This window comes from Halioglobus japonicus (assembly GCF_001983995.1).
Taxonomy (GTDB): Bacteria; Pseudomonadota; Gammaproteobacteria; order Pseudomonadales; family Halieaceae; genus Halioglobus; species Halioglobus japonicus.
In genome coordinates this window covers 2648208-2763550 of sequence record NZ_CP019450.1, presented here as the reverse complement: position 1 = coordinate 2763550, position 115343 = coordinate 2648208, and the positions used below count along the sequence as shown (strand labels likewise).

Genomic DNA, 115343 nt, shown 5'->3' with positions numbered 1-115343 from the left:
AGGTCGACCAGCATGGCAGCGAGTTTGATGGCTGGCGGATGGGTGAGGCCACCGAACATTACGTGCGACATTGTCTCCAGTTGCTGCTGCACAGCACGATTCATGACCGGGTGGTTGTAACCGTGAATGGCGCACCACCAGGAGGCCATGCCGTCGATGAGTTCACGGCCGTCGGCGAGTTGCAGGCGCACGCCGTTGGCGCCTACGACGGGTGTAATAAAGCCGGGGTCAGAGGCCTGTGCATAAGGGTGCCAGATGTGGGCGCGGTCATCCGCCAGCATTTGTTCCCAGTGATTGTCGGGCGCGCTCATGGCAGTGCCCCACGGATGTCAGGGTATACGGTTTCGAGCATGGTCTGCTGTGCCTCGGCCTTGGGGTGAATACCGTCTTCCTGCATCAGTTGTGGGTCGATCGCCACCGCTTCGAGAATGAATGCACCGATTGCGCTGCCGCTGGCTTCGGCCACTCTTGCATAGCTGTCGTAGAACCCCTGGGTGTAGCGCGAGCCGTAATTTGGGGGAATCTGCATCGGCAGGAACAACACCTTCGCACCTGCGTCCTGGGAGAGCGTGGCCAGCTGGGTTAGGTTGTCGCGGAAGTCATTGAGCGGAAATCCGCGCAGGCCATCGTTACCCCCGAGCTCGATGACGACCAGATCCGGCTTGTGTTGCTCCAGTAATACGGGAAGGCGACGCAGTGCACCGCCGGTGGTTTCGCCGCTGATACTGGCATTGACGACCTTAGTGCCGGGACGTTCCTCAGCTATCTGTCGTGCCAGCAAGGCAACCCAACCCTCTTGTAAAGACATGCCATAGGCGGCACTGATACTATCGCCGAGCACCAGCACCGTCGTGGCGGAGGACTGGGCAGGTGTCGTCGCGGACACCAGAAGCAATCCAACGACTGTGAATACGCGTAACAGGCGGTAAAGGAAACGCTGCATGATAAAGGCCGAAAATCTCCAGAAATCAGTCCCCGTGGCCGGGGGCGAGCTGGAGATACTGAAAGGGATTACACTGGAAATCAAGTCGGGCGAGAGTGTGGCCATTGTCGGCGCATCCGGCTCGGGTAAATCCACATTGCTGGGGCTGCTAGCCGGGCTGGACGAAGCCACCGGCGGCCGCGTAGAGCTGGCAGGGGCGTCCTTAAGCGATCTGGATGAAGACGGCAGGGCATTGCTGCGCGGCCGGGAAGTGGGGTTTGTCTTCCAGTCGTTTCAATTGTTGCCAGCGCTCACCGCGTTGGAGAACGTCATGCTGCCGCTGGAACTCGCCGGCCATGATCGCCCCCAACAGGAGGCAGAAGAATTCCTCACTCGCGTCGGTCTTGCCGAGCGTATGACCCACTATCCCCGGCAAATGTCTGGGGGCGAGCAGCAGCGAGTGGCCATTGCCAGAGCCTTCGCCAGTCGCCCCGCAGTGCTTTTCGCCGACGAACCTACCGGTAATCTCGACACTACCACCGGCGCCCATGTGGTGGAGCTGTTGTTCGAACTCAATGCCCAGGAGGGCACGACGCTGGTGTTGGTGACCCACGATCTGGGTCTTGCCCAGCGCTGTGAGCGCCGCTTGCTGATCGAAGCCGGTGCCCTGGTGGAGGAAGGCTGATATGTCAGTCACCGCAACCCGCATGTTGGCCAGAGACTGGCGCGGCGGCGAACTGGGTGTATTGGTGTTGGCACTGGTGTTGGCCGTTGGGGTTGTATCCGGGATCAGCGCATTTACCACACGGCTGCAAAACGCACTGGAGACTGAGAGCCATCGCTTTCTCGCTGCCGATCTCGTCGCCCGCAGTGGTCGAGAGTTACCTGCCCCGTGGCTGGATGAGGCGCAACAGCGGGACCTCGAGATAGCAACCGTGCTGACTTTTCCTTCAATGGTGTACGCCGGCGACGATGCGATGCAGCTCGCCTCGGTGAAAGCAGTCAGCGACGCCTATCCACTGCGAGGCGAGCTTGGCTTCAGCGAGACCGCTTTTGCCGAGGTAGTGCCGCGTAGCCAGGGACCGGGGCCGGGGCAGGTCTGGCTGGATTCGCGCCTGTTTCCGCTGCTGGATGTTGCTCTGGGAGACAGTGTGGATGTGGGTGATGCGACGCTGACCGTCAGCGGGGCAGTGCGCAGCGAGCCCGACCAGGCGGTGGGTATGTACGGCTATGGCCCACGCCTGATGATGCACTACAGCGACATCGATGCCACGGGTGTGATTCAGCCCGGCAGTCGGGTCAGTTTTCGGCAGTTGTACGCCGGTGACGCCGACGCATTGTTGCAGTTCAAGGAATGGCTGGAGCCCCAACTGGAGCCTGGCCAGCGCCTGATTGACGTGAGTGAAGGGCAGCCAGGTGTCGGCGAGGCACTGGCCAGAGCCGAGAGCTTCCTGCTGCTGGCGGGAAGCCTGGGTGTGGTGCTGGCAGGGGTGGCGATTGCGCTGGCCGCGAGGCGGTTTAGCGAGCGGCACAATGACTACGTGGCGGTCATGAAAAGCCTGGGTGCCACCTCTAAGGTGGTTAATGGTTTATATGGCAGAAGCTTGCTCTTACTGGGCGGCGTCGCGACGTTGCTGGGCTGTCTACTTGGGTGGTCTATCCAGTCACTGTTTTTCACCCTGTTCGCCGATCAGTTGCCTGTCCAGCCAGCCCCCAGCGGCCCCAGGCCCTATCTGATTGGTGCGGCCACTTCGCTCACCTGCCTGTTGAGCTTTGCCTGGCCACCGCTGCGCCGCCTTGGTCAGGCCAGCCCGCTGCGGGTACTGCGCAAGGACGTGCCCCTGCACAGCGGTCGCACTTTTGGCGACTACCTGCTGGGCCTGACTGCAATCAGTCTGCTCATGTTCTGGTATAGCGGCGACTGGAAATTGACCCTCGCGGTGCTGGCTGGTCTTGCCATCACCGTGGCCCTCGGTATGGTATTGGCATTGACCTTACTGCGCGGCGGTCGCCAATTAGGGATGAGCGCGGGCAGTATCTGGCGACTGGCGCTGGCGGGCCTGCAGCGCCGGGGCACTGCGAATGCATTGCAAGTGGTGATCTTTGCCATGGCGATCATGTTGCTGCTGATACTGGTGCTGGTGCGGACCTCACTGGTAGACGAGTGGCAGATGCAATTGCCCGAGGATGCCCCCAATCACTTCATGATCAATATCGGGCCGGAGGATGTGCAGGCCGTCGACCAGTCGCTGCGTCAGGCTGATATTCACAGCGAAGCCCTTTATGCCATGATTCGCGGCCGCCTGATGGCAGTGAATGACGAAGCGCTGCCCACCTGGGAGGAAGCTGAAGCCGCTGGTCATGAACGTCATCAGCGCGAGGCCAACTTTACCTGGTCGGAGTCGCTGCCGCCTGACAACCAGCTACTGGAAGGCCAGTGGTGGGAGCCGGGCACCGAAGAACCGTTGGTGTCCGTCGAAGCTGAATTTGCCGAGCGCTACGGCCTGAGTATTGGTGACGAGCTGTCACTGTTAGTGGGCTCACAGCCTTTGATGGCCAGGGTGAGTTCTGTTCGCGAGCTTGATTGGCAGTCCATGCGGCCTAACTTCTATTTGATCTTCCCACCCAAGCTGCTGGCCAATTATCCGGCGACCTTCATGACCAGCTTTCATCTGTCGGCGGACGATAAGTTGTTCCTGAACGGTTTCATTCGCGAATTTCCCACGGTCACCGTTATCGAAATGGACATGGTGATCGACCAGATTCGCAGCATCATCAATCAGGTATCTGCAGCTATCGAACTGGTATTGCTGGTGATTCTGGCCACGGGCTCTCTGGTGCTGGTGGCAGGTGTCCAGGCCAGTGTTGATGCGCGCATGCACGAGAGCTCTATTCTTCGTGCGCTGGGTGCCAGCCGACGGCTTATTCTCGGCGGCCTGTGGATCGAGTTTGCCGCGCTGGGGCTGTTTGCCGGACTGCTAGCGGTGATCGCCGCGGAGATGTCCGTCGCGATTCTCCAGTTCTGGGTGATGGATATGCGATACGTGCCGTCGCCCTGGCTGTGGCCGCTGGGCATCGCCGGTGGAATCCTGCTGATTGCCGGGCTGGGCGTATGGAGTTGTCGGCGGGTAGTCTCGCATCCGCCAGTGGCGGTACTGCGAGAGCTCTGATTCAGTCGTTTTCGACGCTGATGCCGCTGAGGAAAATTCGCGTGCCCAGTTCAATCTGACGCGACAGGTCAATGTGCCGCTCGAACAGTTCGGGCGCGTCGATACGCAGGGTTGCCAGCCCGTAGATGCCGGACCAGCCGGCATTAGCCAGGTACGCGAGGTCTTCGTGACTGCGGAAAATCCCCTGATCAATCCCGCGCTGAATGGTCGCCTGCACCAGCAGCAGTGTCTCGCGGCTGGCTTCGCGCAACTCGGGGTAGCGCGCCGCCGGTTGTACCGCCGGGCCAAACATCAGTTTGAACAGTTGCGGGTTGTCCGCCGCGTAATTCACATATGCGTGTGCGACAGCGAGCATTTGTTCGTCCGCTGCTTCGCCGGAGCCGTCGCGGGCCTCGCGTAGACTCTTGATCAGCTCCCGGTACCCCGCGTCGCCATTGCCGCCAGCAGTTCGCTCTTGTCGGCGAAGTGGCGATAGGGTGCAGTCTGGGAAACCCCGATAGCGCGGGCGAGGGCGCGCAAGCTCAAATCCTCTGCGCCGGTGTGCTTCAATTGTTCTACAGCGGTGTCGAGCAGTTCTGCGCGTAAATTGCCGTGGTGATAGGTCTTGCTTGTAGCTACTTCAGTCATGCCTTCATTAAATCAGCATCGTTAACATTCGTGCAAGCCGGATTCGCACTTGCGCTTTAGTGGGGTTTCTGGAGGTAAAAAAAAGGCGCACCAGAATAGTGCGCCTTCTTCTGAATCGAGGACGAATTACGGCAGCAGGTGCTGAACCGCGTCGCGCTCTTCGCTCAGTTCCTGCTCAGTGGCAGACATCTTGGCCTGGCTGAATTCGCCAACCTCAACGCCCTGAACAATGCTCCAGTCGCCATTGGCGCAGCGGCAAGGGAAGGAGTAGATAAGGCCTTCGGCAATGCCGTAGGAACCATCGGAGTAAACGCCCATGGATACCCAGTCGTCGCCTTCAGTGCCCAGCGCCCAGGAGCGCATGTGGTCGATGGCGGCGTTTGCAGCAGACGCTGCAGAGGAAGCACCACGCGCCTTGATGATGGCCGCACCACGCTGCTGAACAACAGGGATGAATTCACCTTCGTACCATTCCTGGTCGACCAGGTTGATCGCAGTATCGCCGTCGACCTTGCAGTTGAACAGGTCGGGATACTGGGTAGCGGAGTGGTTGCCCCAGATGGTCATGTTCTTCACGTCATTGACGGTTTTGCCGGTTTTCTGGGCAATCTGGGTCATGGCGCGGTTGTGGTCCAGGCGAGTCATCGCGGTAAAGTTACGCGGATCGATGTCTGGCGCGTTGCGCTGGGCGATCAGGGCGTTGGTGTTGGCGGGGTTGCCGACAACCAGAACCTTGATGTCCTTGCTGGCGTTGTCATTAATTGCCTTACCCTGGACGGAGAAGATCGCAGCATTGGCTTCCAGCAGGTCCTTGCGCTCCATGCCGGGGCCACGGGGGCGAGCGCCAACCAGCAGAGCGTAGTCGGTGTCTTTAAAGCCTACATTGGGGTCATCGGTGCAGACGATGTCAGTCAGCAGCGGGAACGCGCAATCCTCGAGCTCCATCTTAACGCCCTCGAGCGCTTCCATGGCGGGGGTAATATCCAGCAGCTGCAGGATGACGGGCTGGTCATCGCCGAGCATAGCGCCGGAAGCGATGCGGAAGAGCAGGGCGTAGCCGATCTGGCCTGCGGCACCGGTAACTGTGACACGAACAGGTGTTTTCATCTGAGATGGTCCTCACTATGGATAAGGGTAGGCTGATTTTGCGGCGCACATTGTCCGTTCTCACCGGCCAAAATTCAAGCTACCCAAATACTATGGTGGGTATCATCACTGAAAATGATCTTGGTTGGTGTCGACGTTTTAGTGTCTTGCTAGGCTGAAACGGATAAGCAGCGGCCCTCCAGAAAACGCTACAAGCACATCCATGTGGTCGCTTCGGCGTCCGCCACCCATGGCTCCCGACGATTTCTGGAGGGCCGCTGCTTTCCCCTTTCCTCATTTCAGGTATCTACCCGGGGAGCCTCAAGTGGTTGTTGCCGCTAGATTTGGCCCATTGTTGGGGCGCTTTGGGAGAAGCACCTCCGGTGGGTGATAGGGCTTTCCGACCCTTCAGGTCGCGTTTATATTTTGTGGAAGAGGCGGAGGGCTTTCCATAGGGAGTGTTTGAGGAGTGCTTGAGGATTGCGTCAGCAATCCCACTACGAGTTGCCCCATGGCCGCAGCCTCTGGAGCAAAATATGCGGCCGGGAGGAAAGGGCTCTCACCCATCGGAGGGGCGGCTAGCCAGAAAGATACCTACAGCACCGTCACACCTGCATCCCACAGCAGCCCACACAGCGCAATCAACGGCAACCCCTCCAGTGAGGTAGGATCGTCCCCGATCATTCGCTCAAATAGGGCCACACCCAGGCCCTCACACTTGAAGCTGCCCGCGCAGTCATATGGTTGTTCTTTCTCCAGGTAGCGGGTGATCTCAGCATCCGAGAGCTCCCGGAACTGCACGCTGAAGCGTTCCATATGGACCCGCTCTATGCCCGCATCCCGGCCCACCAGTGCAATACCCGTATAGAAGTCGACCCTTCGCCCCGAACTGGCCCGCAACTGGGTCGCCGCATTCTCGAAGTTGCCCGGCTTGCCGATACAATTGCCGTCGATAGACGCGACCTGGTCTGAGCCGATGACCAGTGCGGTGGGGTTTAATGTGGCCACAGTGCTCGCCTTGGCCAGGGAGAGACGCTGGGCGAGGGCGGCTGGATGCTCGTCGAGGAGGGGTGTTTCGTCCACGTCCGGGGCCTCACACAGAAACGGAATTTGTAGCCGTTCGAGCAGTGTGCGACGGTAAGGTGAGGTGGAGGCGAGAATCAGGTGCATATCTGGGTCATCCAGCGCTGTGAATAAGTGTCAGAACTAACTGTATTCTATAGGAATTTTCTTTGACAAAGGGGGTCCTCATCACTATGATGCGCGCCTATGTTGACTGAGCCCCTCCCCAATGCGCTGGATGTGCGCAAAGCATCCGCGCGCGGTGTGAGTATCAGTGGTACGCTGAAACCCCTGAATTTACCGCGTTTTAAGGCACTTTTAGCCGACGAAAGCGGGGAAATTCGGGCAGATTTGGCGTTTTCTCGTGACGAGGAAAACCGCCCGGTGGTGCAGGTTAAAATAGCGGCCGAAGTGTCCGTTATCTGCCAGCGCTGTCTCAGCCCCATGCAAACCGGGGTTGAGGGTGAGAACCAGTTGGGTATTGTTTGGACCGATGAACAGGCCAAGCACCTCCCGCGTCACCTGGATCCACTGATCGTACCCGAGGACGAGGGGTGTAACTTGTGGGAACTGGTGGAGGATGAGCTGATGCTGGCCCTGCCTCCCTACAGCTACCACGATACTGAAGATTGCAAAGAGATACTGTCCGAGTACACGGGGCAGGGAGATGAAGAGGAGCAAGCGCCTGCGCGCCCCAACCCCTTCGATGTCCTCGCCCAGTTGAAGTCGGACGATTAATGACCAGGAGATTATCATGGCTGTTCAGCAGAACAAGAAAACCCGCTCTCGTCGCGGCATGCGTCGTTCCCACGATGCCCTGTCCGGTTCTACTCTGTCCGTAGACCAGACTTCAGGCGAAACCCACCGTCGCCACCATGTGAGCGCCGACGGTTTCTACCGTGGCAAGAAAGTCGTAGACACCGGTTCCGACGACTAAGTCACCCGGGACCGGCTTCAGGCTTTGTCCCCCGCGGTTCCAGAAACCGTGACCTCATCTCGCGGCGCTTCGCGCTCCGCTACCCAGACAGCGCTCCCGAAAGGCAGCGCTGTCAACATATCTGTCCCCTGTAAAAATGACCGTACCGAACATGCTGTTCAAGTGGCGCTGCGCATGTCTGCAGGACAAATTTAAGTAACCAGGAAAGAGTTAATGTCTGAATCCAATATTGCGTTCTTATTTCCCGGCCAGGGCTCCCAGAAAGTAGGCATGCTCGCTGCAGCCTACGAGCAGTATGAAGCCGTACGTGACACTTTTGCCGAGGCGGCAGAAGCACTGGGCTACGATATGTGGGACCTGATCCAGAATGGCGAGCAGGATGCACTGAATCTTACCGAAACCACGCAGCCGGTCTTGCTGACCTCCAGTATTGCACTCTGGCGGGCATGGCAGGCCGAGGGAGGAGCTCGTCCGGCGCTGATGGCGGGCCACAGTCTGGGAGAATTCTCCGCTCTTGTTGCTGCAGGTTCCCTGGGCTTCGCTGACGCGGTGCGCCTGGTGCGTCAACGTGGTCAGTTCATGCAGACCGCAGTGCCGGTGGGTGAGGGTGCCATGGCAGCCATTATTGGTGTTGATGACGCGGTCATCAATGACGCCTGCGCCGCCGTTGACGGCGTAGTCGCTGCGGTAAACTTCAATTCGCCGGGCCAGGTGGTGATTGCAGGCCATACGGCGGCGGTCGACGCGGCAATCGCGAAACTGAAGGAGGCGGGAGCTAAGCGGGCCATGCCGCTGCCGGTAAGCGCGCCTTTCCACACCGAACTGATGAAGCCGGCCGGCGAGCGACTGGCCGAGGTCCTTGCTGAAATCACGATTGCTGCGCCGGAGGTGCCGGTTGTGCATAACGTGCACGCCCAAACCGAGTCAGATCCCGAGAAGATTCGCGCATTGCTGGTCGAGCAGATCTACAGCCCCGTACAGTGGACACGCTGCGTGCAGACCATGGTCGACGCGGGCGTGGAGCGCGTAGTTGAATGTGGTCCGGGCAAGGTGCTCAGCGGGCTGAATCGGCGTATTGATAAATCATTGACCAGTTTCTCACTCGAGGAACCGGATTCACTGGCCAGCACGCTGGCTGAACTCGCATAAGGAGAATTAGGGATGTCTGAAGAGCGCAAAGTTGCCCTCGTCACTGGCGCCAGCCGTGGCATTGGTCGCGCTATTGCTGAACGCCTGGCCGCGGATGGCTTTACGGTTGTCGGCACCGCCACCACTGACAGTGGTGCCGAGCGGATTAGTGCTTATCTTGGCGAGGCCGGTAACAGCGGTTGCGGCATGGCCTTGAATGTCGCCGATGACGAGAGCGTTGCCGCGGTACTCAAGAGTATTGCCGATCAGTTTGGCGCCCCCACCGTGCTGGTAAACAACGCCGGTATTACGCGTGACAACATCCTCATGCGGATGAAAGCGGACGAGTGGGGCGATGTGATTGATACCAACCTCAACGCACTTTATCGCGTCAGCAAGGCCTGTCTTCGGGGTATGACCAAGGCGCGCTGGGGTCGCATCATCAATATCACGTCCGTGGTAGGTTCTATGGGCAATATCGGACAGAGCAACTATGCCGCTACCAAGGCGGGCGCAGAGGGTTTCTCCCGTGCACTGGCGCGCGAACTCGGATCGCGGTCAGTGACGGTCAATGCGATTGCCCCTGGCTTTATCGACACCGATATGACCCGCGAGTTGAGCGACGATCAGCGCGATCTGATGCTTGGCCAGATTCCCCTGGGGCGACTCGGTGAGCCCGATGAAATTGCCGCTCTCGTCGGCTTCCTGTGCAGCGATGCAGCAGGCTATATTACGGGTGAAACCATCCATATAAATGGCGGCATGTATATGGGCTAAGCCTATGAAAATATTAAATAAATTACCCTTTGGGTTTGAGCGTAAAAAAAAGTTTATAACTCTTGGACAAAACAGAGTAAAATGCGCGCTCAGACCGTTATAGGGTTTGTACAGCACTAATCTCAGGAGTGACAAATAATCATGAGCAGCATTGAAGAACGCGTTAAGAAGATCGTTGCAGAGCAACTTGGCGTGAAAGAAGAAGAAGTTCAAACCGAGGCTTCATTTGTAGAAGATCTGGGCGCGGACTCGCTGGACACCGTCGAACTGGTGATGGCGCTGGAAGAGGAATTCGAAACTGAAATTCCCGACGAGGAAGCCGAAAAAATTACCACTGTAAAGCTGGCGATTGATTACATCAACGAAAACCTCGCCTGATACATTCCACAGTTCCCGAGAAGCCGTTTCTATTGGTATAGAGCGGCTTTTCTTCTTTATGCTTCCCTGAAATTTATTGAAAGGAGAGACGACCTTGAACGGCAGACGCGTGGCGGTAACAGGCCTGGGTATGGTGAGTCCAATCGGGCACACCGTCGCCGAGACATGGGAAAATATACTCGCCGGCAAGAGTGGCGCAGCCCCCATTGAGACTTTTGATGTCTCCGCTTACAGCACCCAGTTCAGCTGCAGTGTTCGCGACTTCGATATTTCGCCTTACCTGGCAGCGAAGGACGCGCGCAAGATGGACACCTTTGTCCAGTACGGTATGGCTGCCGGTATGCAGGCGTTTGAAGATTCCGGCTTTGAGGTCACTGACGAAAACGCGCCGCGGGTTGGCTGTGCCATTGGTTCCGGTATCGGCGGCATAGGCCAGATCGAGAAGAATTCTGAAATCGTCAACAATGCGGGCCCGCGCCGCATATCTCCTTTCTTCGTGCCCGGATCCATTATCAATATGATCTCGGGTAACCTGTCCGTTAAATACAACATGCAGGGCCCCAACCTGGCCGTGGTGACTGCCTGTACCACCGGAACGCATAACATCGGCCTGGGTGCGCGCATGATTGCACAGGGCGACGCGGATGCCATGCTGGTTGGCGGCGCTGAAATGGCAACCACCCCGGTGGGCCTGGGCGGTTTTGCCGCGGCACGTGCGCTGTCCACACGCAACGACGACCCCACTGCGGCGTCTCGCCCCTGGGACCGCGATCGCGATGGTTTTGTGCTCGGCGATGGTGCCGGTGTCATCATGCTCGAGGAGTATGAGTCAGCCAAGGCGCGCGGCGCCCATATCTATGCGGAGCTGACCGGTTTTGGTATGAGTGGCGATGCTTATCACATGACCCTGCCTCCCGAAGACGGCCGCGGCGCCGCAGCGTCCATGGCCAATGCCTTGCGTGACGCGGGTATTGCGGCAGAAAAAATCAACTACGTGAACGCACACGGTACCTCTACACCTGCTGGCGACGTCGCCGAGAGCAAGGCCGTAGAAACGGTACTGGGCAGCGCTGCTGCACAGGTGGCGGTAAGTTCGACCAAGTCGATGATCGGCCACCTGCTTGGCGCCGCCGGAGCGGTAGAAGCTATCTTCTCGGTCCTGGCGATCCGCGACCAGATTTGCCCGCCGACCATTAATCTCGACAACCCCGATGAAGGGGCCAACCTGAACTACGTGCCACACACCCCCCAGGAACGCGAGATTCACAGCGTTCTGTCCAACTCGTTTGGATTCGGCGGTACCAACGGCACGCTGCTGTTCAGTCGTCCTGACTGACCTTCGCTGCGGTGGTGACGACCCCAAGGATCTGGGTAGACGGTGTTGCCGCGAGTGCGCTGCCGCTGCCCGACCGGGGCCTGGATTTCGGCGATGGCCTGTTTGAGACTCTGCTGCTAAAGCAGGGCGAGCCGCTACTGGTGGACTATCACTGGCAGCGGCTTGAAGCGGGCCTTCTCACGCTACAATTTCCCGACAATACACTCGAACACGCTAGGCAGTGCCTGGCGCTGGCCTGCGATGCGCTGCATGAACTGTCCTGGGCGGCATTGCGGCTGACGATAACTCGCGGCACTGCGCCGCGGGGTTATGCACCGCCAGCCCAAGCTGCGCCGCGGGTGATTATCAGTGCTGCGCCGTTGCAGCAGGATCGGCGTGAGCCCGGATCGCCAGCCAAGGTGGGATGGGCGGACATTCGCTGGTCTGCGCAGCCCTTGCTGGCTGGACTCAAACATGCCAATCGGCTCGAGCAGGTGCTCGCCGCCGGCGAGGCGCAGCGCCGCGGGCTTGACGAGGTCGTGGTGCTTGATCAGCAGGGTGATGTCAGCTCGGTGAGTGCCGGCAACCTGTTTATTGTTGAAGGCGACCGGCTGCGCACACCGGCGCTGGAGACCTGCGGCGTCGCCGGTACCCGTCGGCGCTTTGTGATAGAGCGTCTGGCGCCTGCACTGGCTCTGCACTGTGAAGAGACTCACTTGAGCCCGGCAGACCTGGAGCGAGCGGACGAAATTTTCTACTGCAACAGCCTGCGCGGCCTGCAAAGTGTTGGCGAACTGGGCGGCACGGCGTTCACGCGCTTTCCCGTATGTGAGGCGCTGCACCAGCGCTACTGGGAGTTGATCACTTGCTGAAACGTTTGCTGTTGCTGGCGCTTGTGCTGCTGGGGATCGCCGCTGGCGCCGGCTGGCAGATCAAACTTGCCTGGGACACGCCGCTGGCCATTCCCGACGAGGGGCTGCCCCTGACTGTCGCTTCGGGCCAGACCCTCAAATCATTGGCGGTAAATCTCAAGCGCGACGGTGTTTACGCTCACCCCTGGCTGCTGCGTGTGTATGGCCGCTATACCGGTCAGGACCAGCGCATTAAGCGCGGCGAGTATCTTGTGCCTGCGGGTACCACGCCGGAGGCATTGCTCGCGCTGCTGGTCCGCGGCAAGGTCATCAGCTACCAGGTCACCCTGCCTGAGGGCATTACCCTGGCGAAGGCACTGGACATTCTCGCTGCCCAGGACAACCTGCAACATCATCTGGATGGACCTGTCGACGCCAGAATTGCGACGCTGACCGCCGACTATCCCGGTAGTGAAGGGCTGTTCTTCCCGGACAGCTATCGCTACGAGAAGGGAGATAGCGACTGGGATATCCTGCAGCGGGCCTATCGGGCCATGCAGGAGATACTGGCCCAGGAGTGGGCTGGACGTGAGGAAAACCTGCCCTATGCGAGCGCCTACGAGGCACTGATCATGGCCTCCATCGTCGAGCGAGAAACCGGTGTCGCCCATGAGCGCGGCGAAATTGCCGGTGTGTTTGTGCGTCGCCTGAACAAGAGTATGCGCCTGCAAACCGACCCCACCGTGATTTACGGTCTGGGCAGCAGTTACCAGGGCAATTTGCGGCGCGTGCATTTGCGCGACGACAGCAATCCCTACAACACTTATCGTCACAAGGGCTTGCCGCCCACGCCGATCGCATTGCCCGGCCGCGAGGCGATTCATGCTGCGCTGCATCCCAAGCCCGGCAAATCACTTTATTTCGTGGCCCGCGGCGACGGCAGCCACTATTTCAGTGAGACGCTTGCCGAGCACGAGCAGGCCGTGCGTAAATACCAGTTGAATCGTAGATCAGATTACAGGTCGAGCCCGGAGAAACGCTGATATTCATGGAACCCAGAGGTCTATTTATCACGGTGGAAGGCGGCGAGGGGGTCGGCAAATCCACCAACATGCAGTTTCTCCAGGAGCATCTTATTGAGGCGGGCGTCGATCTCGTGGTTACTCGCGAGCCCGGAGGCACAGCGCTCGGCGAAGACATTCGCGAACTACTCCTCAAGCCGCGCGAGGACAGCATGGCCGACAACGCCGAGCTGTTACTGGTCTTTGCCGCGCGGGCACAACACCTGGCCCAGCTTGTCGAGCCGGCACTTGCCAGAGGGCAATGGGTGCTGTGCGACCGTTTCACCGATGCCACCTACGCCTACCAGGGTGGTGGTCGCGGCTTATCGATGGCAACCATTCGGCAGCTCGAGCAATTGGTTCAGGGCGATCTCCGGCCGGACTATACGCTGTTACTGGACTGCCCCGTAGAAGTGGGCATGTCCCGAGCCAGTGCCCGGGGAGAATTGGACCGGTTCGAGCAGGAACAAGCGGAGTTTTTCCAGCGGGTACGCAATACCTATCTACAGCTGGCGCGCGAGAGTAGCGGCCGTTACCACCTGGTGGATGCAGCGCGACCACTGAATGAGGTTGAGCAGCAGCTGGAGCAGGTGTGTGCCGAATTGCTCGCTTGTTGGGGGGCACGACATCGGTGATGGATTTAACCCGATTGCCGGAGATTTCTCCTCCACTGCCCTGGCATGCGGACGCCTGGACAAGGCTCCACCAGCAACTGGGCGACCAGCGCCTGCCGCACGCGCTGATGCTAGCCGGGCTGGACTATTCAGGTGCCGACCGCCTAGCGCTGGCACTGGCCCGTCTGCTCTTGTGTCACTCACCTTCCGGAGGACTCAACTGCGGCACCTGCCACGGTTGTCAGCTGAGCGCGAGTGGCACTCACGGTGACTTTATGTGGTTGGCGCCGGAAGAGGGCAGCCGTGTCATCAAGATTGACCAGGTCCGCCAGGCGGTGGATCTCGCCCAGCAGACCGCGAATTTTGGCGCTCACAAGGTGATTGTCTTCGAGCCCGCTGATGCCATGAATGTGGCGGCGGCCAATGCGCTGCTCAAATCCCTGGAGGAGCCCTCTGCAGGCACCCACTTGATTCTGGTTTGCGGCAGGCCGCATGGGGTGCCCGCGACGATCCGCTCGCGCTGTCAGATGCTCAAGCTCGCCAGCCCGACTGCCGAACAGTCGCTGGTGTGGCTGGATCAGTTAACGGGCGATCGGCAGTCGAGTAGCGATCTGCTCGAGCTCGCCGACGGCAAGCCGCTGCTGGCGGAAGCGATGTATCGCAACCCTGACGACAAGGACCAGCACGTGGCCAGGCTGACCTGCCGCAGCCTGTTCCAGGGTAAGGTGAGCGCCGCTGAAGCCACTGGGCTGTTGGCGGGGGCCAGCGCACCAGAGACGATTGAGCATCTACTGGCCGCGACCCAGAGCTTCATTCGCCGGCTCAATGGGCAGGCGCTGACCAGTCCCGTGAGTCGCGAAGCGTTCCTTTTACTTGATGAGTTGGGCCGATTGCGGATGTCGGTAGAGGGGGGCGCTAATCCGAACCCCCAGTTACTCGCGGAAGTAATGGTCGGAAAAGTAGATCAATTATTGGGGCTGGCCCGGGCCGATGATACTATCGGCGCATAACTACAGGGTTTTCGAGCATGGACGGAAGACAAAACAGTCGCAACGGCATTCTGTCGTTAACGATTAAGGACAAGGCAGTTCTCTATTCAGCCTATATGCCTTTTCTGGAAAACGGCGGTCTGTTTGTGCCCACCAATAAGCCTTACTCCATTGGCGATGAAGTGTTTATGCTGCTGACGCTGATGGATGAGCCCGAGAAGATTCCCATCGCGGGCAAGGTCGTCTGGGTGACACCCCGCGGCGCCCAGGGTAACCGCACGGCCGGTATCGGTGTGCAGTTCAGCGAGCAGGATGCCGGGGCCAATGCCAAAATTGAAAATCACCTCGCCGGCGCTCTGGACTCGGAGCGCCCGACCCACACGATGTGATTTATTAAACAAATCACATCAAGGTGGTCGCATAACCTCTTGTTTTTGTTGATTAATAAATAAAAAATTGGGCTCCAAACTGGAGCCCAACAAGACCATTAGGAGTGAAACATAAAGGAATTGCTTCCCTAAAAGAGCATTGGGTATGCTCCCGCGACCACCCGACTAAACTAGGGGATAGGTAGTCACACCCTTAGTATCGCTCAATTCTGGTAATTTTCCACAGCTTGCGTGGCGGTTTTTTAACATATTTCGTAATAAGTAAAGCTGATTAAATTATATTCAGGTATATAGACTCGCGTTTCGCGGCCAGCCTGCGCGTGCTGCGACGTTCTTAAAGGCCGCGACGGGGCTATACTTCGCGGTTTGAAATGGAGCTGATTTTGGGGCACTCGGTTATCGACAGGCACTTCATCGATTATCGCACCGGCGATCCCGCCAAGGCGCTTGCGGCCTGGCGTGAGGGCGAAACGGGCGGCCGCCTGCTGCTGGTTGATTTTGAGTTTGTCAGCTGGTGGCTTGAGGGCGCTCAGCCTGTGGCGCTAACCGCCATTTATCGCATTGATAACGAGGTGCTGCTGAGTGCGGTCACCGACGCCGATTTGCGCTCGACCGAATCGAGTGCGAAGGCACAACTGACCGCATGGGGTGAGGAGCACGACCTTTATGTAGCAACTGCCGGCGGCGTACTGCCGCTACTGCCGACTTGTATCCCCAAGCCCTGGGGGCAGGAGATCTGGTTTACCGGTGTTGAGGAGCGCGGCGTGTGTGCCTTTGGTGGCGCCGGTCGGCAGGTGCCTATTCCATGGCTGCAGGCGGTGATGCCCGAGGGCTGCGGCGCGCCAGGTGAGCCACTGGTATTGCTGAAGATTCTCGACCCGTCCGCACAAGAGGTGGTAGGGGATCTCTACTTCGAGATGCATGAAGAAAAGCGCGAGGTCTACGTGGTGACACATGTGGACCGCGAGGCCTGGCCGGACGGCGTCGGCGCGATTCGCTACGGCTTCGCTGTAGAGAAAATTGCCGCAGCGGGCAGTGAGGCGGCCTTTCGGCGCGAGTATCTTGACGCGGTTCAGCGCTATGAGGCTGTGCGTCGTCAAATTGATGCGGGAGCTGACAGCCTGGAATTGCACCAGAGTGAGGCGCGACTGCGCGCCGATATGGATGCCTTTACCCACTTGCGGCCGCTGCGCACCGGGGATGTGGTGGTGGTTCCGCTGCGTATGCCTCATTCGCTGCAGCACGGTGTGCGCACCATCGAGTTTCAGACCCCCGTCTATGAGCGCAAGATCCTCTCCTTCGCCCAGCGCGTGTTAACCCAGGATCATTGGGATACCTCGGAGGCATTGGATAACATGTGCCTGCAGCCGCCGGAGCAGGGCATATTCGAGGTTCTGGCGTCTCCAGCAGGTGTTGAGATAGAGCGCATTGTCGACTTCGCTGACTTTGAGGTGCGGCGTGTGCGGGTCGAGACTGGTGCGCAGTGCGATCTTCCGGCACAGGAAAGCTATAGCCTGGTCATGGTTGTCGAGGGCAGGTTGGCGGTCGACGGCATGACCTTCGACCCCGAGGAGGCCTTTCTATTGCCTGCCGGGCGGCGGCTTTCGCCCCAGGTGGGCCCCCTGATTCTCTTGCAGGCACTACCGCGTTGATGAGCGGTTGAACCGGTGCTGTCTTTGTGGCAGAATCTGCGCCCTTGCGAGACCTCCAATTACCGCCCCTGCGGCGTTTTTCTTTCCTAATAATCAATTAGTTAGGTGCAGAAAGCTGCAGCGGATTCTAGGTATTGGCCCCACACCCGGGGCAGAGGGGCTTACGCGCGGAAGTGGTGGAATTGGTAGACACGCTAGATTTAGGTTCTAGTGCAGCAATGTGTGGGGGTTCAAGTCCCCCCTTCCGCACCATATTTTTGGCAGGTGCCGCCTCGGAAAAGAGGCGGGCACCACAGACTTTTCGATTTATGAGGAAATACCATGCAGGTTTCTATTGAGACGACTTCCGGCCTGGAGCGTCGCCTGACAGTTGGCGTACCCGCCGAGCGCGTTGACGCAGAAGTGGTTACCCGCCTGAAAAAGGCAGCAAAAAACGTGCGTTTGCCCGGCTTCCGCCCCGGCAAAGTGCCCATGAAGGTCATGCAGCAGCGCTTTGGTGCGGGTGTGCGCCAGGAAGTATTGGGCGAAGTCATGAGCCAGTCCTTCCAGGAAGCTGTGGTACAGGAACAACTGCGCCCTGCCGGGCAGCCCAGCATCGAGCCCAAGTCGCTCGAAGCCGGTAAAGACCTCGAGTACGTGGCGACGTTTGAAGTATTCCCCGACGTTGAAGTGGCCGAGCTCGGCGGCTTTGATGTAGAGCGCCCGGTCGCTGAAGTCAAAGACGAAGACGTGAACGAGATCATCGAAGTATTCCGCAAGCAGCAGGGCAGCTGGACTGACGTCGAGCGTCCCGCAGCGTTGGAAGACAAGGTCATCATTGATTTCGCCGGCACCAAGGACGGCGAGGCGTTTGAGGGCGGTAGCGCTGAGGGCTCTGAGCTGGAGCTGGGTTCCGGCCGCATGATCCCCGGGTTCGAAGACGGTATCGTGGGTATGTCTGCCGGCGAAGAGAAGACGCTCGAGCTGACCTTCCCCGAGGACTACCACAGCGAAGACCTGAAAGGTGCGGCAGTTGAATTCAAGGTCACTGTGCAGAACGTTCAGGAAATGTCCCCCGCCGAGCTCGATGAAGAGCTGTTCGCCAAGTACGGCGTAGAAGAGGGCGGTGAAGAGCAGTTCCGCAAGGAAGTGGGCGAGAACATGACCCGCGAACTGAAGAACGCCATCGAATCCAAGGTCAAGCAGCAGGTTATGGATGCGGTTATCGATGCTCACGATGCCCTGGAAATCCCCCAGGCGCTGATTGCTCAGGAAGTCGATGCGCTGCGCAACCAGATGTTCCAGCAGTTCGGCGGTGCCGCAGGCCAGGATCTCGACCTGAAATCCCTGCTGCCTGACGATATGTTCACCGAAAATGCCGAGAAGCGCGTCAAGCTGGGTCTGCTGCTGTCTGAGCTGATTAACAAGTTCGAGCTGAAGGCAGACGGTGACAAAGTCCGCGCCACCATTGAGGAAATGGCCTCTACCTACCAGGAGCCTGAAGAGGTGATCAACTGGTACTACTCGAACCAGGAGCAGCTGGCGACGGTTGAATCCAAAGTTCTTGAAGACCAGGTGGTTGAAAAACTCCTCGAGAGTGCCAAGATAGTGGATAAGGAGTGCAGTTATCAGGAAGCAATCGCACCTGCCGAGCAGGGCGAAGAGGAAGCCTGATACCGTATCTCCCGCCGGGCGGTGGGCCATCTGACGCCGCCGCCCGTATACACCACAGAAGAAATACTAGGGACGATGAGCTATGCCATTTCAGCCAGACGGGCGCAATTCTCAAGACATTAACAACCTGGGCCTGGTGCCTATGGTGGTGGAGCAAACCTCTCGCGGGGAGCGCTCATTCGACATCTACTCCCGCCTGCTGAAAGAGCGCGTTATCTTTGCCGTAGGTCCTGTTGAGGACCAGATGGCCAACCTGATCGTGGCCCAACTCTTGTTCCTTGAGTCGGAAAACCCCGACAAAGACATTCACCTCTACATCAACTCTCCCGGCGGCAGTGTGACCGCGGGTTTGTCGATCTACGACACCATGCAGTTCATTAAGCCCGACGTGTCGACCATGTGTATTGGTCAGGCAGCGTCTATGGGGGCTTTTCTGCTCTGCGGTGGTGCCAAGGGCAAGCGTTATTGCCTCCCTAACGCCCGCACCATGATTCACCAGCCCTCCGGCGGTGCTCAGGGGCAGGCCACTGACATCGAGATCCAGGCCAAGGAAATTCTGATCATTCGCCAGAAGCTCAATGAGCTGATGGCAGGGCATACGGGACAGCCGCTTGAGGTCATCGAGCGCGATACTGAGCGCGATCGCTTCATGAACGCCCACGAAAGCATGGAATACGGCCTGATTGACGAGGTTGTGACCAGCCGCGGCGGTGCTTCGGAATAGGCTACAGAACCTGTCCAAAGCACCTAACAGGGCTTGCAATAATCGCTAAAAAACATCATCTTACAGTCTCCGGAGACGGAGACTTTCCATATATTGTGTATAGGGCGTCTTAATGAGCGACGAAACTACCACTTCTGGCGATGACAGCGGCAAACTGCTGTATTGCTCCTTCTGCGGCAAGAGCCAGCACGAAGTACGCAAACTGATCGCTGGTCCGTCGGTATTTATCTGCGACGAGTGCGTCGACCTCTGTAATGACATCATCCGTGAGGAGGTGCAGGAAAGCAGCGGTGACGGCCAGCAGGACCACCTCCCGGTACCCCAGGAAATCAAGGCCATCCTGGATGAATACGTGATCGGCCAGCAGCGCGCCAAAAAAGTGCTGTCGGTGGCGGTCTATAACCACTATAAGCGTCTACGTCACGGCCAGGGCCGCGGCGACGACGTGGAACTTGGCAAGAGTAATATCCTCCTGGTCGGCCCCACTGGATCGGGCAAGACACTTCTGGCGGAAACGCTGGCGCGCTTGCTAGATGTGCCCTTTACCATCGCCGACGCCACCACGCTCACTGAAGCTGGCTATGTCGGTGAGGATGTTGAGAACATCATCCAGAAGCTGCTGCAGAAGTGCGACTATGATGTGGAGAAGGCCCAGGTAGGTATTGTCTACATCGATGAAATCGACAAGATTTCCCGCAAGTCGGACAATCCTTCAATTACCCGTGACGTTTCCGGTGAAGGCGTACAGCAAGCGCTGCTCAAGCTGATCGAAGGTACGGTGGCTTCGGTGCCGCCCCAGGGTGGACGCAAGCATCCCCAACAGGAGTTCCTACAGGTCGACACTTCCAACATCCTGTTCATCTGTGGCGGTGCTTTTGCCGGCCTGGACAAGGTGATCCGCAATCGTTCTGAGAAGGGTGGCATCGGCTTCAGCGCCGAGGTCAAGAGCAAGGACGAGACCAGTAACGTCGGCGAGCTGCTGTTTGAGCTCGAGCCGGAAGATCTCGTCCAGTACGGCCTTATCCCTGAATTTGTGGGCCGTCTGCCCGTGATTGCAACGCTTGAGGAACTCGATTCCGATGCGCTGGTCCAAATCCTCACGGAACCCAAAAACTCCCTCACAAAGCAGTACAGCAAGCTGTTTGAAATGGAAGGGGTTGAAGTGGACTTCCGCGAAGACGGTCTGCGGGCTGTGGCTGAAAAAGCCATGGAGCGCAAAACCGGCGCGCGGGGCCTGCGATCCATCCTCGAAGGCGTTTTGCTGGATTCCATGTACAACATTCCCTCACGGGATGATGTCAGCAAAGTTGTCATCGACGAATCTGTGATTCGCGGCGACTCCGAGCCTCTGCTGGTCTACCAGAACAGCGAACCTGCGGCTCGAGCCGCATCCACAGAAGAATAAACAAGCTGGTAGCCCGGCGCAGCCGGGCTACACTTGCTAGCGGGTGCTTGTATTTTCGGACCGTGCCCCCATATCCGGAAGACAAGGCCTTAAACCCCGCCCAACCCGGAGATAGTTATGGGTTTTCCCTCAGCAATTGAACTCCCCCTGTTACCCCTGCGCGATGTGGTCGTATATCCGCACATGGTATTACCGCTATTCGTCGGCCGGGAGAAGTCTATCGAGGCGTTGGAAGACGCCATGGCCAACGACAAGCAGGTGCTTTTGGTCGCCCAGCGCAATGCCGCAGACGACAACCCTGGCGCCGAGGATATTTACCAGATTGGTACCGTATCCAACATTCTGCAGCTGCTGAAGCTTCCCGACGGCACCATTAAGGTGCTGGTGGAAGGTGGCTATCGCGCCTCCGTTGAAGCGGTGGAAGAGGGCGACAACTTCGCCGTAGCCCAGGTCCAGGAAATCGTCAGCGATGACATCCCCGACGCCGAAGTCGAGGGCCTGCTGCGTTCCACCAACACCCAGTTTGAGAAATACGTCAACCTCAGCAAGAAAGTTCCCTCCGAGGTGCTGACGTCCCTGACCGGCATCGATGAGCCCGGTCGCCTGGCTGACACCATTGCGGCCCACATGAGCGTCGATCTGGAAGAGAAGCAACGCATTCTTGAGATCGCAGATATCAAGACGCGCCTCGAGCACCTGATGGGCCTGATGGAAGCGGAAATCGACCTGTTCCAGGTGGAGAAACGCATTCGCGGCCGCGTTAAGAAGCAGATGGAGAAGAGCCAGCGCGAGTACTACCTGAATGAGCAGATGAAAGCGATTCAGAAAGAACTCGGCGAGATGGACGAAGCGCCAAACGAGCTCGACGAACTCCAGACCCGTATTGACGAAGCCAAGATGCCTGCCGAGGCCAAAGAAAAAGCCGAAGCGGAACTGGGCAAGCTGAAAATGATGTCGCCCATGTCTGCCGAGGCATCGGTGGTGCGCAGCTACATCGACTGGATGGTAAGCGTGCCCTGGGCCAAGCGCAGCAAGGTCAAGCACGACTTGAAGCGCGCCACCAAGATTCTCGATGAGGATCACTATGGGCTCGACGAGGTAAAAGACCGGATTATCGAGTACCTGGCGGTCCAAAAGCGAGTGCGCAAGGTCAAAGGCCCCGTGCTGTGCCTGGTAGGACCTCCCGGTGTGGGTAAGACATCGCTGGGCGAGTCCATTGCCCGGGCGACGAATCGCAAGTTTGTGCGCATGGCCCTGGGCGGTGTGCGCGACGAAGCGGAAATCCGCGGCCATCGCCGGACGTATATCGGTTCCATGCCGGGTAAATTACTCCAGAAAATGGCCAAGTCCGGCGTCAAGAACCCGCTGTTCCTGCTCGACGAGATCGACAAAATGGGCATGGATCACCGCGGCGACCCCGCTTCAGCTATGCTTGAGGTGCTCGATCCAGAGCAGAACCACGCGTTCAACGACCACTACCTGGAGGTCGATTACGATCTCTCGGATGTGATGTTCGTCTGCACATCGAACACCATGAACATCCCCGGTCCATTGCTCGACCGTATGGAAGTGATCAGGATTCCCGGTTATACCGAGGATGAAAAGCTCAATATTGCCGAGCGCTACCTGATTCCCAAACAGCTGAAGCTGAACGGACTGAAGAAAAGCGAGATCACCCTGGATGATGGCGCGGTCATTGACATCATTCGCTACTACACCCGCGAGGCCGGCGTGCGTTCCCTGGAGCGTGAGATCGCCAAGGTCTGCCGTAAGATGGTCAAGGCCATTACCCTCGAGGAGATGGAGAGCGGCAGTCAGGTGACCGCTGAAATGCTGCCGGATCTGCTGGGCGTACGGAAGTACAACTACGGGATCGCCGAGGAAGAGAACAAGATTGGTCAGGTGACAGGTCTGGCCTGGACATCGGTCGGCGGCGAGCTGTTGACCATCGAAGCGGTAGCGGTCACCGGTAAGGGCCGTCACGTGAAGACCGGTTCCCTGGGTGATGTGATGCAGGAGTCGATTCAGGCGGCCAACACTGTGGTGCGCAGTCGCTCCCAGTTTGTTGGTATTCCTGCGGACTACCACGAAAAGCACGATGTACATATCCACGTGCCCGAAGGCGCTACGCCCAAGGATGGCCCCAGTGCGGGTATCGCCATGTGCACCGCCCTGGTCTCCGTGTTGACGGATATTCCGGTGCGCGCCGATGTGGCCATGACCGGTGAAATCACGCTTCGCGGAGAAGTCCTGCCGATCGGTGGCCTGAAAGAGAAACTGTTGGCAGCCCGCCGCGGTGGTATCAAGACGGTTATTATCCCGAAAGAGAATGAGCGCGACCTCAAAGAGGTGCCGGATAACATCAAAGCGCATCTGAATATCAAGGCGGTGAAATGGATTGATGAAGTGCTTTCCATGGCCCTGGAGACAATGCCCGAGCCGCTGAGTGATGAGGACTACCTTGCCAGTACCGCTGCCGCGACCAAGGAAGCGACCGACGAGGAAAAAAATCGCATAAATACGCACTAGCAGCGGGCTTTTTCGTTGACCGGGATTCCCGCTCTGTTATAAAGTCGTGCGTCTGATCACCACCCCCGAAACCTAAGCGCAGCAAGGGTTTCGGGCAAATGACAGCAAACCGAATTCGAACGCCCCCCCGGGCTAAAAGACTAAAATTTCACCTGACTAAAATTCCAAGGGGATAAGTGTGAACAAGACTGAACTGATTGATGCAATTGCCGCTGCAGCGGACCTGCCCAAAGCTTCTGCCGGCCGCGCGCTGGACGCTGTTGTAGACAGCATCACTGAAGCACTCGCCAAAGGCGACCAGGTCTCTCTGGTAGGCTTCGGCACCTTCGCCGTTAAGCATCGCGCAGCCCGCACAGGCCGCAACCCGCAGACCGGCGCCACCATCGAAATCAAAGCTTCCAACGTCCCCGGCTTCAAAGCTGGCAAGGCGCTCAAGGATGCCGTTAACTCGTAAGTCCTGTTAGTCGGCCCGCGCTAACGCATCGGGCTACTGGCGAGACAAAAAGGCGCACTCAACGGTGCGCTTTTTTTTTAGTCCCCCGAGAGAGAAACCATGCTTCAAGATATTCGGGCAAACGCCCAGGGCACCGTCTCCAAGATTATCGTCGGCGTTATTGTCGCTGCCTTCGCCCTGTTTGGGGTGGAGTCGATTTTGCTCAGCGGCGGCAGTGGTGGCGTTGCTGAGGTCAACGGCGAAGAGATCAGTCCGCAGGAAGTACAGCAGGCTGTCACCAACCAAAAGCGGCGCCTGATTGCCATGATGGGCGACAACCTCGATCCTACATTGCTCGACGATCAATTGATCCAGGGCCAGGTGATGGAAGGGCTAATCCAGCGCAAGCTGATGGTGCAGGCGGCAGAGGGCCTGGGTCTGACGATTTCCGATCGCCAGCTGGGCACCATTATTGGTGAGATGGAGCAATTCCAGGTGGGCGGTCAGTTCTCGCCTGAGTTGTATCGCGGCACCTTGTCGGACGCCGGATACACGCCACTGTCTTTCAAGGCCACACTGTCGGATGACCTCATTGTTGGTCAGGCTCGTGCCGGACTCGCAGGCAGTGAGTTTGCGACACCTGCTGAACTGGCGCTCAATGCGCGCCTGGCGGGTGAGCAGCGTGATATTCGCTTCATGACCATCCCCCTGGCGGAGTTCAAGGCTGAAGTGACTGTCGCCGAGGCCGATATTGCGGCCTACTACGAGGCAAACAGCCAGCAATTCCTGTCTGAGGAGTCCGTGGATATCGATTTCATTGAACTGCGCGCCGAAGATTTCCGCGAGCCGGTGGATGACACCGCGCTGCAGGATGCCTACCAGGAAGAGCTGCAGGCCAGCCAGTATCAGACCGAGAGTGGCGTAGCACACATTCTGTTCGAACAGCGCGATGACGAGAGCGCTGAAGACTGGGCGGCCCGGGTCGCCGAGGCGCAGAGCAAGCTGGCAGAAGGCACCGATTTCGGCGAAGTCGCCCAGACATACTCGGACGATATTGGCTCGGCCAACTTTGGTGGCGATCTCGGTTACACCGCTGGCGAAGCGTTCCCCGCGGAAATGGAGCAGGCCATTGCTGCACTTGAAGTCGGCCAGGTATCCGAGCCGGTACAGACTGAGGCAGGTATTCATATCATCAAGGTCACCGATCGCCGTGAAGGTGAACCACCGAGTTTCGAACAGTTGCGCCCGGACCTCGAAGAGCGCGTTGCCATGGCCGATGCGCGGATCGAGCTGATGCGTACCGTAGAGACCCTCAAGGATCTGGCGTTTAACGCCGAGGACCTGGGTTCCCCTGCCGGGGAGCTTGAGCTGGAAGTCGAGCAGGCTGCGGGCGTCACCCGAACCTCGCAGGACGAATTGTTCAGCAATGCCCAGCTGATCTCGGCAGCCTTTTCTGACGACGTACTGAATGCCGGCTACAACAGTGAAGTTATCGAACTCAGCCCGGAACACTGGGTCGTGCTGCGTGTGAACACGTACAACGAGGCAGCAGTCATGCCAATGGAAGCTGTCAGTGAGCAAATTGTTGCCCTGATTTCCGCCGAGCGGGCCCGTGAGGCAGTCAGCGCCGCCGCGGAAGCAGCGGTTGCCGGCCTGCGAGATGGCGCATCGGTGGAAGAGCTGGCCAATGCAGAAGGTTATGAGTGGCAGGTAGAGCTGGGTGCCCATCGGCGCAACCTTGTCGTCCCCCAGGAAGTGCTGGGTAGCGCGTTCGGCCTTGCCGCGCCCGCTGAAGGCCAAAGCAGCATTGACTACGTATTAAGTGTGACCGGTGATGCGCTGGTCTATGAACTTGACCGTGTTAATGAAGGTGATCTCGGCCGCATGCCGCAGGCCGAACAAACGGCGTTGCGCCAGCAGATGAATGGCGAAGCAGGGCAGCTGCTGGACGCTGAATACCAACAGGGTAAGCGCGCCAGCGCTGACATAACCGTAATCTAAGGATAACCATGGCCAAGCAAATTCTTACCCTTAACGCGATCTCGGTTAAGGGTCTGGAAAGACTGCCGCGGGAAGACTACGAAGTCGCCAGCGAGTTCGCGCATCCCGATGCGATTCTGCTGCGCTCCCACAAGTTGAAGTCCGAGGATATCCCGGATTCAGTGCTCGCCATCGGCCGCGCCGGTGCCGGCACCAACAACGTGCCTGTGGCTGACTGCAGCAAGCGCGGCATCCCCGTGTTCAATGCACCGGGCGCCAATGCCAATGCCGTGAAAGAATTGGTCGCGGTAGGCCTGTTGCTGGGCTCGCGTGGCATCGTCGAAGGTATCGACTATGTCGCAACCCTGGCCAACACGACAGACAAGGCGGAACTGAACAAGACACTCGAGGCCCATAAGAAGGAATTCAAGGGCAGTGAGCTGGTCGGCAAGACCCTGGGCGTTGTGGGCCTCGGTGCTATTGGCTCCATGGTGGCCGAGATGGCGCTCACTATGGGCATGGACGTGATCGGCTACGACCCTGCGCTGTCGGTAGAGGCCGCCTGGCGCCTGTCCAGCCAGGTACAGCGCGCAGATACACTGTCGGCGCTGTTTGCCAAGTGTGATTACATTTCTCTGCATTTGCCGGTACTCGATTCCACACGCGGTCTGATAAACGCAGAGCTCTTGGCGGCCATGCGTGAAGGCGCCTGCCTGTTGAATTTTGCTCGCCAGGAAATTGTCGACGAAGACGCCTTGCTCGCGGCGCTGGAGAGCGGCCCGCTGCGCAAGTATATCGCCGATTTCCCGTCACCGGGCCTGATCGGTCGCGACGATGTCATTCTTATGCCGCACATTGGTGCCAGCACCGAAGAGGCAGAAGACAATTGCGCGATTATGGCGGCCAACCAGCTGCGGGATTTCCTCGAGAACGGCAATATCCGCAACTCGGTGAATTTCCCCAACCTGATCCTGGAGCGTGTCACCGGTTGCCGTCTGTCGGTAACCAACGAAAATGTCCCGAGAATCCTCGGCAGCGTGCTGTCCATTCTTGCTGATGAGAATATCAACGTCATCGACATGCTCAACAAGAGCCGCGAAGACATTGCCTACAACCTCATCGACATTGAGTGCCATGCCTCAGATGAGGTGTTGGAAAAAATGCGCGCGCTGGAAGGCGTGATCAACGTTCGCCTGATTGGCGACTGCGACTGACTCGCTGGGGCTGTTGCCATGTCTGACCCGCCTGACAAGATAGAGCAGCAGCTCGCCTCCAAGCGCAACTTCGATGCGCCGCCTCTGCACCTGTGGCACCCGCCGCTGTCTGGCGATATCGACATTACCATACTCGCCGACGGGACCTGGCTGCACGAGGGCGACCCGATCCGGCGTGAATCTCTTCTCAAGCTGTTTGCCAGCATTCTGCGTCGCGAAGAAGACGGCGACTACTACCTGGTTACGCCGGCCGAGAAGTGGCGGCTACAGGTGGAATTGCATCCTCTTATCGTTACCGACATCACTTCTTCGAACAACACACTCGAGCTCACCTTGAATACCGGGCGGAGTCTCACCGTTGGTGAGGCGCATACGTTGTTCCTGGAGCCGCTGAGAGACAATGTGGCGGGTGTTACGCTGTGGCATGGGCTCACGGCGTTGTTCTCCAGAAATGCCTGGTATCGGCTTGTGGAACTTGCTGACGCTAATGGCATGGTGGTTAGCGGCGATTATTCCTTTTCCTTGCTCGAATGATTCTGGTTTCAGCTGGCTATGCGGCCAGTGATTGGGAGTGAGGCTTCCGAAAGCACTGCAAGCCGTCCGTGGGCGTTTCGGGCTGCGCCATCCATGGCTTCGCACGATTTCGGAAGCCTCACTCCCAGCCACAGGCCTCTGTTCAGCTCTTTCAACGGGCTGCTAGAACGCAAGAAATTCTAGTCATGGCCAGATCAGAGCACCGCCGCCGGCTTTGGTTGTTCGGAACAATCAGGCCACACCGTCTGCGCAGCGGGAGGCGGCGAAGGGCTTTCCGTGGGGAGTTTTTGAGGAGTGCTTGAGGATTGCGCAGCAATCCCACTCCGAGTTGCCACACGGCCGTAGCCGCCGAAGCGGGGCAGGTGGCCGTGACGAACAATAAAACGCCGCGGTGGGGCGGCTAGCGATAACGAACCAATCTGAGGCACCGGCCTAGAGAGAGGTGCGGCCAGCTAAAGAAACCAACCGCACAGCGGGCTTACTCTTCAGCAGGCGGAGAATGCGCCGCATAGCGCTGCTGCTTCAGCACGAGGGCATCCACAAGCACGTTGCCCGCTTCGGTGAGAAGGACGTCGTTATCGTCCTCCTCGTCAGTTGCTTCATCGCTTTCAGCATCGGCAACTTCAGACTCAGCCGTTTCATCGCTCGCGTCCTCATCCGTTTCCTCTTCCTCGTCGAGTGACGTCAGAGGCTCTTCACCCAGGGCAACCCGGCGCTTGTTCTCGATAGCCAGGGCTTTCTCTTCCTGGCTTTCGCGCAGTGCGATACGGGCCGCTTCGTTCAGGGGCAGCTCCTTGAGCTCCCGGGTCTGGGCGGCGAGGGCGATCTGGTCTTCCAGGAACACAAAGTCAGGGTTGGTCACTGAGCGTTCTTTGAACAACGTGGTAATCCGTGGCAATACCGAAGTGAGGTCGTCGTAGCGGCGGTGGCGCACGCCGTTGATCTGGTCCCAGTTCAGGGCGTGATCCAGGGAGCTTTCGCCGATCTGCTCAGGGTCGTATACGGACGGAAAGGTAATGTCCGGTACGACGCCGCGGTGCTGGGTAGAGTCGCCTGAAATACGGTAGAACTTGCTCTCGGTGATTTTCAGCTGCCCCTCGGTCAGTGGGGTGAGCGTTTGCACAGTGCCTTTGCCGAAGGAACGGTCGCCCACAATAATGCCGCGCTCGTAATCCTGAATGGCGCCGGCAAAAATTTCCGATGCGGAAGCACTCAGGCGGTTAATCAGTACCACCAGGGGGCCATCGTAGTATTCGCTGCGCAGGCGCTTGCCGTCGCGCCATACACGGCGGGAAGAGTGGCGAATCTGCACCGTGGGGCCGTATTCAATGAACAGGCCGGTCAGTTCATTGGCCTCTTGAAGTGAGCCGCCGCCGTTGTTGCGCAAATCCATGACTAGGCCGTCGATGCCTTCTTCCTGCAGTTCCTGCAGCAATTTCTTAACGTCGCGGGTGGTGCTCTTGTAGTCCTTGTCACCGCGGCGCATGGCTTCAAAGTCGATGTAGAAAGCAGGGATGTCGATAACGCCGACTTTCAGGACCTCATCGCCATTGGGCACTTCGAGAATCTTCTTCTGGGCCGACTGTTCCTCCAGCTTCACCTTGTTGCGCACAATGGTAATGGTCTTGCGCTCATCGGTGGACTTGGACTTGGCCGGAATCACCTGCAGGCGCACGGTGGTATCCTTGGGACCGCGAATCAGTTCGACTACTTCATCAAGACGCCAGCCAATTACATCCTCGATGTCACCGTCGTCGCCCTGGCCGACACCGACAATACGGTCGGAGGCCTGGAGTTCGCCCTGCTTGTCAGCGGGGCCCTTGGGCACCAGGCGGGAGACTTTGGTGTACTCGTCTTCCACCTGCAATACGGCACCGATACCTTCCAGAGAAAGGCTCATGTTGATGTTGAAGTTCTCGGACCGGCGCGGCGAGAAGTAATTGGTGTGTGGGTCGTAAAGCTCGGTCAGGGCGTTGGCGTAAATCTGGAACACGTCCTGGCTGTTGTACTGCTGGACGCGCTTGAGTTGGTTGCGGTAGCGGCTATCCAGGGTTTCGGGGATTTCCTCGGTGGGTTTGTCCGCCAGACGCAGGCCGAGCACCTGGTTCTTAATGTGCTTGCGCCAGCGATCGTCGAGGACGTCCTGGCTGTCGGCCCAGGGGCGGTCATCGGTATCGAGCATGTAGGTCTCGTCGATATCGAAGTCCATGGCGGCCACCGTGGCGGGCAAATCACTCAGAACTGCCTCAAGGCGGGTTTCGAGGCGCTCGTGGAAGCGATTGAAAATGGCGTAGCCGGCACTCAGGTTGCCCTCGGGCAACTGGTCGTCCATGACGCTGCGGTACTGCTCAAATTCAGCGATGTCGGCAGCGGTGAAGAACATTTTGCTGCCATCGAGGCTGTTGATGTAGGCGTCCAGATGCTGGGATGACAGCTCGTCATCATACTTCAGCTTGGCGTAGTGTCGGTCTTCCAGCTGCTCGACCAGTTCGACGATGGTTTCCCGCTGGGCGTCGCTGTATTCGATCAGGGCAAGCGAGGGTGTGGCCGGTGCAATCAGTGCCAGGCCGAGAAGCGTGTTACGGCCCAGGGCCGCGATGGTGCGCATTGTACTCAAAATGTTTGTACCAACTCGTGTTATTGAGGTCCAGTGTACCCGCCCCGTGGGCAGGTGCCTACCTCGATTGAAGCTTTAACTATGATAGACCCTGCGGCAAAAAGTTCAGCTTTTACGGTGCGATAGAATCAGTTCACGGAGCCGACAAATACCGGCAATACGCTGTCGCTCATCAGTGTTGGCAAAACCCAGGGCCAGGCCTGTTGGGCGGTCCTGGCCAACGTAGTAGCTGCTCAGGGCTGTGCCGCCGAAGCCTGCGTCAGTAAGGTCGCGAACGAGGGCGTCGTCATTCACGCCGGGAATGCGCAGCACCAGATGCATGCCGGCACTTTCGGCAACTGGCGTCGCCAGACCGTCAAGCTCGCTGGCTATCAACGCCGCCAGGTGTTCCCATTTTTCCCGGTAGCGAACGCGCATGCGACGCAGGTGGCGTTGGAAATGCCCCTCCTGCACAAACTGGGCGACAGTGGCTTGCTGTAATAGCGGCGATTCACCATCCATGTGGCGCTTGGCATGCAGGAAGGGCCCTACGAGCGGTTCCGGCAGTATCAGATACCCGAGACGCAGGGCAGGGAACAGCGTTTTACTGAAGCTGCCCAGGTACAGTACAGGTGTTTGCGCAGCCATACCCTGGAGCGCCGCTATCGGGTGGCCGTGGAAATGGAATTCGGAATCGTAGTCGTCTTCGATCAGCCATGTACCGGTGCGTGCCGCCCAGTCGAGCAGCTCCAGTCGGTCCGGGGCACTCATAATGCCGCCCAGTGGATAGTGGTGAGTTGGGGTGATGTACATGATTTTCGCCGCGCTGGCCGCAGGCAGCTGTGCGGGCTGTAACCCTCGATGATCCACGTCCACCGGTGTCAGTGCCGTTGCGTGGGCCTGCAGGGCTCTGCGCGCGCCGACATAGCCCGGATTTTCAACCAGCACCGGGTCGCCTGGGTCGAGCAGTACCTGGGCGCACAGACTGATCGCCTGCTGAGCCCCCTGGGTAATGACAATCTGGTCCGCGTGACACTGAACCTGCCTGGATACCCTGAGATAGTCCGCCAATGCTTCGCGCAGTGGTGCATAGCCCTGATACCCGTCATAGCCCAACAGGTGCAATCGATCCTGTTGCTGTCGCTGAACACGGTTCCAGACAGACAGAGGAAAAGCGCGCAGGTCAGGGATTCCCAGGGTAAAGGGCAGCTGGGCATGCACTTCGGGCATAGCTTTTGCGGCCAGGGCGGTGCCGTAGTGGGAAAGCCCTGGTAGTTGTGGCTGTTGTTGCCAATTGACGGCTTCGGGTTGATGCCGTTCGAAGCCAGCAGCCACAAACGTGCCACTGCCGGGACGTGCCACCAGAAAACCCTCGGCGATAAGTTGGGACAGTGCGCCGGTTACGGTATTGCGACTGACGCCCAGGTCGCTGGCGATTTGGCGAGAAGCTGGCAGCCGCTGGCCCTCGCGCCACAATCCATCCCTGATACGGAGGCTGAAGGCCTGGTAGAGCTGGCGCTGCAGAGGTTGGTCTGCGATTAGCGCGAGATCACTCAGTGCTGGGATTTGCATATTGGTCCCATCAATATATACGAATTGGGTCTTTTTGAGGTGCCAATATTCTATAGCATGGCGGTTCAACTCTCCACGTCAGAGGCGACGCATGGAACAACAATTGGCGCACGGTCAACGAGCCACGGTTAAACGGGCCAGGCAGCGGGCGACCTATGAAAAGGCGGCGATCTACCGGTTGATTGATGATCTCAAACTAGGCCACATCGGCTTCACCTGGGAAGACCAGTTGCACGTGATTCCCATGACGGTGTGGCGCGTGGACGATGCACTGTACTTCCACACACTCAATAAGAGCCGACTGCAGCGCCTGCTGGAGGCCGGCGGGGAGGTGTGCATTTCCTTTGCCGAGTGCCAGGAGTGGGTGTTGGCCAAATCCGCCTATCACCACAGCGCCAACTATCGCTCTGCGGTTGTTTATTGTCGCGGCAGACGTGTCATCGATCCACAGGACTTTGACCGCGCTTTTTCTGTGTGCATTAACCAGCTTGAGGCGGGGCGCTGGGACAAGGTCAGACCGCCCAGCGACCAGGAACGCAGGGCCACGGCGTTAATAGAGTTGGAGATTGTCGAGGGTGCGGGTAAGTCGCGCAGCGGTGGACCGAACGAGGAGCCTGAGGACATGTCACTGCCGGTGTGGCACGGCACAGTGCCGGTGTGTCCGTATCACAGCGAAACGTAACTGCAGTTAGCTGGACTTCAGTTCAATCCAGATGGACCGGCTTTGCGCGACAACAGTGCCGTCCTGCAATGCAATCGCGGTTCCCGCGTAGTGCTTGCGGCCCTCGTGACCCAGTGGCCAGGCGTAGACGACCAGCGTTTCAGAACCGCAGACAGGCTGACGGATTTCGCCGTCGAGCTGGCCGAGAACGGCGTGGCGCAGTTCGCCGCCCATGGCCGCAAAGTAGCCCGGGCAGTCCAGCGCGCTCCACAGAATTTCCTCGAGGACATGACCGCTCGCATCGCATAAATCGTCGCGCACCTGCCAGGGGCAGGCGATTAACTGCCAGTTGTGGACGGGGCCGGGAAACAGTTCCAGCCCATCGTGAGCAGCGCGATGGGGCCCACACACAAAGCAGGTACCGAACACATGCTCGTGATAACAGGGATAGCCCTTGCTTGCTTCCTCAGCCTCGGACAGTGATGGCGCGGGCGGAATGTTCGAATCCATGGTGCACGGGCTGCCAGCGCCCACCAGCGTATCGCCGGCGAGGAGTTGCACGCCGCCGTCATCGCCGGTGACAACCTGCAGCGGCGTATCCAGGGGTGGGGGACCATAAGGCGAACCCTGGCCGGTCCTTCGACATGCGCGGCAATGACACCGCAGCTATAGCCGCCATTGCCGGAGGCCGGCGGTCCATTAAAGCGCGAGCTGATCGTGAATTCCTGATTCATTGCGTCGAGTCTCTATCGATAGGTCGGGGGAATATAGTCGAACCTGGCCATCATGGCCCGGTGGTCATCGACCAACTGCTGCACTTGGTGCGGTGTGAGCAGGTCCCGCCACTGATTCTGGCGGCCGCTGCGGAAAAAGCGTTGCGAGTTGGGGCTGCGCTCAACAAAACCTTCGCGCTCCTCAAGACGTTTGAGCGTCGCGAAGTTGGAGTGGTCTATGGCGCGTTGTAGACGCCCGCGGTCCTGGGGCAAGCCCAGAAAGCGGGTGAGGGCACCAAAGTGCTTAAGCGGTTTTTGCAGCAAATCCTCGTAACGCAGCACGCAGGTCGCGCCACTTGTATCGCGGGTCCAACTGTCGACGTGGGTAGACCAGGAGGCGAGTACGCTGGCGACATTGTTCTCATCTGTCGGTGTGCCGGTAGTATCGGAGCCCATGAATCCAACGGCTTCATCAAGGTTGAGACCGAAGTGATCTGCCAGTGAAGAGACCACATCCAGTGGGTTTCGCACAATGGCGATGGCGCCGCTGGTCAGGCTCATGTCGTGCAAGGGCAGGCCTTCATAAGCGCCGAGAAAGTTATGGGTCTTCACCATGCTGGTACCGGCGCGTCGGCTGGCTATGCGTTTCTGCACGAGAGGGCGCATGCGGCAAATGGCCTGCCGATCGAGGTTTTCCAGGGGCTCCTTGCTCAGGGGCTGATACCAGCTCACATTGGATTCATTGGCAAAGAAATCGTTTAGCTGGTTGATATCCGACGGGACGTCCCCATCGTGAATATAGTTGTGCAGGAAGGCGCGCACCCAGGTATTTCCCGATTTGGGATAGGAGGCCATCCAGACAATGTTTCCCATGTAAGGCTCGGTTCTTTCGTAAAATTGATTGGGCGCGAGTATAGCATCGCAAAACCTAGCCGGGACGCTGCCGCGTGGGCTGTGCTGTATTTCATTAGCCGGCGCTTGCGTGTATAACTGTGGGCCTCGCCTGTTTCAGCAAGGATAGTCATGCAAAAGCTCATCGCAGTGGTCGGTGCGCTCGTGGTTTTCACCACCAGTGCTTGTTCCGGTTCCCGTCACACGGATGAAATCAAGCCTGCCCCCTGGGCCTACGGTGCCATGGCGACGACCGCCAACCCGCATGCAACGGCCGCCGCCATGCAGATGCTCGAAGAGGGTGGTCATGCGGTCGATGCGGCGATAGCCGCGCACGCTGTACTCGGACTGGTCGAACCGCAAAGCTCGGGTATTGGCGGTGGGGCGTTCATGGTGGTTTATGAGCGCGATAGCGGTGAAACGCTGTTTCATGACGGCCGGGAAACCGCGCCTGCCGGCGTGAGTGTCGACATGTTTATGCGCGATGGCAAAGCCCTCGGATTTCTCGATGCCTGGCAAAGCGGGCAGGCCGTAGGCGTACCGGGAGCGATCAAGCTTTACGAAGATACGCATCGCAAGCATGGCAACCTGCCCTGGGAAACGCTGTTCGAGCCGGCTATCAGTCTGGCAGAGAAGGGCTTTGAGGTTTCGCCGCGCCTGGCTGGCTTTCTGCCGAGGATAGCACCTGTATCGGGTCTGGATGAGAATCCCGGCGCCGCCGAATACTTCTTCCCGGAAGGTAAGCCACTGCAGGCCGGTGAGGTGCGTGACAACCCTGCGTATGCTGCAACCCTCAAAGCGATAGCGCGTAATGGCAGCAAGGCGTTTTATCACGGCGCTATTGCCGAGGCCATGGTCGCGGGGGCGCGGCTGGAGCCTAACCCGGGCACGCTGAGTCTCGAAGATATTGCCGCTTACAGTACGCGAGAGCGCCCTGTCACCTGTATTCCGTTTCGTACATTAACGCTGTGCGGTGCCACGCCGCCGTCCTCTGCGGTGGCGCCCATGATGATGATGGCGCTTTACAACCACTTGGTGGCGGCCGACGCCAGTACAGATGACAAGCTCGCGGCGTTTGTCGATGCCCAGCGCCTGGCCTACGCCGATCGCGATCATTTTTTTGGCGACCCTGATTTTGTCGACGTGCCGATTCAAGGCCTGCTGAGCGCAGGCTATTTGCAGGCCCGAGCCGGGCAGCGCTTTGCACCGGATGCCCCTGTAAGCCATGGTGATCCGCAAGCCTATGATGACGATGGTCTGGCGCTGACCTGGAGCGCCGACACCACCGATGAAGTGGCAGGAACCACGCACTTGTCGATCGTTGATGGAGAAGGCAATGCGGTGTCCATGACGGCGACGGTTGAAGCGCCTTTCGGCTCCTCCCGATGGGCTGCGGGCTTTCTGCTCAATAACCAGCTGACCGACTTCGCGCGCGCCTACGAGCCGGATGCGCTACCCCAGGCCAACGCGATAGCCCCCGGTAAACGGCCTCGTTCATCGATGTCGCCGATTATGGTGTTTGACGCCGCGGGCCAGTTGAAAATGGTTACCGGCTCACCGGGCGGGAATTCCATCCCGGCCTATGTGTTCAAGTCCATGGTGGCGATTCTTGACTGGGGCCTCTCGCCGGAAGAGGCGGTGGCCTATCCCAATATCATTGCCCGGGGCAATCGGGTGCGGGTAGAAGTTGCGCTCGAGCAGGGTAAGAAACTGGCCGGCGTGCTCAAGCAACGCGGTTATACGGTGGAAGAACGCCAGGGTGAAAACTCCGGTGTTCACCTGATCCTGCTGGAGCAGGGCGCGTTGATCGGCGCGGCGGATCCGCGCCGTGAGGGAACGGTGGGTTCGATCGCGCCCTAGCTGAGCTGTGCTATCAGTGCGTCGAAGTCCCAGTGGGCCTTCATACTGGTAATCAGCCCCTCGTCATTGACCACGTAGACGGCCAGCATATCGCAGTCGGAAAATTTGCCATTGCCCAGATCGTTGCGTGCGACCTGGGCCACGCAGACGCAGTTTGGCCCGCTCAACCAGCGTTTGTTGACTGTGATTTCGATATTCGATGGTCCGATAACATTGTCCCAGAATGCCTCAATGGCAGCTTTGCCCTGATGCCCTTCACCGGACGGGTCCATCGGGGATACGCCTACGGGATCCTGGACCAGGGCGTCGTCTGCATAGAGCGCCAACCAGCCCTCTTTATTGCCCTCAGAGGCGTACTTGATCGATTTCATGTTGGCCTGGACAGCCAGGTGATTTTCTTCGGCCATGGTGTTTTCTCGCGGTTCAAGGGATGCCATTGTTGTTGGTGTCAGCATAACAGCGACACCCATTTCTCCCCGATCAGATTCTTATACCAATCGACTCTAGCGTTAGTTCCTGCCGCGCGCCAGCATCAGGAATTAGCTAACATGCCCCAAGACTAATAATTACACACATAGGAGCGAGTTATGTCAGATGCCGAACAGAAGATCCTCGATGGATCCGCCTGGGACGAGTTTTGTGACTCCCTGAAAGAAGCGGGCAGAATTATTCGTAGCGAGAAAGCCCCGGGGACGCTTTCAACCAGGCAGAGGGGTATCGCTATCTGACACGCCTGTTGCGCGGTGGCCTGGAGAGTTATCTTGAGTTCTCCGATCCCATGTTCCCGGTGCTGCGCTGTGGCGCCCACGAAACGATTAAGCTGGGAGCGGATAATCCTGACAATCGCTATGAAAGCGCCGCTATTCGCTCCGAGTTTGACTACCGCATCACCGGCAAGCGCAATACAGTCAACTACCTCGGTATCAGCTCCATCATCAACAAGTACGGTTCTGGTGGCACCATGGAAGTCACCGGGCATATCGATCATCGCGAGCTTGAAATAGCTGACGATGGAAGCTTTGAAATCATTATCAGTCGCACCGAAAAGCCAGGTAACTGGCTGCCCATGGGCGAGGATTCAAATTCCATTACCGTGCGTCAGACGTTCCAGGACCGCGTCAACGAAGTCGCTGCTGATCTCAAGATTGAGCGCATTGGCGCTGAGGAAGACCGTCCCCGGCCGCTTTCGCCCGAAAAACTCGTGCGCGGTTTGCAGGGGGCCAGCCTGTGGGTACACGGTGCAGCCACCATGTTCGAAAACTGGGCGGAGAGTTTCCTGCCAACAATGAACGATCTGCCTCCTGCGGATCAGGACTACTGCCAGTCGATTGGCGGAGATCCCAATATTTTCTATTTTCACAGCGCCTGGGAACTGGCGGATGATGAGGTCATGGTGATTACCGCGCCTGAGATTCCCGAGTGCCAGACCTGGAATTTCCAGTTGGACAACTGGTGGATGGAGTCGCTGGATTACCGCTATCACCAGATTCATTTCAATAAGCACACTGCCCACTACGAGCCCGATGGCAGCGTGCGGGTGGTGATTGCGCATCGCGACCCCGGTTTGCCCAACTGGGTGGAAACAGCTGGACATAATATCGGCACCATGTGTTGGCGCTGGATTGGTGCCCAGCACCATCCGCTGCTGGACGTAAAAGTGATGAAGCAGGCAGATCTGGTATGACTAACGGCCCGTTGTTTGAGGCACAAGTCGCCATAGCGGCGGCACATGAACAAACTGGCTTCAGCGATCTTGGTGATGGCTTCAGCCGCGAGGGGCTCGATGCGCTGCTGGCTACTTACGATGAGCACGTGCGCGATCCGGAGGGGCGTCAACGCTGTTACGAGCGCGTGGTTTACCAGATAGCCACCCGACTGAAACTCGAGCATGCGCTGAACACGGTGGAAGGTTGGCAAGATCAGGAGATCAATGCGCCGATTTTTGTCACCGGATTGCCGCGATCAGGTACTTCAGCGCTGCTCAATCTGCTGGAAGTGGCACCGGAAAATCGCTCGCCCCTGCAGTGGGAAGTGCAGTTTCCGGATCCCTGGCCCGGCAGTGCGCCAGGCGATAAAGACCCTCGCTATGATTACCTGGCCAAGGCTCTGGAAGAGTCACGCAACTCAGAGTTTGCCAAAATCCACTATGTGGATGCCGATACGCCAGAAGAGTGCGTGCTCCTGCACGCCTATGCGTTTCACGGTGTGCAGCTGGGCTTTGAAATTATGCTCGAGCCCTACCGCAGCTGGTTGCTGGCACAGGACCTGACACCCCTGTACGCGTTCCAGAAGAAAGTGATGCAACTGCTGAACTGGCGCAACCCGGGGCAGCAGTGGCTGTTAAAGGCGCCAGCCCATATGTTTGGCATTGAACAGATACTTGAGGTGTTCCCTGACGCGCGCTTCATCTGGTGTCACCGCGATCCGCAGAAAGTCATCCCCTCCATTAACAGCCTCAACAAAGTCGTGCTGGACATGTACCTGGGCGATTACAGTCATATCGATATGGCCGAGATGGGTCGCAGCGTTATGGAGTGGTACGCGATGTCGCTGGAACGCGGCCTCGCCAGCCGTGCCAAACTGCCCAGCGAGTGTTTTATCGATTGTTCCCAGCAAGAATTTGTCGATGACAATATGGCCGTGGTGCAGAAGGTATACGACAGCTTCAGCTTGCACATGTCCGACGCTGGCCACAATGCCATGCAAGCCCATGTCGACAATAACCCCAAGGGCAAGCACGGTAAACACGAGTACCGCTTACAGGACTACGGACTTAGCGCCCAGATGATTGCGGAGCGGTTTGCTTTCTACGCCGACGACCCACGCTGGCCGATCAGCGGCTGAAGGAGCTCACCTTGAAAGCAGCCATACTCAGTGCGGCACGCCAGCCCATCGAGATCGTCGATGATCTCGAGGTGATTCCTCCCCGTGCAGGCGAGGTTCAGGTCAACATCAAATACTGCGGCTTGTGCAGCTCGGATCTCGGGTTTGTCACTGGCAAGGCACCGTTGATGGGGCCTATGGTTCCCGGGCACGAGGCGTCGGGCATTGTGTCAGCCGTGGGCGCTGGCGTCACCCACCTGGCGCCGGGCGACCACGTGGTACTAACACCCTGTGCGCCCTGTGGCCACTGCTATTACTGCCAGCGCGACCAGCAACACCTGTGCACCAATGCCATGAGCATCATGTCCGGTTTGCTGCCCGACGGCGAGAGCGGATTGAGTCGCCAAGGGCAGGCGGTGCTGCGCGGCTGCGGCATTGGTGCGTTGGCAGAGTACGTGACGCTGCCGGCCACTGGCGCGGTTAGGATTGACGACGACATTCCCCTGGATGTCGCCTGTGTGATTGGCTGTGCACTGCAAACCGGTGTGGGAGCTGTTCTCAACACCGCGGAGGTGGAGGCGGGCGCCACCTGTCTCGTGACCGGGCTCGGCGGTGTCGGTATGGCGGCGCTTCAAGGGGCGAGAATTGCCGGAGCATCGGTGATTATCGCCTCGGATCCCGTGGCGGAGCGACGGGCACTGGCTGCGGATTTTGGGGCCACCCACGTCATAGATCCGCAAACGGAAGATCTGGCTGCCCTGGTGCAGGCGCTGACGGGCGGCATTGGTGTTGATTATGTGTTTGAGGCCGCGGGAAGTGCGGCGCTGGTGGAGCAGGGCGTGTTACTCACGCGCATGGGCGGCACCACTGTAATTGTCGGTTCACCCGCTCTGGAAGAAAATCTCACACTGCCCAATGTGGTGTTGTTTCAGGCGCTGGAAAAAAAGTTGTGTGGCTGTCTGCTGGGCTCGGCCAACTCGCTGTTTGAAATTCCACGCCTGCTGCGCCTGTGGCGCAAAGGCGACTTGGATATGGCGAGCATGATTACCGCGCGACGGCCTCTGTCCGAGGTCAATGAAGGCTTTGCAGATCTGGAATCGGGCCGGGGCATTCGTACCGTCATCGAGATATAAATTTCCCGCCGGTGGCGGGTAGCGATCAGCCCCTTCCGCCGCCGTGCTATTGCACCTGCACCGCGTCGTTTTCCACACAGCGAATACCGCCGGGGCCTCGATCAGTGAGGCGCACTTGTTGCAGTGGCTGCAGTTATTGCGGTAATTCGGGTTGCTCATGGCGTTGTTTACATAGGCAGGGTCCTTCACCAGTGGTCTTCCCATCTGGATAAAATCAAAGCCCTCACGCATGATCGTCGCCACACTGTCGAGTTCAGTGCAGCCACCAATGTAAACCATCTGGCAGTTGACCCGGTCTCGGATCTGCTTTGCCTTATCAAGGAAAAAGTTTTCTTCGTACGGGTAGTAGCGGAACAAGCGCGGGCCATAGTATTTCAGGCCGAGCCGCGCGATCGGATTGGTTTCTACTTCCAGCATGCCTTTGTCCAGGGTGGCACCGCGGAAATACACCATGGGATTGAAACTGCTGGTGCCGCCTGAACAAATCAACGCATCGATGCCTGCTTTGTCGAACATGGTGGCGACTTCCAGGGCTTCTTCAAACTGCAGGCCGTCTTTAACACCGTCGGTCATGCCCATTTTGCCCAGTATGGGAAAATCGTCGCCCACCGCGCGGCGCACTGCATCCAGTGCCCGCAGGGGCAGGCGCATGCGATTTTCCAGGGAGCCGCCGTATTCGTCGGTACGTCGATTGGTTCTGGGGCTGATGAACTGCGACAGGCCGTAGCCGTGGCTGAAGTGAATCTCGATGGCGTCAAAACCGACGCTTTTCATAAACGCTGCAGCGTCGTAGTAGGTCTGCACCAGGTAGTCGATGTCGGCTATTTTCATGGCACCCGCAAACGGCATGCCGGCAGAAATGCCGAGCATGTTGAGCTGGCGGGAGGGCCCCATGGGGCGCTTGAGTCGCTGCAGCTTGCTGTTTTTGGAGAAGTTGCCGCAATGGGCCATCTGGCCTGAAACCGCAACGCCTGGAGCGGTTCGCTTCAGTTCGGCGATCAGGTCGGTGTACTGGGGCCTGAATTGCTCGTCCATCCACGTCATCTGATCGTTGATGCGTCCGTCGGCTTCGGTCGTGCAATAGCCAATGGTGGTCATCGCTGTGCCGCCGCTGACGATCTGCTTGTGAAAATCCAGCAGCAGTTCGCCCGGCACACCGTCCGGTGATTTCCCCTCGTAGGTAGCGGCCTTGAGAATACGGTTTTTCAGCTCGAGTTTGCCGAGTTTTGCGGGAGAAAACGCCCGTTTTAAATCGTCGTTCATGGCCAGGATCTCGTGTGCAGGTAGCGTATTAGACGGTATGGAGTATTCGCGTTCAGGTCAAACCTCAACGGTTCAGCCAGCGATACCCGTGCCGGGATCCACCGGGCGGTTTATGTCGCGCCCGTGACTACTCTTCGGACGCGCCCTGGTACCAGATGGGTGACGTCCAGGCACGCTCCTGGATGATCTTGGGTAGGCCAGGGTCAGAACAGGCCTCGGGGCGCTCACTTTCTGGCAGCGACAGGCATTGTTGCCAGCTCCAGCGACAGCTGGGGTTTTCCAGCACACGCGTGTAGTACACGGCTGGCTGGGCAGGATCAAAATCCGGATCGCGCCAGGTCTCACAAAACTCGGCATGGCCGCGGCCAGTCGTTGCGCAGCTGTCGAGGTCGACGCTGGCGTCATTATCACCACCGGCAATGTCGAACACGGCCTGGTGAAATGCGTCGTCGGCGCCGCGCCACAATTTAATGACTTGCAGTCGTTGCAGTGGATAGCTACGGGGATCGGCGACCGCACTGGCGACAAACAGGGGGAGTCCTGTTTTGCTGTCGCGGGCAGTACCGCTCCCATTGGCACGCCGCCGGCATAGCCTGCCTCAGCCTGGCTACTGTCACAGATGGATGCCGGCAGGTCCCAGCCCGCAAACAGGCGGGGCACAATACGGGCCCGCTGGTGGCAAAAACCTCACGCCGCTGCATGGCATCAAACAGCGAGTCACGACTGTTTTCCTCTGCCCATACGCCCATCAGGCCACCGGGATTGCGGTAGGTCACCGGCTTGCCGGCAAAACCGGGCGCATTGTTCAGGCGCGAGAGGGTGGTGGCATCGCCCTCGCCGCAGCATCCGGGATAGTCCTGCTCTGACACTGCGCCAGGCAGTGCGTTATGGGTGTCGGTACTGCCCGCCATGCCGAACCGGTAGGGATTGACGCCGATGCGCGCCTCCTCTGCAACACCTTCCAACAACGCATAGCGCGCAAAGTCGAGGCGCGACTGACAGTTGACCCCGATGATGGCGCCAGCGGAGTAACCGTCTTCACAATCCTCGGGTGCCTGCCAATCCAGACCGCGAATTTTTTCGAAATCACACCATTCATCTTCGCCCACCACATTCCACATGCCCGGGCGGCACTCCGATTCGCCCTTGATTTGCATCATTTCCACCACCGGCTCCATGCGGGCACGCAGGCTGGCGAGGCGCTGCTGTTCGGACAGTGGCTCGTCCCGGTAAGGCACATAAAACATGCGTCCGCTGGAGACGTTTGGGTTGTGGGGTATGGATATAGCCTCACATCCGCCGTCGGTCTGGTTGCACAGGGTGTCCATTTTTTCCCAAAGGCGCACAACATCCGGCTCTTCCAGGGACGACACCGGCAACTCCGGCACAATCTCATTGCGAAACAGAATATTGCGGTGCACTTTGCTCATGGAGACCGAGTTACTGTATTCGTAACCGTGAAATGTAGTGAACTCACAGTCGGCACTGCGATCGTAATGGGCTTCTGTCACCGCCTGATTAATCTCCCAGGCTTGCTTAAGCGCGTCCCGGCACCACTGGTTGTCCGGGCCACAAATCGCTGTGTTACGATCCCCAAAGCCCATGATATTGCGAAACCGGTCGGCGTCTTCGCCACCCACGGAAGGGCCGTCGCTGCCCGGATTGCTCTCAGGTCTCTGTCTGTAAGCACGGCAAGCTTCGCTGGTGTAGGCGGGGTGCTCTGGTTGCGAGCAGGCAAAGACTTCTCCCACCCACTCTGCGTGGTCGGTAACAGCAGCGAAATCGAGCGCTGTGGGGAGCTGGGCAAAGCGGGCATCCTCTGCCGCTGCATCGTAGGGAGCCAGTTGCACGCGCATCCCGCGGGCGAAGCGGTAGGCGCTATCTACATCACCGAGCATATCGCGCGAACGGGCGTCGAAGGACACACTGGTGTGCACATGCACGTCGCCAAAGAACGGCTGGCGCAGCGGGTTGTTATTACGACAGGATTCACGCGGCTGGGGCTGTTGTGCGGCCGCTGCCGCCGCCGATGGCTGCCACTCACTGGCCGTGGGTTGGAGTGAGAGCTGATCCCAGGTATGCCACAGCCAGGTAGCGGCGAGCACTATGACGCCAAGTACACCCAGGACAATACGTTTCATCACTTGGCGTCTGCTCCAGAGATAGCGGGCGTGACAATAAAAGCGTGAACCATGGCTAACAGCTGTTCGCACAAGGCGTGGCGATCAGCCAGCGGGCTCTGTGCCGGGAGCTCCCTGCTGGCCTTGAAAATGTTGGCAATGGCATGAAAGGCCGTGTCAACAATCAGGTAGATACGCTGCTGTATCTGTTCGGGCGGCAGCCCTGCGAAGGCTGCGTCGAACAGCTCAGCCAGCGCAGCCGGACGGGGAAAGCTGACGGCCGCAGGGCTCCCCAGGCCATAGACGCCGTGGTTGCTTGTCGCCAACTGCGAGACAATATTGACGAAGTCCAGTCCGGCTGCATTGGCCTCAACATACTCAATAATCGGCATAATGAGGCAGCGGGATACCGCCTCCGCCGGCGGCCACTCGCCGCTGCCAGCCCGCTCAAAATAAGCTTGGCGGCGCGCGCCGATACCACTGGCATGAAAGTCCACAATCGCCTGTAACAGGCCGTCGCGATCACCGAAATGATATTGCAGCGCATTCGGGTTTTTCTGTCCGCCGGCCAGGGCAATTTCGCGCAGTGACACCGAGTCAATACTGCGGCTGCCGTAAAGGGACACGGCGGCCTCCAGCAGGCGCTGACGGGTGCGTGCATTGTTTTGCTCGCGTTTTTCCATGCCTAGCCCATACCGGTGGAGTAGCCGCCATCGACGGCCAGCGTCTGCCCAGTGATCCATGCTGCGGCGGGGGAGGTCAAAAACAATACGGCACCCGCAATATCTTCTGGCGTGCCCGCCCGCTTCAGGCCCTGACGGGAGAACATGCCTTCTACCATCTCCGGGTTGTGCTGAAACACTGGCTCGGTGAGTCCTGTACGGGTAAAGCCTGCGGCTACCGCATTGGCCCGGATGCCTTCCGGGCCCCAGCTTAGCCCCAGGGTTTTCATGAGCTGCGACAGGCCAGCCTTGGCAGCGCCGTAGCCTGGCGTCCATTCGAATCCGAAAAACGTGGTCATCGAGGCAATCCCGATCACACTGGCACCGCCGCTGAATTCGCTCGCGGCCAACAATGACTTGCAGGCCTGGCTCAAATGGAAAGCACTATTGAGATTGACGTTCAGGGATTGCTCAAAGCCATTGTGCCCCCATTCATCGGCCTGGGCGCCGCCCGCATTGTTGACCAGAATGTCCAGGCGGCCGAGGTCAGATGCCAAGGCAATGACATCCTCGCGGCTGTTTACATCAAGTTGGCGATAGGTCAGCCCGGTCAGGTCGACATCGTACTGATCCGCACTTTGCTTGCGCCCGGTTATAGTAACGTCGGCACCTGTGTCGGCGTAAGCCCGCGCTGTTGCCAGACCGATGCCGCTGGTCCCGCCGGTCACGAGCACGCTAGCCCCGCGGTAGTCGTATTGAATGCCTGCCATATCCGTTTGCCTCTGGTTTAAATACGCTTGCCATAAAAAACTAAAACACTTGTATTAATAAAACAAGTGTTCTAGATTTTTACTCTCGCTAAATCCCCGGTGCTTTAGTAGGAGAAGCCTTATGCAGACAACGGTCGCAGCGGAACTTGATCTGCCGCCCGTCAACCAGATCGGCTTTGTCGTGAAAAACCTGGAAGAAGCAGTAGCGCGCTATCAGCCCTTATTCGGCGAGTTTACCGTGATGGAGGCTGCCGATATGGAGTGGGACTATCGGGGGCGCCCCGAAGTCAGTTCTCTGAAGATTGCCTTCGGTAACAGCGGTGATGTGGAAATCGAACTCATTGAGTGGGTGTCTGGTGAGACACCGCACAAGGAGTTTCTCGAGGCAGGGCATGAAGGCCTGCATCATCTGCGTTTCGTCGTCGTCGATGTCGATGCGAAAGTAAAGGAGTTGGCGACACATGGCTACCAGCAAATCTGGTACAAGCGATTTGCAGAGGGCATGGCGGCCTCTTATCTGGAACGCGATGGCGATCCGGTGATCCTGGAATTGTTTGAAAATCATTCCGCGTAGATCCAGTGCCGTGACCAACAGCATTCATATCGATGACCTGGCTGCACCGCAGCTGAACGATCTGCAGCAATCTATCCACGACTACGGCAGGACACTGAATGTCGAGCTCGATGCTGCAGCAATCCTTGATGAGGCCAGCGAAGCGCTGGCCCTCAACGATTTTGGCGACCCAGATTTTCGCACCCGACTTGATCTGCTCTGTGCGGAGTGGGGGGCTGACACCGGCCTCAATAATCTGGGCCGCCTCAGTCTGCGCAATAAATTGCTGTTGTACGCCCGCAGCAGGCTGCTCATTCAGGATGTGCTTAACAAGCACCCGGAAATACACGATATCCAGATTAAGCAGCCCATTATTGTGGCGGGGCTGCCCCGCTCGGGGACGACACATTTGCTTAATCTGATGGCTGCCGACAGTCGGTTAAGGTCACTGCCGCTGTGGGAGTCTTATGAGCCGGTACCCGTGCCCGGTGAGCAGCCTCTGCCTGACGGCACCGATCCACGCTACCAGCGCTGTGCCGACGCCTGGGCGGTCACGGAGCAGACTGTGCCACATCTGGCGGCGATGCATCCCATGGACCCCGATCACATCCATGAGGAGTTGGAGTTAATGGGGCCCGACTTCGCGTCCTATAACTTTGAATGGCTGTGTCACAGCCCACAGTGGCGTGATCATTACTATCGCTCTGACCAGACGCCGCACTACGAGTATATGAAAACCGTACTCAAGATATTGGCCTGGCAGGACGGTGACGATGGCAGCCACACCCGCTGGGTGCTCAAGTGTCCGCAGCACCTCGAGCAACTGCCGGTTTTGCAGGCGGTGTTTCCCGATGCCACGATCGCGGTGACGCATCGTGACCCGGTATCGGTCATTCAATCCGCGGTGACCATGCTGGCATATGGCCAGAGAATGTCGCGTGAATCCATCGATCCGCCGGCGATCCTCGACTATTGGGCGGATCGGGTAGAGCACCTGTTGAGGGCCTGTATGCGGGATCGTCCGGCCCTCGATCCACAGCGCAGTATCGATGTGCTCTTCCACGAGTTCATGGCCGATGATCTGGGCATGGTGGAAGCCATTTATGCACGGGCAGGATTACCCATGACCGAGCAGGCCAAGGCAGAGCTACAGGCCTTTATTGAGGCGCATCCACGCGGCAAGCATGGCAAAGTTGTTTACGACCTGGCTGGTCAGTTCGGTGTTACACCGGCCGCGCTTCGTGAACGCTTCGATTTCTACTTTGAACAATTCCCCATCCAGGTTGAGGCCGGCGAGTAAGTTCACTATGCGTAACCCGATATACAAGCAGCGGCCTGTTGAGCCAAACCCGGCCAGATTTGGCGGCGAGCGAATCAATGATTTTATCGTTTTGTCCGAGGCCTTTTCCAATGCCTACCTGGTTGAGACAAGCGCCGGAGCGGTCCAGATCAATACGGGCATGGGCATGGAAGCACCGGTGATCAGCGCCAATTTTCGCGACTTTTCTACGTCGCCAGTGCAGGCGCTGGTGCTCACCCAGGGACATGTTGATCATGTGGGTGGCACGGCCTATTTCCGCGAACAACACCCCGGCTTGAAAGTCATAGCCGGCGCACTCAACCCAGAGCATCAGGCCTACGACGCGCGCCTGGCGCCGTTTCGTGCCGGGCGCTCTGCGTTCGCTTTTACCCAGAAGTTCGCCGCTGCATTTGAGTACTATAAATCACAGGATTATACCAACTTCCCGGCGCAGGATACGCCGCAGCCAGATGTGCTGGTTGAAGACGCCTATGTCTTTGAGGTTGGGGATACCCGGTTCGAGGTGATAGCCATTCCCGGCGCCGAAACCAACGATTCGGTCATCGTCTGGCTGCCGCAGCACAAGATCTGCTTTACGGGTAATTTGTTTGGCTGCCCCTTCGGACACTTTCCTAACCTGGTCACGATACGCGGGGATCGTTATCGAGATGCACTGGTGGTGGCTGAAGCCGTGAAGCGCATTCGTGATCTAGAACCCGAGATGATTTGCTATGGGCACCACGGTCCGGTGCGAGGTGCACAATTAATCGCAGATGAGCTCGACGCCCTATACGGTGCGATTATGCATGTGCACGACGAGACCGTGGCCGGCATGAACGCCGGCAAAGATGTTCATACGCTTATGTGCGACATCAGCCTGCCTCCAGAGTTGGAGGTAGGGCAGGGCTACGGCAAGGTCGCCTGGGGTGTGCGCGCGATCTGGGAAAGCTACGCCGGCTGGTTCCACCATCGCTCCACCACAGAACTCTATGCCGTGCCAGCGAGCAGCATTCATGCAGACCTCGTCGAGATGGCCGGCGGCACAAGCGCAGTGGTCCAGCGTGCCGAAGAGAAGGCCGGGGCAGGAGAACTGATAGAGGCTCTGCATTTGCTCGACTTGGTGCCTCACACGAGCGGCGACGCCAAGGTGCTCTACGAGCGTATTCACGCTGCCCTGCTCGAGCAAAGCGATAACTTCTGGTTACAATCATGGCTTCGTCATCAAGGTGGCCTGTCATGAGTAGCAACCGGGAACAGTGGCAAAGTCTGCTGCAGGATCTTAACCAGCGCCAGGCGCGTGCTGAAGCCATGGGCGGCGAGGAACGCGTTGCCCGGCAGCATGGCAGGGGACGGCTGACTGCGCGCGAACGCGTTGCGCGTTTTCTCGACTCGGATTCATTCAACGAAATAGGTGCCCTTGCCGGCGGCAATCACCCCAATGGAGAACCGCCGTTGGCGGGAGACGGTGTGGTGGGAGGTACCGGCGCGGTGCACGGCCAGACAGTGGTGGTCCTGGCTGAGGACTTTACGGTAAAGGGCGGTTCTATCGGGCATGCCAATGCGGCAAAACGGGCACGTCTGGTAACGCTGGCCGCACAGCAATCACTGCCCCTGGTGCTCATGCTTGAAGGTGCCGGGGAGCGCGCCAGTAACGGCTTCGAGCGCTATCCGAATACGCCAAACGACCTACAACTGGTGGCTGATCTCAAGGGAAAAGTACCTGTGGTCAGCATGATCATGGGCCCATCGGCTGGGCACGGCGCCCTGACGGGTATGTTCGCCGATTTCATCATCATGCTAGAGGACGCTGCGCTGTTTACCGCGGGGCCGCCACTGGTCGCAGCCTCGCTGGGTATCGAGTGTTCGCCACAGGAGCTGGGCAGCGCGCAGATGCACGCAACCCAGAGCGGGGTGGTTCACAATGTAGCCGCCACGGAGGACGAGGCCTTCGACCAGGCGCGCTATTTTGTAGGCCTGGTCGCCGGTGCAAGCACCACAGCACCGCAGGCACAACCGGGCGCCGAAAAGTGCGCGACGGATGCATTGCTCGACATAATTCCCCCTGATGGCCAGAGAGCGTATGACGTGCGGCGGGTGATAGACGCCGTCGCAGATCGAGAGACCGTATTTGAACTTCAGCCGGGTTATGGCAGCTCGCTGGTTGTGGCTCTTGCCAGGATTGGTGGTATACCGACAATGGTCATCGCCAATCAGCCGGCAGCGCTGGCGGGTGCCATTACCACGCAGGCGGCAGAGAAAGCTGCCCATTTTATTGAAGTTGCTGACCACTTTGGTCTGCCCCTGGTGTTTATGCTGGATAACCCCGGCGCGATGCCCGGACCGCAATCGGAACGGGACGGCATTCTCAAGGCGGCCGGTAAGATGTTTGCCGCGCAGCGTCGCTACCGGGGTCAGAAAATTGTCGTGACGCTGCGCAAGGGGTTTGGGTTTGGTTCTTCGGCGATGGGCATGAACCCCTGGGACGGACAGGCGATTAACCTCGCGTTGCCCTCGGTATCACTGGGGGGCGTGCCAGCGATTGGCGGCGATGCCGCTGCCAAGGCGACAGCGGATGAGTCAGCCAGAATGCTGGATATTCAATCCGGCGCGTGGGTTCCGGCCGATTCTATGGCGTTCGATAAAATTGTCAGTCCTGTGTCGCTGCGCGATGAGATCATCGATGTATTGCATCGACATCCGTATTCGGCTGACTGAACATCTCTAGCAGCTTGCATGCGCTGTCCAGCTCTTCGATGGCGCTCACACCTGGGAGGCCGGCGCGCAAGATCAGGTGTGTCATACCCAGCGCTTCCCGGTATAGGTCGATCCGTGCATGAACGGATTCCGCTGAACCGATAATTGCCACGTCTTCTATCTGCTGATCGGCAAACTTGCCGGCAGCGCGCAGTTGTCGGGCCAGCACCTCCTCAAGCGCTTTGCCGGCGCGGCTACTCTCAGCGATGAAAACGGTGCGCATAATAGGGGTGATGCGCACAGCCTCGGCCGGCGCATTGCGCCGATACGCAGCCAAATTCTGCGCAAGAAGGTCAGAAGACTCCAGGGGGGATGCCAGATAGGGCAGCCCCAGGGAGGCTATCTGTTGCAGGGCTTTGGGTCCAAGGGCCGCCGCCCAAAGTCTGGGCTCCGGCGTCTGCAGGGGCAGGGGAGCAAGCCCGAGCGCACCATCGGCTTGCCACAGATCTCGGATCTGCTGGAGACGCTGGGCAAACAGTTCGCGCTTGTCGCCAGCATCAATCCCGAATGCTTCAAACATCGCAGGCGCAATACCCCGCCCGAGGCCGAGGATAAGACGGCCCTCGCTCAATCGGTCCAGCACAGCAATTTCCTCGGCGGCCAGCACCGCGTTGCGTATTGGCAAGAGGTAGGAGACACAGCCCAGTTCAATTCGCGAGGTGGCTGCCGCTGCTGCGGCCAGTAATAGCAGCGGGGCGGGGACACTGCGCCCGCCGCTGAAGTGGCTCTCGGGAAGCCAGAACGAATCGAAGCCGTACTGTTCGGCGGTACGGGCCTGTTCGGATATGCCAGGGCCTTCCCTGACCGCCGACCAGTCCCAGGGTGTGGTGCCGATATGTAATCTTGTTTCTTGTGTCATCCCAGTATAATAGCGCGTATGCCGTCAAAACACGCCAGACTCGATCGATTTATCAGTGCGCGCAAAGGGATTCCCCGCCGCAGCGTGAAGCATCTTCTCGCCCAGCGTCGGGTTCGCATCGACGGCGATATTGCCGCGGATGCCAATCACCGCATCGGCCCGTTCACCCGGGTGGAGGTGGACGGTGACATTCTCCAGAACCTGCGGCCCCGTTACTTGATGATGAATAAACCAGCAGGCGTAGTGAGTGCGACTCGTGACAGCCGCCACACTACCGTGCTGGATCTCATTCCCGAAGAGGGCAGGGATACAGACCTGCATATCGCCGGGCGACTCGATTTTAATTCGACGGGCTTGCTGCTCCTGACCAATGACGGGCGCTTTTCTCGCTGGTTATGTGACGCCGATTCGGGCGTGATCAAGCGCTACCGGGTCACATTGCGCGACCCGGTGACAGCGGACATGGTGACCGTCTTTGCAAAGGGCATGCATTTCGGCTTTGAAGATATAGTCACACGGCCCGCGCGGCTGACACCCTTGGCGTCGGACGGAACTCACCAGGCCGACGTGGCCCTAAGCGAAGGGCGCTATCATCAGATCAAGCGCATGTTCGGCCGGTTTAACAATGAAGTGCTCGCCTTGCATCGTTATGCGATTGGCCCCTTTGAACTCGACGATGCACTGGCGCCCGGGCAGTCAAAAGCGATTGCGCCGCAGCTGCCGGCGCAATGGTCATGATCTGACCAGTGTCCCGCTAGGCCAATGCTGACGCAGCCTGTGGCCGGTTTTCCTAGGGTTCTACAAGAGTCATCCACAAGCTGTTCATATTTATTGTGGATTAACCGTTATACTAGCGCGCTCAAGAGAGAGCATTTTATGAACACATCCGCCACCAGCATCTGGGCCTCGATTGCCGCATTTTTCACCAGCAAAGGCTACTGGGCCGCGTTGGCAGTGCTCGGCATTTTCATGGAGGCTGTGGCCCTCTACTACCAGTATGTGATTGGCGATCCTCCCTGCCAGGTGTGTATTCACACCCGCATCTGGGTGGCAGCGTTTACCTTGCTTGCCATAGTGATGTGTGTGCTGCCCGCAAGAAAGTGGCTTAACGTTAACGGCCACGTGCTGGCCATCGTGTGTATGGCTGGTCTTTGGGAGCGCTGTAAATTCCTTTGGGATGTTGAGAACCGGCGCGGTGACGGCACCTGTGAAATTTTTCTCAACTTCCCCGACTGGTTCGCACTGGATGCGTGGTTTCCGGCAATGTTTGAGGTAAAGACCCTGTGTGGGTTTACCCCGATGATGCCACTTGGGATCACCATGGCAGAAATGCTGGTGGCCGCATCCTCGGTGCTGGTGGTCATTTCGGTGTTGGCGCTGGGGCTGGTCATTCGCAAGCCGGCATAACACGCACTACGACAATGTTCCTCGGTTACGCAAAGAGAGGTCTCGTCCTGCGATGAGAAAACGCAAGCAACAACCGGTACTGCTGCTACATCGCAAATCCGCCAATCGCCCGGAGGTAAAGGCCGCTGTTAAAGCAGTGCGCCGGCGCGGGGTAGACCTGCTGGTGCGGATTCCCTGGAACAAACGCGATAAGCGCAAGCAGGTGAAAGCGCTTTTGCGGGAAGGCTATAGCCGCATTATTGCCGGGGGAGGGGACGGCACTCTCAATGCAGTCGCAGATGCAGTGGTCAATTATCGCAAGACTGGCCAGAGCGTCAGTATGGGCATTCTGCCGTTGGGCACTGCCAATGATTTTGCTCATGGTCTGGCATTACCCTGTGACGATCTTGAGGCCTGCTTGTATCTGGCCGCCACAGGGAAGCCCCGGCCACTGGATATAGGGGCTGTTAACGGTCGTCACTTTATCAATGTTGCCAGTGGCGGATTCGGCGCAGAGGTAACCGCAACCACTCCACAAGATATTAAGCGCCACCTCGGCGGCCTGGCTTATACCCTCAACGGTCTGGTGAAGTTGTGGGATATGAAACCTTACGCCGGCGCCTTGCTGCTCCCGGACCAACCTGCCATTCCCTACAGTATGCTGTTAATGGCGGTCGGCAACAGTCGGCTCGCCGGCGGTGGCTTCGAGGTAGCGCCGGCAGCGGACCCGGCGGACGGACTATTGGATCTGATGCTACTCACAGAGGGCGCGCTAACCGACCCTACCAGGGCGCTGGCAGAAATCCAGACGCCGCTGAACCCGGACAATACGCTGGTGATGTATCGCCAGGCAAAAGCTTTCACGCTCGAATCAGAGCAACTCCTCCATATTAATCTCGACGGAGAACCGATTACGGGTCATCGCTTCAGCTTCGAGGTTTTTGACAGTGCTCTGGATGTCGTCTATTAGTTGCTCAGGGAGGAATTTCTCATGGGCACAGTGACAGACGTTACGAAAGCAGGCACACGGACGGCCACCTGGTTGGGTATCGCCGTATTATTAATGGGTATTCTGGCGATCGCCATGCCGTTCGCCACCGGGGTAGCCATCACCATCGGCCTTGGCCTGGTGTTGCTGGTGACGGCGATTGCACAGCTGGTATTTGCGTTCCAATCGCATTCATTCGGCAGCGGGGTGCTGCGATTTGCTTTTGGTCTGTTGGCAGGCATCTGCGCCATTGCGCTCATGACCCAGCCGGGCGCAGGGCTGGCCACTATCACGCTCTTCCTCGCCGTCTGGTTTATGGTGGACGGTGTATTCGCCATTATCCAGGGTATTCGCTGGCGGCCGGAGCCAGGTTCCGGCTGGTTGATTTTCAACGGCATTATCGGACTAATACTGGGCATCATGGTTTATAACCAGTTCCCCAGTTCCGCGGTGTGGCTGGTCGGGCTTATGGTAGGCATCCGCCTGCTGGTATCGGGATTCACAATGATTGCCTTTGGCGCCATGGCGCGCGGGGCGGCGAAGGCTATCGATAAGGAGATAGACCGGGCCACCGCCTAACGCTGTTGCATCTCAGGGGCCGTTCCATTCCAACCAGTGCCCCCATCATCTGCTTTACACTGCTCTCGCTCAGCGTCTTTGCTGAGCGGGCTCAGGGCAGCGAAGCCACTACTCAGGATTCTGCTGCTCCCCGCCATATCATTCGTACCCAAACGCGTGATGCCCATGTGTTTATTCCTGAGCCTGCCTATGCTCGGGCGATGCCGTTGATTGTGCTGCTCCATGGCTATGGGAATGGAAAATGTGCGCAATGCCCATTGCGTCTTCATAGTTGTTGCGGGCCTGCTCCGGGCCCGGCAGCAAAGAGAAACACCTGCGAAGTGGCTAAGCGCCCGTTTTCTTCCGGCAAACCCGTCAAGCTTTGGTCGTTGGCCTATTTATTGTGACCGAGCATTTATTTTTCTGGATTTGGAGAGAAGTTGGTGCTATCTCTACATGGGTTAATAATGATTACAGGTACGTACAAATGTTCAAAAAATGTCTCAAGGTTAGTTGGGTAATGGCGTTGTTGGTACTCCCAACTGTGGCTTACGCAGCCCCACCAAATATTCTCGTTATATGGGGTGACGATATCGGTTGGTCTAACGTCAGCGCCTATAATCATGGCGTGATGGGGTATAGCACCCCTAACCTAGACAGAATCGCGACCGAAGGGGTTTTGTTTACGGACCACTATGCACAGCCTTCATGCACGGCCGGTCGAGCTGCTTTTATCACCGGCCAGTATCCAATTAGGTCAGGCATGACAACGGTAGGCCAGCCAGGTGATGCACTGGGTTTACAGAAGGAGTCTCCTTCTTTGGCGGAGGTGATGAAAGCGCAGGGCTACCGCACCGGACATTTTGGTAAAAACCATCTAGGCGATCGTAACGAGCACCTGCCGACGGTTCATGGATTCGACGAGTTCTTCGGTAACCTTTATCACTTGAATACACAGGAAGAGTCTGAGCAGCGCGATTACCAGAATTTTGCGAAAGCTTATTCCGGCGATCTGGAAACCTATGAGGCAAAGTTCGGCACGCGGGGTGTGATCCACTCCTATGCGACTACGAAAACGGACCGAACCGTCGAGCCTCGTTTTGGCCGGATCGGAAAACAGACGATTGAAGATACCGGTCCGCTCACGCAGGAGCGCATGAAGAATTTCGATGCTGAAGAGGTCATACCCAAGGCATTACGTTTTATGGCAGATGCGAAAGCGGCTGATGAACCCTTCTTTGTCTGGCTGAACACCAGTCGTATGCATCTCTACACCCGGATTGGTAACGAGTGGCTGGAGAGAGTTGAAACGATTACCAGCGAGGCAGATTACCACGGCGCCGGCATGCTTCAGCATGATCATGATATGGGTATCGTCCTCGACTGGCTGGATGATCAAGGTTTGAGTGAGAATACCATTGTCCTCTATTCCACAGATAACGGTCCAGAGCACTCGTCATGGCCCCATGGTGCCACCACACCCTTCCGCGGTGAGAAGATGACAACCTATGAAGGCGGCGTACGGGTTCCTTTGATGGTGCGATGGCCCGACAAAATCGCTGCTGGCAGTAAGCTGACGGGCATTCAGGGTCATCAAGATCTTTTCACCACACTCTCTGCCGCAGCCGGCGTTCCGGACGTCGCTGAGAAAATGATGAAAGAGAAGAAGCAGTACATCGATGGCGTGAACAATCTGAGATATTGGTTAGGTGAGACAGACGTATCAAATCGCAACCACATCTTCCATTACTACGAGAGTAAGCTCACGGCGGTTCGGATGGGGCCATGGAAGTTTCATTTTTCGACTAAAGAAGACTACTACGCTAACGTGATTCCTAGAACCGTTCCGCTTGTCTTCAATATCCGCATGGACCCTTATGAGAGTTATAGCAACTCGGATTCATACGGTCATCTGCTGCAGAAAGTCTCTTGGTTGCTGCAGCCAATGGGCGAACTGATGGAACAGCATTTGCAGACCTTGGCAGAATATCCACCCGTACAGGGTGGCAAAACCTTTGATATGTCAAATGTTGTCGAACAGTTTGTCAATAAGCCCCGGCAGTAATGCGGTACAGGCGTTTTGCGTTAGTGAATGCCTGATGCAGGTCCCGCAGTCATTACCCTTTCAGACGCTCTCCCAGGGTTCAACCCTGGGGAGGTGTCACAGCGAGGGGTGGTAAAGCCTGTAGGCTTCGAACTGTGACGTGCAGGTATTGCCACACTCCAAGCATAGTCATGACTGCAATCACTCAATTTTAAGTGCAGGCCTAGGCCCAATGTGCACCTTTGCGAAAAGTTTAATTGCTTCGTGCACACTTGCCGGCTTGCAGTATTTTTCCAGTTCGTCCAAATCACCAGAAGGGAGGCCGCATTGAGATTTGCGATAATATTATTACTACTTCTGTTAGCAGGCTGTCAGCAAGACATGGCTGTGACGTTGAATGTAAAGGAGCAAGACCTTGCTGCGGCTTCGGTCTATCACAATGGCGATGTGCTAACTATGGCGGGGGAGAAGCCTGTCGTTGCCGCGGCAGTCGTTGAGAAAAATGGGAGCATCGTTTTTATCGGTGAGCTAGATGAGGCGAAAAAACACGCTGGCAGCGATGCGGCTTACGTTGACCTCGCGGGCGCAACACTAATGCCCGGTTTCATTGAGCCCCATTTGCATCCATCTCTAGCCGCCGTGATGCTCCAGAATGAGATTATCGCCCCCTACGACTGGAAGCTCCCATCCGGCGTCAAAAGAGGGGTGACAGGCCAAGAGGGCTTTCGCAACCGAATTACAGAGTCTATTGCGGAGAATGCCCAGCCTGATGAAATGTACTTCATATGGGGTTTTCACCAGTTATGGCATGGCTCGTTATCCAGAGAAGTTCTTAATCAAATTGCAGGAGATCAGCCCGTCGGAGTTATCCATCGATCGTTTCACGAAATCTACCTGAACGACGCTGCGATAGGACAACTTGGGATCATAGAGGAGGACTTTGCTGCGAATCCGCAGGTCAACTGGGAGAAAGGTCATTTCTATGAAGGCGGTTGGCTTGCGTTGGTGCCAACTATGGCTCCAGCTATGTTGCAGCCAGAAAAGTATCTTCAGGGACTTGCGGTAATGTCTCAGATACTGCAAAAGAATGGCATTACGACGATCGCAGAGCCGGGTTTTCCGAGCTCAAACTTTGAACTTGAGTTTGCCCTGCTGAAATCAGAGATGGAGAATGAACCACCTTATGATGTGTATCTAATCCCGAGCGGAACGCAGTTGTATGCCATGAAGGGCGGCAACAAGGAAGCAATGGCGTTCATCGAAGGCCTCGCGATCAGTGACGACTTTCGCACGAAAAACATCCAATTCCTTCCTAAGCAGGTAAAGCTATTTGCCGATGGGGCTATATATTCTCAGTTAATGCAGATGGTAGATGGCTATACCGACGGCCACGAGGGTGAGTGGATGACCCCGCTTCCGCTGTTCGCCGAGCAGGTGAAAATGTATTGGGACAACGGCTACAAGATTCATGTGCATGCAAATGGTGACCTGGGCCAGCAGATGGTTATTCACAATGTCTCGCGCCTACAGAAAGACAACCCTCGTGCAGACCACCGTTTTACTCTACACCATATGGGCTACTTTACGGCAGCAATGGCGGATCAGATGGCCGCTATTGGTATGGAGGCATCAGTGAACCCCTACTATTTGTGGGCTTTGGCTGACAAATATGCCGAACACGGTTTGGGAAATAAGCGCGCAGAGAATCTCGTGGCACTTAAACTACTGGTAGAACGAGAAATTCCATTGTCTTTTCATTCGGACTTTTCCATGGCGCCCGTAGAACCCTTGACACTTGCCTGGACCGCAGTCAACCGTACGACATCGCAGGGTACCAAGATGTCTCAGGATCAACGGATTTCGGTATATGATGCACTGCGCGCGATCACCATCGACGCCGCGCGAGCCCTTAATCTGGAAGCTGAGATCGGGTCTCTCGAGACCGGTAAGGTGGCTAATTTCACCATTTTGGCTGAAAACCCACTGAATGTTGATCCGATGCGTTTGAAGGACGTCGAAGTGAAGGCTGTCGTGCACAGGGGGGCGCTTCACTATAACTCAAGAAGATAGAACACCGTTGCCAGTGTGCCCGTGCATGCGTCTAATAGCATAGTCCCGCTACGAAGGCGCTTAGAGGTCGTCTGGGTTGTCTTTGGTCGAGCATTTTGAATGCGAGAAGTCTTGCTGGGATTTTCTAGGTGAGAGATTAAATCGTCCCTCGTGGAATTCATGAGTTGACTACCAGGATCAGAAACCGAGGAACTCAGAGTAGCCTCCGAGTGCAATTTTTGGATGCGCTTTAATCATCCAGGTGTCACTCGCTTTTAGAAGAGATTGCACTATAGTTTCGAGGCGTGCCAAGAGCTTTCGAGGTAAGGATATTGATGAAGCCGTTGTTCCAAACTGCCCATTTGCTCAAGAACTATATCCGCGCGCTATCGTTTTTCCTGTGGTGCGCCGCGGGACATGCGTACGAGTGGCCACAGGAAGTAGATTATCGCGATGGTGAGATAACTATCTATCAGCCGCAGCCAGAGGCGATAGAGCGTGATGCTATTATCGCTCGGTCAGCTCTATCTATCCAATTTCACGACGCTGACGAGCCTGTGTTTGGCGTGGCCTGGTTTACAGCTCGAGTAACGACTGACAGAGCGCTCGACCAGGCTACATTCACCGATATTCATATAGATCGCGCATCCTGGCCAGACGCCCAGGACCTTCAGGAGCAAAGTTTATCGCAGGCAATTGAACGAGCGTTTTCTGATACCGCCATGCATATGAAGCTGTCAGATCTGACGGCCAGCCTAGCGGCCAACCAGAAGGCGCACGATAGCCTCAATGAGATCGATAATACGCCCCCCGGGTCATCTTCCGCGAAGAACTTGCCGTTCTGCTGCTGTTCGATGGCCAACCACGATTTTCAGCGGTTGAAAAGACGCGATATGAGCGCGCTTTGAATACCGCAATGGTGGTCGTTAAGGATACCCAAAACCAGCGCCTCTACCTGACTAATGGCTCGGCCTGGTATAAGTCCATTGACCCGCTTGGTCCATGGACGGTTACTGACAATCCGCCGCGCGACCTTGTTCAGATGATTGAGGATGCAGATCAGGAAGAGACCAATAGCGTGGCGGACGCGCCTACCATCGTCACAGCCATCGAACCGACCGAACTTATTGTCAGCACGGGGCCGCCGAGTTGGACCAGTCTAGATGGCGGACAGTTGCTCTACGTGCAGAATACGGAAACGCCGTGGATACGTGACCTGAATACTGGCAATGTATACGTACAGCTGTCCGGCCGCTGGTACCGGGCAACGAGTGAAAAAGGCCCCTGGGTATTCGTCCGGGGCGATAAGCTGCCCGATAGTTTCGCCCGTATCCCGCCGGCGTCGGATATTGGTGGTGTGCGCAGCTCAGTTGCCGGTACGCCGGAGGCCGAAGAGGCGGTCGCAGATGCACAAATTCCACAGACCGCAGCAATTGATCGAAGTGAAGCGTTTCTGACTGTTAACTACGATGGCAGACCAGACTTCAAGGCGATTAAAGGCACGTCAGTAGCCTATGCACTGAATACAGACGCGCAGGTGCTGCGTATTAACGACACTTACTATGCCGTCGATAATGGAGTTTGGTTTTTTGCGAAGGATGCGCGGGGGCCGTGGCAGGTGGCCGACAGTGTGCCTGACGAGGATATTGCCTCTATTCCGCCATCTGCACCGGTGTATAACACAACACATGTACATATCTACCAGTCGACACCTTCGGTGGTATACGTCGGATATACCCCGGGGTATCTATGGTCCTTTAATTATTACGGCGTACCGGTGTATGGCACCGGCTGGTATTACCCGCCGTATATCGGGCGTGTCTATTATCCGCGTACCCCTACCTGGGGCTTCCACGTTGGCTACAACCCCTGGCTTGGCTGGAACTATGGCGTGAGTTGGGGCGCGCCTTTTTACCGCGCGGGCGTTATGTGGCATGGCGGCTGGGGGCGGGGGTATCACCCCGGCCGTTGTTGCGGCGGTTTCTATGGTGGCGGCTACAGACACAACGACATCACTATCAATACAGGTGATATCCATATAGGGCGGACAACTAGTATTGGTCGACATACTCTGGCACAAGCCGAAAAGACGAAGCCGTATCAGAAGACCAATCTATACCGTAATGACGCGAATAAGCGCAGGATCGTTGATCAGGCCTCAATACATAAGGACCTAAAGCAGACACGGCAGTCGGTGAACAAGAAGAACAATCTCTATGCTGATCCCAATGGCCGCGTTGCGCGTCATGATGGGAATCAGTGGCATTTGCGCGATAATAATAAATGGAGACCTGTCGACGGCAATAAGCCCATCAAGCCTGACAATGGAAGGGCTCCCTTGCCTGACAAGCTGGTGAATCCGCAGTCACGCCCAGCCGCACTTCCGAATGGCAATCACCACACAAGGCCGGCGGTACACCCAGAGACGGGGCATCACGTCCGACCGGCGGTAAAACCTGGCAACGGGCACCATACCATGCCGCCTGTGAAGCCGACTGCAAGACCTGCGCCTAAACCACAACCTAAGGCATTTCCACAGAGCCAGGGGGGCGGGCACCAGGCTGCAACTTTCAACCATGCGCACATGGATCGTCACATGCAGGCGCGGCAGCGTATGAGCTCAGGCAAGATGGCGACGTTTAAGAGATAGGCAAGGGGCTAGGCGATGACAACCAATTCCACCGTCGTGCATAGGTGTTTCACGATCAGCTGGTTACATTGTTAGGGTTTAAAGGTTGAGGGGTTGCTTTCAAGCCCACAAAAACTAGCTCGCATTGGCGAAAAGCTCGCCTGTGCGATCCCTTAGCCCACGGGTTATGAATTAAGTCGAGAAGCGCCGCTTAACAGCGCCTTTACATGCGTCTGAAGTCTGAACTATGTCGTTGTTGGCGGAGTCCGGCATTGCTTGTAACAGTAGAGATATTGGGCGAGCTGACAACTATCAATAGAGCTACCTGACTCCGCTGTTAGAGTGCTTCGCAGTCCGGGCCCCTATGAATCCGGTGCAAACCACCAATAGCAACATGAAGACTGTAGCAAGAGTGTCTACGCGCGCCGGACGTGGATTTTCTCCATCGATGAGGACAACAGTTTCTACAAGCGGTGACAATGCAGTGGGTGAACTGTCGCTCTTAATAGAGGCGTTGTTGGCTATAATTGTACCGTTGGCAGCCCCCGGGTCAGCCACAACGGTGAGAGTAACTGACGCAGCCTGTCCCGGGGGGAGCCTGCCTACCTGCCAGGTTTGCGCGCCCATTTCTTGAACACAATTATCACTACAGCGACTAAATCGTGTGCCAGCGGGAAGGATGTCCGCGACAACAACGCCATCTGCCGGAAGCGCGCCAGTATTCTCGAAGTCGATTGAATAGGTGATCTCACCGCCTGGCTCAACAACAGCGACATCGGCTGTTTTCACAACTCTAAGCTGAGGCAGGTTTGACACGGTGACATTTGCTGAGGCCGTTACCGGCAACCCAAGCTGGGCGTCCAGTTCTGCCACGTTCTTCAAAATACTGCCGCTCGCAGGGCTTAGTACTAGAACAGTCAAGGATTCCGAGCCATTGACATTGGACGGCAGGCTACCGAGGTTCCAGCTAACTCTGTTGCCAGTCTGGATGTAGTTACCAGTTGCTGAGACTAATTGCGTTTGTGTTGGTAGGTAGTCTATCAGCTGAGCGCCGGGCTCCTCGCTGCCTGTATTGGAGTAATCCAAGGTGTAGACAATTTCTTGTCCGGCAGCCGCGGCAACCAAACTTCTCGAAGCGGTTTTTGTGAGATTTAATTCCGGTTGTTCTGAGACAAATATGATCAGACCCGAGCCGCCCTCTGGCCCGTTGCTAAAATCAAAGCTTGCTTCAAACTCGACCGAGTCTCCATTGCTCAGGCTATTGCTAAGCTCTACCGAAAGCACCACAGAGGTGGATTGTTGAGGGCCCAGTGTTCCAATATTCCATGTCACGGAATTTGCGCTTAATGCACCCCCACCGAGGTTCGACACGTAACTTGTGTTTTGTGGTACGTCCGCCCTGATCACAACATTCTCAGCCGCTGTGGACGTCTGATTAACGATTTCGGTAGTAAACTGCACTATATCACCAGGCCGCGGGTTATTTGGCAGAGAAGAAGCATCCGCGACAAGTGATGTATTGCTCCTGACTCTAGTTACAACAATATTACTCAGACTAGCTTGGACACTCTCCTGACTATTCAGTTGAGCTTGATTTTGTATCTCTGTTCCGTCCGGAACAAGGCCAACCGTCGCAGAAATGCTAACTGCTCCCGATTGGCCAGGGGCGAGGTCTGACAGCGACCATACGACCTCACTGCCTGACACCGTACCGCCACCGGTTGCAGTGATTGATGATGGCTCGAGGGCGGCGGGGAGGCTGTCGATCAACGTAACATTCGTTGCGGGGGTCGGACCAGCGTTGTTATAGGTCAAGGTGTAGATCAACCTGTCACCAACATTGGCATTGCTCCTGTTAACGGCTTTAGTTATTTCAAGGTCAGGGGCTTGAAGATTAATGATAGAGACAGTGTTGGAGTTGATCGGGCCAACACCTTGGCCTTGGACACTGGCCGAATTATCCCAATTCGCCAACAATGGTGCTACAACCGTAGTAATGATACTCAGCGAAAGAGTCTGGCCCGGCCCGATCGAGGGAAAGCTCCACTCTACGAACGTGTTGTTAAAAGCGTCAGTCACAGAGGTGCCACCGCCTGTTGCTGCAACAAAATCAACTTCTGGGCCAAGAGTATCCTGCACAACAACATCGATAGCAGCAGAGGTGCCTGTGTTCGCTATTTCAAGGAAGTAGATTAGTTGAGATCCAGTTTGAACAATGTTCGACGAAGCGTCTTTGGTAATAGATAGCGCCGGAGCAGCGCTAGCCAATTGGGCAGACACACACCAAAACATGGCGCCTAGGTAGATTGCAAGCAGATGCGGTATGTTCTTGCTGGCAGGCTTTTGCTCAACCATCGTCATTCTCTACTTCCAGTAAAATCCTCAGAAAACAATAACGCGAACCCTCTCCTTGTAGTCAGGGTCCTGTTATTCAGGTGGCTGGAATATGCCGAGTTCATCGCAGGCTGTAAAGGAGTTCTCGGTCCATCTCTCCGAACCAAAGAAAACTTATGGCCTCGAAAAAGGGTTGTTCAATGACAGCTCGAGCTCAGTGATGTGCTTGATCAGTGCAAGATGCGTGCGGTTACTGATTTCTTGGGTCTACTATTCAGCCCGGCCCAACCAGTAGCTGGCAGGATCGTCGGGACAAACACCTGGACCACATAGTGCAAAGGCTGCCATCGCGTTCAATGCAATTAGAAGCAGTGTCGCCGCAACAGCGGTTTTGGAAATAGCAGGTAGTTCCTTCCAGGAAAGTGGGCCTTGCGAGTCTTCATATTGCGCAGGAAGACTGCTTAATAATGCAAGCCCGATCACAATGATAGTAAAAAGGACGAATGCCCAGGTGTAAAAGTGAAATCCCAGAAATGGTGCCCCGTACCCCGGTGTGCCGGGTATCACATGAAGACTGATCTGTCGCAATGCAAAAGCTGCACCAGCAACGGCTGCAATAATTGAAAAGCCATAATGTGCGGGTTTAGGTCCGACTATGACGTTCAGCATAAGGCCTATACAGACTGCTGCGAACGCGACTCGTTGCAGAAGGCACAGAGGGCAGGGCAGCTCGCCATGCAGCAATTGATCGGAAAAAGCATAAACAAGGGTCAGCCCTATTGCGATCAGCCCCAGAGCATTGAGCTGGCGAATTTTATGGTTAGTCACAGCGTTGATCATAGTAAAATCGCCAACTCGTCCTGCGCATGGTGTAAAAACCACGCTGCCGTCACTAAAAGTGATAGATAGGCGAGTGTGAGTGACTGTTTGCTCCGTCCTTTTAGGGCGAGTATGCCGGATGTAAAAAATAGAGCAAAAAGTAGCGCCATCATAACAATGCCTCCTCGCGTGTCTCCTTACAAGTCAAGGCACACCGAATTCAGTGTAGCGTTGCAATCCATTACAAGACTAATAGGTCTTGTTGCCCATCGGGCGGAATAACCTTTGCATATACCGTCCTCATGAGTCTAGCCCATAAATGAGATCCTGGTTCGATTTCTCCATTGCTTGGGCTTAAGGCAAACGCGATGTGGGTCACCTCTAACTAGCGCGCGCATGACGCTGTCATAATGCCGGGCAGCGCCTGGAACCTTGCTCTCTCAGCGTTTAGAACCATACTATCCTCCAATAAAAGTGAAGCGACGGGAGGACTTGGGATGAATGTAGCAATCGGAGTGCTTGATTGGCTGATCAAAATACTGGAAGCGCAGCACGTGCTGTTGTTGTTCTCGTTGCTGGCGATTGGTTATGTCATCGGCCGATTGAGCTTTAAAGGGTTTTCCCTTGGTCCAGTGGCTGGTGTGCTGTTTGCGGGTATCCTATTCGGACATGAAGGCCTGCGGTTGTCCGGTGATGCTCAGGCACTGGGTTTTGCGCTTTTCATTTTTTCTGTGGGATATCAGGCAGGGCCGCGCTTTTTTAGTGCATTGAGAGCAGACGGGCTGAAGTACTTTTGTTTGGCACTGATAGTAGCCATTACTTCAGCGTTCGTCGCTCTCACTGCGTCGCGATTGTTACACCTGGAGCCAGGAGTCTCTGCGGGGCTTCTGGCCGGAGGCCTTACCAGCTCACCCACTCTTGCCGCAGCGCAGGATGCTGTGCGTGACGGCAGTGTCGCTTTACCCAGTGGCTATTCTGTCGATCGTATGGTCGAAAATATCGCCAGTGCCTATGCAATCACCTATATCTTCGGCCTGACCGCGCTAATAACAATTATCCGGTATCTCCCAAGAGTCCTGCATATAGACCTCGAGCTAGAGTGCCGTCGTTTCGATGAAGTTACTAAAGTATCTGCAAAACCAGTGAACATCACGACCAGACGCTATCGAGTGGAGAATGAGGACTTCACTCAACTCAGCGTAGGTCAACTTCGTGAAAAGTTCAGTGAGCGCACCCCAGTAGCTACCGTGATTAGAGAAGGCGAGATTGTCGTGATGGATAGTAAAGATAGCCTCCAAATTGGTGACCTCGTAGAACTGATCGGGCCCAGGGAGTTATTCGCGACAAAAGCGCATGAGATCGGGCCGGAACTGCCATTGGAGTGGGATATCGTCGAAGAACAAGAGTCTCGAATTGTAGTCGTGACCAATGCGGACGCTTATGGCAAAAACCTATCTGAACTGGATATACCGAAAACCTTCAGGGTAGTTGTCCGCAAAATTTTTAGGCAAGGCGTCGAACTTCCTCACAATCCTTCGCTGGAGCTAAAAAAAGGAGACGTTTTACATGTAGTCGGAAGTAAACAGAATCTTGTGAAGGCCGGAACTTTTATGGGTTATGTTGAAAGCGACGTGCATGAAACCGATATGCTTACCTTCGCGGTTGGGATCTCAGCAGGCGTGTTTATTGGAATGCTCTCCATTCATCTGGGAGGCCTTGGAATAGGTCTAGGCAACGCAGGAGGGCTGCTCACATCGGGCCTTATCATCGGCTATGTTCGCAGTGTGAGGCCAACTTTCGGACGCTTGCCTGAGGCGACGAGTTGGTGGCTTATGGAGTTTGGGCTCTTGTTGTTCATGGCCGGGGTAGGGCTGCAGGCAGGGGGGAGTTTCATAGACACCTTGATGTCGTCCGGCCCTGTGCTGGTTGTAGCGGGTATTACAATCACGGTTGTTCCGGTGATCACAGCCTTCTTCATAGGGAAGCACCTGCTAAAATTGAATCCTGCCATCCTGATGGGTGCCTTAACCGGCGCGATGACTAGCGGTGCCTCACTTAGTGTTGTCACCGCGCAAGCGAAAAGCACGGTTCCTGCCATTGGTTATGCTGGAACCTATGCGTTTGGTAACGTTCTGCTTATGGTAGCGGGACCTATGATGTTGCTTCTGAGCTAGGTTGTCTGTTAGCTAGTTACAATTGAGCGTTTTCATAGAAGCGGTTAGAAGTGCACGACAAACCCATCAGCGTGGGACCGCTGACTACCGAGCTCGGATCCAGATAAACTCGCTTGCTGGAGCTCTTTGGTAAGAAGTGTGTGGTGGTTCTCGATTTGCAAGAAAGCGCCTGAGCAGCATGGCAAAGAGGTGTATACCTGAGCGACTATATTCAATAGCGTTGAGTATTCCACTCGCTTCTAGCAGATCACAGGCAATTGCGCGGAGGTTGATGGTCCGAAAAGTTTGATTTATAGCTGCCTGCATTAAGGCAAAGGCAGTTGGCCAATGAAGCTCTAGTTGATCAAAGGTCAACTGCTCGAGTTGTTAGCTCATTCCACTTGCGCGGCATTTCCCGGCCTCGATTTTGTCTAACCCCTCGGAAAAAAGATCGGTTTTCAGCTAGCACCTCCAGATACCATCTGAATGCAAGGATCTACTCATACGCGGGCTCGGTTTGCGAGTTTTCATGCTACCCCGCCTGCCGGGGTAGCGTTCTTTATGACATTGCTTATACATCAGTCAATGGACAGCAAACTAAACATCCTCGCCACATGTATGATTTGTTAAATCAATATGAGTCTTTCAATAACATACTAATCGGGGTAGATTGCCAGCGTTACCTTATTAATGGTGCCATTGAACGCACTGAAACGACGGTCATTCAACTGGCGCTGAATGACCGGTGATCCTCGGTCCATACCAACGTCCGTCCCTTCATCAATAGAAAACCTAGAAGCCACGGTGCTCTCCAGCCGCTCCGTTGCCATAACCTTGCCGTTTACTGATAGTTTCATCAACGCGCCCTTGCCGGCGCCGCCGCCATCATAATCGATGTCCAGCCGCATCTCAGAGTCACCCGGAGGCAGTCGACGCTTGCTTTTTACCGTAACCAGGTCTCCTAGATTGTTGTAGGTATAGCATGGGTAGCCGTCCTCGATATAAAACGACCAACCACCGAATCGACTACCCTGCGCGATAATGACGCCATCTGCCTTCAAATCTTTGCTCACGCTCAAATCGGCTATCACCGAACTAGAAACATTCTTGAAGCTGAGTATTGAATCTTCAACAAGGTCCCATGAACCCGGGTAAAGATCCAGTTCAGTGCGCTCACCCATCATCGTCGGTCTGCCAGCTACAGACGGTAACAGGCGCTCTAGCAATCGGTCATCTAAAGGCAATACCTGATTGGCCACGGCCTCCTTCATGAAAGTTGCCTTCATGCTCGCCAATCTTTCCGGATATTCATCCGCGAGGTTATTAGTCAAGCTGAAGTCGGCAAGCGTATTGTAGAGCTCCCAGCCATCGTCGGCAGCCACGCTGTTCATTTTTTCTGACTCCCAAGGCAGCTTTACAGTGGTACGAGCCAGCCAGCCGTCCTGATAAAGCCCTCGGTTACCCACCACCTCGAAGTATTGCGTAGTATGCCTTTCGGGAGCATTCGCGTTGTCGAAGCTATACATCATGCTGGTACCCTGTATGGGTATCTGCGTCACTCCATCCACCATTTCTGGCTCGGGGATACCGGTTGCTTCTAAGATCGTGGGCACAACATCGATAACGTGTGTGAATTGTTCGCGCAATTCGCCTTTCGCTTTGATTCCAGAGGGCCAGTGGACCACTGTGCCGTTTCGTGTTCCTCCAAAGTCACCTGCTACCTGCTTTGTAAAGGCAAACGGTGCGTCGAAAGCGATGGCCCATCCAACCGCCATGTGTGCATACGTGGTTGGGCCTCCCCATTCATCCAAGTACTCCAACTGCTCCTCTGTGGTTTCAGGTACTCCATTGAGAAAGTGGCCCCAGTTCCAATGACCAGTTTGGTTTCCCTCTGAACTCGTTCCATTGTCACCGCTTATGTAGAACACGAGTGTATTGTCGAGCTCACCAAGGTCATCAATCGCTTCAAGCAATCGCCCCGCTTGATAATCGGCGTACTCAGTGAAAGCGGCAAACACCTCAGCCTGGCGTGCAAATATCCGCCGCTGGTCGTCAGAGAGATCATTCCAGTCAGGCACGCTAGCCGGCTTGGGAGGAAGCTGTGTACCTTTCGGAACCACTCCCAGCGCTATCTGGTCACGATGGGTCTTCTCACGAGTCACATCCCATCCCTGATCGAACTTACCCCGGTATCTCTCAATCCATTCGGACGCGACTTGGTGAGGTGAGTGAGACCCTGCAGAGGAGTAGTAAATAAAGAATGGCTTGTCGGGGCGTAAACCCTGTTGTTGCCGAACCCAGCTTATCGCTTGATCGGTCATGTCTTCGAGCAAGTGATACCCGGGCTTGTCGGGAAAGTCGATGACCGTAACGCCGTCGTGCAGAGAGGGCTCATACATGTTCTCTTCAGCGCCAATAAAGCCATAAAATTTTTCAAAACCCTGACGTGTAGGCCACCGTGTTTGAGGGCCCGCAGCGGTAGTTTCACGCCCTGGTGTTTCGTGCCACTTTCCGAATGCGCCAGTGTTATAGCCGTTTTGTCGCAGAATTTCCGCAATGGGAGCAGCGTTGTTCGGTACGACCGTGGTGTTGCCCGAATAACCGGTAGCTATCTCAGGAATCGAGCCCATATTCACCCTATGGTGGTTGCGCCCTGATTTCAGCGCAGCCCGAGTGGGCGCGCAAAGTGCTATCGTATGAAAACGGTTGTAGCTGATTCCGGTATCCGCCAATTGCTGCAGCGTCGGCATCGAGACAGGTCCACCGAAAGGTGAGGGGGCTCCAAAGCCGATGTCGTCAAGCAAAATGATCACAACATTCGGTGCTCCTTCGGGTGCCCGCACCTCCCAGGGTGTAGGCAGCTCTACGTCTTCGGGCAGTAGTGCTGTCACCGGTGCAGGCGCAGGTTGTGGTATTGGTAATCGAGTTCTATCAATTTCAGTTCCAGCTGCGTCCGTGACTCGGGACGCGATGGACAGTATCAATGCAGCCACCCAGAGGATTAAGTTTTTGCTCTTCATGGTGTCTCCTTTCCGATCTCGGTTGAACGGTAGCCTGCCGAACACGTTGTCTAATGCGCACAAATGGGCACCCATACCGAATAACGCCAGTAATTAGTGTGACGTCAGGTACGTTCGCCAAAACGTCGCGGCCCTCACAGTTTGTAACGCCTCTACAGTGGAGCAAGATTGGTGCCGGCTTCAAATTACTCATATTAAACAGTGGTTTAAGGCCACCTTATTCCTATCGGTAGGGGAGTTTGGCTTTGGTTTCGCAGTTTGCGATTTAGATTGCATTAACTATTGGTAGTGAACCGAAAACTACCTTTGATGACACTGTTGAATCGGCAAAGGCGAGTGGCAAGCGATCCTACTGTCCGACGAGTATGAGCCGCACGCTGGCACAGGGCAGGCTGCTGATGCCGCACACGACAGCGCTCTGAAGAGGGACGAGCCCTTCAGCTAGCTTTGGTCGATACTTTTGGTTGCCATTATCGGTGATTGCCTTCCTATCAGCACAGCACCGACAACGCAAAAGCGAGGTCACGCCGTTTTCTTAGGGGCGTTCTGAGCAAAGCGAGAAGAGCATAGGTAAATCAGTCGACTGAGCGGGGCAAGTTCCTAGCGTTTACTAAATGCCCGTGGAAGAGGGCCTTCGAGTCCGCACGTTCGATTCAGACGTGATGAAGTATTTTTGTCTTGTCTCGGTTAAGCGTCGGTGTAGTTACAACTATGTCTGTTCGTCCTGTGGTTTCCGTAGAGTTTCTGGACTGGTCCTATAAAATCCCCAATCAAATCAACATGTTATAATTTGTCTGTGTTCTTTATGACATGTGGTGTACGAAAAATCGGCCCAGAATCTCCGATTTGTATACAAATAATATGGATTTAGGCGGTTAGAATTAATTCCTCTATATCAGGGGCTTAGGCGGAATACCTGAAGTAGGATGCCACTAAATGTAGTTCCGCTCAGGTATTTATAGCAAGACGGTGCAATACCCGTATAGAGTGTAGACTCATTTCACGATGGCCGAGCCCAGCCACTCACAGAGATAGCCATATAGGCCGGTGAGGGACGGAGCAATGATGGGCCAGTCAAATGGAAGTGACGGGAGTTAGTAGTGGCGAAAGGGATGTTCACAAAAGGATTTATTTCGAGGGCTGACCTATATCTGGCTTATCGAAAAGCAAAAGCCGACGCTTTTTACGACAACCTTCACCCTAATGCGATCGCCTTCGCCGAGTATGAGCAAGACCTAAAAACCAATCTCGAGTCTCTGCTCAATAGACTAGTCTCCAGCAAAGTTGAATGGCCGCTCGATCTCGGATTTATTGGGGGATATCTCTACATTCCAAAGTCAATAGACTTTTTCAAGCGCTCAAAAGTCGATGACGTGCACTGTGTGGACGTTGACCCCATACGTAAAACTAGAGTGTTCAAACGGATGTGACGCGAGCACAGCCGCTCTTGGCTAACTGCATATCCTCGGTTTAGTAAGTGGTCAACATATTCTTGGAAGTCTATAGAGTGGCTTTTTGCCCGATCTCGCAAGTCTGGAAACTTGGCGAGTTGCTTAGAGAAACGTTCACCTACAGAGTCTTCAGCGCTAAGACAAAATAGATCAGGAACTATCACATGGGAAGCCGTTTCTGTGGACATGGCTATTGAGACGCCAGCGGGATCGGCATCGGGGAAAATGATTACTTTCATTCGCTCTGGTGTTCTTTCCAGCAGGGCGTTTACAGCCCTAGCTGAAGCATCATGCCCCCGATAAACCACCAACGTCAGATAATTCAGGTCCGCAAAGACGAAGCTGTGGCAATAGATATAGGCTTCCAGGTTCTCGACGATTAGTATTGCTCCATATTTCTGTAGGTCTATATCGTCTTGACTGACCACATACTCTACTTCCGGGTAGACTTCTATAGGCCCTTGTTTCAGAAACAGATTAGTGTGAATCGCTTGGCAAAAGACTCGCCCCTCCCGCACTGAAACTTTACTTATTTTTTCATCTGGAGTGTATTTCGCAACGGATGTCCTATCTGCTCCAAGATCAGCTGCTTCTCGCGCCATCTCTCTCGGTGCAATGATCTCACGCCACTTCTTGTGGTCATCCCTTGTCCACTGAATCATGTGCTTCCCAACCGGCTTTCCTAAGCCATATTCATTGTGGAGTTCAAGCCACGCTGACGATAGGATCGTTCGTCGATCTCGGCGGTCGAGCATATTCTTGATCAACAAATATTGCTTACCAGTTAGCATGGTGAAATCTTCACTTCCTTGGCATGAAAGTTCCCTGAAAAGGTTTCGTCGAGTCTTCCATCGTACTCGAGATTAAAAAACTTCCGTTTAGACATGGGCATAGCATTGTATTCCGCTACCAATGCGTAGAACCAAATGTCAGGTGGAATGGTCGATGGCGCAAACCTGCGATAGGATTCACGGCCAGTTAGAGATGTATTCTCTTTAAGGCATTCAACATATGTTCGTTGAATGCCTTGCTTGAACGGGCCTGGCTCAAGAATGCTCATTTCCGGGCTGTCATGGCCAATCGGCACACGGTCTACAGTTTGCCTTTCATCAGGAATGGCTTCGTTTCGCAATCCGACTAGAATTTCGCTGAACAAGCTCTCCATCGCTGGATTGCGAGTTTCAGGGGCGGCAACTACGCGCAGCGTTGATCCAATCTGGAAGAGCCTTGGTACATCAAGCCTTGCAGTATAGTCTTCCGGTTCAAAACTAGGGTTCAGGTTGTAATGGCCTACTAGCCTATTAATGAGGCGGGCCCGTTCCGCGAGTCGCGTCAATCGAAACATACTTGCATTTAAGCGTACGATTGCATCACTGAGATCATTGCGGCTATGTTCGATAGCTGACGCGAGGCGGACACTTAGGAATCCACGCAACTCTCTGTCTTGATTACCTAAGGATCGCAAATGCTCAAGGTCGATCAGTTCGAGTGACCGAACTATTCGCTTTACTGTCGCCAGGGCGTTCTTGTTAAGTTTAATTTTATTCTTCAGCAGTGAGGCGGCACCAAAGTTGGTAGAAATTTGCCTCCAAATATCCTCGGCTTGCGCCGTCAGGTCGTCACAAAACTCTCCGATATCACCGTCTAGATTGGTTAAATACATTCGAGCATCGCTGGTGTCGTCGTTTCTCTTTGCCGCGATGTACTCATCAGCAAAGAGAATGATTCGGTCCACCGCATCGGCAAGGCTAGTGTTGAATGCCTTCAACCTGGTACTCATTAAGCTATGATCCATCAACTTTTTCAAAGTTGATGAAAGCCTCGGAGCCCCTTCAAAGTTCACGTCTCGAACTAGCAAACGGAGCCTGATCAGTTCAGCCACAGCCTTCGACGTTTCGGGTGCTTCTCGAACATGGCCATGTGGATGCTCATATGCCTCAACCAGAAGATCAGCATGCCTTCCCATCACCTTAAATAAGTCTTTTGCCGCCAGGTTCGAGTTCATACCGGCAGCCCAATCTGCTCTTCGTCTGAATATTCCTCATCTAGACGTTCATGCGTAGCGATAAAATCTGCCACTTCGTAGAAGTAGTCCCACTTTCCCGTAGCTGTATAGACGAGACCACTGGATTGAGGACATAGATAGCCTTTTTCCCCTAGACGCTCTAGAACAACGCGTACTTGGTCAGCGGGAGAGGTCTTTTTGGTTTGAAATGTTCCTACCCGAGTGATTGTTGAAAGGTCGTCCACCAGCGGCTGCGAATTCTCTAATGCTGCGAGCAACTCACTCTGTTTCAATGAGTCGCCTGGTTGGATGCTCGCATCAAGTGAGAGAGTGGCCATTACGAGTTTGAGCCATCGGCTCACAGGCTCCAAGTCGTTCACAATTTCTCGAAACTGTGCACGGACGCTTTGTCGCCTAGTATTAGACTGAATGCTGGTGTATACCGCGTAGTATGCGCCTCCGCTATTTGTTGCGGCGAGTGATCTACCGATCTTCCTCAGGTAATCATTTACACTGGAGCGATAGCTCTCACTTTCTAACTGCTCAAAAGCAATGCTATCGCTATAACTACAGATAAATGCTCCGGTAAGCAGTTTCTCAATAATAGTTGTGAACAGGTCTTCTTCGGGATTCATGATACGACCTCGAGAGCTTCGCGCTCGGCGATAAGTTGCTCAAGTTCATCGTCAGGCAAGGCCATCTCAACAATGCCTCCTTTCGACTGCACATCGTGGTGATACTTGAAATGTTGGAGTAAGTTAGGGTCTGTTGTGGGAAAACCTCCAATCATTACGATCCGATGATCGTCCAGCATTCCAAAGAGACGCGATATGTTCTCTGGCGCAAGCGTACCGAGTTCGTCCATCGGCCAATGAATCACTACACCTGGATCTCTACAGAGCATTCTGGATATGCCAGCGTAAATGCAACAAAGGATCAGGTAGCTGAGCCCAGTGGAGGACGCGTCCTCAAGTTCCTGCGCCCGACGAGCCGTCACCCATCGATTATTTTCGCAAAGAGATATTTCTAACTCGAAAAGGCCGCTCAACGGTCGATTTGTGTTAGACCGCTGTAGCATATCTGAGGACTTGACCAGTTGCTGATCTAGTTCGACGGGAGGAATAGAGCTCTTACCTTCCTGTTTCCAGGCAAACCAGATATCTGAAAATTTCTCAAGGATGGGCCAATAGTCTTCAGTGTCGATACGGCTTTTTAAGCTAACTTTAACCTCAGATATTGCGTCAAAAAGTAGCGTGTCACCAATGGCTGACGAAATCTGTCTGGACTGCGTACTGATAGCGCCAGAGATATCCTTCATCCCTTGATAGTAGTTGATCAATTGTTGGCCAACATTTTCAATAAACAGGGTTAGGCTCTCTCTCAGCTGGGAAACGTGATCTTGAAGTAGCTCATCTAGGGCCAAAGTTTTGTTTAAGGTAAGCATTTCTTCATCGACTTCATGAGTGCCGTTGTTTGAGAGCTTGTTTCTCTCAACTTCCACTAGCGTGGACCACGCCTGTCCTATGAGACTGTCTTCGCCGCCTTTCAATATCAGCGTCTCAGCTTTGGAAACACCATTGTGAATTGCTTTTCTTAGAGACTCTCTTTCGTTTATCAACATGAAGGCATCGGACTTAACAATGTCAAACAGTCGGGGGGGCGATGCCTCATCTCTTTCTCCAGGGGATGCGGCCAATTTTTGTACGATAGATAAGCATTCCTCGCGACTGGATTTAAGTGTGCGCAGTTCTTGTTCTAACCTTTTTCTATTGCTATTTAGATCATCTCTAAGTCTCTTAAAACCGGTGTGCAGGGTATCGTAGCGTTCTAGGTGTTCGTCTCGTGTTCTTTGAGCCTCGACGAGTGATTCAGCGAAGAATGTGTATCTGGACCATTCGACGTCTAACCATGTCTTGTAGTCTCGAATGAGAGTGCCGTACGATTTGGCTGTCTCAACATTTTTTCTCGCATCCGTGAGATCAGATTCAGCAGCCTCAAGCACTGATTTTTCCAGACCCTTCGAAGATCTTTGCTGCTCAAAATCCTGTTTCAACAGCTTTAATCTCTCTTTATGATTCTCCTTCTCGGAGCTTTCGGCTATTTCCATAGCCTCTTTCTCGTTCGTGAGTTTTGATTCCTCTGAAGCTGTTTGACTGCTCAGCTCATCGAGTGCTGACTGTCTTCTAGTCTCAACGTTCTGTACAGCCGTATCACGCCGACTAAAAGCGTCTCCTCGATTTTTCTCCAGTCTCTCAAGCTGGATCTTGGCTTCCTGCTTTCTCTGGTCGGCCAGGTCTCTATTTCGCGCTTTTATCTGCCTGATTGCATCAAACGCCGACCCGCTCTCGCACTTCAAGCCATCTAGTTTTACTACAGCCAGCTGCGTATGCCTTTTTTGCTGATTCCACTGGCTGACTAGCGAATCAAAGTCTCGCTCATTCTCCTTGAATATTTCCTCATATCGTTCTAGCTCATCTTCCGCAAGGTTGAGCAATCTCTCATGATCTTCCAGAGTCGTAGCCCATTCAGGCTTCTCAATGCGCCCAAGATCAAGTTCCCAACCAAAGAGGTTACTGGTGGAATCCTTGTCTGTGAAGGTTGGGGATAAATCCTTTCGGTCGAGCAGCTCAGGCTGTATAACCCGTCCCAAAGACTCAAACCAAGTAGACTGATTTTCTCTAAGTGCGGCTAAAAACGAGCCAGCATCAGGACGAACGTACGACAACAATTGGTCACACTTCTTCTGAGTTCGCTCGACTTCCCTTTTACTCAGTAGAAGTTTTTCGTCAGCTTGGTTCTGTTTCTCAAAAAGATCCCTTTCCTTCTGTTGCTCTTTCTTTAGATCATCTTCTTGAAGTTTAATTTTATGGCGGATGTCGTCCGCAGCGATCTCGGCAACTTCTAGATCTAGCTTTTCTTCATCGGTGATGAAGCTATGTTTACTCGCCTGTCTGGCTTCCGCAATATCTTCTCCTAACTGGCTCAGTTCATCTTCAAACGAATCACGAGTACGTTCCTTTTCATTGTCGAACGCCTTTGTAATCTCAAGTCGTTTTTCCGCTCGTTTCTCACGTACTAAGGAAATGTCTTGCCCAATTTTCTGTATCTTTGCCTGCAATTTCTCTCGAGCACGATGGTATCTGTCCTTTTCTTTGCTTGTGGCGTCATCAAATTCACGGCGTATATCACTCACGCCCTCTTCGAGACGGCGCAGCCTGGCTTGCGCGGCATCGTGTTTTTCTATGAGGTCATCCAGCTGCGTGAAGAGCGTCTCCTTAGTGTGGATGTCCTCAGCCTCCCAGCGCTGATACGCCTTGTCTAGGCTCTCTAAGCGAGATTCAGCCGTTTCCACCTCCGCCTTTGCGTCACTGATTTTCGTTTTTAGGTCGAACGAGCCATTTTCCCATTCTGTGGTTTTCGTGGTTAGCTCTTCTTCGATATCTGAACGCGCCAGGTCAATTTCATTGATCCGCTCATCATATTGAGTCTTCAAATCATCCAATTCACGGCGTATCTGGCGCATTTTCTTTGCGTTTTCTTGATAGGCAATGCCCTTAGCTATCGCTGTTTGAAATACGTCCTCATGCTTGTCTAGATCTCTTAGAATGGCAAGGCTAGCGATTTCGGAACGTATACCCCGATGGAGGTCAAGCTTTGGAGGGACGACATTATCTTCCTGCATGATCTCGGCAAGCATCGATTTGATGCGATCCATGTCGCCGCTCCTCCCCAGTATGGCGGTAGCCATCTTATCGAGGTATCGCATCTGTCCGATTTTTCCTGATAGTCCAAACTGGATGGCAAGAGATCGGAGCTCCTTGTCACCTGCGCGGCGGATGAGGTCTGCATCCCCCTGGATTACAGCTCTGTAGTCCTGTGTTGCCTCAAGTTGCTTGCTATGCTCCAAGTGGTTAGCTTTCCAGTGCCGTCCTAGCTCTCGGCCTTCAACGTAGAATCGTTCGCCTTCTCGTACCTCACTGAAATAATCACTAATGAATCCTTCAGCAAGGAAACGATATGCCGGCTTCTCGCCGGATGTATGTCGATAAACAGTGGCGCACATCAAGCCTCTTGGCGTCTGATATTCATAAATGATCATGCTGGTGGGGCGAGGGAGGTAGAAATCCACGAAACGGGTTCTATTAGATGTTCTAGGAACTAGATCAGTCGAATTTGCCCCATAAAATAGCGGTGCCAATTTCAGTAGTGTCGTCTTACCAGCGCCATTGGTCCCACTAAGATTTGCGTGTTCACCGACCCGGATGGCCATGAGCTTGCCTGGTACATGGGCGTCAAGACAGATAATTCGAACGAGACCATTTGCGCTAGTGGTCATCTACTACTCCTCGATATTAGACACAGCGGACACTATCCTGGTGTCCATATCTTCTTATGATACCTACTTCCATGGTCAAACATGGCTGAATAATTTTTGATCAACATGGCAGAGCTATGGAAAGCCTGAACCTGCGGGCATTCTGCGTGCTCTAGATTGAGAAATCTTAGGCTCGAGATGTCTACAATCATACTACTGTATATTTGAACATGTAGCATCAAGGCATATATGTCATTGGATCTTTACTGATCAGAGAACCTGGAGGCTGAATCATGACTAGTAATGTCATTCGCTACCCGTCATATATGAGTCGTGAGTTCCTGTATGAGCTCATCTGGGACAGGCCCAGGACAGAGCTTTCCAAGGAATTCTCGATTAGTGATGTCGGCCTGACCAAGAAGTGCGTCAAGCACGATATACCAAGACCACCGGTCGGATATTGGGCCAAGCTGGCTCACGGAAAGCCTGTAGAGCGGCCCGAGCTCCCCCAGGTCGATGAAGGGCTTGCTCTTGTCGAGTTCCATTATTACTCCGCAGCCGAAACCGCCCCAGTAGTTGAGAGGGAGAAAGCGCGAGTCGCTTTAGACGACCCAAGGATATCCGCCGCATCAGAGGCAAAATTTCCGAGTTCACTCAAGGGTTCGAACCAGCTGATCAGGGAATTCAAGTCTTCCATCCTCAAGAAGTCACACAATAGATATGGCTTCGTGGAAAGTCCGTACAATAGTGAATCCAGCCTAGATGTCGTCGTAACTGACGGATCTCTTCAGCGGGCCTGCATTTTCTTGTCAGGGCTGGTCAAATTATGCGCAACCTATGGCTGGGTGTTTGGCCGGGAATCACCAAAATATGGTGGTCGGCGTGGCAGTACCTACTTTCAAATAGGTGAAGCAAAAGTTCAGATCAAGATCAAAGAGAAAGTTACACAACGAAGTCGTGAGCTCACACAGGAAGACAGAGAACACAAAAAGAAGTGGGGATACGTCTGGGGGCCTAAGCATGAGTATGATCCCACGGGCATTCTGACGTTTTCAATTGAGGGCATCTCTGCACCCTCTGGATACAAATTCAGGTGGAGCGATTCTAAGAAGCAGGTGATCGAAGAGCGCCTTCCTCAGATCGTGGAAGCACTTATCATTGCCGGCGAGGAACAGGTCGAGCGCACTAAAGATCGTATTGAACGAGAGTGTCAGTACGAACTTGCCGCTCAAGAGAGGCGGCGGGAAGAAGCGAGGGCTCGGAAGGAGCAGAAGATCATTTCTGATCTCGTGTCACTTGCAGAGGAACACGACCGAGTACGCAAAATTTCCTCACTACTTGATGATCTATCCGAAAAATACCCGATTTCCGATGATGTCCAGAGCTCGATTAGGGAAGCCAGAGCGCGTTTGAAAGAGGTAGCACCTCTGGAAGCCCCAGATAGATTCAGTGATATATTCAAGAGCACAGGTGACCTAGAGTACTGGTAGCGCAAATCTGTAGCGCTTAAAACGCCAGTGCAACGGTGGAAAAATAGCAGTATGTCGATATTCTCCAGAACAGCAAAATTCGTAGATTTACTAACAGATCAAATCGACCTTCCTCTAGCAGGCAATGATCAGCGGATCCAAACAAGCGAGTTGGCTAACGATCTTTCACTCGAGCACTGGGACTCTGTTAGAGCGCTCCTTGAAGCAGGACTGATGTCTTCGGCAGTCGTACTTCATAGAGCACAATTTGAAGCGCTAACCAGGTCGATATGGATTGCGCACTGTGCAACTGACATACAACTCTCGAAGTTCGCAAATCAATTGACACTCGAAACTGAGCAGGCGGCGAAGAACATGCCGCAAATTGCAAAAATGATGGAAAGACTTAAAAACACCGGTCCTAGCGAAGCTTACCAAGCTCTCGAGCGATTCAAAGCACATTCATGGAAAGCACTGAATTCCTATGCACACGCAGGTATTCATCCGATTAGCAGGCGCCGTGAGGGCTACCCTGAGGCATTGATCCATGACATCTTACGAAATGCCAACGGCCTAGGTCTGCTTGCTTGTATGCATGCTGTTGTGCTTTCAGGGCAGCAGCCAAGGCAGCGTACGTTGCTAGATCTGGCTGCACGGTACTCTGACTGCATGCCACCTCCGATCTAGCCCTGGTGGCTGACTGACTGGGAACTCGAATACCTGTGTTTTGAAATGGCGCTAGGCCGCAGAAAAGCGTCGAGAGGCCATCCAGCAGATTTATGTTTCTCCCGTTTCAAAAATATTTGTGAACTAATGACGTTTGCGCTTATCAGAGATTTCTGAGTCATTACGTAAAATAGCTCTATATATAAAATGTATAGGTGCGTATTTCCTGGAGTTTACTAACGCCTATTAGTAATCCACGATGACAATCGTTAGTGATAATTATCGGCTATTATCCAAGGATAAGCAGGTGGCTCATGGAACATGAAAATCGAGGACATACGCTACATAGCAAAGTCTATCCTTGGTCGGCCCGACGATGAGGTCGAACGATGGCTCTTTTCCCCATGCCCAGAATTAGGGAATCGCGTACCGGCAATTGAATGCCAATATCTCGAAGGAGAGGTCGCAGTGCTAGATTTGCTGGGATTTGAAACAAGAGGACTTGCAAAGGATTTGTACTATGAGATAGGGATGCTTCTTGCTCAGAATCAGATCACCTTGGCTGCAAAGAATTCTCTTTAAAGGCTGATGCTAAAAAAGAGCGATGAAACGTGAAATGTAATTCGAGAGCTAATCCGTCATGAAAATTGCGGTTGCGTCAGATATGCATTGCGAGATGCGTGACGAGCGTTATGGCGAGCAAAGTGACGACTGGCTAATGGGCCTCTTTCCTAGTGATGCAGATATCATTGTACTAGCTGGTGACTGTGCTGTCGGGCAAGGGCTCGTGTCTCTCGCAGAGCGAGTCCATAAACTGACGGCAACGGAAGTGCTAGTAGTGGCCGGTAATCACGAGTATTACTACTCCGATCTCCAGACAAGAACTGCGTGGTACAAAGAGGCATTTTCAAAGACTCCGAATATTCACTTTCTCGAGCGGGACTGCTTTGAAGTCGATGGATATCATTTTCTCGGCTGCACATTGTGGACAGGGTTCGAATGCTTAGGGAATCAGACGCTTTCGATGTACCTGAGCGGCCAGGCGGGAACCGATATGTCGGACTTTTGGCTTATTAGATGTAATGGCATTCAATTGACCCCTCGAGCTATGCGTGAGATTCACCTGGATTCTCGCAAGTGGCTGGGAGACCAGCTAGCAAAACATGCTCCTGATAAGACCATCGTTGTGACACACTTTCCGCCCAGTCTAGCGACAGTGAACGTGACGAAAGTACAGGACACCTTGAAGGCTTACTACGTGTCTGGTGTCGACGACTTAGTGGATAAGTATCAGCCAAGGCTGTGGATTTACGGGCACAACCATTACAGTGATTCACTAAACCTAGGCCAGACTCACTGCTTCTCGAATCAGGTTGGTTACCCTGGAGAGCAGGGGACTCGACATTCTCCACTATCGACAGTCGTTCTGGACTAATGGGTTTAGGTTAGCCCTAGGAGGCGAGGGATAACAAACTATGTGAGATAGTTTCTGTACGCATACAGTGAGTCAGCACCGTTGGAGAGCTGATTAGCGACGACTAAACCCTTTTCCGCTTTAGAAGCTACAGAGTTGCCGTTTCCCTCAAAACACTTAACGACTTTATCTATACGGATACTGAATAGTTTTGATAGCCGATTTAAGCAGAACTTGCTGGCGAGAAACTCTGAGAGCGAGCAAGATTTCACCATTACATCACGAAAATTCGTCGGGTTGTGCCAATGATTTGTGTAGAGCTGGCCGCTGGTCACAAGATCCTGAACGCTGTCCAGATTGACAGCCAGTATTAGGCTCACCTCCTTGGCAGTGAAATCTTTCTCAATGCGCAGAAGCCTGGCATCAAAATATCCAATCAAGGAATCCCGATCGAACGCTAGCCCAGAATAATTTTGGCTATTCTTTGCACAATAGGCCGGCACTTCACCAGAATTGGCAGCCACTATTAAGTCCGCCAACGAAGCGCCAAAAAGTTCCATATATCTCGTATCAACTATATCTCTAAATGAGATTATCGTTGATCCGTGCTCGGGTGACCTCGGAAATTTGAGACTAGACTCGATTCCTCTTAAGTCATACAACATATCGCGAGTTGTTCTAAGGTGCCTCAGCGGCGTTATCAATCCTGATCTTACGAGCTTTCCTATATCAGTTTCTCCAAGGCCCAGAAGATGCGCTAGCTGGGCGGTGTCACACTGGAATATCAAATCATCATTGCTGATGTCAGCTTCAATATGATTCGTCCGACGTGGTGTAACCCGAAGTTCGCTCGTGCATTTTGCGTTTGCAGTGAGAGCGAGCAAGTGCTCAATGTCACTCGCCACATCGGATATTCGAATCTTCTCTCCAGGTTTCGCGTTTTTCTCTTCGAGGTCCAGTGACCGGTACTTATCCAGAACAATCGCTGCCTTCGCATCATCCGCAGATATCTCTGCTCGCATCAACTGCGCATGGTCTGTAAACGACTGCCTGTAACTCGCTGAAAGCATATATTTGGCAGCTACATCTGTCAGCCTGATTAGATCTAGGTTTTCTATGTGGCTTACTGGGAGAGAGCAAGCGAGGCTATCCAAGGGGCGAGCCACCGCGTCCAACACTTGCAGAAGCACTGGGGCGGCCTGGATAATCGTGTCTTCTGATATGGAGGGAGCCAAGGATAGATGGGCATCATTGTCCTTCATGTCCGACAGTCGAAGGCCACAGTCACAAACCAGTCGGTTTTTTTGGTTCCAACTAAATACTGAGCCACACGCACTACATCGGTCTGCCAGCGGCTCGCCATGGATTTCGCAGTGCGTGAATAGCGAAAAGCGCCAGCGGGCCTTCATGTAATGAGACTCTTTGATACAAACCAGGCATACCCTCGGACTGGCGTGCACTAGTCTACGACATCCAATTCCAACGCTCTGAGCGACTTTTTGCCAGGGGTAGTCACTGAATACCAACTTGAGGTCGGCATCTTTAATACCAAGCGCAACTGATAGGGCAGAAATATTTTGCAGGTATTCGTCTGATCCTGGTTCCCATCCTATCTCGTTGTCTACAAGGCCAAGTACTCTCCTGAACATTGACTTGTTCTTCCAGCCATTGCTTTGGGCGACAAGATTTGTGAAATCTCGTAGACATTGGCCAGGTTGCGGTTTTGGTCTGATCGGAAGAAGTTTGACCTCATGCATTTTCCTTCCACCAACTCAAGTGCCGCTCAAGCTTAGCTTCAGATGCATTAGGCAGAAAAGGATTAAAGGCTGGGATGTACTTTTCACTCTCACCGTTCTCTAGCCTTCTTCCCAGCGTACTCTTCTTCGATGAGGAAGAAATGGGCTGGCTGCCGCTAATTTCACCGATATCCTCACGACGATAGATGTTTGAAAAGCCACGCGCATAGTCCTTGAGACAAAGCTTTTTGTCGATATCCTGTTTGGCTAGAATGCTTTGTTCAACCAGCGTTTTTATTGGCCCTGGAACGCCATTTGACAAGTAGAAAAGCCTCTTTGCCATGAGTTCTGAGCTAATCGATATAGATCCGCCCGGTATTTCCGACTCCAGTATCTCCAAGAATAGTCGGAATCGTCCCACACCGGCCTCGGTCGAACAGTCAAACGTCTTTAACTGAAGTTTGAAAGGCGTCCTTCTTTCAAGCTCATCGAGTTCCCCAAGAATGTACCTACAGCTCATTACCCCGGTCATCAGGATTGGTCTTTTCAAATGGTCGTCGAGAAGATACTGAATGTAATGTCCTATTGACCTGTTGAATGAGGTGCCAGAATCCCTAAGCAAACGATTAAAGTCATCAATTATGATCAAGGATACATTTCGTCTCATGACAAGCGCTAACAGGCGACCTTCCTTTTCCGCAACCGACCCCTTATGAGGAGCTATGTCGCCCAACTCTTTCAGCAGTGCTACTAAAAGCCGATCAATTGTACAGCTGGCTGGCAGCTTGATATGTAGTATAGGGAGCTCTTCGCAATCATCGGCTTTATGCTCAAAAGCGGCCATGTATTGTCTTTTGTAGGCATTAATTAGTGCGGTTTTACCAGTATCCGTAGGTGCGTAAATCAATCCGCACCTCGGGATACCAAAGTGAGTTGCATGAACATTGGCTATAAGATTCAGAGCTTCATCCGAGATAAATGATGTCACATACTTACTCATAAACTCAGCGAGATCTTGCTGGATCTGGACCCTATCGAGCACTTCCCTAATCTTCATCGGTTATGCCACTCCATGTCTCTTTCTTTCCCGCTCTAGATCCCAGTTTTCTTCATCGGTTGCAACGTCAATTTGCTTACGCTCAATATCTTCCTCTTGCACTTCGGGTATAAGGGAGTGGTGAGCAGGTTTAGCGAAAGCAATAGCCGCATGCTGAGTTGACAGCTCGTCAGCACTGATTGGCCCTGGAGTGTTCCGTTTCCTCATTTCCTTTCGGAGTTTGTTTCGTGATTTCTTACGGAAACGAGCTACTTCTAGAATCTCATCGGTTTCCATGCTCGCCAGCTCCTCTAGGCGTTCACTCCTAAGGGTGCTAACGCCTGGGTCCCAACGATCATCTGCATCTACCCCTGGCGCGAAGAACTTGAACGGAACCACAAGATCCTCTTTAGACTGTGGGTCTTTCACCTTCACATAGCTGTAGTCACCGTGATCGATATGGGGCTCAATTCGCTTGGGGCGCCTACTGGCAGAGAGATACCTAGCTATTCTGGTGGTGGTTTCGGAGGATCCATAGATCCTGTTATCGATCTGAATTCCACGATCCTGAATTGCAACCGTCTTGCCAAGTGGGATGCAGTAATCTCGCATATCCTCAGCTCGGAACGGCAGCGAAGGCTCACTGAGAAGTAGGCTCTTCGGATTCATGCGATCTTCCCGGAGCGCCTCCAATGGGCTTTTTCCTAGAAGTCCTCTGTGTGGCCGCATGTGATACTTGTCGAAGATAAATCGGTTACTGAGTACTTCATACTCGAATGGATCTAGAGTGGCCTTTGAACGAAGGTCTTTTACACGATCCCCATAGGCTTTCGGGTTAGGCAAGTAGCCAGGCATCTTACTCACGAATAGCTGCACAAAGGTGAAATTCCATCTCTCGATGAATGGGTTTTTCCAGGGTTTCCCCGAGGGATTGACAGCCAAATTTATAAGAAATAAAAGGGCGAAGCGCAGTGTTTCAGTGCAAGCGAAAGCGCTCCCCGGATCGCTCTTTATTAGATCGTGCCGCCCATAGAATGGATTGTCATTAGTCATGCCGTACAACTCCTTTAGGTGCGGTTTTGGAAGCACGGACTGTTTCATCAGATTGATTACCATTGCCGACCTCTCACCGGCACCGGAAACATCTACGACATGCCCAAGAATTCCCCGATTCTTAACTGAAATACTGAAGTAATCCCGAGGCGTTCCAATGTATTGATCTTTCGTCGGGTGGCATAGAGCAATCGGCGTGGAAAGCGCGTCATGCTCAGCAAGAGAGTAGATGCCTTGCACGCGAAATTGTTCGTTGATTTCCTTGGCTACTCGAGCTCCTGCCGAGACACCTTTCTTGCGATAAGCTTCCTCCACTGGATCAACTAGTCGATCAAGCGCCTTATAGAATTCCGTGCGCCCAAAGCCACTATCGTCAGTCAGCTTCTTATATTCACGCCAAAAGTTCGCCTTGTTCTCATCGGCGCTCTCAAGATAGTCTTCCATTACCTTATGGAATGCTTCGTCCGCAAGGGCCCGTGATATCAACTTCTCGGTTTTCATAGTACTTCCTAGCGCAGGGACTTGGGATCACCACCAGATTCACGTAGGATCTTGGCCCAGAGGTAGCAGCTACTCCTGCTAGGTATTTTTTTTGTATGGCCCTGGTCCCGATGTATTCTTCGAGTCAGGTATCCGATCTCCTGGCGTCTGATCTTCCTGGCATTGAATGCTTCCGCATATGGGAATCTGTAATTGATGTTGTCCCACTGTTTATCTGTCAGAAGATCTTGGTTGCCTTGCGGGTTTGAGGAACCCTCAGCGTATATGTGCCCATCTATGTAATCTCGAACAAAGTCTTCGCGCATATGGATTGAAGGCTCGTTTGTTTCTTGATGCTCCAGGACAAAGTAGTCAGGTTGAATGATTTTCAATGTATATTTTTCATCGTAGCGAATGATCGTCATACCTATCTTGTTAAATGCCATGGTCAGGGCTCCATCTCACTCTTGTTTGCGGGGTGATCGGCTCAGTTCGATCTACCTCGATAATGTTTCGTCCCATCAGATACCACAGCGCGTCACGGTAAAATGCTCCCTTGGATGCATATCTGAGTAACTTTCCTATACTGATTGCCTGGTCTCCCATGAGCCGATGTAGTGTTCTCACGTCTTTTGGGCCGGGTTCATTCGAAGTTGCATGCCGGTGTAAGCAGAGCGAATTTTCCAAACGAGGTTCTTCACAAATTTCTCGCTCTGTCAGCAAAAGAAGGTCTGTGTAACCTCGGCGCTTAAATATCTCCCGAAGGCAATTAATCTTTGCCCTCAGTTCGGGGTCGTTCTCATATTCCTCGATGTACTTGAATTCAATCAGGTACAGGCGCCCATCTCTCATCCTCACCAGAGTGTCGGGCGTATATATTCGCCACCGCCCCTTGAATCGATACCGAATAGAAAAGGGCTGTGTAGCCAGATCTATGACCTGCGGATCTAAGTCCAGGAGGACATTTCCCCAGTATTCCAGATAGCTCTCAGAGAGAATCAGGGTGGTCATTGTGAGACTGAAGTGGATGAAGAGCGGCTTCTGCCGTTTCTCAGTCCGGATCAGCCTAGCCAGGTGTTGTTTCCGGAAAATCATTTCCGACAGCTCTGCTTCAGGGAAGGAGAATTCTACAACTCTGAACTAGAATGTACAGAAGGATATATTCGCAACGTATTGATATATAAAGGTATATTATCTATCGGCGATATTCTGGGATCTTAGTGGCATCCCACAGAAAGATAATATGCCCGCAATAATTAATTGTTCCGCTTACCCTATTTAGGGCGTCGAGGGTCCAGTCGTTGGGATGTCCCCTAACTAGAAGCCCCAAAAGAGCTTCTTTCGTTTTCTCGACTCGGGCGCACCTTCTCAGAATTGATCCTGGGGAACCGCGCTTTTCATTCGGCTGAAAGGTACTCCAAATCTTAATAAACCAAGAATTAATACATTTGCGGTCAAAAAGTGGCTATTTTTTCGGCGCTTGCGATGCTGAGGCGTAAGGAAATATCTTGTTAATTTCTCACATTTTTCGCATTTTCAGGGGAGGAGGTCAGTAAGGTGGCTCAAAAGCATGAGGTTTCTCGCAAAGTAATCTAGTCGATCTGTCCCATGCGTCATGCGCGATTTGGCTGCTTCATTTCACCTCGTGAAGCCATAATTCCATCAACGGCCACCCCGGGCTGGTCGGTTATTGATCAATGTATGGTCCCAGGAAATCGACGCGCGGTCTAAGTCGAGCGAAAAACCTATCAACTCATGTCAAATCCTATTAAACAGGGTTCAACTCCTGTGTAGAATGTACCACTTGAATCATCAACATCGGACTGGAACTATGCCAAATCGATGGTTATCAGTAGAAGAGATTGCGGAGTATCTGGGGGTTAGTAAAGACACTATCTATGCTTGGCGCGAGCGAAAAGGCTTGCCTGCACACCGCATTGGACGCTTCTGGAAGTTTAAAGCAGAAGAAGTGGATGACTGGGTTCGCAGCGGCGGTTCGGCTGAACCATCGGAGGAGCAGTCCAACTGATGGTCAACGATAAGTACTCCCTCTCATTTACCACTGGAGCAGCTCTGATTCTCGAATCAGTCAGCGTCGCTTCTCTCAAAGTGGAGTTTACTGATTGGGGCTCAGTCAAGAAGCATGTACTCGAGCACAATACCTTTCAAACGAGGACCGCAAGTACGCTCAGAAAGCTGTACGGAGAGGTCGCACGTCGACTTACGCATCTCAATGAGAGTGAGATGAAGCTATTAGTGACAGGTACGGATTCTGCGCAAAAGCAACTGGTCTGGCTGTCAATTTGCCGCCATTACATCCTCATAAGGGATTTCGCTGTCGAGGTCCTGAGTCATCAGCTTCAGACGGCGAGATTTCATGTGAGCCAGCAGGACTACGATGCATTCTTTAATGCGAAGGCTGAGTGGCAGAACAATCTAAACGGGGCTTCCTCACAGACTAAAGCCAAGGCCCGCCAAGTCCTTTTCAAAATGATGCGGGAGTGCGGCGTCATCGACGGGCACGACAACATCGTCAATCAAAGGATTGACCCGCAGCTCTTAGAACTTTTGAGAGAGAGCCCACTTGAGCAAGTAAAGGTCTTTCCAGGGGTGGTGAGTTAAGTGGCAATGGAAGAGAACAACCTAAACAAGAAGAATTTGCAGGAAGTCTACGGAAAACTGGCTGCCATAATCGCCAGTGAGGGTTTTCTTTGTAATCAAGGGCTAAACAATGAGGTGCCATTCCACATTTGCCCATACGACCCCGCTTTGCAGGTAGATGTATCCCAGATGGTTCGTCAGCTCACGAATCACCTTGAGGATAACAACGTACCTGTACTGAACATCAACTTATATGATTTGGCTATAGAGGTCCTGCAAGCAGAAGGGGACTGGGATTGGATTCTGGAGAATGAGTCGTCAATGACGAAGAGTGAATTGAGAGACGAATTGCAAGGTATCCTAGATATTGAAACTGTCGTAATCCCAGCAATCACCAAAAGAATAAGTGCTTCCAGGTTTAAGGTCTTGTTAATTACTGGGGTCGGCGAAGTTTTTCCATATATTCGTTCGCACAACATCCTGAACAACTTGCAAAAGCAGGCTAAGGACTTCCCGACTTTGATGTTTTTCCCAGGGCGCTACGAGCATACACTCGAGCAAGGTGCATCACTCGAATTGTTCGGAAAACTGCAAGAAGACAACTACTACAGAGCCTTTAACATCCTGGACCGGGCTGTCTAACGCTGGCCTTATTGAGTAACAAGGAAGACGAATGAACCTAGAGAATATCTTTAAGAAACAGGTCGACCGAAAGATCGAAGGCGTTATTAAGGCCGATGACGACGCCAGCCTACGTCTCGAGTTGGATGAGTATGTCATCACCCTAGAAGTGGCGAAGCGGCTAGACGAATTTCTTGATGCCTATCTGAACTATGCGGGCGCTAATGGTGTGTGGATTTCAGGCTTCTTCGGTTCGGGTAAATCGCACTTGCTCAAAATGCTCGCATTATTGCTGGAAAACAAAACAATTGGTGATGCCAGACCACTCGAGATATTCCTGACTAAAGCACCGCTGAGCGAAGGGGGCATTTTCGCCAGTGACTTACAGCGAGCTGTTGCAATACCGTCAGAGAGTATTCTATTCAATATCGACCAAAAGGCCGATGTAATCAGTAAAACTGAGATAGATGCGCTCATCGCCGTCTTCGTAAAGGTCTTCGACGAGCATTGTGGCTACTACGGGAAACAAGCATACATTGCACAGTTTGAACGAGATCTCGATGCCGATGGTCTGCTGGGCGATTTCAAGGATGCATTTGAGTCCAATGCCGGCATGAGCTGGGACAAGGGTCGGGCTCGTGCCAAACGTATGGCAAGTTCAGTTGATGCGTCATATAACCAAGTCTCGAATGAATCTGTTAGCGACATTCTGGATAAGTACCGGTCTGACTACCGCCTTTCTATCGAGGACTTTGCTGATCAAGTGAAGACCTATATCGACAAGCAAGAGGCCAATTTCCGTCTCAATTTCTTCGTTGATGAGGTTGGCCAATACATCGCGGATAACGTCAAGCTTATGACTAATCTGCAAACTGTGGCAGAAAGTCTGGCGACTAAATGTAAAGGGCAAGCATGGGTGATTGTTACAGCCCAGGAAGACATGTCCACAGTTGTCGGCGAAACAGGCAAACAGCAGAGCAATGATTTCACAAAGATCCAAGCACGCTTCAAAAACAGAATGAAGCTAACAAGCCAGGATGTCGCTGAAGTGATTCAGAGGCGCCTTCTGGAAAAGAAAGAAGAAGTCATACCCGAGTTGTCAGACCTGTTTCATAAACAGGAGAACAATTTCAAAACCTTGTTCGACTTCGCCGACGGATCGGCGACTTACAGGAACTACAGAGACAGAGAACACTTCGTCCAAAGCTACCCCTTTATCCCTTATCAGTTTTCGCTGTTTCAATCAGCGATCCAGAGCCTGTCAGTCCATAGTGCCTTCGAAGGTAAGCATAGCTCGGTGGGTGAGCGTTCAATGCTGGGTGTTTTCCAGGAAGTGGCCGTCACCATTAAAGAGCACCAAATTGGAGAACTAGCCACCTTCGACCTGATGTTTGAGGGAATTCGCACCGCTCTTAAGACAGCTATCCAGCAATCCATCATCAAGGCAGAAAACAATCTGGATAATCAGTTTGGAGTGCGCCTATTGAAGGCGCTGTTCCTCGTCAAATACGTGAAGGAATTCAAGCCAAGCATCCGCAATCTTTGTGTTCTGATGCACGGTAGTTTTGATCGCGACATTCTTTCCTTGAAGCTCGATATCGAAGAAGCGCTGAATCTCTTGGAAAAACAAACATACATCCAGAGAAATGGGGATCTGTACGAGTACCTCACTGACGAAGAACAGGACATTGAACAAGAGATCAAATATACCGAGATCGACAATTCAGTAGTAGCAGGTGAGTTAGAGAAGCTCGTTTACGATGGCATACTGAAGACCCGGAAAATCCGCTGGGAGGAAAACAACCAGGATTACCCCTTTAGCCGGCGCCTTGATGACGCATTATCTGGCCGTGAATATGAGCTGGCCATCCATGTGATTTCGCCCTTCCATGAACTCTCAGATCAGCTCGAAAAGCACAAAACTGACACTGTCTATGCACACGAAGTCAGAATTGTCATGCCGGACAACGAACGTTTGGTCAGGGATTTGATTCTGTATAAACAAACTGAGAAGTATGTGGCCCACGAGACCCGCACAACTCAGCAAGACAGCACTAAGCGTATTCTCACTGAGAAGGGTATTCAGAATGCTGAGCGCCTAGCGCAGCTAAAGGCACTTACCGCGAAGCTGATTGGCAGCGCAAAGTATTACGTTTCAGGGCAGGACCTGGAACTGAGCGGTGACGATGGTCAGAGTAAAATGATTCGGGCCTTCGGAGAACTGATCAAGCATACCTATCCAAATCTTAGAATGCTGCGCGATCTTTCTTATACAGAAAAGGACATCCCCAACATTCTGAGCCAGGCAGAACAGGGCCTATTTGGGGATGAAACCCAGTTACCTGAATCCCAGCAAGAGATGCTGTCATTCATACAAAGCAATAGTCGTGGCGGCATTAGAACGACGGTTAAATCTCTATTGGAGAAATTCGAAAGCAAGCCTTACGGGTGGTCATTCTCTGCGGTACTTTGCACGCTGGCCCACCTGTGTGGCCGAGCGAAAATTGAAGTGCGGGAGTCAACAAACTTACTCGATGGCTCGGAACTAGTTCAGGCACTGACCAATACAGGATCTCACGGTAACCTTATTCTTGATCCACAAGTTGAGTTCAGCCAATCCCAGATCCGTAAGGTAAAAGAGTTTTACAACGATTACTTTGACAAAGTTGCACATGCCACTGAAGTCAAAGCCCTGGCCAAGGAAGTGCAGGAGGGCTTTATTGAGCAGGCCAATACTCTGGAAAGATTTCTGGCTCAGTCTGAGCTATACCCTTTTGTTCGAGCCTTGTCGCCCATATTGACCGAATTGCAGGAGCTTAAGGACAAACCCTACACTTGGTTTATGTCTGAGTTAGCTGCCTATGAGGACATGTGGCTTGATTTCAAAGAGGAAACCATAGACCCAATTCTCAAGTTTATGCGAGGCCCCCAGAGGGCTAGCTTTGATGAAGCCAAACGACTGTTGGCAGTACAAAAACCAAATCTAGAATATGTAACTGGGGATTCTCATCGGCAAATAGCCGAGGCCTTAGTTAACCCGGATATATACAAGGGAAGTGCCATTCAACAGCTCAAGGCCAATGCTGTAGATCTGGAGAAGGAGCTAGAGGACTTACAGGCAAAGGAGCGCGAGCAAGCCTTAGCTGCCATCAAGGCGCTCAAAGACAAGCTCACCGGCTTTGAGGAATATCGAGCGCTGGAGCATGACAATCAATACCAACTGACGTCAGCTTTCGATGTGGTCACGAACAGACTCAATGGCCAAAACCTGATTGCTATGCTCAGGGATGAAGTACACCGCTTTGAAGAACGAACTTACGCTGGCCTTGTTCAGCAGTTGATGGCCTGGAGTCAGCCTGCCCCTAAATTAAAACCAGAGCTAAAACCTGCCGGAGGTAAAGAGGAGAATGAGCCGTATTCTTCGGACTCTGATTGCCAAAAACCTGCCCTTACACCAGAACCGCCGCAGACCATAGCTGCTAAGCACTTGAAAGTAGATTTTCACAGACCCTGGCTGGCTAGTGAAAAGGATGTAGAGCAGTACCTTGAAGAATATAAAAAATCACTGTTGGCGGCGATCGAAGACGGGAAGCATATACAATTATGATCAGCAAATTACAGCTACAAAACTTTGCAGCCTTCAGAAAACTGGAGCTGAATTTCTCTCCCAAGCTAAATGTAATCATAGGAGAAAACAACTGTGGCAAAACACAGTTACTGAAAACAGTCTATGCACATTCAAAGCCCTGCAACGATATTAATCAACAGCTGTTGTCACTGTTCAAGCCTCGAGGTGATCTAATTTCTGGACTTTACTTTAACAAAGGTGAAGGCGATGCCCGTATTGTTGTTCAGGATGCAATGGGACGTGAAGTAATCACCGAGTTTGCGGCCAAAACTAGAAAACTAGTGGCCGCTTCCAACACCCAGCCTGATGGTAATGCCATTTTTATACCCACTAAAGAAGTCTTGTCACTGTTGCCTGCCATTTACAATCGGCAGGTCAATGAAGATGGCTTGTCGGCTTTATTTGACGCTACAGTTATCGATATATGTAAGCTGCTTTTGAAAGAGCCAGAAAACGATCTGGAGGCACGGGTTAACGAAGATCCCAGATTGGCGGCAATTGTTCCGATGTTGGTTGATGCAATTGAAGGTAAGTATGTCATTGAGGGGACCGAGCAGTATTTCGTAAATGGCTACTATGCCGATAAAAGCGACCCGGGCGTATCAAGATCGCAATATGCCCAGCAGTACAGGGATAATACGAACCTAGTATTCAAAAAATATTCTAATGCAGAAACATCAGTCACTATGACTGCTGAAGGCTATCGAAAGATTGGCTTGTTACAGCGTTTGATCGAGAACGGAACATTAACTCAGGGTAATGCAGGTACTTTGTTGTGGGATGAACCCGAATCTAATATGAACCCGAGTCTTATGAAAATGCTGGTTATGTGCCTGTTGGAACTTTCTCGAAATGGTCAACAAGTCATTATAGCTACGCATAACTATGTTCTTTTGAAGTGGTTCGACTTGCTTATGGATGAAGGGCAAGGAGACCACATTGCTTATCACGCTCTATATCGTGATGAGGATGGAGTTATAGAGAAGGAAACCAGTTCAGATTATAGAATGCTGGGAGCCAATGCTATCGCAAAGACCTATAGTGAACTTTATGATGCTGAAATTGACCGGTCACTTGGAGATGCCACGTGACCAAGCTGGTTGAATTAGATTTAGAGTTTGACTTCAGTGATGCCATAGAAGCTATTCAATTTGATGAAGACTTATCACATGGTAATAGCTGCATGAAGCGTGTTGATTTTATCGCTGAATATGAAGACTTTTACCTGTTTATTGAAGTTAAAGATCCTGATGATCCGGCCGCAGCAAATCCCCAGGCATTTGTGCAAAAGTTACGGTCAGATGAACTTATTCGAAGTTTGGCCGGAAAGTACAGGGATAGCCTGCTATTTCGTATTCTTGCCAATAAATGCAATAAAGATATGCACTACGTTGTCTTGTTTTCTATGGCTTCACTCGAACCCGCTCTATTGCTTTCCAAGCAAGATGCACTACATAGGGAAATTCCTCTGAACCACGACGATTGGAGGATACCTTCAGCAAGAAGTTGTGTGATTTTGAACCTTAAACAATACAAAATTCGATTTGGTGAAAACTCTGTTCGCCGCATAAGTGATGGTGGAGCCTGATGGATACATCCAGACTTAAAAAGTTTGCCCAATATGCTCGCCGTAGCTTAATAGAACAGGTTGAAAGCAAGCTCAAACTAGTTTTAAGCGAAGAGAGCAAAGCACGCCGTGAGTATCCTAAAGCCGTTGCGGACTTAGAAAATAGACTAGCAGAGCATGTCTCAGGTGACGATGGAAGACAGCAACTAATTGAACAGGTGGCCTATATCTGGTTTAACCGATTCTGTGCGCTGCGCTTTATGGATGTAAATAAATATAACCGCATTATGGTGATCTCACCGTTGCCCGGGCAGTTTCAACCAGAAATATTAGCCGAGGCTAAAGCTGGGTACATTGATGAAAGCATCGTAAATATGGCGATCCGAGAAAATGTTTTTGGGCTTTTGAACGGTTCTATCGCCAGTCGAGATGGACAATCCGAAGCTTTTCGTTTGCTAATTGTGGCTGTCTGCAATGATCTGCATAGCGTCATGCCCTATATGTTTGAGCGTATCGAAGACTACACCGAATTACTGATGCCGGATGATCTACTATCTGGAAACTCCATTCTCGCCTACACCCGAGAGGCGATGACACCGGAGGCTTGTGAATCTGTTGAGTCGATCGGTTGGCTATACCAGTTCTATATATCTGAGAAGAAAGATGTAGTTTTTGATGGCTTGAAAAAGAACAAAAAAATCACGGCCGAAAATATCCCGGCGGCCACACAGCTGTTTACCCCACACTGGATAGTGCGATATCTAGTAGAGAACTCACTCGGCCGTTTATGGATGCTAAATAACCCTGACTCCAAAGTTATCGAGCAGATGGATTACTACATTGAGCCAGTAAATGAAGAAACTGACTTTCTAAAGATCAGTGGCCCTGAGGAGATAAAGATCTGTGATCCGGCTTGTGGTTCTGGGCATATGCTGACATATGCCTATGATCTACTATATGCCATCTATCTGGACGCAGATTATGACTCTGCGGAAATAGCTGAAAAGATTCTAAGGCATAATATCTACGGCATTGAAATTGATGAACGAGCCGCTGAACTCGCCGCATTCACGCTAACAATGAAGGCAATTAAGGGTAATCCGCTAGATGACGGTAACAATCGCCGCCGCTTCTTCCGCAATCCTATAGAGCCCAATATTTGTCGATTGAAAAAGATTGTCTTTACCGATGAGGAACTGGAAAGCTACGTCGAATTCTCGGGTAAGGATTTATTTACCCAAGATTTGAAAGCAACGCTAAGAGAATTTGAAGAGGCGGATAATTTTGGTTCGTTAATTCAGCCAACATTGAAAACCCCTGCTGATACGTTGGCCACTTTGGATGCTAAAGATGTGTCCAATCAGCTTTTCCTTTCTGAGACACATAAATCCGTTATTACGGCGCTAGTACAAGCTGATTATCTGAGTCAGAAGTACCACGTGGTGGTTGCCAATCCACCATATATGGGCACAAAGGGCATGAATCCTAGTTTAGCCAGGTTCGCTAAGTCTAAATACCCGCTCAGCAAGAATGATCTTTTTGCAATGTTCATTGAAAGAAACCTTGATCTTGCCCAAGTGGGTGGCTCAGTGGCAATGATAACTATGCAGGCCTGGATGTTCTTGTCTTCTTTTGAAAAGTTAAGAGCTAAATTGCTATCACAGTCATCTATTAGATCAATGGCTCATTTGGGAACTCGCGCTTTTGATAGTATAGGTGGTGAAGTTGTATCGACGACAGCATTTGTTGTTGAAGGCGCAAATGCCGCCGGTGAGAAAGGTAGCTTTTTAAGGCTGGTTGATGGCAGATCAGAATATGAAAAAGAATCTACTATGAGAGCGGCAATTAGCTCCTCCAGACTTTATGTCGCCTCTTCAAATGATTTTAAGAAGATACCAGGCTCCCCAATAGCTTACTGGTTAAGCGACAAATTACTTGATGCATTTGAGAAGTTGCCTGCGCTTACGGAGTTGGCTGATCCACGCCAAGGTTTGGCTACAAGCGATAATGAACGATTTGTCAGGTCGTGGCATGAAGTCTCGGTAAAAAATATAGGCTTCTTCTGTGATTCCAGAGAGGCTGCCTTGCAGAGTAGTAGAAAATGGTTTCCCTTTAATAAGGGCGGGTCATTTAGGAAGTGGGCCGGTAACTATGAGTTAGTAGTTAACTGGGAATGTGATGGCAAAGAAATTAAGGAAAGCATTCTCTCAAAGTATCCTTATTTGAAAACTCCAGATTTTGTTGCAAAGAATCCAATGTACTACTTTAGGAAAGGGCTTTCTTGGTCTGCATTGAGCTCAGGTTTGTTTTCTTTGAGAGACCAGCCAGAAGGCTTTATTTTTGCCGATAAAGGCCAAGCAATGTTTCCTTACGAAGAGAAAGATAGGCTTCCTTTGCTAGGAGTTATGAACTCAACTGTGGCGACGAAGTTCTTAGAGTCGATCTCTCCAACTCTGGACTTCAATCTTGGCTATATTGCGAAAGTTCCAGTAGCTATCTCCGAGTCAATTTCAGAATCAGCTAACGAACTGATCTCAATTTTTCGCAAAGACTGGGATTCCTATGAGGTCTCCTGGGATTTTAAGGAAGCTGACCTCATCAGCTCTAAGGCTTGTAACTCTGTAGCTGAAGCTTATTCCTCAATTCGCTCAAAATACAAGATGATTATTTCCAGGGCACATGAATTAGAAGTTGAGAACAATAGAAGGGTTGCGGCGCTGTATGGCTTGGAGGGGGAGGTCGAAGAGGGTGTCGAGATTGAAGATATTAGCCTTTCTTGCAATCCCCTTTATAAATACGGCCCGAATAAGACAGAGAGAGAACTGGAGCTGCTGTTTCTCCAGGATACGGTTAAAGATTTTATCTCTTATTCCGCAGGGTGCATGTTTGGGCGCTATTCGCTGGATAAGGACGGCCTAATATTAGCAAATCAAGGCGAGACGTTTGAAGACTACCTAAAACAAGTTCCTCAGTCATCCTTTATGGCAGATGACGATAATGTAATACCGCTGATCGACTTCGGCGGTGACTGGTTCGAAGATGACATCAGCGAGCGCTTCAAAACGTTCCTGAAAGTAACTTTTGGTGAAGAACGCTTTGTTGAAAACCTGGCCTTTATAGAAGAGGCGCTAGGTGGTGGTGGAAAGCGGAAAGATATTAAAAAGTTCTTCCTTAAGGACTTCTACTCCGACCATGTAAAGCGCTATAAGAAGCGCCCCATCTACTGGATGTTCTCCAGCCCGAAAGGCTCGTTCAATGCTTTGATCTATATGCACCGCTACCGACCTGATGTTGTGAGCGTAGTTCTGAATGATTATCTGCGCGAGTTCCGCACCAAGCTACAGGCCCGAAAAGAAAGTCTTGAGCAAATAGAGCTGAGCGCGTTAGCTACCCAGAAAGAAAAGACTTCGGCCATTAAGGCCATTCAGAGAATTAATGCGGTTCTGGATGAGATCAACGAATATGAGCACGACACTCTGTACCCGTTGGCCAGCAAGCCTCCAGAGATAGATCTGGATGATGGGGTAAAACACAACTACCCACTATTCGGAAAAGCGTTGAAGAAAGTTACGGGGTTATCATAGCTGTGATCGTGAGAATTATATGACCGCGAATAATATTGAAAGCGCCCTAAGTCGATTGTTTGCCAAACATCGTATTGTCTTCTGGTATGACAGCAAACAAGAGCTACGCAGTGAGTTCGAAGCACTGGATCTGGCTGATGTTGAAAAATTGGAAATAGCCAATAATGAGTTTGGTATCAAACAGCGGATTTTAAGGGAGTCGCCTAAACAGCAGTTTCTGCTCTACAAGGAAGGCAGGCAACCCAAGCCTTTAGAGAACTGGCTGTTGGATGTCGAGCTGGCATTTACGACCTTCCGTACCGACCAGGTGGCTATATGGTTAAGCGAGCTGGAGCTGCCCAATGAATTTGCTGAGGTTGTCGAAAACCACAGTGCGTTCTTTGAACCTGGCAGAGCACCGGCTCAGACCGCGAAGCGCAAAGAGGCGCTAAGGAAGCTGCTTACAACTGAAGATTCTCTACCGCTGGTGCGGATGAAGATGTTATCTGTCTGTGCCGGGGCAACTAAGAAAGGCGAAGACAGAATAGACAATGTGCTGGAGCTACTATTAAGCGAACTTCAGAAATCGACATCACCTCTTTATAGCATTATTGAGAGCTGTAGCCTGGATGAGTTCTTATGGCAGCAAGTGGGCAGGCACTATGGCTACCATACCGAAAGCCCCAGTATTAAGGATTTTTCTATTGAGCTATTTAAATCCTGTTATTCAATGGGGCTGGATACGCCAGTTAATAATGATCCAATTAAGCTAAACAGCAATGCGCTGGTATTCTTTAAGCGCTGGAAAGACAGCCGTACCCATGAGACGAGCTTTGAGGCTTTATCTGAAGACTGTGCCGAGATTTTAAATATCGAAGCGGATCTGGTACATCGGGAATTGAAAGAGCTGATCGAGCTGGATTACTTTGAGCTGATTGATAAACGTGTGATTTATGAATTAGTGACGGCTGTGGAGCAGCGGACTATTCCGCAGGGTGAGATCGCCCTATGGTGTCGCCAGCGTAGGCAGGGCCACTGGTATAGCAAATATCAGCATCTTTATAGTGCGGTAGATGTAGCCAGTCAGTTCTTGGCATTACTGGATGCTGTGCAGCTTTCTATGGCTAATAGCACAGAGGCAGTGCAGGGCTATACCAGCCACTGGTATAAGCTTGATCAACTCTACCGCCAATATATTTATGCCTTGAAGGTTTCTGCCCAGAATACTTTGTTGAGTTCGCTGACCGAGCAGATCGAGAACCAATACACCAACCGCTACCTGTTGCCACTAAACAACGCCTGGCAGCAGCATGTGGATGCAATGCCAAATTGGCAGGTACCTGATGTTACTTCGCAGGCTCAATTTTATAGAAAGTGGGTGAAGCCCTATCAGGATAAAGACAAAAAGATCTATGTGATTATTTCTGATGCCTTCCGCTATGAGGCGGGGCATGAAATGGTGAGCCGTATCCGCCAGGAAGACCGCTATCAGGCCAAGCTGGAACACGCCCTGTCATCACTACCTAGTTACACCCAGTTGGGTATGGCCTCGTTACTACCTCAAACTTCGGAAACCCCCTTGCAAATTGCAGAGAACAAGACCGGCACGGTCGCTATGGGAGCACAAAGTACCCAGGGCCGGGAAGGGCGGGATAAAGTACTAAAACGCTTGCTAGGTGAGCGGGCTGGCGCGGTATTAGCAAAAGACCTGCTAGAGCAGAATATCACTGAAAACCGTGAGCTGCTGAAAGGTCATGACCTGCTGTATATCTACCATAACCGCATAGATCATACCGGCGACAAAATGCAGTCAGAGGGTGAGGCTTTTGAAGCCACTGAGAAAACCTTTGATGACTTGATAAAGTTGATCAAAAAATTGGCTAATGCCAATGCCAACAATATCCTGATTACCGCCGATCACGGTTTTATCTACCAAAACAAACCCCTAGAAGAGAGTGACTTCCTGCCAAACGATGTTAAAGGCGAGGTGCTTTATAACGATAGGCGCTTTGTATTGGGTAAGGACTTAAAAAGTAGCGATGCTTTGAAATATTTCAGTGCTGATAAGCTGAATCTGGCTGGTGATGTCGGCGCTGTCATCCCCAAGGGTATTCAACGCTTGCGCTTGAGTGGTTCAGGCAGCCGTTTTGTCCATGGTGGCGCCACGCTCCAGGAAACTGTAATCCCAGTTATTAGTATAAACAAGAAGCGTCAGAGCGATATAACCGCAGTCGAAGTGGATGTTCTACGTGGGGGGACAAATGTAATCACTTCCGGGCAATTATCTGTCACGTTGTACCAGACCGAGGCCGTGACTGATAAAGTACAGCCTAGGACCCTACGTGTGGGCCTTTACACGCGGGACGGCAAGCTGATCTCAGATAGTCACAAAATATCGCTGGATCTAGCCTCAGAGAACCCACGAGAACGGGAAATGAAGCTACGATTCGTTTTAACCCAAGAAGCGGATGGAGCTAATAACCAGGAGGTGATGTTAACACTGGAAGAGCCAATAGTTGGAACTAACCAACATAAAGACTATAAGCAATTGCCATATACCATTCGTCGTTCCTTTACTAGCGACTTTGATTTTTGACGGCTAAGTTTGGCCCTAATCGTGAAAAAGGATTTTCTGAGGTTTTGTGATGAATGATCTAAATAATAAAATATGCGATCTCTTTGCCGGGCTTGTGGTACGTAAGGACCTAGTAAAAACAGTAAAGGGCAATGCCATTGTCCCTTCCTATGTACTGGAATATCTACTCGGTCAATATTGTGCCACCAATGATGAAGACAGTATTGAAAGTGGTATTCAAACAGTAAAGAAAATTCTGGCCAAGCACTATGTGCACCGCAACGAAGCCGGTTTGATTCGTTCTACCATTCGAGAGAAGGGTGCACACAAAGTCATCGATAAAGTCAGTGTAGCCTTGAATGACAAAAAAGATTGCTACGAGATGGCGTTCTCTAACCTTGGCATAAAGAAGGTACTGATAGATTCAGGAACGGTAAAGAAGCACCCAAAACTTTTGGTTGGTGGCGTTTGGGTAATTGCTGATCTCGAGTATTCCCACTCAGAGGAAAAGGATTCCAGTCCTTGGATCTTGGGTGCAATTAAGCCTATTCAAATGTCGCACTTTGATTACGAAAGTTACATCAAGGCTCGAAAACAATTTTCTCTCGATGAATGGATTGATGTTCTGGTTCAAAGTATTGGTTTCGATCCAGAGTACTTTGGAAGAAGAAGTAAGCTAACGCAACTCGCCCGACTAATTCCATTCTGTGAGCGCAATTACAACCTAATTGAACTTGGCCCGAAGGGCACAGGTAAGTCACACATCTATTCAGAATTTTCGCCCCATGGCATCTTGATCTCTGGGGGGGAGGTCACTGTACCGAAGCTATTCGTTAATAACTCTTCAGGAAAAATTGGGTTGGTAGGGTATTGGGATACAGTTGCCTTCGATGAGTTTGCGGGCAAACAGAAGAAAATCGATAAAGCGCTGGTCGATATAATGAAGAACTACATGGCGAATAAGTCGTTTTCTCGCGGTGTTGAGACCCTTGGAGCAGACGCTTCCATGGTTTTCGTTGGAAATACGGAACATAGTTTGCCCTATATGCTTAAGCATAGTGACTTGTTCGATGCGCTCCCCGAAAAATTTTATGACTCCGCGTTTCTTGATCGCCTGCATTACTACATTCCTGGCTGGGAAGTCGACATTATCAGGGGGGAAATGTTCTCTTCTGGATACGGTTTCGTAGTCGACTATCTTGCTGAAATTCTTCGCCATTTACGAAATCAGGATTTCTCTGACCAGTACAAAGAACACTTCTCCCTGTCATCCGATATCTCTACACGTGACCGGGATGCCATAAACAAGACTTTCTCCGGCCTGATGAAAATTCTCTTCCCGCAGGGAGGTGCGTCCACAGCAGAGATTGAAGAGGTACTCAAATTCGCCGTGGAAGGGCGAAAAAGGATTAAAGATCAGCTATTTCGGCTCGACACGACATACGCCGCCGTAAATTTCGCGTACTCCACCAATGTGGGCGAAGAGATGTCTGTTTCGACCCTGGAACAGATAGAGTATCCAAACTACTACAACCAAACAGTAGCGGCTGCGGATGACCTTGAACTGCCAGGGACGGAAAATTCAGACGGGGAGGGGGAGGCCGCTCATGCTATCAAAGATGCTAGTGATATTCTTTCAAATGCAAAGCAGCAGCATCTAACCTTTGTTGAGGGGCAGAAAGGAGTCTGCTACGACGAGCTGTTTAGCCCTTACCTTAAAGGCGCTAAACACATAACGGTTACTGATCCCTATATTCGGCTGTATTATCAAGCAAGAAACCTGATGGAACTCCTCGAAACGGCCAATAGGAACAAGGGAGATGAGGAAGAGCTCGTTGTCAGCCTCGTAACTGTAGAAGACGACTATAAAGGAGAGCAACAGAGAGAGTTCTTCGAACAGATTCAGACCTCAATGTCGACAGTTGGGATCAAATTCGCCTGGTCCTTTGATAACTCAGGATCGCAGCATGCTCGGCATATCACCACGGATACAGGCTGGAAGATCTCACTAGATCGGGGCTTGGACATATTTCAACGCTATGAGATGGGCGATCACTTTCAGCTAGCCAATCGCAACCAAAAGTACCGCGCCTGCAAAGCCTTTGAGGTCACCTACATAAAAATGGATACTTAGTCGCCTTTATTTCGAAGAAGAGCCTGGAAGGGGGCTAAACTATCTACAGGATGAAGGCTTCCTATCACAATATGTAAGAATTCAGCCGTCAAATTGGCCAGCTGACTCTTTGATTCTCCCTGGCTCGTCGAACCAATCTATTTTCACTGCATCACGCGGAACCGAGCCAGGACACTTCCTGGTGAGTTGCGGGTTCTTCCCCAAACAACAAGAGGGCTCTAGCAGAGTCTTTTCGCGTATAGATGTCTGATTCACTCGATTCAGAGTGGTAAAACGGACCATTTTGCAGCAGTCCTAATTCTAGTCCGAAAATCCATCCACAGTCCTATAGAAGGGCGGAACCCACAGTCCCTTACTGTGGATAGACTTGTGCTCAAATACATCATTTAACATAATATATATTATGCGCACATGTGGATAAATGAGCGTAAATACGCAGAGACTGCTATTTAAGTGTTTTAAGCGCGATTTGGGCCTTAATTGGCTATGTGGATGAATGTTGCTGAGGAACTTCGGCGGCGACTGCTAGTCGATTAACTATGCGCGAGCCGACTCTCGTTACAGCCACTGCTCCCCGTACACCGTTGATTGCAGGTGCGCTGCTGCTGTCGCTGTTGTTACATGGCTTGCTGGTTGGTTGGTGGCTGCATCGTGACATCAACAAAGAGCCACCGCGGTCTCCGTCCACGCGACTGGCCGTCCAGTTCGCAACAAGCCTTGCTGATCCAACGCTACAACCCGAACCGCTGCCGGCGCCCGCTGAACCCAAAAAACCCACTGAACTGATAGATATCACAAGCGCTGAAATTGACCTGGTACCACCAACAGCTCCCACCAAAACGATTTCAGGCCAAAAACAGCCCTTGGATAAATCGCCATCTGTCGCGCTGGAACTTGATCAGGATGTGATTGCAGATATCGTCCGCAGTATTGAGGCTGAGTCCGTGGTCACTGAGCAACTGACAGATACGGGCGCCGTGGTAATGGATACCGCACTGGCCGCTCACCTGAATGGCGCGCCCCGACGCGTTGTTGCGGCTCAGGACACCACGCCAGGCGATAGCAGCTATATGGGGGGCGCCTGGGTGGATATGGTGCGCATGGGTGACCGATGTTTTCGGGTGGTTCGTCCCGATCCACTCGATCCGGTGGGCCACGAGGCCTGGTATCGCGTCGCCTGCAAGTAGTTGCAAGCATCACCCTGGGGACGAATGCGCACTTAATAACGTTATTATGTTAAATATACGTAGCGCCACTGTAGCTCTGCTTGGCAGTTTACGCTGAAATAACCTTGCCGGGATTAAGAATGCCTTTGGGATCGAGCGCGTGTTTTAGAGTGCGCATCAGGTCGATTTCGATCTCGCCTTTGGAATACGCGAGGTAGTCGCGTTTCTCCAGGCCGATACCATGCTCGGCTGAAATGCTGCCGCCCAGGTTGCGCAGTTCACCGTAGACAACCTCTTCCACCGCCTTATGATCGGGGATATTACCCACGACCAAGTGGATGTTGCCGTCGCCAAGATGGCCAAACACGACGACGCGGGCCTCGGGTAACCGTTTGGCTAAGCCCTGCTCCATGGCAGCTACATAGGTCTGCATGTCACGCAACGGTAGACTGATATCAAACGCCGCCATTGGCGCCATGGCCTCAATCAAGGACGCGACGTCGTCGCGCATGGCCCACAATTGCTCTGCCTGTTGCCCGGACTGGGCGATCACGGCGTCGGCGATTGTCCCCTCCTCCATCAGCTCACCCAGTACCGAGGTAAACAACGCCTCCTCGCGATCCGGGAACTGACCTTCGGATTCCACCAGTACGTAATACGGGTAATCGACGGGTAGAAATGTTTGGTGGGTGGCCAGTTCTTCAACCATAAAGCGGTAGTGATTGGCCCACATCACTTCAAAACTACTGAGCTTACCTTCCAAATGACTTTGCAGATGCCTGAGTAGCGCTGCCACGTCGTCAAAGCTATTCATGCCCAGAAAGGCAGTTTGACGAGCGTTGGCCGCTGGCCGCAGGCGCAGCACCGCGCGAGTGACAATGCCCAGCGTACCCTCGCTGCCGATAAATAACTGCTTCATGTCATAGCCGGCATTGTTCTTGAGCACCTCGTTGAGGGAACTCATGACCCTGCCGTCTGCCAGTACCACCTCCAGCCCCAACACCTGCTCGCGCATCATGCCGTAGCGCACCACGGCATTGCCGCCTGCGTTAGTGGCAACCAGTCCGCCAATTTGAGCGGAGCCGCGCCCGCCCAGATCGACGGCAAATTGCCAGCCGGCCTCGGCTGCGGCATCCTGCACAGATTGCAGCACGGCACCGGCCTGCACGCGCAGTGTGCCCGCATCCGGTTCGCAGTGTTCGATGTTCTGCATGCGTTCCATCGACAGCACCAGGTCGCCCGCCTCGCAGGTAATGCCATCCACCAGGCCGGTTAATCCGCCCCAGGGTACGACTCGCTGTTCCTGTGCGTGGCATAACGCCATGATCCGGGAAACCTCTTCGGTTGTGCGTGGGCGCACAATCGCCATAGCCGGGCACTCCCCCCTCCCCCAACTGTGATTAGGGCGGCTGCGCACATCGTCACCCGTCAGTACGCCATTGGCGCCGACGATCTGTTGCAGTTGTTCGATGAGGTTCATAGGCAGCTTTATTCCGTGATTCGGGTGCGCGCTTGGCGCGCAGTTATCAGGGGCAAAAGTGTGAATGTGTGTCGGTGACAATTCAACCCCGTGGGCCTGCGTCATGCTAAGGTATTGGTTTTATATCGGAAGCCAGGCATGAAAAACATTCTAGTGACCGGCGCCAATAAGGGCATTGGCCTGGCAGTCGCCAGCGAGATTTTACGCGCCGCAGCAGATACACACGTCGTGCTCGGGTCGCGTGATATGGCCCGGGGCCATGTAGCGGTTGCGTCACTGGTGGCGCAGGACGCCACCTGGGCAGATCGGATAACGCTGCTGGAACTTGACGTCTGTGATGATCAATCAGTGCAGCGCGCCCGGGATAGCTGGATGCAGGAGCGCCTCGATACGGGGCTTTATGGCATCGTCAACAATGCCGGGCTGGGCCAGGGTACGGTCGTCCAGACTGTGGATGTTAACGTGTATGGCGTGCACCGCGTCTGCGAGGCCTTCGCTCCTCTGCTTGGCCACGAGGGTCGCATTGTTAATGTCACTTCGGCGTCAGGCCCCAACTTTGTTGCCAACTGCTCGGCCGATCGTCAGGCGTTTTTCACTGACAAGACGATTGATTGGTCGTCGCTACAGGCGTTTATCCAGGAGTGTGGCGAACTCGAGCCTGACGTGGTCCAGCGCATGGGCTTTGGCAGTGATTCGCCTTATGGTTTCTCCAAGGCGTGTGCCAACAGCTATACCCTGTGGTTGGCAACTCAGCACCCGCAGCTGGTGATCAATGCCTGCACGCCCGGCTTTATCGAGACCGATCTGGGCAAGGAATTTCTCGGTGCTCGCACCCCGCAGGAAGCGGGCATGAAGCCGCCCGCCGCGGGTGCACAAGTGATTATCGAACTGCTGTTCGCCAGCCCCAGAGGCAGCGGCCATTACTATGGCAGTGATGCCCTGCGCAGCCCGCTGGACCGCTACCGGGCGCCGGGTTCACCGGAATTCACTGAGGGGAACTGAGATCATTCTGTCGCCGGCAAACGACCCCATATAAACTCTGCCCGCCTGGGCCACGGCAACGGTGGCCGCCCCCATGGGACTGCCTTTACCCGAGTACACTGGTTTTATGTCGGCCATGTCATCCGGGTTAATCGACACAATGGTGTAGGCCAGGCCACAGGATTGATAAGGCTGCTGGAAGCATGGCAGTACGTTGAACAGTTTGTCGGTATGGGTGGCAACCCACAGGCGTCCATCCGGGCCCCAGGCGCTGTTGTCGCCATTGGCAACCGGCGCTTTGTCGACCACCTCACCTGTGGCGATATCAACCTTCCACACCTCGCCGGTTAAATACATATTGGCGAACACGTGGCGGTTGTCTGCGGCTATTTCAATTCCATTGGGTTGTGCAGCTTCGGTGCCTGGAATGATGACCGGGCCTGTTTCCGGGCGCCAGTGCCACAGATCGCCGGTATTCATACCTAGGAGGCCTTTGGCGGTGGCCATGTTCATGCTGGTCTTGAACATGCGCGTGTAAATGACATCGCCATTGTTGAGGCCCACCACATCGTTCACAAAGGTTTCCGCGCGAGGCAGTACGCAGCCGCGCCAGCGCAGCTGGGTAGCATCGCCGCTGCCCAGCACTTCAAACAGCTCGATTCGCTCGCCCGAAGGGGCATGGTTAACCACCAGGTAGCGCCACCGGTTATTGTCCAGGCGGTGCAGGTGGGTACCGTGAGGGCTTAACGTGGCCGCATCCAGCACGGGACAAGCGCTGTCTCCCCAACGATGTAGCGCGTTATTAACGTGCGTGTCTGCAGTGATGAGCGGTGTGAGGCGCTCGGAATCCGTATCAAACAGCGAGATGCCGCCCGAGTCTTTTCCCATATGGCCAAAATGAGCGAGCAGCAGGTGGCGCTCGTCAGGCAGTGCGGCAATATCCTCTGGCGTACCAATGTCACAGTACACGCGCGTATCGCCCGTTGCCTGACAATCGTTGATCGCAATATGCGGATCACTGCAGGCAGCAAGTAGAAAAATCAGGCTCAACGTGAGCAGGCATTGACGTGTCATAGCAACCCCGGTTGTTATTAATATATCGATCTGCGCAGGTCTGACTGATTCAGGGCATGGCTCCGGCCCAGCGAATCGCTTCAGTAATCAGCGCCTGGAATTCAGGTATCTGGTAGGTCGCAGCCTGATGACCAATCGCCGTATAAAACACTCTACCCTGCCCCACCGAATGTCGCCAGGTGATGGGATGTTCGCCCGGCATAGTATCAGTGCCGAAGATACTTTCGCCTTTCTGGCTGTAGGAGTCTTCGTCGAGTGTCAGCAGAATGTCGTAACCCTTGCCCCGTGGGTTCTGGTCAAAGGCATACCACTCTTCCTGGGCGATCCGCCAACGGTCGGGCAAATGTGCAGTCATGCCTGATTCCAGTTCGCTGCGCAGCACGTCTGCATCCTGAAATTGCGGGTGCATGGTATGTCCTATGAACTGAGCGCCAATGAGCGTATCCACGTACCACTGCCATTTGTACTTCGGGTCGCCGCCGGCGGCGTGAATGCCTATCCAGCCGCCGCCCTGTTCGATGTAACTTTTTAAAGCCACACGTTGATCCGGGGTGAGTACATCGCCGGATACATTGTTCCATACCACCGCCTTGAAACGCGCCAGGTCCTGCGCATTGTGCGTGGCTGCATTGTCAGTCAGGGTAATGTCCCAACCTTGTGCCCGCGCGATATCCAGCAGCATGTTTTCACCGGCAGGCATGGCGTCGCGGTGGACAAAGCCGTTGGCCTTGGTGAGGACCAATACCGCGGGACGGGTGTATTCCGGCAGCTCTGGCGGTTCGTATTCATAGACATTGCGCTGGATCATCCCGGTGTAGCGCCCGAAGCCGTAGGCGGCCAGCGCCAGCAGGCAAACCAGCACGAGTAGCACCTTCCAATTCATCAGTTTAGCCATGCGGACATTCCTGTTAGATCAGGCCTTCAGCCAGTTGCCGGGCGGCGTAATCCGCGGCTCGCGCGGTGAACGCCATGTAGGTGAGCGACGGATTCACGCAAGACGACGACGTCATGAACGAACCATCGGTGACGAACAGGTTGGGCACGTCGTGTGCCTGATTGTATTTGTTCAGCACGGCCTGGGCAGGATCATTGCCCATACGTGCGGTGCCCATTTCATGGATACCCTCGCCGGGTATGCTCATGTCCGTGCCGCCCGGTAGTGTGAGCACGGCCCCGGCCGCTTTCATCAGGCGGTCTGCCTGGCGTCCGGCATCGGCCTGCATATTGATTTCGTTGTCGCTCCAGGTGAAGTCAAAGGCCACCTGGGGGATACCAAATCGATCGACTTTGTTCGGGCTGAGGAACATGCGGTTACTCTCCCTGGGCAGGCACTCGGAGAAATACGAGAGTACCCACAGCCACTGGCCGGGCTTGCGCAGCGAATCCTTGAGGTCTGCGCCGAAGCCTTTGCGATTGAAACTGGTGCTCCAGTCCATGCGCACGGTGTAGGTCTGGTAGCCGTAGCCGCGGATAAAATCAGCGTCTTCGTCCTGGCCCTGCAAATTGCGAAAACGCGGGATGTACAAACCGGTAGGACGGTTACCGCTGTAGTAACTGTCCATGTTATCGAGAAAGACACCCATGCTGGATGTTCCCAGGGCGTGGTCCATCATGTACTTGCCCAGGGCACCACTGCTGTTGGCGAGGCCATTAGGGAACGCGTCGCTTTTGGAGTTCATGAGAATCTGGGTAGACCCTATCGTCGACGCACACAGGAAAAACAGGCGAGCACTGTAACTTGCGCGCTCGCCGGTCTGGGTATCGATGACCTGCACGTCACTGATTTTGCCCGTCGCCGGATCGTGGATAAGTCGTTCTACGACGGCATTGGCGATAACGGTGAGTCGACCTGTGGCTTTCGCCGCCGGCAGTGTCGAGCTTTGGGAACTGAAGTAACTTCCGGTGGAGCAGCCGCGCGGACAGGGGCCGCAATAGTGACAGGCACTGCGGCCTGGCAAGTCTTCGGTCAGAATAGCGACGCGGCTATTGGTGAGCGTGACGTCAGGTGCTTTTTTCTTCAGCCGTTCGCCAATGGTTTCCTCCAGCGCGTACCAGGGCATGGGCTTTTGAAATTCGCCATCGGGCAGCTGAGCCAGGCCTTCCTTGCGACCATTGACGCCAATGAACTTCTCGACATGACTGTACCAGGGCGCCATCTCCTCATAGTCCACCGGCCAGGGTATGCCGTGCCCGTCGCTGGCATTGGCTTGGAAGTCCTGCGGGCTGAAGCGATACGTTTGCCGTCCCCAGATCAGAGAGCGTCCGCCGACAACATCTGCCCTAGCCCACATAAAGGGCTTGTCGGGATTGTCGTCATAGGGGTTCTGTTTATCGTTGTTCCAGAAATGGCGGGTCGCCTCGTTAAAGGAATGCGTCACCCTGCTCTGCACCGGATACTCTTCTGCGTAAAGCTCCCGGGGTTTTTTGGCCTGATAGGGAAATTTCCAGCTCGGCGCATGCTCGCCAACGTAATCGACACTGTGTCTGATGGGCTTGCCGCGGTCCAGCACCAGCACTCGCAAGCCTTTTTCGGTGAGTTCCTTGGCGGCCCAGCCACCTGAAATTCCGGAGCCCACCACAATAGCGTCAAAGTCGTATTGCGTACTGTTAATGGTGTCACTCATGATTCAACCACTCCCGCCCAGGTACTGTCGTTCGGTGACAGCGGCAGATGGCCGTCGAACTGCATGGGCATTGGGTTATAGCGTAAGACTTCCTTGGCGCCGCGCTCGGAGGTAAAGAAACCCCAGATAGTGAGCTCCTTTAACTGACAGATAAATGGCGCATCGCTGATGAAGTCGCGCTGCACGTTGCCGAATTCATACCAGGGGTGGTCGCTGGCAGCTGACTCCAATGCCTCGAGTATGTCGCGTTGGGCTGGGGCTGTGAGTCGGTCAAAGGCCATGCCGTATTGCTGTGGAATGCGCGTTTCGAGATCAATCATGCCGGCGTCGAAGATGGCCCGTTCGGTCGCGTTAAACCAGTCGGAGACCATCAGTTCGATGAAGTTGGGCACACCCGCGTCGATAGCGCCAGGCGTGTCACTGCGTGGGATAATCGTTTCGCAGGCCGCCGCGAGAATCCGCCGCTGCGCCGCTGACAGGTAACTGGCCTTGCCAGCGTTGTAATTTGGCGCCGTGGCCAGATGAGCGCGCTGTGCATCCGACAGTGCCAATCCGAGTTGGCTGGCTGTCATGCCGCTGACCATTACCGCCGCACATTGTAGAAATTCTCGTCGATTCATGCTGTTTTACTCCGCGCAAAGATCCCGGACAACAGGCCTATCAATAGGGTAACGACCAGGCACGCCAGGCCGCGGTACTCCCAGATACCAAAATAATAACCGCCTGCCTTGAAAGCACTGTAACCCCAATAAACCGGTTCGATTCCGGTGAGGTGATAGAGCTCGTAGAAAAGAACGGCCGTGGCCGGCAGCAGGAAGTAAAGATACAGGCCGATCAAAATCGCGATGGCCCAACGCTTCGGATTCCACATATGCGCCTACCCCAGATGCCTGCGAATAAAAGCAATGCCATCCCGATAGAGTTGCTCCGGGCTATCAAAGGCATTGCGCCACACGTTTGCAGCCTCTGCCAGGCCAGGGTCTGAGGTGCCGAACGCTTCGATTACCAGCCAGCCTGAATAGTTAATATCCGCCAGTGAGGCAAAGGTCCCTGCCCAATCCACCTGTCCGGTACCCAGCGTGCCGCGGTGGCTTTCGCTCAGGTGAACATGGTTAATACTGTGCTCAATCGACTTGAGCGCAACAGCGGGCACCGGGTCTTCGATGTTTGCGTGGTGGGTATCGTAGTGCACGCCAACATTGGCGAGGCCCACCTGCTCTACCATGCGGTGGCCATCCGCCGCCGTATTGATCAGGTAAACCTCAAAGCGATTGAGTACTTCCAGGCCGAGCTTGAGGTCGACGCCAGCGGCGTACTCGCCTGCTGCACGCAGGTAGTCTGCCGACCAGTCCCACTCCTGCTGGGTGGCGCCACGTCCCGTGAAGTACTTGTGGGCCTGGTATATGCCGCCGATGAGGATCTCCGCGCCTATGGTCGCCGCATCGTCAATGGCCGCTTTGATGTTTTCCAGCGCCGCTGCTCGAATGGCAGCATCCGGGGAGATGGGGTTGGTCTCGGGCCCGACAAAGGCCGATGCGGTGCGCGCCAGGTTGAGATCTTCACAAGCACTGGCCAGCGTTTTCAGGTCCGCTGCGCTGTGGCCACTCATGGGTATTTCTACACCGTCGTAGCCCGCTGCGGCCAGGCCCGCAAAAACGGGAATACTGGCCGGGGTGGTCTCCACACCCCAGAGCAGCATGTTCATGCCTATTTTGACGTTCAATGTGTGTCACCCTGCCCATGGATGGACTCGGCACCATCACCGCCGCGCTGCCGGTCATAGAGCCAGATAACCCCGAATACCGGCAGTAACAGCAGCGGAATCCAGGCGACTGATTGGAACGATTCTACCGAAGCGTATCTCACAGCGGCTTCCATGGCCTCAGGTGACAGCGTGGCGAGTTGGTCGGCGCCACCGGCGGCTTCGGCCTTGGCCGCATCGAAAATGCCGCCCATGCGCGGCAACACGAACTGGATCGACATACCGCCGGCAAAGCCCATCAGGCCCATCGCCATGGCGCCTCCGCGGGGGAAACGCTCGCCGACAATGCCGAGCATGGTCGGCCACATGTAGCACACACCAATGCCCCACACGGTCGCCGCGGCAAAGGCAAGCGCCGGGGTGTTGGCCAGGCTGAGGAGGTAAAGCCCGATGCCGGCTGCAAGGCAGCTGACAAACATCAGGCCTACCGATGAAATACGCTCGACAATGGGTCCCGCAAAGTGGCGCATCACGAACATGAGTGCGCTCACATACACCAGTAACAGAATGCCCTGCATGCCGACAATGTTGGACAGGGCAATATTGACCCACTGCCCAGGGGCAAGCTCAGCTGCCGCGGTGAGGAACATACAGGCCCAGAACACCCAGAAAAGTGGGCGCTTGAGCAATTCTGCAAACATGTCGCCATAGCTCACACCGGCGGCAACACGCTCGGTTTCCGGAAACTGTGAGCTGGCCACCATCCAGGCCAGCACGACCGCCGGGATTAGCAGCACGAACATATTGATCTCCCAGGGAATGCCCACGGCGCTAATAGCCACGCCCAGCAGCCCGCCGACAACAATGCCTGCTGGCCACCAGGCGTGCAGGATGTTTAAGCGGTGGGTTTTTTCCTCGGGGAACAGAGCTGCAACCATAGGGTTTGAGGCTGCCTCCACTGCGCCCCAGCCCAGCCCTGTTAACAACAGACTTGCCAGCACAACCATCTCCACCGTGGGGCCTACTGGCATCACGGTGGCCGCGAGCAGACCCAGCGCGCCGGCAATATAGCCCAGCGCCGACAGCAGCAGCATGCGCTTCATGCCCACCAGGTCGACCAGGGCGCTGCCAAATAGCAGCGTCAGTGCAAAGCCGGTAAACGTAATCCCAAGTGCTTCGCCGACCATGGCGGCAGAATTGGCCAGGTCGATCTGGTCGTATATGTCGGCCTGCAAGTTGGGCGCGATATTGGCACGGACCGCGAATCCCAGGCCAATCATGAATATGGACAGATTGCCCACGTAATAGAGACGCTTGCGGTTGATCTCGGTATTGGTCATCACATGTTCCACTATTGTTATTGTTAGTCTGGTTTATTCGATGCCGAGTATACGCCGATTGGCGGCATCGTCGGTGCCTGCGCCGGCAAAGTCATCGAAGGCTTTTTCTGTCGTGCGAATCATATGGCGCTGGATAAACTCAACACCCTCCGCTGCCCCGTCTTCGGGGTGTTTCAGACAGCACTCCCACTCCAGTACGGCCCAGCCGTCGAAACCGTACTTGGCAAACTGGCTGAAAATACCGGAAAAGTCTACCTGGCCATCGCCCAGAGAGCGGAACCGACCGGGACGATCTTTCCAACCCTGGTAGCCGCCATACACGCCGCTGCGACCATTCGGGTTGAATTCCGCATCCTTGACGTGAAACATCTTGATTCGCTCGTGGTAAAAGTCGATGAACTGCAGGTAATCCAGCTGCTGCAGCAGAAAGTGGCTGGGATCGTAGAGAATGTGTGCTCGAGGATGTTGGTTAGTCGCGTCCAGGAACATCTCGAAGGTAATGCCGTCGTGCAGGTCTTCGCCCGGGTGAATTTCATAGCACAGGTCCACCCCGGCCTCGTCGAAGGCATTTAGAATGGGCGTCCAGCGTTTGCCCAGCTCGGCAAAACCGGTCTCCACCAACCCCGCGGGACGCTGCGGCCAGGGATACATGGTGTGCCATAGCAAGGCACCTGAGAAGGTCGCATGGGCATTGAGTCCGAGATTCGCGCTGGCTTTGGCGGCAAGGCGCAATTGCTGTACGGCCCACTCCTGACGCGCACTGGCGTTGCCGCGCACGGCTTCAGGGGCAAAGCCATCGAACAACTCATCGTAGGCCGGGTGAACCGCCACCAACTGTCCCTGCAGGTGCGTGGACAATTCGGTGATCTCGACGCCGTTTTCACGGCAAATACCCTGCAACTCCTGACAGTAGTCCTTGCTGTCGGCAGCCTTTTCAAGATCGATGAGGCTGGACTCCCAGGTCGGCACCTGGACGCCCCGGTAGCCGAGGTCACCGGCCCATCGGGTAATGTTTTCCAGCGAGTCGAAGGGCGCCTTGCTATCGATAAACTGGGCGAGAAAAATCGCGGGTCCTTTCATGATCGTTTCCTTCGGTTAAAGGTGTTCGAGACGATGCCATTTGATGTCACTACTTCCGGCCCGCACAGCGAGTTCGATAAAGGCCATGCCACGCACGGCTTCGGCGATGCCGGGGCAGTCGGCGCTGCGCGCATCCGGAGCAACGCCCTGCTCCACGGCGTTTATCTGGCCTGCAAAAGCGACATAGAGATTGGCGAAGGCTTCCAGATAACCTTCGGGATGCCCCATGGGCGTGCGGGTATTCGCCGCTGCCATGGCGCCCAGGTAGCCTCCCCCGGTGCGCAGCATCTGGGTGGGTCGGTCGGGCCATTTGAGCCATAGGGTATTCGGCTCCTGTTGCGACCACTCGAGGCCGCCCAGCGTGCCGTAGACACGGATGCGCAATGCATTCTCCTCGCCCACGCACACCTGGCTGGCGTGTAGCAGGCCTTTGGCACCGCCGCCAAAGCGCAGCAAAATAGAGCCGTCGTCATCCAGGGTGCGCCCTTCCACGAACGCAGTGAGGTCAGCGCAGATATCCTCGATCTGCAAACCCGAAACATACTCCGCAAGATTCGCCGCGTGTACGCCGATGTCGCCCATGCAACTGCTGACACCGGCCCGGGTGGGATCGAGTCGCCATTCGGCCTGCTTGTTGTCGGCGTCTTCCTGGCGGTCGGCGAGCCATCCCTGCGGATATTCAACAACGACCTTACGCACCACGCCGAGTTCGCCGCGGGCTATGCGCTCGCGCGCTTCCTTGACCAGTGGGTAACCGTTATAGGTGTGGGTCAGTCCGTACAATTGTCCGGTGGCAGCGACGATGTCTCTGAGCGCTAGTGCCTGAGCGAGGTCAAAGGTGGCAGGTTTGTCCGAGAGGACGTGGAAGCCCGCTTCCAATGCGGCTTGGGCAATCGGAAAATGCAGATGATTGGGCGTGACAATGGCCACAAACTGCATACGCTCCGTCGCGGGCAGTGCCGCCTCTGCTGTCAGCATCGCCTCGAAGCTGGGATAACAGCGTTGTTCGTCTAACCCCAGTGCCAGACCTGAGCGCAGCGCCCTGTCCGGATCGCTGCTGAACGCGCCGCAGACGAGGTCAATCTTGCCGTCCAACGCCGCCGCCATCCGGTGCACTTCACCGATAAAGGCCCTTCGCCGCCACCGACCATGCCCATTCTGACCCGGGTCATCGCCTTTACTCCCAAAGATTATTGATAGTCGCCCCTGCAGTGTGCCGTTCCATGATCCACATTGCTTGGAAAATTTCCGTTATCATTAGAATAATTTCAGCGTGCCAGACCTAATATGACAAATCTTGTTTTCGACTCCCTTGACCAGTTACAGACACAACTCGGGGTGCTGGAGTTGGTTCCGGACACCCATGCATGGATGAAGAACACCCAGGGCGAGTTTGTTTACGGCAATACCCTGTTCACCGCGCGGTTTGGTATGGGGCACCCCGGAGAGCTGCTGGGTAAGACCGACTTTGATCTCGCGCCTCCCGACCTCGCACAGCGCTATACCGAAGATGACCGGCGCGTACTTGCCGGTGGTAGGGTGAACGATCGCCTGGAGATGATCGGGTCTGCGGCTGAATCGCTGGAGTGGTTTCTCACATCGAAGTGGCCGGTGTTCAACGCCGCGGGCGCAATCATTGCCAGTTTTGGCATGAGCCGTCATCTCAACCCGAGTGAGCGCACTGCCATCCCCTATCGCGAACTGGATGTGCCCATACGCTACATCCAGGCCCACTTCGCCGAGAGCCTGTCCGTAGCCGATCTCGCCAATGCCAGTAATCTTTCCGTCAGCGCACTCGAGCGTCGTTTTCGGCGGCACCTGGGCAAGACACCACACCAATACATTATTGAAGTCCGCCTGGAACACGCCAGGCAACTGTTGCTTGAGACAGACATCCCGATTGGCGCGATCGCGGCTGAAACCGGGTTTGCCGATCACAGCCACTTAAGCCGCAGCTTTCGCCAGCACTACGGTCAGTCCCCAAGCAGTCTGCGCCGCTAGGATCAAGGCAACTCCTTGATACGGATATTCCGGTACCACACCTTGTCGTAGTGGTCCTGGAAGCCGATATGGCCCTTGAACAAGCTGCCGTACTTGGGCCGAGAGGTGAATTTGCTCTTTTCGTAAAGGGCCTTCCACTCCGGACTGCCCTGTTCGAACTGCGCAGTGATGCGGCCATTGAGCCAGAATTCGACGTTTGCACCGTCGGCGATAATGTGCACCTCATTCCAATAACCCGCCGGTTTGGAGGTATCGTGATCAGGCACAATCATGTCGTAGTAGGCACCTGCGCGATGACTGGGGATGCTGGCGTCTTTGTGCAGTGCGTTGTCGAGCACCTGCATCTCATAGCCGGTGTGGTGCATGGTGCGACCACTTTCATCGGCGCGGATAAAGATGCCGCTATTGCCGCCCGGGCTGATGGCCCACTCAAGTTTCAGCTCAAAATTGGCGAACTGCTCGCGGCTCATAAGATCGCCACCCCAGCCGACTCTGGCCAGACAGCCGTTCTCGATCGCCCAACCCGAATTGACGGAATCCTCTTTGTAACTGCGCCATTGGTCAAGCGACGAACCATCGAATAGCATGCGCCAGCCGGTGCTCTGTTCCTCTCCAGTCAGCCCGCTCACACATTCCGCAGGATCGATGACGGGATCGCTTCCACAAGCACTGAGACTCCACACGAAGACCGTGCCCAGCAGGGTTCTTATTATCATATCCGTCATTCCTCAGTGGAGCGCGTAGTTTAGTCCGAGGCGAATACCCACGCCCGGGCAGGGGAATCCAACAGCAGTATAGTAATCCTCTTCGAACACATTATCCGCAGACAGCGCGATGCGCCAGTGGTTTGCAAGTCGCCGGTTAACGCTCAGATCGAGAAGGTGGTAGTCGTCCAGAGTCGATTGAACGGCCTCTCCCGTGTAGTGATACAGTGCGGCCGCGCTCCACCGGGGATTGATATCCCAGGTTTTTGAAATGGCAAACGGCGGGGCGGCAAACAGCCGCTGGTCGTACTCCAGTGTAATCAACATCATTTTCGCACCACTCGCCAGGGCATGACTCATTTTCTCAGCGTAGCGCTCGCGCATCGGTCTGGGCAAAGCCACCAGCGCTGCGCGGTCAAACACTGCCGCACATTTAGCGATATCTTCGTCGGGCATGTCGACGTAGTCACCCTGGAGATAAAGCAGGCCTATCGCGCTGTACGCGCGCAACTGTCCTTTGTTCTATTGCGTGTGGTCGATCCCATGTTCGGCAAAAAACGCTTTGGCGGCTGTAGCACTCACTTCGTTGGCGAGCACAGGGTGACTGCGCATCAGCCAGGCAATATCCAGGGTTTTACCTGCCAGGGGTACGAACACAGCTTCCACTGCGGCAACGTCCAGTGATTCCCAGTATTGCGCCAGATGCCGGTTGGTCTCGCCTTCGTGAAAACCAATTTTGCTGTTAGTCCAGCGGTCCTCCCAGAATGAGGCTTCCATCTCAGGCTACCTGGCCTGATATGGCTGCCGCCAGTGCCAGGCAGCGTTGCGCCTCTTCGACATGCAGTGCCTCAACCAGGCGGCCGTTTACGACGACGACGCCTTTGCCCTCGGCCTGCGCCGCCTCAAAGCCTGCGATAATTTCGCGAGCGGCAGCGAT

The 115343-nt window shown here is 54.2% G+C and carries 93 protein-coding genes, 1 tRNA gene and 5 pseudogenes (2 of these 99 cut by a window edge); 56 read left to right on the top strand and 43 right to left on the bottom strand.

Annotated features, from left to right (window positions below; translation table 11 throughout):
- Together bioA and BST95_RS13005 are read right to left on the bottom strand one after the other, a co-directional pair.
- Positions 1-311: pseudogene (bioA, locus tag BST95_RS13010) on the bottom strand (adenosylmethionine--8-amino-7-oxononanoate transaminase) (it extends 984 nt beyond the left edge of the window).
- Positions 308-943 (bottom strand): arylesterase, encoded by a 636-nt coding sequence (locus BST95_RS13005; RefSeq protein WP_084200021.1) that lies wholly within the window; start codon positions 941-943, stop codon positions 308-310. The pseudogene bioA and the gene BST95_RS13005 overlap by 4 nt, the downstream one beginning before the upstream one ends.
- Here BST95_RS13005 and BST95_RS13000 point away from each other — a divergent pair.
- Together BST95_RS13000 and BST95_RS12995 are read left to right on the top strand one after the other, a co-directional pair.
- Positions 942-1607 carry an ABC transporter ATP-binding protein gene (locus BST95_RS13000; protein WP_084200019.1) on the top strand — a complete coding sequence of 222 codons (666 nt, stop codon included), beginning with the start codon at positions 942-944 and terminating at the stop codon, positions 1605-1607. The two genes, BST95_RS13005 and BST95_RS13000, sit on opposite strands and share 2 nt — an antisense overlap.
- Before the next feature lies 1 nt (position 1608).
- The gene (locus BST95_RS12995) at positions 1609-4092 is read left to right on the top strand and encodes an ABC transporter permease (RefSeq protein ID WP_229801878.1); all 2484 of its coding nucleotides are present in this window, start codon (positions 1609-1611) and stop codon (positions 4090-4092) included.
- Position 4093: 1 nt separating this feature from the next.
- Here BST95_RS12995 and BST95_RS20610 read toward each other — a convergent pair whose 3' ends face one another.
- The 4 genes from BST95_RS20610 to BST95_RS12980 all read right to left on the bottom strand — a co-directional run bounded on the left by BST95_RS20610 (position 4094) and on the right by BST95_RS12980 (position 6975).
- Complete coding sequence (locus BST95_RS20610) at positions 4094-4447, bottom strand: TetR-like C-terminal domain-containing protein (RefSeq protein ID WP_240500193.1); 354 nt, start codon at positions 4445-4447, stop codon at positions 4094-4096.
- Positions 4448-4500: 53 nt separating this feature from the next.
- Positions 4501-4719 carry a TetR/AcrR family transcriptional regulator gene (locus tag BST95_RS20605; protein WP_240500192.1) on the bottom strand — a complete coding sequence of 73 codons (219 nt, stop codon included), beginning with the start codon at positions 4717-4719 and terminating at the stop codon, positions 4501-4503.
- Positions 4720-4845: 126 nt separating this feature from the next.
- Entirely contained in the window at positions 4846-5826 is a 981-nt protein-coding gene (locus BST95_RS12985) for a malate dehydrogenase (RefSeq protein WP_084200017.1), read from the bottom strand.
- Positions 5827-6399: 573 nt separating this feature from the next.
- The gene (locus BST95_RS12980; protein WP_084200015.1) at positions 6400-6975 is read right to left on the bottom strand and encodes a Maf family protein; all 576 of its coding nucleotides are present in this window, start codon (positions 6973-6975) and stop codon (positions 6400-6402) included.
- A 99-nt stretch (positions 6976-7074) separates the two neighbouring features.
- Here BST95_RS12980 and BST95_RS12975 point away from each other — a divergent pair, with 99 nt between their 5' ends.
- From BST95_RS12975 to BST95_RS12875, 21 genes are all read left to right on the top strand, one after another.
- A complete protein-coding gene (locus BST95_RS12975) occupies positions 7075-7605 on the top strand; it encodes a YceD family protein (RefSeq protein WP_084200013.1) in 531 nt (176 codons plus the stop codon).
- 16 nt (positions 7606-7621) lie between these two features.
- Entirely contained in the window at positions 7622-7804 is a 183-nt protein-coding gene (rpmF, locus tag BST95_RS12970) for a 50S ribosomal protein L32 (protein WP_066056566.1), read from the top strand.
- Positions 7805-8017: 213 nt separating this feature from the next.
- Entirely contained in the window at positions 8018-8953 is a 936-nt protein-coding gene (fabD, locus tag BST95_RS12965; RefSeq protein WP_084200011.1) for an ACP S-malonyltransferase, read from the top strand.
- Positions 8954-8965: 12 nt separating this feature from the next.
- The gene (gene fabG, locus BST95_RS12960) at positions 8966-9709 is read left to right on the top strand and encodes a 3-oxoacyl-ACP reductase FabG (RefSeq protein WP_084200009.1); all 744 of its coding nucleotides are present in this window, start codon (positions 8966-8968) and stop codon (positions 9707-9709) included.
- A 141-nt stretch (positions 9710-9850) separates the two neighbouring features.
- Positions 9851-10087 (top strand): acyl carrier protein, encoded by a 237-nt coding sequence (gene acpP / locus BST95_RS12955; protein WP_066056577.1) that lies wholly within the window; start codon positions 9851-9853, stop codon positions 10085-10087.
- A gap of 94 nt (positions 10088-10181) precedes the next feature.
- Entirely contained in the window at positions 10182-11423 is a 1242-nt protein-coding gene (gene fabF, locus BST95_RS12950) for a beta-ketoacyl-ACP synthase II (protein ID WP_084200007.1), read from the top strand.
- Between the two features lie 14 nt (positions 11424-11437).
- Positions 11438-12274: an aminodeoxychorismate lyase gene (gene pabC / locus BST95_RS12945; RefSeq protein WP_169843938.1), complete on the top strand. Its 837-nt coding sequence runs from the start codon at positions 11438-11440 to the stop codon at positions 12272-12274.
- A complete protein-coding gene (gene mltG, locus BST95_RS12940; protein ID WP_084200003.1) occupies positions 12268-13296 on the top strand; it encodes an endolytic transglycosylase MltG in 1029 nt (342 codons plus the stop codon). Before pabC ends, mltG begins: the two co-directional genes overlap by 7 nt.
- Positions 13297-13301: 5 nt before the next feature.
- Positions 13302-13949 carry a dTMP kinase gene (gene tmk, locus BST95_RS12935; RefSeq protein ID WP_084200001.1) on the top strand — a complete coding sequence of 216 codons (648 nt, stop codon included), beginning with the start codon at positions 13302-13304 and terminating at the stop codon, positions 13947-13949.
- Positions 13949-14938 carry a hypothetical protein gene (locus BST95_RS12930; protein ID WP_084199999.1) on the top strand — a complete coding sequence of 330 codons (990 nt, stop codon included), beginning with the start codon at positions 13949-13951 and terminating at the stop codon, positions 14936-14938. Before tmk ends, BST95_RS12930 begins: the two co-directional genes overlap by 1 nt.
- A 17-nt stretch (positions 14939-14955) precedes the next feature.
- A complete protein-coding gene (locus tag BST95_RS12925; protein ID WP_084199997.1) occupies positions 14956-15306 on the top strand; it encodes a PilZ domain-containing protein in 351 nt (116 codons plus the stop codon).
- Between the two features lie 371 nt (positions 15307-15677).
- Complete coding sequence (locus BST95_RS12920; RefSeq protein WP_084199995.1) at positions 15678-16958, top strand: cupin domain-containing protein; 1281 nt, start codon at positions 15678-15680, stop codon at positions 16956-16958.
- A gap of 167 nt (positions 16959-17125) precedes the next feature.
- Positions 17126-17210: transfer RNA gene (locus tag BST95_RS12915), tRNA-Leu, on the top strand.
- Positions 17211-17279: 69 nt separating this feature from the next.
- On the top strand, positions 17280-18611 hold the full coding sequence (tig, locus tag BST95_RS12910; RefSeq protein ID WP_084199993.1) for a trigger factor: 1332 nt from the start codon (positions 17280-17282) through the stop codon (positions 18609-18611).
- Between the two features lie 82 nt (positions 18612-18693).
- The gene (gene clpP, locus BST95_RS12905) at positions 18694-19335 is read left to right on the top strand and encodes an ATP-dependent Clp endopeptidase proteolytic subunit ClpP (protein WP_066059280.1); all 642 of its coding nucleotides are present in this window, start codon (positions 18694-18696) and stop codon (positions 19333-19335) included.
- 112 nt (positions 19336-19447) lie between these two features.
- The gene (clpX, locus tag BST95_RS12900) at positions 19448-20740 is read left to right on the top strand and encodes an ATP-dependent Clp protease ATP-binding subunit ClpX (RefSeq protein WP_066059276.1); all 1293 of its coding nucleotides are present in this window, start codon (positions 19448-19450) and stop codon (positions 20738-20740) included.
- A 117-nt stretch (positions 20741-20857) separates the two neighbouring features.
- Positions 20858-23269 carry an endopeptidase La gene (lon, locus tag BST95_RS12895; protein ID WP_084199991.1) on the top strand — a complete coding sequence of 804 codons (2412 nt, stop codon included), beginning with the start codon at positions 20858-20860 and terminating at the stop codon, positions 23267-23269.
- A gap of 178 nt (positions 23270-23447) precedes the next feature.
- Positions 23448-23723, top strand: coding sequence for an HU family DNA-binding protein (locus BST95_RS12890; RefSeq protein WP_066059270.1), 276 nt, complete (start codon positions 23448-23450; stop codon positions 23721-23723).
- Positions 23724-23822: 99 nt separating this feature from the next.
- Positions 23823-25703, top strand: coding sequence for a SurA N-terminal domain-containing protein (locus BST95_RS12885; RefSeq protein WP_084199989.1), 1881 nt, complete (start codon positions 23823-23825; stop codon positions 25701-25703).
- Between the two features lie 8 nt (positions 25704-25711).
- On the top strand, positions 25712-26896 hold the full coding sequence (locus BST95_RS12880; RefSeq protein ID WP_084199987.1) for a phosphoglycerate dehydrogenase: 1185 nt from the start codon (positions 25712-25714) through the stop codon (positions 26894-26896).
- Between the two features lie 18 nt (positions 26897-26914).
- Positions 26915-27430 carry a DUF1285 domain-containing protein gene (locus tag BST95_RS12875; RefSeq protein WP_066059261.1) on the top strand — a complete coding sequence of 172 codons (516 nt, stop codon included), beginning with the start codon at positions 26915-26917 and terminating at the stop codon, positions 27428-27430.
- 478 nt (positions 27431-27908) lie between these two features.
- Here BST95_RS12875 and BST95_RS12870 read toward each other — a convergent pair whose 3' ends face one another.
- On the bottom strand, positions 27909-30038 hold the full coding sequence (locus BST95_RS12870) for a carboxy terminal-processing peptidase (protein ID WP_084199985.1): 2130 nt from the start codon (positions 30036-30038) through the stop codon (positions 27909-27911).
- Positions 30039-30152: 114 nt separating this feature from the next.
- Positions 30153-31598 (bottom strand): MocR-like pyridoxine biosynthesis transcription factor PdxR, encoded by a 1446-nt coding sequence (gene pdxR, locus BST95_RS12865; RefSeq protein WP_084201164.1) that lies wholly within the window; start codon positions 31596-31598, stop codon positions 30153-30155.
- Positions 31599-31689: 91 nt separating this feature from the next.
- Here pdxR and BST95_RS12860 point away from each other — a divergent pair, with 91 nt between their 5' ends.
- Entirely contained in the window at positions 31690-32280 is a 591-nt protein-coding gene (locus tag BST95_RS12860) for a pyridoxamine 5'-phosphate oxidase family protein (protein WP_084199983.1), read from the top strand.
- Between the two features lie 6 nt (positions 32281-32286).
- Here BST95_RS12860 and BST95_RS12855 read toward each other — a convergent pair whose 3' ends face one another.
- Together BST95_RS12855 and BST95_RS12850 are read right to left on the bottom strand one after the other, a co-directional pair.
- Positions 32287-32820 carry a hotdog fold domain-containing protein gene (locus BST95_RS12855; protein WP_084199981.1) on the bottom strand — a complete coding sequence of 178 codons (534 nt, stop codon included), beginning with the start codon at positions 32818-32820 and terminating at the stop codon, positions 32287-32289.
- 185 nt (positions 32821-33005) lie between these two features.
- On the bottom strand, positions 33006-33845 hold the full coding sequence (locus tag BST95_RS12850) for a sulfotransferase domain-containing protein (RefSeq protein ID WP_084199979.1): 840 nt from the start codon (positions 33843-33845) through the stop codon (positions 33006-33008).
- A gap of 150 nt (positions 33846-33995) precedes the next feature.
- On the opposite strand from BST95_RS12850, the gene BST95_RS12845 reads away from it, so the two are divergent.
- Positions 33996-35723 (top strand): gamma-glutamyltransferase family protein, encoded by a 1728-nt coding sequence (locus BST95_RS12845; protein ID WP_084199977.1) that lies wholly within the window; start codon positions 33996-33998, stop codon positions 35721-35723.
- On the opposite strand, the gene BST95_RS12840 is transcribed toward BST95_RS12845, so the two are convergent.
- Positions 35720-36130 (bottom strand): nuclear transport factor 2 family protein, encoded by a 411-nt coding sequence (locus tag BST95_RS12840; RefSeq protein ID WP_169843937.1) that lies wholly within the window; start codon positions 36128-36130, stop codon positions 35720-35722. The two genes, BST95_RS12845 and BST95_RS12840, sit on opposite strands and share 4 nt — an antisense overlap.
- Before the next feature lie 329 nt (positions 36131-36459).
- Here BST95_RS12840 and BST95_RS12835 point away from each other — a divergent pair, with 329 nt between their 5' ends.
- From BST95_RS12835 to BST95_RS12825, 3 genes are read left to right on the top strand one after another with little or no spacing between them, the layout of a single operon-like run.
- On the top strand, positions 36460-37407 hold the full coding sequence (locus BST95_RS12835; RefSeq protein WP_240500191.1) for a DUF1214 domain-containing protein: 948 nt from the start codon (positions 36460-36462) through the stop codon (positions 37405-37407).
- The gene (locus BST95_RS12830; RefSeq protein ID WP_084199973.1) at positions 37404-38567 is read left to right on the top strand and encodes a sulfotransferase family protein; all 1164 of its coding nucleotides are present in this window, start codon (positions 37404-37406) and stop codon (positions 38565-38567) included. Before BST95_RS12835 ends, BST95_RS12830 begins: the two co-directional genes overlap by 4 nt.
- Before the next feature lie 11 nt (positions 38568-38578).
- Positions 38579-39679, top strand: a complete 1101-nt coding sequence (locus BST95_RS12825; protein WP_084199972.1) for a Zn-dependent alcohol dehydrogenase — start codon at positions 38579-38581, stop codon at positions 39677-39679.
- Between the two features lie 489 nt (positions 39680-40168).
- On the opposite strand, the pseudogene BST95_RS20600 reads toward BST95_RS12825, so the two are convergent.
- The 4 genes and pseudogenes from BST95_RS20600 to BST95_RS12800 all read right to left on the bottom strand — a co-directional run.
- Positions 40169-40942 (bottom strand): annotated as a pseudogene (locus BST95_RS20600) (oxidoreductase); the annotation flags it as partial.
- A 127-nt stretch (positions 40943-41069) separates the two neighbouring features.
- Positions 41070-43083: pseudogene (locus BST95_RS12810) on the bottom strand (DUF3604 domain-containing protein).
- Positions 43083-43745: a TetR/AcrR family transcriptional regulator gene (locus BST95_RS12805; protein ID WP_084199966.1), complete on the bottom strand. Its 663-nt coding sequence runs from the start codon at positions 43743-43745 to the stop codon at positions 43083-43085. Before BST95_RS12805 ends, BST95_RS12810 begins: the two are co-directional and overlap by 1 nt.
- Positions 43746-43747: 2 nt before the next feature.
- Entirely contained in the window at positions 43748-44494 is a 747-nt protein-coding gene (locus tag BST95_RS12800; RefSeq protein ID WP_084199964.1) for an SDR family NAD(P)-dependent oxidoreductase, read from the bottom strand.
- Between the two features lie 121 nt (positions 44495-44615).
- On the opposite strand from BST95_RS12800, the gene BST95_RS12795 reads away from it, so the two are divergent.
- Genes BST95_RS12795 through BST95_RS12780 form a run of 4 tightly spaced genes read left to right on the top strand, consistent with a single transcriptional unit; the run spans position 44616 to position 49062 of the window.
- Complete coding sequence (locus BST95_RS12795; protein ID WP_084199962.1) at positions 44616-45068, top strand: VOC family protein; 453 nt, start codon at positions 44616-44618, stop codon at positions 45066-45068.
- A gap of 10 nt (positions 45069-45078) precedes the next feature.
- Positions 45079-46347, top strand: a complete 1269-nt coding sequence (locus BST95_RS12790; RefSeq protein ID WP_084199960.1) for a sulfotransferase family protein — start codon at positions 45079-45081, stop codon at positions 46345-46347.
- Positions 46348-46354: 7 nt separating this feature from the next.
- Positions 46355-47587 (top strand): MBL fold metallo-hydrolase, encoded by a 1233-nt coding sequence (locus tag BST95_RS12785; protein ID WP_084199958.1) that lies wholly within the window; start codon positions 46355-46357, stop codon positions 47585-47587.
- Positions 47584-49062, top strand: a complete 1479-nt coding sequence (locus tag BST95_RS12780; protein ID WP_084199956.1) for an acyl-CoA carboxylase subunit beta — start codon at positions 47584-47586, stop codon at positions 49060-49062. Before BST95_RS12785 ends, BST95_RS12780 begins: the two co-directional genes overlap by 4 nt.
- Here the strand turns inward: BST95_RS12780 and BST95_RS12775 are convergent.
- On the bottom strand, positions 49022-49960 hold the full coding sequence (locus BST95_RS12775) for an LLM class flavin-dependent oxidoreductase (protein ID WP_084199954.1): 939 nt from the start codon (positions 49958-49960) through the stop codon (positions 49022-49024). The genes BST95_RS12780 and BST95_RS12775 overlap by 41 nt on opposite strands.
- 18 nt (positions 49961-49978) lie before the next feature.
- Here BST95_RS12775 and BST95_RS12770 point away from each other — a divergent pair, with 18 nt between their 5' ends.
- The 8 genes from BST95_RS12770 (at position 49979) to BST95_RS12730 (ending at position 59635) form a co-directional block, all read left to right on the top strand.
- Positions 49979-50698 carry a pseudouridine synthase gene (locus BST95_RS12770; protein ID WP_084199952.1) on the top strand — a complete coding sequence of 240 codons (720 nt, stop codon included), beginning with the start codon at positions 49979-49981 and terminating at the stop codon, positions 50696-50698.
- Between the two features lie 138 nt (positions 50699-50836).
- On the top strand, positions 50837-51367 hold the full coding sequence (locus BST95_RS12765) for a disulfide bond formation protein B (protein WP_169843936.1): 531 nt from the start codon (positions 50837-50839) through the stop codon (positions 51365-51367).
- Positions 51368-51419: 52 nt separating this feature from the next.
- A complete protein-coding gene (locus tag BST95_RS12760; RefSeq protein ID WP_084199948.1) occupies positions 51420-52316 on the top strand; it encodes a YegS/Rv2252/BmrU family lipid kinase in 897 nt (298 codons plus the stop codon).
- 21 nt (positions 52317-52337) lie between these two features.
- The gene (locus tag BST95_RS12755) at positions 52338-52913 is read left to right on the top strand and encodes an HdeD family acid-resistance protein (RefSeq protein WP_084199946.1); all 576 of its coding nucleotides are present in this window, start codon (positions 52338-52340) and stop codon (positions 52911-52913) included.
- Positions 52914-53295: 382 nt separating this feature from the next.
- Positions 53296-54957, top strand: a complete 1662-nt coding sequence (locus BST95_RS12745; RefSeq protein ID WP_229801882.1) for an arylsulfatase — start codon at positions 53296-53298, stop codon at positions 54955-54957.
- A 360-nt stretch (positions 54958-55317) separates the two neighbouring features.
- The gene (locus BST95_RS12740; protein WP_084201162.1) at positions 55318-57006 is read left to right on the top strand and encodes an amidohydrolase; all 1689 of its coding nucleotides are present in this window, start codon (positions 55318-55320) and stop codon (positions 57004-57006) included.
- 314 nt (positions 57007-57320) lie between these two features.
- Positions 57321-57893, top strand: coding sequence for a hypothetical protein (locus BST95_RS12735; RefSeq protein WP_084199942.1), 573 nt, complete (start codon positions 57321-57323; stop codon positions 57891-57893).
- Complete coding sequence (locus BST95_RS12730) at positions 57890-59635, top strand: hypothetical protein (protein ID WP_157114487.1); 1746 nt, start codon at positions 57890-57892, stop codon at positions 59633-59635. The genes BST95_RS12735 and BST95_RS12730 overlap by 4 nt, the downstream gene beginning before the upstream one ends.
- 300 nt (positions 59636-59935) lie before the next feature.
- Here BST95_RS12730 and BST95_RS12725 read toward each other — a convergent pair whose 3' ends face one another.
- From BST95_RS12725 to BST95_RS21405, 3 genes are all read right to left on the bottom strand, one after another.
- Positions 59936-61975, bottom strand: a complete 2040-nt coding sequence (locus tag BST95_RS12725) for a DUF7507 domain-containing protein (RefSeq protein WP_084199938.1) — start codon at positions 61973-61975, stop codon at positions 59936-59938.
- 243 nt (positions 61976-62218) lie between these two features.
- A complete protein-coding gene (locus tag BST95_RS12720; protein ID WP_180962008.1) occupies positions 62219-62788 on the bottom strand; it encodes a disulfide bond formation protein B in 570 nt (189 codons plus the stop codon).
- Complete coding sequence (locus tag BST95_RS21405) at positions 62785-62937, bottom strand: DUF5993 family protein (RefSeq protein ID WP_420866361.1); 153 nt, start codon at positions 62935-62937, stop codon at positions 62785-62787. The genes BST95_RS12720 and BST95_RS21405 overlap by 4 nt, the downstream gene beginning before the upstream one ends.
- 327 nt (positions 62938-63264) lie before the next feature.
- On the opposite strand from BST95_RS21405, the gene BST95_RS12715 reads away from it, so the two are divergent.
- Positions 63265-64941 (top strand): aspartate:alanine exchanger family transporter, encoded by a 1677-nt coding sequence (locus BST95_RS12715; protein ID WP_169843935.1) that lies wholly within the window; start codon positions 63265-63267, stop codon positions 64939-64941.
- A gap of 635 nt (positions 64942-65576) precedes the next feature.
- Here BST95_RS12715 and BST95_RS12710 read toward each other — a convergent pair.
- From BST95_RS12710 to BST95_RS12690, 5 genes are all read right to left on the bottom strand, one after another.
- Positions 65577-67940 (bottom strand): arylsulfatase, encoded by a 2364-nt coding sequence (locus BST95_RS12710; protein WP_084201160.1) that lies wholly within the window; start codon positions 67938-67940, stop codon positions 65577-65579.
- Between the two features lie 1324 nt (positions 67941-69264).
- Complete coding sequence (locus BST95_RS12705) at positions 69265-70182, bottom strand: DUF7281 domain-containing protein (protein WP_084199934.1); 918 nt, start codon at positions 70180-70182, stop codon at positions 69265-69267.
- Positions 70176-71396 (bottom strand): hypothetical protein, encoded by a 1221-nt coding sequence (locus tag BST95_RS12700; RefSeq protein ID WP_084199932.1) that lies wholly within the window; start codon positions 71394-71396, stop codon positions 70176-70178. The genes BST95_RS12705 and BST95_RS12700 overlap by 7 nt, the downstream gene beginning before the upstream one ends.
- Entirely contained in the window at positions 71393-72031 is a 639-nt protein-coding gene (locus BST95_RS12695; protein ID WP_084199930.1) for a condensin complex protein MksE, read from the bottom strand. The genes BST95_RS12700 and BST95_RS12695 overlap by 4 nt, the downstream gene beginning before the upstream one ends.
- The gene (locus BST95_RS12690) at positions 72028-75732 is read right to left on the bottom strand and encodes an ATP-binding protein (RefSeq protein WP_084199928.1); all 3705 of its coding nucleotides are present in this window, start codon (positions 75730-75732) and stop codon (positions 72028-72030) included. The genes BST95_RS12695 and BST95_RS12690 overlap by 4 nt, the downstream gene beginning before the upstream one ends.
- 272 nt (positions 75733-76004) lie before the next feature.
- Here BST95_RS12690 and BST95_RS12685 point away from each other — a divergent pair, with 272 nt between their 5' ends.
- The 3 genes from BST95_RS12685 to BST95_RS12670 all read left to right on the top strand — a co-directional run bounded on the left by BST95_RS12685 (position 76005) and on the right by BST95_RS12670 (position 79281).
- Positions 76005-77201 carry a hypothetical protein gene (locus tag BST95_RS12685; RefSeq protein ID WP_084199926.1) on the top strand — a complete coding sequence of 399 codons (1197 nt, stop codon included), beginning with the start codon at positions 76005-76007 and terminating at the stop codon, positions 77199-77201.
- A 51-nt stretch (positions 77202-77252) separates the two neighbouring features.
- Complete coding sequence (locus tag BST95_RS12680; RefSeq protein ID WP_084199924.1) at positions 77253-77867, top strand: DUF6988 family protein; 615 nt, start codon at positions 77253-77255, stop codon at positions 77865-77867.
- Between the two features lie 619 nt (positions 77868-78486).
- A complete protein-coding gene (locus BST95_RS12670) occupies positions 78487-79281 on the top strand; it encodes a metallophosphoesterase (protein ID WP_084199920.1) in 795 nt (264 codons plus the stop codon).
- Between the two features lie 38 nt (positions 79282-79319).
- Here the strand turns inward: BST95_RS12670 and BST95_RS12665 are convergent, their stop codons facing one another.
- From BST95_RS12665 to BST95_RS21395, 6 genes and pseudogenes are all read right to left on the bottom strand, one after another.
- The gene (locus BST95_RS12665) at positions 79320-80522 is read right to left on the bottom strand and encodes a hypothetical protein (RefSeq protein WP_229801884.1); all 1203 of its coding nucleotides are present in this window, start codon (positions 80520-80522) and stop codon (positions 79320-79322) included.
- A gap of 99 nt (positions 80523-80621) precedes the next feature.
- A pseudogene (locus tag BST95_RS21400) lies at positions 80622-81017 on the bottom strand (TniQ family protein); the annotation flags it as partial.
- Entirely contained in the window at positions 81010-82053 is a 1044-nt protein-coding gene (locus BST95_RS12660; protein WP_084199916.1) for a TniB family NTP-binding protein, read from the bottom strand. The gene BST95_RS12660 and the pseudogene BST95_RS21400, both read right to left, overlap by 8 nt.
- A 3-nt stretch (positions 82054-82056) precedes the next feature.
- Positions 82057-83586: a hypothetical protein gene (locus BST95_RS12655; protein WP_084199914.1), complete on the bottom strand. Its 1530-nt coding sequence runs from the start codon at positions 83584-83586 to the stop codon at positions 82057-82059.
- An 8-nt stretch (positions 83587-83594) separates the two neighbouring features.
- The gene (locus tag BST95_RS12650) at positions 83595-84011 is read right to left on the bottom strand and encodes a hypothetical protein (protein ID WP_084199912.1); all 417 of its coding nucleotides are present in this window, start codon (positions 84009-84011) and stop codon (positions 83595-83597) included.
- A complete protein-coding gene (locus tag BST95_RS21395) occupies positions 84001-84576 on the bottom strand; it encodes a TnsA endonuclease N-terminal domain-containing protein (RefSeq protein ID WP_169843934.1) in 576 nt (191 codons plus the stop codon). Before BST95_RS21395 ends, BST95_RS12650 begins: the two co-directional genes overlap by 11 nt.
- Positions 84577-85396: 820 nt before the next feature.
- Between BST95_RS21395 and BST95_RS12640 the strand changes: the two genes are divergently transcribed.
- From BST95_RS12640 to BST95_RS19760, 10 genes are all read left to right on the top strand, one after another.
- Positions 85397-85594 (top strand): helix-turn-helix domain-containing protein, encoded by a 198-nt coding sequence (locus tag BST95_RS12640; RefSeq protein ID WP_084199908.1) that lies wholly within the window; start codon positions 85397-85399, stop codon positions 85592-85594.
- Positions 85594-86187 carry a DUF1819 family protein gene (locus BST95_RS12635; RefSeq protein ID WP_084199906.1) on the top strand — a complete coding sequence of 198 codons (594 nt, stop codon included), beginning with the start codon at positions 85594-85596 and terminating at the stop codon, positions 86185-86187. Before BST95_RS12640 ends, BST95_RS12635 begins: the two co-directional genes overlap by 1 nt.
- Before the next feature lie 6 nt (positions 86188-86193).
- A complete protein-coding gene (locus tag BST95_RS12630) occupies positions 86194-86808 on the top strand; it encodes a DUF1788 domain-containing protein (protein WP_102106161.1) in 615 nt (204 codons plus the stop codon).
- Between the two features lie 31 nt (positions 86809-86839).
- The gene (gene brxC, locus BST95_RS12625; RefSeq protein WP_084199902.1) at positions 86840-90394 is read left to right on the top strand and encodes a BREX system P-loop protein BrxC; all 3555 of its coding nucleotides are present in this window, start codon (positions 86840-86842) and stop codon (positions 90392-90394) included.
- A complete protein-coding gene (locus BST95_RS12620; RefSeq protein WP_084199900.1) occupies positions 90391-91506 on the top strand; it encodes an AAA family ATPase in 1116 nt (371 codons plus the stop codon). The genes brxC and BST95_RS12620 overlap by 4 nt, the downstream gene beginning before the upstream one ends.
- Positions 91503-92003 carry a hypothetical protein gene (locus tag BST95_RS12615; RefSeq protein ID WP_084199898.1) on the top strand — a complete coding sequence of 167 codons (501 nt, stop codon included), beginning with the start codon at positions 91503-91505 and terminating at the stop codon, positions 92001-92003. Before BST95_RS12620 ends, BST95_RS12615 begins: the two co-directional genes overlap by 4 nt.
- Positions 92003-95566 (top strand): BREX-1 system adenine-specific DNA-methyltransferase PglX, encoded by a 3564-nt coding sequence (gene pglX, locus BST95_RS12610; protein WP_084199896.1) that lies wholly within the window; start codon positions 92003-92005, stop codon positions 95564-95566. Before BST95_RS12615 ends, pglX begins: the two co-directional genes overlap by 1 nt.
- A 19-nt stretch (positions 95567-95585) precedes the next feature.
- The gene (gene pglZ, locus BST95_RS12605) at positions 95586-98141 is read left to right on the top strand and encodes a BREX-1 system phosphatase PglZ type A (protein WP_084199894.1); all 2556 of its coding nucleotides are present in this window, start codon (positions 95586-95588) and stop codon (positions 98139-98141) included.
- A gap of 49 nt (positions 98142-98190) precedes the next feature.
- Positions 98191-100254: a BREX system Lon protease-like protein BrxL gene (gene brxL / locus BST95_RS12600; protein ID WP_084199892.1), complete on the top strand. Its 2064-nt coding sequence runs from the start codon at positions 98191-98193 to the stop codon at positions 100252-100254.
- A gap of 863 nt (positions 100255-101117) precedes the next feature.
- Entirely contained in the window at positions 101118-101441 is a 324-nt protein-coding gene (locus BST95_RS19760) for a hypothetical protein (protein ID WP_157114486.1), read from the top strand.
- A gap of 88 nt (positions 101442-101529) precedes the next feature.
- On the opposite strand, the gene BST95_RS12590 is transcribed toward BST95_RS19760, so the two are convergent.
- Positions 101530-102900, bottom strand: a complete 1371-nt coding sequence (locus BST95_RS12590; RefSeq protein WP_084199888.1) for an FAD-binding oxidoreductase — start codon at positions 102898-102900, stop codon at positions 101530-101532.
- 138 nt (positions 102901-103038) lie between these two features.
- Here BST95_RS12590 and BST95_RS12585 point away from each other — a divergent pair, with 138 nt between their 5' ends.
- Positions 103039-103902, top strand: a complete 864-nt coding sequence (locus tag BST95_RS12585) for an SDR family NAD(P)-dependent oxidoreductase (protein ID WP_084199886.1) — start codon at positions 103039-103041, stop codon at positions 103900-103902.
- Here the strand turns inward: BST95_RS12585 and BST95_RS12580 are convergent.
- From BST95_RS12580 to BST95_RS12540, 9 genes are read right to left on the bottom strand one after another with little or no spacing between them, the layout of a single operon-like run.
- Positions 103876-104955 (bottom strand): SMP-30/gluconolactonase/LRE family protein, encoded by a 1080-nt coding sequence (locus BST95_RS12580; protein ID WP_084199884.1) that lies wholly within the window; start codon positions 104953-104955, stop codon positions 103876-103878. The genes BST95_RS12585 and BST95_RS12580 overlap by 27 nt on opposite strands.
- Positions 104956-105004: 49 nt before the next feature.
- Positions 105005-105850, bottom strand: a complete 846-nt coding sequence (locus BST95_RS12575) for a ThuA domain-containing protein (RefSeq protein WP_084199882.1) — start codon at positions 105848-105850, stop codon at positions 105005-105007.
- 13 nt (positions 105851-105863) lie between these two features.
- Complete coding sequence (locus tag BST95_RS12570) at positions 105864-107579, bottom strand: GMC oxidoreductase (RefSeq protein WP_084199880.1); 1716 nt, start codon at positions 107577-107579, stop codon at positions 105864-105866.
- On the bottom strand, positions 107576-108199 hold the full coding sequence (locus tag BST95_RS12565; RefSeq protein ID WP_084199878.1) for a gluconate 2-dehydrogenase subunit 3 family protein: 624 nt from the start codon (positions 108197-108199) through the stop codon (positions 107576-107578). Before BST95_RS12565 ends, BST95_RS12570 begins: the two co-directional genes overlap by 4 nt.
- Positions 108196-108450 carry a hypothetical protein gene (locus BST95_RS12560; RefSeq protein WP_084199876.1) on the bottom strand — a complete coding sequence of 85 codons (255 nt, stop codon included), beginning with the start codon at positions 108448-108450 and terminating at the stop codon, positions 108196-108198. Before BST95_RS12560 ends, BST95_RS12565 begins: the two co-directional genes overlap by 4 nt.
- A 6-nt stretch (positions 108451-108456) precedes the next feature.
- Positions 108457-109302, bottom strand: coding sequence for a sugar phosphate isomerase/epimerase family protein (locus BST95_RS12555; protein ID WP_146004166.1), 846 nt, complete (start codon positions 109300-109302; stop codon positions 108457-108459).
- Positions 109299-110621: an MFS transporter gene (locus BST95_RS12550; RefSeq protein WP_084199872.1), complete on the bottom strand. Its 1323-nt coding sequence runs from the start codon at positions 110619-110621 to the stop codon at positions 109299-109301. The genes BST95_RS12555 and BST95_RS12550 overlap by 4 nt, the downstream gene beginning before the upstream one ends.
- A 33-nt stretch (positions 110622-110654) precedes the next feature.
- Positions 110655-111701 carry a sugar phosphate isomerase/epimerase family protein gene (locus BST95_RS12545; protein ID WP_084199870.1) on the bottom strand — a complete coding sequence of 349 codons (1047 nt, stop codon included), beginning with the start codon at positions 111699-111701 and terminating at the stop codon, positions 110655-110657.
- A gap of 15 nt (positions 111702-111716) precedes the next feature.
- On the bottom strand, positions 111717-112808 hold the full coding sequence (locus tag BST95_RS12540) for a Gfo/Idh/MocA family protein (RefSeq protein WP_240500190.1): 1092 nt from the start codon (positions 112806-112808) through the stop codon (positions 111717-111719).
- 180 nt (positions 112809-112988) lie between these two features.
- Here BST95_RS12540 and BST95_RS12535 point away from each other — a divergent pair, with 180 nt between their 5' ends.
- The gene (locus tag BST95_RS12535; RefSeq protein ID WP_084199868.1) at positions 112989-113702 is read left to right on the top strand and encodes an AraC family transcriptional regulator; all 714 of its coding nucleotides are present in this window, start codon (positions 112989-112991) and stop codon (positions 113700-113702) included.
- Positions 113703-113704: 2 nt separating this feature from the next.
- On the opposite strand, the gene BST95_RS12530 is transcribed toward BST95_RS12535, so the two are convergent.
- The 3 genes and pseudogenes from BST95_RS12530 to BST95_RS12515 form a co-directional block, all read right to left on the bottom strand.
- Positions 113705-114418 (bottom strand): 3-keto-disaccharide hydrolase, encoded by a 714-nt coding sequence (locus tag BST95_RS12530; RefSeq protein ID WP_169843933.1) that lies wholly within the window; start codon positions 114416-114418, stop codon positions 113705-113707.
- A 12-nt stretch (positions 114419-114430) separates the two neighbouring features.
- Positions 114431-115183 (bottom strand): annotated as a pseudogene (locus tag BST95_RS20985) (class I SAM-dependent methyltransferase).
- A gap of 1 nt (position 115184) precedes the next feature.
- On the bottom strand, positions 115185-115343 hold the 3' end of the coding sequence (locus BST95_RS12515; RefSeq protein ID WP_169843932.1) for an HpcH/HpaI aldolase/citrate lyase family protein. It continues 717 nt past the right edge of the window; the window shows 159 of its 876 coding nt (coding positions 718-876); its start codon lies beyond the right edge, outside the window; its stop codon occupies positions 115185-115187.

Excerpts from the sequence above, each read along its gene's own strand:
- BST95_RS13000 (WP_084200019.1), top strand. The coding sequence starts at position 942 with ATGATAAAGGCCGAAAATCTCCAGAAATCAGTCCCCGTGGCCGGGGGC.
- BST95_RS13005 (WP_084200021.1), bottom strand. The coding sequence starts at position 943 with ATGCAGCGTTTCCTTTACCGCCTGTTACGCGTATTCACAGTCGTTGGA.
- BST95_RS12995 (WP_229801878.1), top strand. The coding sequence starts at position 1,609 with ATGTCAGTCACCGCAACCCGCATGTTGGCCAGAGACTGGCGCGGCGGC.
- BST95_RS20610 (WP_240500193.1), bottom strand. The coding sequence starts at position 4,447 with ATGCTCGCTGTCGCACACGCATATGTGAATTACGCGGCGGACAACCCG.
- BST95_RS20605 (WP_240500192.1), bottom strand. The coding sequence starts at position 4,719 with ATGACTGAAGTAGCTACAAGCAAGACCTATCACCACGGCAATTTACGC.
- BST95_RS12985 (WP_084200017.1), bottom strand. The coding sequence starts at position 5,826 with ATGAAAACACCTGTTCGTGTCACAGTTACCGGTGCCGCAGGCCAGATC.
- BST95_RS12980 (WP_084200015.1), bottom strand. The coding sequence starts at position 6,975 with ATGCACCTGATTCTCGCCTCCACCTCACCTTACCGTCGCACACTGCTC.
- BST95_RS12975 (WP_084200013.1), top strand. The coding sequence starts at position 7,075 with ATGTTGACTGAGCCCCTCCCCAATGCGCTGGATGTGCGCAAAGCATCC.
- rpmF (WP_066056566.1), top strand. The coding sequence starts at position 7,622 with ATGGCTGTTCAGCAGAACAAGAAAACCCGCTCTCGTCGCGGCATGCGT.
- fabD (WP_084200011.1), top strand. The coding sequence starts at position 8,018 with ATGTCTGAATCCAATATTGCGTTCTTATTTCCCGGCCAGGGCTCCCAG.
- fabG (WP_084200009.1), top strand. The coding sequence starts at position 8,966 with ATGTCTGAAGAGCGCAAAGTTGCCCTCGTCACTGGCGCCAGCCGTGGC.
- acpP (WP_066056577.1), top strand. The coding sequence starts at position 9,851 with ATGAGCAGCATTGAAGAACGCGTTAAGAAGATCGTTGCAGAGCAACTT.
- tmk (WP_084200001.1), top strand. The coding sequence starts at position 13,302 with ATGGAACCCAGAGGTCTATTTATCACGGTGGAAGGCGGCGAGGGGGTC.
- BST95_RS12930 (WP_084199999.1), top strand. The coding sequence starts at position 13,949 with ATGGATTTAACCCGATTGCCGGAGATTTCTCCTCCACTGCCCTGGCAT.
- BST95_RS12925 (WP_084199997.1), top strand. The coding sequence starts at position 14,956 with ATGGACGGAAGACAAAACAGTCGCAACGGCATTCTGTCGTTAACGATT.
- BST95_RS12920 (WP_084199995.1), top strand. The coding sequence starts at position 15,678 with ATGGAGCTGATTTTGGGGCACTCGGTTATCGACAGGCACTTCATCGAT.
- tig (WP_084199993.1), top strand. The coding sequence starts at position 17,280 with ATGCAGGTTTCTATTGAGACGACTTCCGGCCTGGAGCGTCGCCTGACA.
- clpP (WP_066059280.1), top strand. The coding sequence starts at position 18,694 with ATGCCATTTCAGCCAGACGGGCGCAATTCTCAAGACATTAACAACCTG.
- clpX (WP_066059276.1), top strand. The coding sequence starts at position 19,448 with ATGAGCGACGAAACTACCACTTCTGGCGATGACAGCGGCAAACTGCTG.
- lon (WP_084199991.1), top strand. The coding sequence starts at position 20,858 with ATGGGTTTTCCCTCAGCAATTGAACTCCCCCTGTTACCCCTGCGCGAT.
- BST95_RS12885 (WP_084199989.1), top strand. The coding sequence starts at position 23,823 with ATGCTTCAAGATATTCGGGCAAACGCCCAGGGCACCGTCTCCAAGATT.
- BST95_RS12880 (WP_084199987.1), top strand. The coding sequence starts at position 25,712 with ATGGCCAAGCAAATTCTTACCCTTAACGCGATCTCGGTTAAGGGTCTG.
- BST95_RS12875 (WP_066059261.1), top strand. The coding sequence starts at position 26,915 with ATGTCTGACCCGCCTGACAAGATAGAGCAGCAGCTCGCCTCCAAGCGC.
- BST95_RS12870 (WP_084199985.1), bottom strand. The coding sequence starts at position 30,038 with ATGCGCACCATCGCGGCCCTGGGCCGTAACACGCTTCTCGGCCTGGCA.
- pdxR (WP_084201164.1), bottom strand. The coding sequence starts at position 31,598 with ATGCAAATCCCAGCACTGAGTGATCTCGCGCTAATCGCAGACCAACCT.
- BST95_RS12860 (WP_084199983.1), top strand. The coding sequence starts at position 31,690 with ATGGAACAACAATTGGCGCACGGTCAACGAGCCACGGTTAAACGGGCC.
- BST95_RS12850 (WP_084199979.1), bottom strand. The coding sequence starts at position 33,845 with ATGGGAAACATTGTCTGGATGGCCTCCTATCCCAAATCGGGAAATACC.
- BST95_RS12845 (WP_084199977.1), top strand. The coding sequence starts at position 33,996 with ATGCAAAAGCTCATCGCAGTGGTCGGTGCGCTCGTGGTTTTCACCACC.
- BST95_RS12840 (WP_169843937.1), bottom strand. The coding sequence starts at position 36,130 with ATGGCCGAAGAAAATCACCTGGCTGTCCAGGCCAACATGAAATCGATC.
- BST95_RS12830 (WP_084199973.1), top strand. The coding sequence starts at position 37,404 with ATGACTAACGGCCCGTTGTTTGAGGCACAAGTCGCCATAGCGGCGGCA.
- BST95_RS12805 (WP_084199966.1), bottom strand. The coding sequence starts at position 43,745 with ATGGAAAAACGCGAGCAAAACAATGCACGCACCCGTCAGCGCCTGCTG.
- BST95_RS12800 (WP_084199964.1), bottom strand. The coding sequence starts at position 44,494 with ATGGCAGGCATTCAATACGACTACCGCGGGGCTAGCGTGCTCGTGACC.
- BST95_RS12795 (WP_084199962.1), top strand. The coding sequence starts at position 44,616 with ATGCAGACAACGGTCGCAGCGGAACTTGATCTGCCGCCCGTCAACCAG.
- BST95_RS12785 (WP_084199958.1), top strand. The coding sequence starts at position 46,355 with ATGCGTAACCCGATATACAAGCAGCGGCCTGTTGAGCCAAACCCGGCC.
- BST95_RS12780 (WP_084199956.1), top strand. The coding sequence starts at position 47,584 with ATGAGTAGCAACCGGGAACAGTGGCAAAGTCTGCTGCAGGATCTTAAC.
- BST95_RS12775 (WP_084199954.1), bottom strand. The coding sequence starts at position 49,960 with ATGACACAAGAAACAAGATTACATATCGGCACCACACCCTGGGACTGG.
- BST95_RS12770 (WP_084199952.1), top strand. The coding sequence starts at position 49,979 with ATGCCGTCAAAACACGCCAGACTCGATCGATTTATCAGTGCGCGCAAA.
- BST95_RS12765 (WP_169843936.1), top strand. The coding sequence starts at position 50,837 with ATGAACACATCCGCCACCAGCATCTGGGCCTCGATTGCCGCATTTTTC.
- BST95_RS12760 (WP_084199948.1), top strand. The coding sequence starts at position 51,420 with ATGAGAAAACGCAAGCAACAACCGGTACTGCTGCTACATCGCAAATCC.
- BST95_RS12755 (WP_084199946.1), top strand. The coding sequence starts at position 52,338 with ATGGGCACAGTGACAGACGTTACGAAAGCAGGCACACGGACGGCCACC.
- BST95_RS12740 (WP_084201162.1), top strand. The coding sequence starts at position 55,318 with ATGGCTGTGACGTTGAATGTAAAGGAGCAAGACCTTGCTGCGGCTTCG.
- BST95_RS12735 (WP_084199942.1), top strand. The coding sequence starts at position 57,321 with ATGAAGCCGTTGTTCCAAACTGCCCATTTGCTCAAGAACTATATCCGC.
- BST95_RS12725 (WP_084199938.1), bottom strand. The coding sequence starts at position 61,975 with ATGACGATGGTTGAGCAAAAGCCTGCCAGCAAGAACATACCGCATCTG.
- BST95_RS12720 (WP_180962008.1), bottom strand. The coding sequence starts at position 62,788 with ATGATCAACGCTGTGACTAACCATAAAATTCGCCAGCTCAATGCTCTG.
- BST95_RS21405 (WP_420866361.1), bottom strand. The coding sequence starts at position 62,937 with ATGGCGCTACTTTTTGCTCTATTTTTTACATCCGGCATACTCGCCCTA.
- BST95_RS12715 (WP_169843935.1), top strand. The coding sequence starts at position 63,265 with ATGAATGTAGCAATCGGAGTGCTTGATTGGCTGATCAAAATACTGGAA.
- BST95_RS12710 (WP_084201160.1), bottom strand. The coding sequence starts at position 67,940 with ATGAAGAGCAAAAACTTAATCCTCTGGGTGGCTGCATTGATACTGTCC.
- BST95_RS12705 (WP_084199934.1), bottom strand. The coding sequence starts at position 70,182 with ATGCTAACTGGTAAGCAATATTTGTTGATCAAGAATATGCTCGACCGC.
- BST95_RS12700 (WP_084199932.1), bottom strand. The coding sequence starts at position 71,396 with ATGAACTCGAACCTGGCGGCAAAAGACTTATTTAAGGTGATGGGAAGG.
- BST95_RS12695 (WP_084199930.1), bottom strand. The coding sequence starts at position 72,031 with ATGAATCCCGAAGAAGACCTGTTCACAACTATTATTGAGAAACTGCTT.
- BST95_RS12690 (WP_084199928.1), bottom strand. The coding sequence starts at position 75,732 with ATGACCACTAGCGCAAATGGTCTCGTTCGAATTATCTGTCTTGACGCC.
- BST95_RS12685 (WP_084199926.1), top strand. The coding sequence starts at position 76,005 with ATGACTAGTAATGTCATTCGCTACCCGTCATATATGAGTCGTGAGTTC.
- BST95_RS12680 (WP_084199924.1), top strand. The coding sequence starts at position 77,253 with ATGTCGATATTCTCCAGAACAGCAAAATTCGTAGATTTACTAACAGAT.
- BST95_RS12670 (WP_084199920.1), top strand. The coding sequence starts at position 78,487 with ATGAAAATTGCGGTTGCGTCAGATATGCATTGCGAGATGCGTGACGAG.
- BST95_RS12665 (WP_229801884.1), bottom strand. The coding sequence starts at position 80,522 with ATGAAGGACAATGATGCCCATCTATCCTTGGCTCCCTCCATATCAGAA.
- BST95_RS12660 (WP_084199916.1), bottom strand. The coding sequence starts at position 82,053 with ATGAAGATTAGGGAAGTGCTCGATAGGGTCCAGATCCAGCAAGATCTC.
- BST95_RS12655 (WP_084199914.1), bottom strand. The coding sequence starts at position 83,586 with ATGAAAACCGAGAAGTTGATATCACGGGCCCTTGCGGACGAAGCATTC.
- BST95_RS12650 (WP_084199912.1), bottom strand. The coding sequence starts at position 84,011 with ATGGCATTTAACAAGATAGGTATGACGATCATTCGCTACGATGAAAAA.
- BST95_RS21395 (WP_169843934.1), bottom strand. The coding sequence starts at position 84,576 with ATGACCACCCTGATTCTCTCTGAGAGCTATCTGGAATACTGGGGAAAT.
- BST95_RS12640 (WP_084199908.1), top strand. The coding sequence starts at position 85,397 with ATGCCAAATCGATGGTTATCAGTAGAAGAGATTGCGGAGTATCTGGGG.
- BST95_RS12635 (WP_084199906.1), top strand. The coding sequence starts at position 85,594 with ATGGTCAACGATAAGTACTCCCTCTCATTTACCACTGGAGCAGCTCTG.
- BST95_RS12630 (WP_102106161.1), top strand. The coding sequence starts at position 86,194 with ATGGAAGAGAACAACCTAAACAAGAAGAATTTGCAGGAAGTCTACGGA.
- brxC (WP_084199902.1), top strand. The coding sequence starts at position 86,840 with ATGAACCTAGAGAATATCTTTAAGAAACAGGTCGACCGAAAGATCGAA.
- BST95_RS12620 (WP_084199900.1), top strand. The coding sequence starts at position 90,391 with ATGATCAGCAAATTACAGCTACAAAACTTTGCAGCCTTCAGAAAACTG.
- pglX (WP_084199896.1), top strand. The coding sequence starts at position 92,003 with ATGGATACATCCAGACTTAAAAAGTTTGCCCAATATGCTCGCCGTAGC.
- pglZ (WP_084199894.1), top strand. The coding sequence starts at position 95,586 with ATGACCGCGAATAATATTGAAAGCGCCCTAAGTCGATTGTTTGCCAAA.
- brxL (WP_084199892.1), top strand. The coding sequence starts at position 98,191 with ATGAATGATCTAAATAATAAAATATGCGATCTCTTTGCCGGGCTTGTG.
- BST95_RS12590 (WP_084199888.1), bottom strand. The coding sequence starts at position 102,900 with ATGAACCTCATCGAACAACTGCAACAGATCGTCGGCGCCAATGGCGTA.
- BST95_RS12585 (WP_084199886.1), top strand. The coding sequence starts at position 103,039 with ATGAAAAACATTCTAGTGACCGGCGCCAATAAGGGCATTGGCCTGGCA.
- BST95_RS12580 (WP_084199884.1), bottom strand. The coding sequence starts at position 104,955 with ATGACACGTCAATGCCTGCTCACGTTGAGCCTGATTTTTCTACTTGCT.
- BST95_RS12575 (WP_084199882.1), bottom strand. The coding sequence starts at position 105,850 with ATGGCTAAACTGATGAATTGGAAGGTGCTACTCGTGCTGGTTTGCCTG.
- BST95_RS12570 (WP_084199880.1), bottom strand. The coding sequence starts at position 107,579 with ATGAGTGACACCATTAACAGTACGCAATACGACTTTGACGCTATTGTG.
- BST95_RS12565 (WP_084199878.1), bottom strand. The coding sequence starts at position 108,199 with ATGAATCGACGAGAATTTCTACAATGTGCGGCGGTAATGGTCAGCGGC.
- BST95_RS12560 (WP_084199876.1), bottom strand. The coding sequence starts at position 108,450 with ATGTGGAATCCGAAGCGTTGGGCCATCGCGATTTTGATCGGCCTGTAT.
- BST95_RS12550 (WP_084199872.1), bottom strand. The coding sequence starts at position 110,621 with ATGACCAATACCGAGATCAACCGCAAGCGTCTCTATTACGTGGGCAAT.
- BST95_RS12545 (WP_084199870.1), bottom strand. The coding sequence starts at position 111,701 with ATGAAAGGACCCGCGATTTTTCTCGCCCAGTTTATCGATAGCAAGGCG.
- BST95_RS12540 (WP_240500190.1), bottom strand. The coding sequence starts at position 112,808 with ATGGCGGCGGCGTTGGACGGCAAGATTGACCTCGTCTGCGGCGCGTTC.
- BST95_RS12535 (WP_084199868.1), top strand. The coding sequence starts at position 112,989 with ATGACAAATCTTGTTTTCGACTCCCTTGACCAGTTACAGACACAACTC.
- BST95_RS12530 (WP_169843933.1), bottom strand. The coding sequence starts at position 114,418 with ATGATAATAAGAACCCTGCTGGGCACGGTCTTCGTGTGGAGTCTCAGT.